This is a genomic window from Rhizobium sp. CFBP 13644 (assembly GCF_014842165.1).
Taxonomy (GTDB): domain Bacteria; phylum Pseudomonadota; class Alphaproteobacteria; order Rhizobiales; family Rhizobiaceae; genus Agrobacterium; species Agrobacterium tumefaciens_C.
The window spans coordinates 115,344-211,434 of sequence record NZ_JACYVF010000009.1 but is presented as its reverse complement, the minus strand read 5'-3'; the positions used below and the strand labels follow the sequence as shown (position 1 = coordinate 211,434).

Genomic DNA, 96,091 nt, shown 5'->3' with positions numbered 1-96,091 from the left:
TTGGATTTGACCAGTGCGTCGAGAGGCGAGACTGTCGCATCTCTAACTGGCCCAACTGTCGCATTACTATATAGCCGTTACATACAAAAATCACATAATATATATTATGGAACTTTTCGATATCTATATCTGGCAGATTGCCATTAAAAGCTGATCAACTCGGCAACAAAAGAACCGTGATATGCCATTGCCTTACGTGGAAAACCTCCACCGCAATCATATCTCTCCAGATGCTTCCCGACGTCTAATGTCGAGTTCTTCGGTGTAGCGTCGCAGCGTGTGGCTTTCGGTCAGAAGTCCAATGGGTCTGTTTTCGATTTTGTCGTTGACGACCGCCAGCGCTTCGCTCTCCGTGGTGTCGAACAAGGCTGCGGCTTGGCGGGCGTTCATCGTTGGAAGAAGCACGTCGCTTTTGTAACGTAGATAGGCTTCCAGGCTTATCTGCGTTGCGTCGCGTTCCATCGGGTCTGCATAGATTTCCGCGACCAGGACGATGCCGGCGTAGCGCCCGTCATCATGCACCATGATAACGCGTTGCGTCGACCCTAAGGAGAACTCCTCCTTGAACGCTGGCAAGCCCATGCTGACCTTGGCAGTGCGGACGTCTGCACGCATGATCTTGCCGACTGTCAGGTCTCGTATCCAACCAATATCGTGAGCACTGCGGATGCTTTCTCCGCGAAGATGGAAGCGCCACGTGGCGAAGGAATAGCCAAATGTCGTGCGCACAACCAGCGACGTTGTGATGACTGCCGCCAAGACCAGCACGGTGATCTGAAAGTCGCCTGTCAGCTCCAGAGCCAGAAATGTCATGGTCAATGGACCACCGATGATGGCCGCCGCAAAGGCACTCATGCCGATCACGGCGTAAACGATGGGCTGGGTGTCGACATATCCAATGTAGGGCGCGCAGATGGCGAAGATCTTGCCGATCAACGAGCCCATGAACAGCGAAGCGAAGAAAAGGCCACCTCTGAAGCTGGATCCGATGGAAATCGCGCTCGCCGCCGCCTTGAGCAGGAAAATACCGATCAAACCCGCCAATGTCATATTGGCGTCGAGGTTGAGATGCAGCGCGCCGTGGCCGCTGGATAGAACCTGTGGCGAAATGAGTGCCAAAGCACCTACGGCAACGCCGCCAATGGCTGGGCGCAGCCAGATGGGTATTCTGCTCTTTCGTGCAGATTCCTCGATGAATGAGACCGTTTGCATCAGCACGATGCCCACGCCGGCGCAGACCATGCCGAGGAAAATTGCCGGCACATAATCCGGCGGCGTCACTTCGCTGGTGCCGAAGATGTCGATGCTCAGACCATGCTGCGATAATAGCCCGGCAACGATGGTAGAAACCAGCGCCGAGACAATCAATGGTGCAAGCGTCACAATGGTATAGCTGCCGATAATCAGTTCGATGGCGTAGAAGGCGCCAGTCAGTGGGGCGTTGAAGGCGGCCGCAATTGCGCCTGCAGCACCGCAGCCAACGAGGATACGCATATCCCCTCGCCGCATTTTCAGGTTTACGCCGAGCTTGGACGCTATGCCACTGGCCACCTGTGTGTAGCCAGCTTCCAGGCCGACCGAGGCACCAAAGCCGTTGGAAATGATGTTTTGAATGCAAACGATGAGACTGTCGGTCAGGGAAAGCCGACCGCCATGAAGCGCGTTAGCCTCGATCGGGTCGATCATCGGCTTCTTACGGGTTCTGGAAATGACGAACATGAAGCCGCCGAGGAGAATCCCGCCCATCACGGGCCCAGCCAGCACGATCCAGCTGGACAGATCGCTGCTACTGAGCCTTTCTACGCCAAAGATGATGACGTGCAGTTGCGTGGCGATTGCGCTGATCAGGACGACGAAAACGCCTGCGCATGCACCGACTAAGATTGCGAGGAATACAAGTGCAAGCTCACCCCGGCGGAAAACGGCGCGAAGACGCGTTGTTCGCAGATTATCGAAAAAGCTTGAAAGGCTGGGTGCGCGGAAGGGTTTTGTAGACATGAAGTTCCTCCGGCATTTCCAAACGCCGTAAATTACGAATCCTGAGCGGCGACGTCGATTTCAAGTTGCATCTGGTCATAGCCAGGCTGAACGTGATCAGGCGTTTCGCGCATGACTGTGTCGTAATCAAGTGGCGTGTGCATATGCGTCAGCACGGCGCGTCTGGGATTAAGCTTTTCGATCCAGCCGAGCGCCTGTTCAAGCGAGAGATGGCTTGGGTGATATGTGTACTGCAGCGTATCGATGATCAGCAGATCTAGCCCCAGAAGCTTCGCGACAGAGTGTAGCGGAAAATCGCTGACATCCGTGCAGTAGGCGACATCGCCGATACGAAAACCGAGCGAATGCGTGTCGCCATGCTGCTGCATATGCGGCATGAAATGAATGGTTCCGCCTGCCCCGCTGATTGCAATTGGCGTGTCCAGATCGACAATCAGGTGGCCATCGATGATGGGCGGGTAATTGCTGCCTGGCGGCGTTTCCAGACAATAGGGAAATCCATCTCGAATACGCTTCATCGTGACGGTGTCTGCGTAGATGGGAACGCGTTTTCTGGTGGAGATGAAATAGCCGCGAAGGTCATCAATGCCGTGCAAATGGTCTGCATGGGCATGGGTGTAAAGCACGGCATCGATGTTCGACACTTTCGCCGCTACCATCTGGGCGCGGAGATCGGGCCCGGTGTCTATGATAACGGTGGTAACGCCGCCATCGGGCGCAATCTGTTCGACCATGAGGGCGGCACGACTGCGTTGGTTTCTCGGGTTTTTCGGGTCGCAAGCTCCCCAGTCGCCGTTGATCCGCGGCACGCCGGGAGACGAACCACAACCAAGTATCGTAAACCGACGCCGAAAGCCTGCCACAGCCTACACCTTTGTCATTTTCGAAAAGCAGCGAAAGGCGTTTTCCGTCGTGATCTTCGCCATCTCGTCAAAGCTGATGCCATGGACTTCAGCCAGAACTTCCGCCGTGTTGACCACGTAGGATGGTTCGTTGCGCTTTCCGCGCCAGCGTTTCGGTGCAAGATAAGGCGCGTCCGTTTCCACCAGCAAACGATCCAATGGCACTGTCGCGGCGATATCGCGGATATCCTGCGACTTCGGAAATGTCAGAATGCCCGAGAACGAGACGTATCCACCCAGTTCCACGCCAACCTTCGCCAATTCCGGTCCGGCCGAAAAGCAATGCAGAATGAAGGGGAATGCCCCCTTCCCGCTTTCCTCACGCAAGATCTCGATCATGTCATCATCGGCACTGCGGCTGTGAATGACAAGCGGAAGCTGCGTCACTCTGGCAGCCTCGATATGACGTCGCAGGCCGGTTTTCTGATCCTCCGGCTTTTGCGTGTCGTAGAAGTAATCGAGACCCGCCTCGCCGATTGCAACAATCTTGTCGTGGCTGTTGGCCAGCCGCACCAGATCGTCAGTCGTAATGTCGAGTTCTTCATCCGCATTGTTGGGATGCGTGCCGACAGAGCAGAACACGGACGGATATTTGTCTGCGATCTTCAAAAGCTCCGGTAGCCGCGCCACGCGGGTGGAGATCGTTACCATCTGTGCGACGCCCGATGCGTGAGCGCGCGCGATGAGATCGTCGCGCTCCTCATCGAAATCAGCGAAGTCCAGATGGCAATGGGTATCAATCAGCATGTTCAGTTCAAACCTCTGGCGCCACATAGCGCGGGAAGACCGGCTTCGGCGCTTCGAGCGGTGTACCCGGAACAAGTCGTCCCGCCTCACCCAGTGCTGCAAAGTCGCGCTTGTCAGCAGGTGCGGCAACCAGATCCAGCAGCTTTTCGCAGGACCCTGGCATGAACGGCTGAAGCAGGATGCCGATCTGGCGAACGACTTCCGCAGTTACGTAAAGCACGGTGCCCATCCGCTCGGGATCGGTCTTTTTCAACGCCCAAGGCTCCTGCCCTGCAAAATAGCGGTCCGTTTCTGAAACGACGGCAATGATCGCGGCAAGCGCCTTGTGGATCATCTGCTTGCCCATTTCATCGCGGCACGTTGCCTGCAACGCGTCGGCGGCTGCAAGCATGGCCTTGTCTTCATCGGTAAAGGCACCAGGCGTCGGAATCTGTCCGTCACAATTCTTGACGATCATGGACAGCGAACGGCTGGCGAGGTTGCCAATACCATTGGCGAGATCGGCATTGATACGGGTGGCAATGCCTTCTTCACTGTAGCTGCCGTCCTGACCGAATGAGACTTCGCGCAGGAAGAAATAGCGCACAGGATCCAGCCCGAAATGGTTCACTAGATCGACAGGATCGACGACGTTGCCGACGGATTTCGACATCTTCTCACCCTTATTGAGCAGGAAGCCGTGGGCAAAGACGCGCTTGGGCAGCGGCAGACCAGCGCTCATCAGGAAGGCTGGCCAATAGACCGCGTGGAAGCGGATGATGTCCTTACCGATAATGTGCGCGTCAGCAGGCCAATATTTAGCGCGCGGGCCATTCTTGTCTTCAATGTATCCAGTTGCGGTGATGTAATTGGTCAACGCATCGACCCAGACATACATCACATGCTTTGGATCATCGGGAACCTTGATGCCCCAATCGAATGTCGTGCGCGAAATCGAAAGGTCCTTGAGGCCGGATTTAACGAAGGAAATGACTTCGTTGCGGCGCTCTGAAGGGCCGATAAAGTCCGGCTGCTCCTCGTAGAGCTTCAGAAGCTTGTCTTCATATTCAGACAACTTGAAGAAGTAGCTCTCTTCCTCAACCCATTCAACAGGCGTGCCCTGTGGTCCGTAGCGAACGCCATCGGCACGCACTTCCGTCTCGTCTTCGGCGTAATAGGCTTCGTCGCGGACGGAATACCAGCCCGCATAGCTATCCTTATAGATATCGCCGCTTGCTTCCATCAGCTTCCAGCTGTTGCGCGACGTCTCGTGGTGGCGCTCTTCCGTCGTGCGGATGAAATCATCGTTGGACGCATTGAGCAGCTTGCCCATGGCGCGGAACTGATCAGAATTGCGCTGTGCCAACTCTTCCGGCGAAATGCCTTCTGCGCGGGCGGTCTGCTGCATCTTCTGGCCGTGCTCGTCGGTACCCGTCAGGAAGAAGACGTCCTTTCCATCCATGCGCTGAAAACGTGCCATGGCATCCGTCGCGATAAGCTCATAGGCATGGCCGATATGCGGCTTGCCATTGGGATAGGAAATCGCGGTTGTGATGTAGAAAGGTGTCTTGTCTGTCATGACGCTCGATCGGTTCTAGGGTCTGTTTTTGAGATAGTCCGCTCTTAGCCTATTGTTCGCACAAGCGAAAGCAAAAGCCTTAGAAATTGTGCGGTATCAAACCGAGCGCATATCTTCCAGAATGGACAGCACCATCTGTTTCTTGTCCAGATTATAAGCCTGCGCGACCGTGATGCGCTCTGTGAGTGTTGATGACAGGCGCGCATGTCGCTCGGCCGCCGCCAGATCACCCGCCATGGCCGCCGCCCTCGCCCGGTCCATCAGAGCTTCCGTGGCATGCTCCATAAAGAAACCGAGAACGATGTCACCGTCCTTTTGCGCAAGAACATCGGCCAGTTTGTGCATCTGCCTGCGCGCAGCCGGCCCGGTTGCCACCATGACTTCGCTGAAGACATCGACAATATCGGAGCCGCCATAATTCAAGAGCTTCAATGCCTGCGAGACGCTGCCTTTTGAGGCTTCGAGAAGCTTATCGCGCTTTTCGGCAGACATGGACAGCCCAAGATGCTGCAGCGCCCTCTCCATATCGTCGCTCTGCAACGGCAGCAGACGAAGCGGCATGCAGCGGGAGCGGATGGTGGGCAAAAGCTTGCCCGGCGCGTGGGACAGCACGAGGAAAAGAGCGCGTTTGGGCGGCTCTTCCAGTATCTTCAAAATGGCATTGGCAGCATTGCGGTTGAGATCATCCGCCGGGTCAATAATGACGATGCGCCAGTTGCCGGTGCCTGAAGTCTGCGAGAAGAAATGCCCTGCCCTACGCACCTCATCAACGGTAATGGCGGACTTCACCTTGCCCGTCTTTTCATCGACCGGGCGCGTGAGATGCAGCAGATTGTGGGATGCGCCAGAGGATATCTGACGGCTGACCATGGAGCCAGAGTCAGGATCGACAAGGCGTTCAGGCGCCAGCAATGGATCTGGATGGGACAGCACGTGGTTGGCGAACCGGAATGCCAGTGTAGCCTTGCCAATCCCTTCCGGCCCCTCGATCAGAACCGCATGGTGCCCTTTGCCAGAGCGGTAGGATTGCGCAAGAAATTGCTCCGCTTCATCGTGGCCGAATAATTTCGTATTCTCCTGGGGCGGAATTGCGCCATCCAGAACGCCCTGAGCGTCACTCATTCCGCAACGTCCGATCTAACAATTTTGCTCGCCAGAAGCGGCTCCACCAGCGCCCAAACGTCCTCAGTCACCTTTTCCTTGGGCTGTTCGGCATTGACGGTGCGGCAACGTCGGGGTTCATTGAGAGCGATATCGAGATAGGCCTCGCGGCGCTTCTCATGCGTCTCCAACTCTTCCTTCTCGAAGCGATCCGGCGTTGCGCCTTCATCTGCGCGCTTGCGGGCGCGGGCAAGACCAGCCGCGGCTGGAATGTCGAATATCAACGTCATGTCCGGCATCGTGCCATCAATGGCAATGCGCTGAAGCGTTTCGATGAACTCCGGCTCCAGATTGCCCGTCGCGCCCTGATAGACCCGCGACGAATCGAGGAAACGATCACACAACACGACAGAGCCGCGCTGCAAAGCGGGACGTATCACCTCTTCAACATGGTCGTTGCGCGCAGCCGCAAACAGCATCGCTTCCATACGCACGCCAAACGGTTCCGCCGCGCCAGAAAGAAGAACGTGGCGCACGGCCTCCGCGCCCGGTGATCCACCCGGTTCCCGCGTCACGACAACATCCAGACCCCGCGCGCGCAAGGTTTCAGCAAGAATATTGATCTGGGTGGATTTCCCAGCGCCCTCGCCGCCTTCAAAGCTGATGAACAATCCGGTGTTTTCGGGCAATTTCTCTTCCTGACTTCAGCAGTTCCGCCTGCTTGAGTTTAACCCATATAGAACTGTCGGCAAACCGGGCAAGTCACAGCCAAAAGAAAAGCAGTTCCTTCAGCGCGCCGGCGGCGTTCTGGGTCAAGGTCCCCTCTGTCACGGCAACTGTGGTGTAAAGCGGCACTTCGCGAAGCAGCTTCTCGCCGGAGAAAACCTTCAGCGTCGCCGCCTTTTGGCCAGCCTCAAGAGGTGCGTTCAAAGGCCAGTTGTAGACGATACGCCCGGAAAGCCGGTCTGGGTTGTTGAGAGGCACCAGCACGCTCACCGGCTCGTGCACGGCAAGGTCAACAGCGCTCAATGCGCCGCCATATACGCTGATATTCCCGACGGTTTCGTCCTTTTGAAACAGATTGCGCTTCTGAAAGGCCGTCAGCCCCCACTCCACCACCCGGCGGACTTCTTCCTGCCGTGTCTTATCGTCCGGCATCCCAGCCAATGTCAGATAGATACGGCGGCCATCCCGCTGAGCAGAGACCAGCGCTGAAAAACCGTGGCCCTCCGCAAAGCCCAGACCCATCCCATCTATACCATTGCCAAGTAGCGCGTTCTTGTTGCGCTGAAAGATCCGGTTCCATTCGAAATCCGGCTTGCTGAACAGGCTGTAGCGATCCGAGTAGGTGTCGTGAATATGCTTGCCCAGAACCACCAAGTCGCGCGCGGTTGTCTTGCTGACCTGATCTGGCAGCCCGGTGGAATTGGCAAAGGAACTGCCTGTCATGCCCAACGCGCCTGCGCGCTCGCTCATGCGCCTGGCAAATGCACCATCCGACCCCGCCATGCCTTCTGCGATGACAAGGCAACCGTCATTGGCGTTCTGCACGATGACGCCAGTCAGCAGATCATTGATTCCGACGGAAGATTTAAGCGCTGCGAACATTGTGGATGCGCGTGAAGGCGCGCCGCCTGTGCGCCAGGCATTTTCGGAAACCGGGTAGCTGGTCTCGGCGCTGATCTGGCCTTTGGTCAGCGCATCCATCACCAGCTCAACAGTCATCAACTTGGCAAGAGAAGCAGGCGGAAACTGTGCATTTTCATTGACGGCCAGCAGGACTGTGCCGGTCTCGGCATCAATCATATAGGCTTGCTGTGCCTTCAAGACCAAGTTGTTGCTGGCTTGAGCGTGTACGCCTGAAGTGCTTGCACCGAGAAGCGTTGCAACAACCAGAACGGTGCGAATTGATCGGTTCAGTATATCGCGCATCAAAACGTCAGCCCGTTGTTTTGCATTAACAATGCCTGCGCATTCTGAAGAATATGATAACCGCGCCTGACAGTTCTCACACACTGGTAGGCATACTGGATGCCTCAGTTCGCGGCAGAGATCAACGACCCCTGCCCTGTCTGTTTACGAAATCGAGAATGGATTGTTCGTTCAGGTTGCCCTTATTAACTAGGACCTTGTCAAAGGCGCTTGCTGCCTTGGAAACTGCTTTTGTCTCTTCGGAGTAGGCAGAGGCGAAACGAGCCGAAGGCGTCGGTGCACGCAGGTAGTTGCCCTCTGGGCGCTCTATCAGGAACGGGCCAATTTCAGGAAGCACGACGAATTGCTCGCTCGCGCCCTGTCCCATCACAGGTGCCGGACCATTGACCAGCGGCATGGCCTGCAATGCCTGACTTTTCTTTGAGCCGACCAGTGCTGTCTGAGCCGAGCCGCCATAGGCGGGGCTCTGTGGAATTGGAATATTGGTTGCCGAAGCAGACGCGACCATCACACCGCTTGCAATCTGGCCTTCAGGATTAATGCCCGGATTGCGGGAGCCTTTTGGCGAATATGACGCCATGAGGAAAGGCATATCGTGACCGTCCAGTGGCGCGCGCCCAACATATTGAACGCGGACATTGGCTGTTCCGGTGGCCTTCATATCAAGCAGGTCGGCGGTCTTGCTGGAAACGTCGATCAGACGACCCTCGTGGAAAGGGCCACGGTCATTAACGCGAACGACGACGGAAGAGCCGTTATTCAGATTGGTAACGCGTGCATAGCTGGGAAGCGGGAACGTTGGGTGAGCAGCGGAAAGGTGTTCCTTGTCATAGGCCTCACCATTGGCCGTCAGCCGACCGTGGAAAGCCGAGCCGTACCAGGACGCAAGACCGGATTTGTCGTAGTTCTGATCTTCCTTGGGGAAATAGCGACGACCTTTGACGGTATAGGCATTACCAACTAGGAAGCGCCCGCCGCCCTTGGGAACATTTGCACCATCAGCAACCCGCGGACTTGCCTTCACGCCATACTCGGATTCGGAAAAATATTCCTTGCTGCGCTTTGGCTTCGGCTTCGCATTGGTGTCCGACGTCGTGGAACAGGATGCGGTCGCCGCACATAGAACGGCAATGCCGAGCCACTTGGCGCTCACTCCGGCTTTCATAACAGCAGATTTCAAATCCATGCCCCGCGTTATTATGGGCCGCCTCCGCAGCAACCCCTCTATACCTCGATCGTCATGCCCTCTGACATCGAAGTACCTAACAGCCCCCTAATCTTGCCCCTAACATGGCGAAAATGCGAATGCCGATAACGATTTCACTAAAATTGTAATTAACGTGGTGAACCAAAGGCTAACGCAGGCATCGCCGCAGTGACGCAGAAATGCCTCCTATGACGGATTGACGAGCGGAGGCAAACCGATATAAAGCCACCCATAAGACGGATGGGTGTCCGAGTGGTTTAAGGAACCGGTCTTGAAAACCGGCGTGCGTGAGAGCGTACCGTGGGTTCGAATCCCACCCCATCTGCCACGTATGTTTCGCATACGTTCCTATATGTTCCGTTTTTGTATTGCGTAGCACGCCTTTTTAGGTTTCTGTGTTCCCATTCGTTCCTACCCCTTTTCATACAATCCCATGAAAAAGCGGGTACGGTTGCGGGTACTTTCAGAATGAAATGCGGGTACAGCGAGAACAAGCGTGCTGACAGACACAGCGATCAAAAAAGCCAAAGCCAAAGATAAACCGTACAAACTTGCCGATACAAATGGCCTCCATCTTTTTGTTGCCACATCAGGGTCAAAGAGCTGGCGCTACCGCTATTACTTCGCCGACAAGGAAAAACTGCTCGTTTTGGGCTCCTATCCAGAGGTGTCTCTCGTCGATGCACGCCGACTCAGAGATGATGCTCGAAAGCTTTTGAAGGATGGGAAAGACCCCTCAGCGCTGAAAAAGCTCGAGAAGGTCATTGGGCGAAAACAGGCCGCCGAAACCTTCCAGGCACTGGCCGAGGAATGGCACGAACATACCAAGCCAACATGGACTGATCGGCACGCGTCAGAGGTATTGGCGACACTGAAAAGAGACGTCTTCCCGCTATTGGGTGACCTGCCTGTCAGGGCCATTGACGCCCCTACGATTTTAGGGGTTCTGCGACTTGTCGAAAAGCGTGGTGCCGTTGAAACCGCCAAGCGCCTCCGGCAACGGATATCGGCGGTTTTCGTCTATGCGATCTCATCAGGCCGGGCTGATACTGATCCCGCCGCAATTGTCGAAGGCGCGCTGGCACCACTTGAGAAAGGGCGGCAGCCTTCAATCATCACGCTGCAGGGCGTTAGGCAGATCCTCGCAGACGTCAACGACACCCCTGCCCGCGGCTATACCAAACTTGCCATTCGTCTGTTGGCGTTGACCGCAGTTCGCCCAGGGGTTTTGGCGGAAACGCCGTGGAGTGAGTTCGACGAGCTCGACCCAGAAAATCCCGTGTGGGTAATTCCGGCCGCACGGATGAAATTGAAGAAGCGGTTCAAGAACGAGGAAGCCTACGATCATCACGTTCCATTGTGCACTCAGGCAATGGAGCTCATCGACGTCTTGCGGCGAGTGACGGGACGGTACCCATTCGCATTTCCGAACCTCCGAAAGCCAAAGCAGCCGATGTCATCCAACACTATGGGGTACATGCTCAACCGACAAGAAGATAGATGAAGCGATCAAGGGTGCAGTTGACGATGAGTTCCGCTACGGCGGCAATCTCAAAAAGCAGCTTACAACGGCTGTATCGGAAGCGCTTTCTATTGGCGACAAGATCGATGTTCCTGCCTATGGCGTCATGGTCATGGCGCTGATCCGCGAGCAACTCGATGCGAATATAGCCGAGATGCTGAACGCGAAGCTGGCGACCGAGATGCAGGAGCTTTTGCAGATCGCACCAAAAGAGCTGAAGTTTTCAGCAGTCATCGAAAAAATGACAGAGCACGCGAAGGAAATGGGTGACAGGCCTTGGGGCAGGATCGCCGCCTTCATTGAAGAAAGCGAATACAGCACGGGTCATTACCATGTCGGCATCGACCCAGACGGCGACACCCTCAAGCGTTATAATTGCGAAACGCAGTTCTACGTCGATTCCTCGGGCAAGATTTCAAGCCTTCACGTCGATCGACGTGACGTTGCCAAGGGTATCGGCATCGCTTCTTATTGGGGCTACCAGAAGATGATCTTCTCCGCATACGCCTGCGGCTCGAAACTCATTATGGACGAGCTCGACCCCTCCCTTGAATATGGGGACAACTGAGCCATGGCGAGAGTAACACAACCAGTTCCTGATATCCTTATCGAACGCGCCGTTGAACTTTGGTGCCGCGCGCTGCGCAATCCACGGTTCGAAAATGGCGACAACAGCGAAGGTGGTTTCTTCACTGCTGGTTTCGCAGCGATGAACAGCGACGCGGCAGCAGCCAAGGTCACTGAGTTTGACGATGCTGTGGAACGCTTCCGAGGAATACTCGTCGCCAAACTGAAATATGCCCGCGACCATGACGGCGAGCCGACCGGCGAACAGGGCCAGTACGGCCCCAAGACATATTATTTCGATGGGTGCCTGCGGACAGACTATCACCCTGAAAAGGACTTGAGCGAGGCCGCGACGGAAGCTGGCATCCCGCACAAACTGTTTTCTTGGAAGTCGAGCGTCAACCTCTACGACCCCGGCTCCGTCTGCGCTTCTTTCGGTTACGGCGCCCCCGCTGTGTACCATTACCCGCTCTCGGGCAATCGCTGGCTCATCTGCAAGCTCCGCGGCGAAGATATGGCGCTGATCATTAAGGCTGTCGAGGAAGGTCGGTTGCCGGAACTGTATGTCGAAGAACCTGCGGTGCCTGCCAATGGCTGAAACCTCCGCTATCGAGTGGTGCGACGCCACCGTGAATTTCTGGTGGGGCTGCACTAAAGTCTCTCCCGGCTGCGATCATTGCTATGCCGAGACGTGGAACAAATTTCGCGGCACCGGCGAATGGGGCCCGAACGCGCCGCGACGCAAAATCAAGAGCGCTGTGGCGCTGCTGAGAAAGCTCAACCAAAAATCGCCGATCACGTTCTTCAACGCCCACGGACGCTCGATGCGCGTGTTCATGCAGTCCATGTCCGACACCTTCGACAACGAGGTGGACGATGCTTGGCGCGCTGAACTGTTTGCGGAAGCAGCGGACGCGCGCTGGGTGAATATCATCCTTCTGACGAAGCGAGGCGTGAACGTCGCAAAGATGGTGCCCGCGTCGTGGCTCGATAACTGGCCGAAACACATCGGCCTGATGTTCTCGGTGACGTCCCAGCGCGAAGCGGATCGGGACATACCCCGGCTTATCGACCTGAAGCAGCGCCTCGGCCTGCCATGGATCGGGTTAAGCTTGGAACCGCTTCTCGAGCGCACCAGGCTGAAAGCGGAATGGCTGGATCATATCGATTGGGTCATTGTCGGCGGCGAGAGCGGTCCCGATGCCCGGCCCATGCATCCCGAGTGGCTGGACGATATCAAGAACGTCTGCACGCTGCGCAACTATCCACGCAAGCCGGTTCCGTTCCTGTTCAAGCAGTGGGGCGAATGGGTGCCGCATGACGCGGCGGTGCGCCTTCCCAAGATTAAGGCCTTGGAGATCTACCCTTCAATGGAGCTGCGCCGCGACGGAAACGCGTTCTCTGTCACCAATCTCGGCACCGTCACCATGGTCCGCGTGGGCAAGAAGGCTGCTGGCCGGGAAATGTACGGTACCGAATATCTCCAATTTCCAAAGGCGCTTTCATGACCAACCCCAACCTAAATTATCGCCTCACCGAGCGCCGCGCAGCCTACGCCAACTTCGTCGCCTACCTCGAGTATTTACCTTAGCAGCAAGTTGAAAACAGAAAGTCCCGGCGCTGCATCGGTCGGATTGTGTGTATGCACGACACCCTTGGCACGCGCCTTAACGAACTCGTCAGATTGTTAAGATGTACTACGCTATCTGAAATGTGGGACGAATTATTCTGAAGCCTCTATTCGTCAATCAACACAAGGTCTCAAACCGCAAAGGAGGCACGGGTGCCAAATTATACGAAGGCTCAGATTAGCGGGGACGCAGGCCAGTATCTCGTCGCCTACACAGTTACTCGTATCCTCGGCTGGCCGTGCCGACTCCTCGGCATTGACATCGGCTTGGATGCTGAAATCGAAATTATTGACGACGAAGGACGATCAGACGGAGACATTATCAAGTTACAAATCAAGTCTAAGGACTTTCTGAAGCATGGAGACAACCATATCTACATCGAAGAGGAGCACTTGAAATATTGGAAGAACTTCAGTGCCCCAATAATCGTTTGCTGCGTTGATCATTCTACTCGTAAAATATATTGGCAACCGATAGTCCAATCCGAGCCTTATCTGTGTGATGGCGCCAGTCGTCGGTTAACATTCAATACTGTAACTAGCAGGGAAATTGATTTCGGAAGTAAAAAAACACTCAAGGGCATGGTTACTCCTCCACACTTAAAAGATTTTTCACTTCATCTACAATTTCTCAAGGCTTTCTGTATAAAATGGGAAGTCTATAATGGCGTGAGCACGGATACATTTGACGAAATAAACACGGATATTTCGGCTGCCGAGAAGCACAGAACATTTCTCGAAGGCGCTATGAAGGTTTTCCCTTTTCGCTTTTCATCAGCAGACGAAGACACAATACGGAAGTCTTTTGAGATGCGAAACCGCCTAGAGGTGATGATGCGTTTGGAGAGAAATGGTAACCTATAAACACATCTTTCGCAGGGCCGCGCAACCCAGCTTCCTTCCTGCTCAAGCAGTGTAGCAAATGGGTTCTTGTTGATGTCGCGCACTGGCAACCTCCCAGGAGAACAAGCATCCGTATACTGGGCGCGACGGAAACGCGTTCTCTGTCACCAATCTCGGCACCGTCACCATGGTCCGCGTGGGTAAGAAGGCTGCTGGCCGGGAAATGTACGGCACTGAATATCTCCAATTTCCGAAAGCGTTGTGCTAATATTTCGACCTAGCTGCACCCGCTCAATACTGTGCTATAGAAATCCGGAGCTGAGCTAGCTGGGGATCAATGACTTGAATTTGCATGAATTAAAATCAGTTATATTCGAAGTCCTAAACCCGCCAAAGGCGAAATTCGGGCTCGAGGGCGCAAAAGCAGCAGCGCTTGAGGAAGCTGCTCAGCAAAATAAGCTTTATAGCGTTTTAATAGCAACGGTCGGCAGCCTTGTGGAAAGCGACGGCGTCAGAAGCGTCCAAGGCGTACTTTATAGTGTGATAAACTCGCAGTTTCCACAAAGCTTCGAAGTGGTTAAAGACAACGACGGATATTTTGAAATAGCCGGCCCGTATCCGCAGTTAAGCCAAGCAGGCATTGAAAACCTTCTCCAGATTCTCCATGAAAAGACACCTCAATTGACACTTGCGGAGCAAGTTGAGCTTGTTGGCTTCACACTCGGAGGCCTTACATATCTGTTGTTCAAATCGTCTCCGAGCGTCGCCAGGATAGATTTGAGCCATCATGCATGGTTACACATGGGACTTGTTGCGTTTGCCGCCTTGCGCGTGGAGACGGAAAACCTACTAGGGACAAGTTCTCCCATCGTGGACATGTACCGTCGTTATAATAGTGAAGCTCATCGTGCGATCGAGATGGCGGATTTAGAGCGCAAGGCTCACGAACAAGCGCAACAGGATTTAAGAACCAAGATAGTCGAAGTCGAAACTACTGCAGAAAAAATCGAAGATAATTTCAAACATATGTCTAAGCTGTTTAAGGACCATCTGGACACCACCGGGAGCAACTTGTCAGACCTTTTTAACTCCTCTCGAGAGAATATGGATCTTGTAAGGCTCGACGCTGAACAGAAACTATTAGATCACTCAAAAACTATCGCAGACCGATTGAGTTTAAGGCATGTAACTCAAAGATGGAACGATGTCAGAAAGCGGGCGAAGCGAACGCTCTGGGCATCGGGTTTCGCGATTCTTCTGATGTTTATGTTGGCTTCCACCATCATCGCCGCTCGTGGTCATGAGATACTAGAATTCTTAATGCCATTCGACCTAAAAACGATGTATTTAAATACAACAGCTACAGGCGTTCTGAGTATGCAAATCGCTCGAATGGCTTTGATTGCAGTACCCATTGCTACATACTTCTGGCTACTTAAGATCGTCGTTCGCATTTTCATGCGTTCTCTCGTGCTTATGGATGATGCGGACCAGCGTGCTACCATTATGGACAGTTACTACGCTCTTACGGGAGACGGAATGACCGATGAGCGTGCCCTCCCGATGATGCTTTGGGCGATTTTCAGACCCCTGCCTGGGCACGGTCCTGACGGAATTGATCCGCCTGATTTTACTGAAGCGATCAATGCTGGTCTGAAAATTGGCGCCAGATAAGTAGCGTGTTGATCTGGCGTTCCTTAAATGGTGGCGGCATGCCTCAAAGGATCGCCAGCATCAATCCCAACTGCCGTCGCTCGGAGGCGGCCAAAAGCATCCCGGCTCGACTTGGATTGTCTGCCATAATTGCTACTGCGCCATGCCAGACGATTTCGATCTTCCGGTATTACCTTTTCATTTTTACCCGTAAGTAACAAAAATACCCAAGACTTGAAACCGGCCCGGCGCTCTAAACTTGACCAAAGTCGACGTTCTTATCGGCCCCTCGAACACCCTTTTTTAGTTTAGCAATTACGTCGAACGGAAGACCCAATCTCCCGACGATCCACTCATCGTCACCGCCGACAGGGTTCTCGACACCCACAAAGGTTTTCATGAAGATCATGTCAGCATTTTCATTAGCTGACATGGCGTCTTCCGTGTAAGCAACATAGCAAATCACCTCTTTGAAATCGTGAATTCCAAGCAATCTGCAAACTGCTAAGCTTGTGAGATACATGCCTTCCAACTGACGAAGTACCTTTGCCCATTCGCCTTGTGTAAGCTTGCTCTTCATTTCGAGGATGTGTAGCCTACAACCGTCATCTTCGAAGGTTATAAACGCCCCCTCTGCACAGTTTCGGTTTGAAAAAGACCAGATCATAGGCGCTTTATCCTTGGCCTTCATGATCAAACAGGGATCCTTCGGCGAAAAGAAAGCTTTACCCTCCCCACCTTTTTTCTTTTCTTCAAAATGAAACGGCGTCGGAGTTTCGTGAAACCTGAGATACTCAGGCAAAAAATGTTTTTTAACGCTGATTTTGCAATCACTAAGCACGCGTTTTCTCACGAATAGCTAGTGTTTCGCGAGCGAGTGAAAGTAGTGTTTCATTTAGGCTAGAAACCACAAACCCCTCAGGCGTGTTTTCAAGACGCCGAACATCTGTTAGTCCGTCCGATTCGCTAAACTCATAGGCACTCACGTCTGCAGGATTTAACAGATCTACAGATTCGTATCCAAATTTCTGCATCAAGGCTTTTTTCTTCGGGTGTGCATATAGCGACATTAGATTGTTTATCTGCTGCATAAAGGTGTCACTATGTGTGGTGAGGGTAACTTGTGCCCCAGCCGAGAGCAGACGTGATATTGCTCTCGCCATATTTCTCTGAGCCTCTAGATGGAGGTGCGCTTCAGGCTCCTCCAGAATGAAATGCCTACCCTTGACCTCTGAATTCAGTGATAAAAGATAAGGAGCAAGTTCGGTGATCATTGATGATGTAGCGTGCAGCGGCAGCTCAAGTTCCCTACCGTGAGGCCGGTATTTGAAAGGACTATTGCCTGACTTTTTATCCTGCTTTATCGATCCACCGATAATATTATCCTGGAGCCAAGAGGACAACTTAGATGTTGATTTTGACCTATATCCTGCTCTCGGATCAGCAATAGATTGCAAAAAGGACACAAGAGGTACAGGTAAGTCAAGACTTTTACTCTGATCTTTGACACTAAATCGTTCTGTTACCAATGAACTTAACGCCAGCATCAATCCAGTACGAGCAGCAGGAATATAAGTCACTCGTGCGAAAGATTCCGCAAAGCCACTAATAATGTTGTATACTAGCTCCTCAAATATCATGTCGCCGAAAAAAGGGCTCTCCCTCCAATACTGCAATGGGAAGTGAACTCGAAGCAGCGGATTATCTGCTACGTCGACAAACCGTATATGTAATTCTTCTCGCTCAGTAGTCCCCCGCGCTTGCTCATTAACGGTGGAAGCACGAACCCGAAATGGGACGAAGCCAGCATTTTCTATCGCAACGCTGGTTGCCTGAAATCCTGGATGAGCGAAAATATGTGATAAAAAACTGCTACCGTCTCTTTTGAAGAGGTCGTTCACGTATTTAATGATGTCTGAGCATTTTCCAGCATCGATATCTAGCGTTTTATCAGACGCGGGACCCGAAACATCAACGAAGTCTCGATACCATTTCGGGCGTTTGGATCTTGCCTCTGGGCTCTGGAGCAAAGTTTCGAGATTGCTCAGGCTCCAGACTAGAGTTGCCACATAGCTTTTGCCTGTATTGTTTTTCCCAACCAAAATTGAAAGAGGAGTGAGCTGAACGTTTGCAGACCTCACTTTCCCCAGATTGGCAACCTTGAAATTCAGCACGTCATAACTTTCTAATCGTCGTATTGAACGAGTTTCTGCATCTTACTATCAAAGCTTTAACGATGCATAAAGTGCCGCGCTCCCGACACCCTGGGGACTCATATACCTCCTTCGTAACTTGACATAAAGACCGATATTAAAGCATACTTTCCCAAGCGGACAGTTCTCGGGCCTTTTTGCCCTCAAATCCATTTCTCATTGGAGAGCCACATGTCCGTAGGGCCGTCAAACCACGTTTCGCTCGATAGCTACCTCACCCTTAAAGAAGTGACTACGAATGTCAAAGTCGCCACCTCTACGCTTTACCGCTGGATAGCCGACGGCAAGTTTCCGAAGCCAGTTCGACTCGGCGAGAATTGCGTACGGTGGCGCGTTGCTGACCTGAAGGCTTGGCAAGACAGCCGCCAAACCGTCGAGATTGTAAAAAAAGCGGGGTAGAAATCAGACTAAATTTGCGGGTATTAATGCGGGTATCCGCGTACAATGCGAATAGCGAAATGCCGATGAGATAGGCCTGTTCAGTTTCCAGTGTGACAGACACCCCATCTGCCAGTCTTGCAAGTGACTTCTGTGTGAAACCATCAGCTAAATACAGCTCCCAAGGCCGTATTTGTAGCTTGTTTACTGCAGTCCAACTGCAAGTGCATAAATCCCGTTATATGTTGTAATGAAGCATTGGCGACATATGCCAGTGCCATTATAAGGTCCGAGAACGACGATTCTTGAAAGGCCTACCTATGTGGATGGAAGTGACAGCGGTCAGCAACAATCAGAAGTTTGCGATCAATTTTGACCATGTTACGCAGATTTCTCCCCTGTCTCAAGGCACGCTGATCATGCGCGCGGGAAATGAACGCGTTCAGGTGATGGAAAGCTATGACTACATCGTCGCTCGCCTTCACGCGGCCGCGACGAAGTAATTCAGACGCCTGCGAAAACGGCGATCAGTGCGGCGAGTGCCGGGACCGCCTGAATGAAAAGAATCTTTTTGCCTGCAGTAGCAGCGCCGAAAACGCCAGCCACGAGAATGCAGCCCAAAAAGAAAATCGCAACGCATCTTTGCCCGTCGCCCTGCGACAGTGCGAAGATCAATCCAGCCGCCAGAAATCCATTATAGAGCCCCTGATTGGCGGCGAGAACTTTGCTGGCCTCCGCAAATTCCGGTGAAAGCCTGAAGGCTCGGCGTCCTGCCGGTTTGGTCCAAAGCACCATCTGCAGAACGAGAATGTAGGCGTGTAAAGCAGCGATCAAAACAATCAGAATATTAGCAATCAATTTTGGCCTCCCCCATAGGTTTAGCCTTCTCGATAGCATTGAAGTCCCGGGTGGCGGAAGCAGCTTCAATGCTTCCGCGCCGGATATGGTTTACGGCTTCAACAGAACTTTCCCAGCTTTGCCAGGTGTCAGCGACGCTTTGACAGCGGCCGAGATGTCAGCAAGATCGTAAACGCCGTCTACCGGCAGCGTGATGGTCTTGTTGTCAACGAGCGTAATCAGTTCGCCCATCAGTCGCCGTCTGTCGTCGGGAGAAAGTGCAGCGATTGCCTTTGATCCCCAGAAGCCTTTGATGGTCAGCTGCTTGAAGATAACTGGACCGGATGAAATTTGCATGGGCTCGCCCGTCATTGAGCCGAAGGAAACCAGCAATCCATCATCGCTAAGCAGTTCGGCAATGTCATTGCTGGCAACGCCGCCGATGGAATCCACACCAGCGCGAATGGGCTGGTTTCCAGCCAGTGCGCGCACCTTTTGCTTCCAGTCGTCTGCGGCGGTCGAGACACCGTTAACGATGCCCAACGCCGCAAGCTCTTCAACACCCGCATCACGACGAACAAGGTTTATCGCATGAATGCCCCGCGCCTGCGCAACCATCGCAACGGCCTTGCCCACTGCGCCATTGGCGGTGTTTTGCACGAACCAGTCATTCGGCTTCACGCCCAGATATTCTAGCAACGTCAGTGCGCTGAACGGCATGGCGATCAGCTGCGCTGCGGATTCGTCTGAAATCGAATCAGGCACAGGCACGACGCCGGATGCTGGTGCGATAAAATACTCGGCCCACGAACCATGAACGCCTGCGGCGGCCACCCTTTTTCCAAGCAAAGAGGCGTCTGTACCTTCGCCCAGTTCCTCGACTATTCCGACAGCCTCGCTGCCACCAATTGCACCAGGCAAAGGCGGCTTATATCCATAATTGCCGCGCACTGTCCAAATGTCGTGATTATGGATGGGTGACAAAAGCATGCGAATGCGAAGCTCTCCCTTGCCCGCCTGGGGAACTGGAGCATCTCCAAGTTTTAGCACGGCCTGCGGATCGCCAAAAACGTCGTGCATTGTGCTGCGCATATAAAAATCCTTCTATTAGACAAACTACGCGCCAGCCTTGGCGAGCACTGTGGCATTGCTGTGAAGCGGAGGCGAAATACATCCAAAAAACGAAAAGCCGACCAACTGGCCGGCTCTTGCGTCACTAAAAATCTATCAACCTTACTGGCAGACGCGGAGGCTCTCCATGTGCCAGCCGCCGTCATAGGCGTTCCGGACCTGCCTATCCTCAAACCAGCAGCGTGGCGGAGGCGGTGGTGGCGGCTCGACATAACGGGGGCCGTTGCCGCCTGCCAAAGCGCCACCGATGATTCCACCCAGAACACCAGCAGCGATGCCGCCAGCAATGATGCGGCCATTATCACGGTCCCGATGCTTGCGAGGGGGATCGCGATAAGGGCGGGGCGGCGGGCCACGGCGGTCGTATCGAGGACCACCATCATAATAACGGGGCCCACCATCGTAATATTGTGCGAATGCGGTTTGCGCGCTTGTCAGAACTGCGCCACTGGCGATGATTGCAGCGAGTGCTGTGAGAACAATCTTTTTCATTGCAGGCTTCTCCATGTGAGCCGAACCGTTCCCGGGTGTCGTCTCAATATTATCTGAAAATGGCATGGCAGTGATGAACAAGTGCTGAATGGATAAATATTCTGAATCATATGGCTCCCGCATACGCAGGCGTACCGTTAGCCAGCACACTGACCTTTCGCGCTATACGGGATGCAGCTATGGGGTGATTGCTTCCTCCACGGGAGGAGCTCCCAAGTCCTGAAAGCCAATCAGGCATTACTTGGCCCCGCCTTTTGGTGGGGCTTTTTTTCTGTCCATGGTGAGCTAGTGTAGCATTGCGTTTGCCGCTCTTAGCGGGAGATCTCAACAGGCATGACTTCAACTTCAACAGCATGCCCGGAATGGCTGTCGCGTGGATACTGGTTGAAAAGATCTTCAAAAAGCTCAATCACGGCCGCAGGCATGTTGCGCGAAAACTCATCGAACAAATCATTCGCCCGGTCCCAGGCGTAGATAGCCAGAAGCGTGAGAACGAGCAGAAGAAGCCAGGGCCAGATTGGCTTGCGGCGAGAATGCCTCTCACCGTTCTTGTCAATCATATCGGACATGGGGCTTCTCCAGGTGAACGCTCAGCGTCTTCCATACCGCGGCTCACCGCCAGGGGCATAAGCAGCTTTCTGCGAAAATCGAAAAATATTGCCGCATTGGGCGCAGCGTATCATATACTCGGATGGATTGCCCGAAGGCCGCTCCGCGCGAAAGCCTGCAGGCATTTCATCAATGCGAAAATCGACATTCGGATTCTGCTTCTCATCTATTTCAGACACTTCAGCGAAGCCGGAGTGGCCACACTTTGAGCATTCGAGTTTGCGGGAATATCGGTCGCGCGAAGCCATGGAGAATCCTTTGTTTCGCGACAGGTAGCAATGCAGCGACGGCAGTTCAATACTCTCCGCACTCCCTCCCAGCCTTCCGCAGACTTAGGCCAAAATAGATGTCACCTCATCGCAACGCCCGATGCTGTGCCGCTCTCGATCACGAGCCGCATTTTATCAGGTTAAGTTACCATTCATAAACCACTTGGTAACGCCATCGCACTAGTGTTGCGAGATGAAATGTCTGGCGGGGCGTGTCGGACGGAACAGTGGCATGCGATTAAAGAGTTCAACCGTGTTCAAAAATGTATCTGAGTTATTTGGTAAGACGGTCAAGCCTGGGTCATTCGTGAAGGTTTTCATGTTTGCGATAGCTATGGCAACAGCAACAACTGCGACCACGCAGGTCGCGAAAGCTGATCCCAAATATGCAGGCATCGTCCTTGATGCCAAGACAGGCAAGGTTCTGTACGGCGAAGATCCAGATGGCCTGCGTTATCCAGCATCATTGACGAAGATGATGACCCTTTATCTAACGTTTGAAGCGTTGAGCGCCGGTCGGATTTCGCTTGATTCCAAGGTGCCGGTTTCTGCCAATGCAGCCAAGGAACCGCCGTCCAAGCTGGGCGTGCGTGCAGGTGGCAGCGTCACAGTCGAGCAGGCGATTCTCGCTCTCGTCACCCGCTCTGCAAATGATATTGCCACGGCACTCGGCGAGTATCTTGGCGGCAACGAAGAGCGTTTCGGTCGAATCATGACGGCAAAAGCTCGTGCCCTTGGCATGACGCGCACCACATATCGCAATGCCAATGGCCTGCCCAATACAGCGCAGATGACAACGGCACGCGACCAGGCTCGCCTCAGCGTCGCTCTTCGCCAGCACTTCCCACAATATTACAGCTACTTCAGCACCCGCACATTCACCTTCGGCAAGCAGGTCATCGGAAACCACAACCGCCTCGTCGGTACCGTTCGTGGCGTCGATGGCATCAAGACCGGCTACACCCGCGCTGCTGGCAGCAACCTTGCAACATCTGCGCAGCTGGACGGACGCTCTATCGTTGCGGTCGTACTGGGTGGTCGCTCAAGCGCCGCCCGTGATGCAACAATGCGCAAGCTGGTTGCCGAATACCTGCCAAAGGCTTCCCGTTCCGGCACAAGCAACCTGATTGCAGCAACGCCTTCAGCACCTATTGAAGAGCCCGTTTCTGTCGCAACCGCAAACACAGCTTCCGGCCTTCCAAACGCTGGCCCGCTTCCACAGGCACGCTACGCAGATGAAACACCCGTAACGGCATTCGCACCAGCACCTGCAAATGCAGCCGTTGCAGCAATGGACATGGCAACGCGTGCCAAGACACCTGCCCGCCCAGCTCCACCTGTGGATATGAGGCCTGATCGTTCGATGGTTACGAACTCGACCAAGGTCGACAATATCATGACAGCCTCGACCACACCTGTTCCGGCTGTTTCCGGTGATGCGGGCTGGGTCATTCAGATTGGTGCGTCTCCAGACGAAGGCTCTGCGCGCAACCTGCTTCAGGCCGCGCAGGATAAGGGCGGCAGCCTGCTTCGTAGCGCAAAGCCATTCACCGTGGCCTTCACGAAGGATGGCGCACAGATGTACCGCGCGCGCTTCGGCGGATTCGATGGCCAGAATGATGCGGTCAATGCATGCAACACATTGAAAAAGAAAGGCATCAGCTGCTGGGCGTCTCTCCAGTAAGCAGCAGATGGTATCAGCGACCGGTGATGTCATGACGAACGAGATTACCGGTTCCACTCCTCGAATTGTATTGAGTAACGAGGGTTTCCAAATGGCAATCAACGAAAACTATTCGGACATTGCGGCAGGCAAAGGCAGACAGCAAAGTCTTTCCGTGCTGCACCCAATCCACGAGGCGGCAATGAGAATTGCCGATCTCGGCCTCAACAAATCGCGTCACAAGACCCGCGATCTTGTTAACCTGCTCCTTTGCCACGGCGCCCGCGCCTGGCGGAGTAATCAGCCGGAAGCAAAGATCCATCTTCACATCATGTCTAAATCTGGCCGCGGTGCGATTCATCTGCGTCTGAGATAAGACTTCCACGACAAACAAAAGCCCTGCGAAACGATGTTTCGCAGGGCTTTTTTGTATCTGATGTCAGAGATGAGTTGCGGCGAGCCCAATCAAAGCCTCGCCGCAGCTTATTATGCGCCCTCGCCGTCACCTTCAGGTGCTGCGGCTGCTTCGGTCTCAATGCCATCAACCTCAGCCTCGCCATCATCTTCGCCTTCTGGCTCGTTGATGCGTTCAACGGAAACAACCTTCTCATCCTTGGCAGTTGAGAAGATGGTCACGCCCTTGGTAGCGCGGCTTGCAAAGCGAATACCGTTGACTGGCACGCGGATCAGCTGCCCTCCATCGGACACGAGCATGATCTGGTCGCTATCATCAACAGGGAAGGCTGCAACGAGTTCACCGATCTCGGCTGTCTTGGACGTGTCGGTGGCACGAATGCCCTTACCGCCACGGCCCGACGTGCGGAAGTCATAGGAAGAAGACCGCTTGCCAAATCCCTTTTCGGAAACCGTAAGAACGAACTGCTCTTTCGACTTCAGGAACTGATAGCGCTCTTCGGTCAGATGACCTTCTTCAGTCACCTCTTCACCAACAAGCGCAATTTCTTCAACGTCGGTCTCGCCGGTCAGTGCACGACGCTCAGCAGCGGCACGCTTGAGATAAGCTGCACGCTCCCATGGCTCGGCATTGACGTGGCTAACGATCGTCATCGAAATAATGCGGTCGCCCTCGCCCATGTTGATACCACGAACGCCGACCGAGTTACGGCCAGCAAAGACGCGAACATCATCGACCGGGAAGCGGATGCACTGCCCGAGCGCAGTTGTCAGCAGAACGTCGTCGCCAACCACCTCACCAAGCGCATCTGGGCCTGTGCATGTCTCGACGGAGAGAATTTCATCACCCTCTTCATCCAGCTTCATCGCAATCTTACCGTTGCGGTTGACCTGAACGAAGTCAGACAGCTTGTTACGGCGCACTGTTCCACGCGTCGTGGAGAACATAACGTCCAGTGTGTCCCACGTTGTCTCGTCTTCGGGCAACGGCATGATGGTCGTAATACGCTCGCCGGGTTCCAGCGGCAGCATGTTGATGAGCGCTTTGCCCTTGGACTGTGGTGTGCCGATTGGCAAGCGCCAGACTTTTTCCTTGTACACGATACCGCGTGACGAGAAGAACAGAACAGGCGTGTGCGTATTGGCAACAAACAAGCGGTTGACGAAATCTGCATCACGCGTAGCCATGCCGGACCGGCCTTTGCCACCGCGACGCTGCGCCTTGTAAGTCGTCAAAGGTACGCGCTTGATATAACCAAGGTGCGAAACAGTAACGACCATGTCTTCACGAGCGATGAGGTCTTCATCGTCCATGTCAGGGCCACCTTCCACGATGACGCTTCGGCGTGGGGTGCCAAATTCATCGCGCACCGCCGCAAGCTCGTCCTTGACGATCTGCTGGATACGAATGCGGGAAGACAGGATATCGAGATATTCGCTGATCTCAGCGCCGATCTTGTTCAACTCATCGCTGATTTCATCGCGACCCAGCGCAGTCAGGCGCGCAAGACGCAGCTCAAGAATGGCGCGTGCCTGCTCTTCCGACAGGTTGTAGGTCAGGTCTTCGTTGATGCGGTGGCGCGGATCATCGATCAGAAGGATCAGGCTTTCCACGTCCGACGCTGGCCAACGGCGCGTCATCAATTGCTCGCGGGCCGTTGCTGGATCCGGTGCCTGACGGATGACGCGAATGACTTCATCGATGTTGGCAACCGCAATAGCCAGACCGACTAGCACATGGGCGCGATCACGGGCCTTGCGCAGAAGATACTTGGTGCGGCGGCTGACAACTTCCTCACGGAAGGACACGAAAGCGCGCAGCATGTCCAGAAGCGTCATCTGCTCCGGCTTGCCGCCGTTCAGCGCAACCATGTTGCAACCGAATGAGGTCTGCAAAGGCGTGTAGCGATAAAGCTGGTTCAAAATGACTTCAGCATTGGCATCGCGCTTCAGCTCGACAACAACGCGGTAGCCCTGACGGTCGGACTCGTCGCGAAGGTCGGAAATACCTTCGATACGCTTGTCCTTGACCAGCTCAGCCATCTTCTCAATCATCGACGACTTGTTCACCTGGAAGGGAACTTCGGTGATGATGATCTGCTCACGGTCTCCACGCATCGGCTCGATGGTGGCGCGTCCGCGCATGATCACGGAGCCGCGACCGGTCTCATAGGCCGACCGGATTCCGGAGCGGCCGAGAATGAATGCACCTGTTGGGAAGTCAGGGCCCGGGATGATCTGCATCAATTCTGGAAGTTCAATTTCCGGGTTGTCGATCAGCGCGATAGAACCATCGATGACTTCGGACAGGTTGTGCGGCGGAATGTTGGTGGCCATGCCGACCGCGATGCCGCCCGCACCGTTGACCAGCAAGTTGGGAAATCTCGCGGGCATGACGACCGGCTCAGACAGTGTGCCGTCATAGTTATCGCGGAAATCGACTGTTTCCTTGTCCAGGTCGTCGAGGATCGAGTGCGCGGCCTTCTGCAAGCGGCACTCGGTGTAGCGTTCAGCCGCTGGCGGATCGCCATCGATGGAGCCGAAGTTGCCCTGGCCGTCGATCAATGGCAGTCGCAGGGACCAATCCTGCGCCATGCGCGCCAAAGCGTCGTAAATCGCCGAGTTGCCATGCGGGTGGTATTTACCCATCACGTCACCGGTGACGCGGGCACATTTAACGTATTTCTTGTTCCAGTCGATGCCGAGTTCGGACATGCCGTAAAGGATACGGCGATGAACGGGCTTCAGTCCGTCACGAACGTCTGGAAGTGCACGGCTGACGATAACGCTCATGGCGTAATCGAGATACGACCGCTGCATTTCCTCCATGATGGAAATAGGCTCAATACCTGGCGGAAGCTTTCCGCCGCCTGGGGGGCTCTGGTCAGTCAAATCGGATCACATTCTATGTTAAGAATCGGATGGATTTTTATAGCGGAAACAGCGCTAAAGCGCCAATTTCCAGCCGGGTTATGAACAGTCTTTTACGTCATTTGCAAGACGATGCACAGTTTTCTCCCTACCATCAAGGAAATCTCTGTTCTGAGGGTTTTAAACGCGCCAAGACTTACCTACCATTGCGACACATCGATCCTGAAACGGGCCACAATCCCGCAATTCAAGGGCGCCAGACGGGGATATCATGGCAAGCACCGAACTTCTCATCAATGCGTTGACGACAATGCTCGTCACGCTGGATCCTCCGGGGCTCGCTCCGGTGTTTCTTGCCCTCACAGTTGGCATGACACGGGCGCAACGCGGCCAGGTGGCTCTCAGAGGCTCGATCATCGCCTTTGCCATCCTTGCCGCATTTGCGCTGTTCGGAGCATCCATTCTAGAGCTTCTGGGCATTTCACTCGGCGCCTTCCGCATCTCTGGCGGCTTGCTGCTGTTCTGGATCTCGTTTGAAATGATCTTCGAGAAGCGTCAGGAGCGTAAGGAAAAGACGTCGGAAATGGCGATCACGCTGGACCACATCCAGAACATCGCCGTGTTCCCGCTCGCTATACCCCTCATCGCCGGTCCCGGCGCGATCTCTGCCACTGTGTTGATATCCGGCTCCATGCAGACGACCTTCGACAAGATCATCTTCATTCTGCTTCTGGCCTTCAGCATGCTGCTGGTGTTCCTGGCGCTACTGGCTGCTGACCGTCTGGATCGCTTCTTGGGCAACACGGGGCGCGCCATCCTCACCCGCCTGCTCGGCGTGCTTCTTGCTGCCCTCTCGGTTCAGTTCGTCGTGGACGGCGTGAAATCCGTGATAGCGTCCTAATAAGACCTGCAAGCAGGGCAACATCGATCTTGCGCAGATGCTTTCTGCTAACAAGGCGCTGCGCGCAATTAGTCGGAAGGGCGACGAGGAGCCATAGGCGTTAAAGGCGGTATCGCAGGCCTGACAGACACCAGAGTAATAGAGAGATCCTTGATTTCTGGCCTCTGCTGCAATCAATGAAGCTCTGAAAATAGCTATAACGCAAAACGACGACGGACCATACTTGGTGCGTCGTCGTCTTTTTTAAACTCTACCGTTCGCTCAGAAATCAGAACGGAATATCGTCGTCCATGTCGTTGCTGAAGTTGCCAGCTGGCTGGCCACCACGAGACGAACCGCCGCGAGAGGACGAGGATGACGGCATATCGTTGCCACCGCCGTAGTTTCCGCCGCCGCCGAAGTCATCTCCGCCACGGCTTCCGCCACCGCCGCCTTCACCACGACCGTCAAGCATCGTCAATGTCGAGTTGAAGCCCTGCAGCACGATTTCAGTCGAGTAGCGGTCGTTACCGGTCTGGTCCTGCCATTTGCGGGTTTGAAGCGCACCTTCGATATAGAGCTTGGCGCCCTTTTTCACATACTGCTCGATGACCTTGCAAAGACCTTCGTTGAACACAACGACAGTGTGCCATTCGGTCTTTTCTTTGCGCTCACCGGAGTTCCGATCGCGCCAGCTTTCGGACGTCGCAATTCGCAAATTTGCGATAGGGCGACCATCCTGCGTGCGGCGAATTTCAGGATCAGCACCGACGTTCCCGAGCAAAATTACCTTGTTTACGCTGCCAGCCATCTTCTCATCCTGTCTGCCAACCCTCATGGCCAGCATTTATCCTGTTCAAAATTTAAACGCACCATAGACCATCGTTTGGTGCCATGGGCATTGGATGGAACAACAATCCACAAGGAATGTTCTCTCACCTGTGAAACCCTTGCCAATCGTTCTTATTTTGTTCTATTAAGGCAGATCATCTGAGTCAAGTGGACGGAAAAGCGTATCTGAAAAGCTTAACATACCTCGACACGCCGTCTGCCATCATTACATAAGAACCGACGCCTCCCAACGAGTATTCCGAGCCTTCTCATGAGTGAATTAAAGACGATTTCGATCCGTGGTGCCCGCGAGCATAATCTCAAGGGCATAGACCTAGATTTGCCGCGCAACAAGCTGATCGTCATGACCGGCCTTTCGGGCTCCGGAAAGTCCTCGCTTGCTTTCGATACGATTTATGCCGAAGGGCAGCGTCGTTATGTCGAAAGCCTGTCTGCCTATGCGCGGCAGTTTCTGGAAATGATGCAGAAGCCGGATGTGGATCAGATCGAGGGGCTTTCCCCGGCCATTTCCATTGAGCAGAAGACGACCTCGCGCAACCCGCGTTCGACTGTCGGCACCGTCACTGAGATCTACGACTATATGCGCCTTCTGTTCGCGCGTGTTGGCGTTCCCTATTCTCCCGCGACCGGCCTGCCTATTGAAAGCCAGACAGTCAGCCAGATGGTTGACCGCGTCCTCGCTTTCGAGGAAGGAACGCGTCTCTATATCCTCGCACCCATCATTCGGGGACGTAAGGGCGAGTACAAGAAAGAGCTGGCCGACCTGATGAAAAAGGGTTTTCAGCGCGTAAAGGTCGATGGTCAGTTCTACGAGATTGCTGACGTCCCTCCCCTTGATAAGAAATACAAGCACGATATCGACGTGGTGGTGGACCGTGCCGTGGTTCGCCCCGATATGGCATCGCGTCTTGCAGACAGCATCGAGACCTGCCTGAAACTCGCCGATGGATTGGCTGTCGCTGAATTCGCCGACAAGCCCCTTCCCCCTGAGGAAACCTCGGCTGGCGGATCGGCCAACAAGTCGCTCAATGAAACCCATGAGCGTGTGCTGTTTTCGGAAAAATTCGCCTGCCCTGTATCAGGTTTCACGATACCGGAAATCGAACCGCGCCTCTTCTCGTTCAACAATCCCTTCGGTGCTTGCCCCACTTGCGATGGTTTGGGTTCACAACAGAAAGTCGACGTTGCGCTGATCGTGCCCGAACCCGAGCGCACTCTGAAGGATGGCGCTGTCGCACCTTGGGCAAAATCATCGTCGCCCTATTATAATCAGACGCTGGAAGCGCTTGGAAAAGCCTTTGGTTTCAAGCTTTCCAGCCGTTGGAACCAGCTTACCGATGCTGCCAAGAAGGCCATTTTGCAGGGCACTGACGACAAGATTGAATTCGAGTATCAGGACGGTGCCCGCTCCTACAAGACCGTGAAGAATTTCGAAGGCATCGTGCCCAATCTCGAGCGTCGCTGGAAGGAAACGGACAGCGCCTGGGCCCGTGAGGAGATCGAGCGCTATATGTCGGCGGCTCCCTGCCCTGCCTGCGCAGGTTACCGCCTCAAGCCCGAGGCATTGGCCGTGAAGATCAACAAGATGCACATCGGCCAGGTTACGCAGATGTCGATCAAGCTGGCGCGCGACTGGTTTGAGGTTTTGCCCGAATCTCTTAACGCCAAGCAGAACGAGATCGCCGTCCGCATCCTCAAGGAAATCCGCGAACGTTTGCGCTTCCTCAATGATGTGGGTCTGGATTATCTCAGCCTGTCGCGAAATTCCGGCACGCTATCCGGTGGTGAAAGCCAGCGTATTCGGCTTGCTTCGCAGATCGGTTCGGGTTTGACGGGCGTTCTCTATGTGCTCGACGAGCCATCGATTGGCTTGCACCAGCGCGACAATGCTCGCCTCCTCGAAACGCTGAAGCACCTTCGTGATATCGGCAACACCGTCATTGTCGTGGAGCATGACGAAGACGCGATCATGACCGCAGACTATGTGGTTGATATCGGCCCCGCAGCAGGCATTCATGGCGGTGAAGTGATCGCCGAGGGAACGCCGCAGCAGGTGATGGACAATCCGAAGTCACTGACCGGCAAATACCTCTCCGGCGAGTTGGGTGTGGCAGTTCCTGCGGAACGTCGCAAACCCAAAAAGGGCAAGGAGATCAAGGTCGTGGGTGCACGTGGCAACAACCTGAAGAACGTCACTGCGTCGGTTCCCCTCGGTGTCTTCACAGCGGTGACAGGTGTTTCCGGTGGCGGCAAATCGACGTTCCTGATTGAAACGCTCTATAAGGCCGCTGCCCGTCGGGTTATGGGCGCGCGCGAAATACCGGCGGACCATGACCGGATCGATGGGTTCGAGTTCATCGACAAGGTCATCGATATCGACCAGTCGCCCATCGGTCGGACGCCGCGCTCCAACCCGGCCACCTACACCGGTGCCTTTACGCCGATCCGGGACTGGTTCTCAGGCCTGCCAGAAGCGAAGGCCCGCGGTTATGCGCCCGGTCGCTTTTCCTTCAACGTCAAGGGCGGTCGCTGCGAAGCATGCCAGGGTGATGGCGTCATCAAGATCGAGATGCACTTCCTGCCGGATGTCTATGTCACCTGCGATGTATGTCACGGAAAGCGCTACAACCGCGAAACACTCGATGTGACCTTCAAGGGCAAGTCCATCGCAGACGTGCTGGATATGACGGTCGAAGAGGGCGTCGAGTTCTTCGCAGCAGTGCCTGCTGTACGGGACAAGTTGCAATCGCTCTTTGAGGTCGGCCTTGGCTATATCAAAGTCGGCCAGCAGGCGAACACGCTTTCAGGCGGCGAGGCCCAGCGTGTGAAGCTTGCAAAGGAACTGTCGAAACGATCCACCGGTCGCACACTTTATATTCTCGACGAGCCAACGACGGGTCTGCATTTCCACGACGTGAAAAAGCTTCTGGAAATGCTGCATGAACTGGTCAATCAGGGCAACTCCGTCGTCGTGATCGAGCACAATCTGGAAGTCATCAAGACGGCGGACTGGGTCATCGATATCGGCCCGGAAGGCGGCACTGGCGGTGGTGAGGTCGTTGCGGCAGGAACGCCGGAGCAGATCGTCAAGGAAAAGCGCTCCTATACGGGGCACTTCCTAAAAGAACTGCTGGAACGCCGTCCAGAGAAGAAAATACAAGCGGCCGAGTGATCAGGCTACCGAGGGCATAGAATGAGCAAGACAGGGACGATCCGTACTGGCATTGGCGGCTGGACCTTTGAGCCTTGGGAGGGCAAGTTCTATCCCGATAAGCTGGTCAAAAGGCGACACCTGGAACATGCCAGCCGTCATCTAACCGCCATCGAAGTCAACGGTACCTATTATGGCAGTCAGAAGCCTGAAACCTTCGCCAAATGGGCATCCGAAGTGCCTGAAGGTTTCATATTTTCGCTGAAGGCCAGTCGCTACGTCACCAACCGAAAGGTGCTTGCCGAAGCCGGTGACTCCATGACGAAGTTCCTGACACAGGGTTTGACCGAGCTTGGCGATCACCTCGGCCCAATCCTGTGGCAATTTGCGCCTACGAAAAAATTCGAGCCCGATGACTTCGCGGCGTACCTCGCGCTCCTCCCTGAAAAACAGGATGGATTGACGCTTCAGCACGTCGTTGAGGTCCGTCATCCGAGTTTTCAGGTGCCGGAATTTATCGAGTTGCTGAACAAGCATAAGGTGGCCGTGGTCTGCGCCGATCACCACGACTATCCGATGCTGCCAGATGTTACGGCGGATTTCGTCTATTGCCGACTGCAGAAAGGCGAAGACGATATCGAGACCTGCTATCCTGAAAAGGACGTCAAAGCCTGGGCTAAGCGTCTTCATACTTATGCAGAGGGTGGAATCCCCGATGATCTTCCAATGATCGCGGCCGATTTGAAGCCTGAGAAAAAGCCTCGCGATGTGTTTGCCTTCTTCATTTCAGGCGGCAAGGTCAACGCCCCCGAAGGCGCGCAGCTTTTACAAACTCTGGTCTAGCGCTCGGCGTTTAAACGGCGGCATCCAATGAGCCAGCATCGAAATTGATCGCGGCAAAAGCGTTCGCAATCACTTCCGATCCGGCACCCGGGCGGGTCGCATCGCTGGACAGGATCTGCCGGAAGCGGCGCGCACCTGGCATGCCTTGAAAGAGACCGACCATGTGGCGCGTAACATGGTTCACACGCCCACCCTTCGCCACGTAGTCATCGGCATAGGCCATCATCTTGTCGCGCAATTCCGACCAGTCCGTTGCACGCTCCGGCTCGCCATAGATGCGGTGGTCAACGTCTGCCAGAATGGATGTGTTGTGGTAGGCAGCGCGACCCAGCATCACGCCGTCGACATGCTTCAAATGCTCGTCGGCTTGATCGAGATCGGTAATGCCGCCATTGATACCGATGAAAATTTCAGGGTTCGCCTGCTTCATGCGGTAAACGAGCGGATAGTCCAGTGGCGGCACATCGCGGTTTTCCTTAGGCGAAAGACCTTGCAGCCAAGCCTTGCGGGCGTGGATCCAGACAGCATCCGCCCCAGCAGCGACGACGCGGGCGATGAAGTCCGGCAATACGGTTTCGGCTTCCTGATCATCCACCCCGATGCGGCATTTGACGGTGACAGGCACCGTTGCCACAGCTTTCATCGCCGATACACAACGCGCAACCACTTCAGGCTCGCGCATCAGACATGCGCCGAATGTGCCGGACTGCACACGGTCCGAGGGGCAGCCAACATTGAGATTGAGTTCGTCATAGCCATAATCGCTCGCAATCTTCACCGCTTCGGAAAGCTTGATCGGATCAGATCCCCCCAGTTGCAGTGCGACCGGGTGTTCCTCGGGGTGGTAGCCCAGCAATTTATCGCGCTGACCGTGGATGATCGCGTCAGCCACAATCATCTCGGTATAAAGCAGCGCATGGCTGGACAGTTGCCGATGGAGAAAACGACAGCGCGTGTCCGTCCAATCGATCATCGGGGCAACAGCAAACAGCTTGCCACCGGTTTCGAGAGCTTTTTGATACATGGGGCGTGGAACCTCTTTTGGGGGCTTCTACCGCAATGTTGTCGATAATGCCAGTTTTGAAAGAAACGGATTTATGGCTGGAAATCGACGCAGAATCGCGGGACAACCATCTCCAGAAATTAGGAGCCGAGCCCATGTCCGCGACCGTCATTCCCGTTCCACCTTCCGTTCTTCTGCCCGTTGAAGGCACGGATGAGACATTTCCGGTGCGCCGCGTTTATTGTGTCGGGCGCAATTACGCGGATCACGCCATTGAAATGGGGCACGATCCCTCTCGCGAGCCGCCTTTTTTCTTCCAGAAAAATGCCGACAACCTGCTGCCCGCCGGGCAGGACTTTCCCTATCCTGCTCTCTCATCCAATGTTCACTACGAGGTTGAGTGCGTTGTCGCCCTGAAAAGCGGTGGATCTGATATCCCAGCAGAAACCGCCCTCGACCATGTCTGGGGCTATGGCGTGGGTATCGATATGACCCGCCGCGATGTTCAGGATGGGCTTAAGAAAATGGGCCGTTCCTGGGAAGGCGCAAAGGCCTTCGAACATTCCGCGCCGATTTCCCCCTTGGTCCCGGCATCCAAAATCGGCCATCCGGCAAAAGGCGATGTCTGGCTGGAGGTCAACGGCGAGCGAAAACAGACCGGCGACCTTGATCAGATGATCTGGAAAACGGCTGAAATCATCGCAGAGCTCTCGAAGTATTTCACTCTTGCGGCTGGCGATGTCATCATGACAGGCACTCCGGCGGGTGTCGGCGCTATTGTCCGTGGCGATCACATCACCTGCGGTGTGGACGGCGTCGGAACATTATCCGTCAAAGTCATCTGATCAGAGGATTTGAATATGCCGATATACCGCCTTGGCGAACGCATACCGCAACTCCCTGCCCCGGACCGTTACTGGGTCGCGCCCGATGCCAATGTTATCGGGTCCGTCACGCTGGGGGAAGATGTCGGCGTGTGGTTCGGCGCAACGCTTCGCGGCGATAATGAGCCGATTACCGTTGGCCGTGGCAGCAATATTCAGGAAGGCACCATGGTCCACGCCGATGTGGGCTTTCCGGCCACGATCGGTGAAGATTGCACAATCGGCCACCACGCCATTATCCACGGCTGCACGATTGGAGACGGGTCGTTGGTCGGCATGGGCGCTACAGTGCTGAACGGCGCCAAAATTGGCAAAAATTGCCTTGTTGGCGCCAATGCACTGATTACGGAAGGAAAGGAGTTTCCCGACAACTCACTAATCATCGGCTCTCCGGCACGGGCCATCCGCACCCTTGATGACAAGGCCATTGCCGCCCTGAAAACATCAGCCGAAAACTATGTCAAAAACTGGCAGAGTTTTGCCAGGGATTTGAGACCGCTTTAAGCGGCGCAGGCTTCACAAAGGCCACGAATTTCAATCGTCGTCTTTTCCGCCTTGAACTTCTTGTTTTTGGCCCAGTCACCGAGACGGTGGTCCATTTCGTGGTCGTGAAATTCGGTCACCTGCCCACAGGCGTTGCAGATGGCGAAGGCAACGCTGCCATGATGGTGCGTGCAGCAATCTGTTTTCGTGTGGGAACATGCGACGAATGCATTCAGGCTCTCCAGCCGGTGCACCAAACCGAATTCGATCAGTTTTTCGAGTGCGCGATAGACCTGAAGAGGCGCTCGGAAGCCGGCATCCCGCAGCTTGTCGAGGATCACATAAGCGCTGAGTGGCGCTTGCGAACGCGAGAGAGCGTCATAGACCAGAGACTGGTTTCGCGTGAGGTTTTGAGTGGTCATGAACGGCCTCCTTGTTCTGCCTTGCGCAACAGTTTTGGCGTGGGCAGAAGACTCAAGATGAAAAGCATAACGGCGGCAACGACAATAGAGGGGCCAGACGGAGTATCATATTGCAGCGAGCCCATGAGCCCGCCAACGACCGCGACAGCGCCGAGAAGCGATGCGAGCACAGCCATCAACTCAGGCGTTGACGAAAACCGCCGTGCGGTGGCCGCCGGTATGATCAACAGCGACGTGATCAGCATGATGCCGACGATTTTCATGGCAATGGCGATGACGAGCGCCATCAGCAGCATGAAGAGCAGCTTGGAACGTTCCGGCCGCATGCCCTCCGCTTCCGCCAACTCTGCATTGACGGTGGAGGCCAGCAAAGGCTTCCACAGATAGGCGATTGCGAACAGCACCACCACGCCGCCACCCCAGATCAGATAGATATCGGACGGAGAGACGGCCAGAATATCCCCGAACAGGAAGGCCACGAGATCGATGCGAACCCAGGTCATAAAAGCAACGATGACGAGACCGAAGGCAAGCGCGGAATGCGAGAGAATTCCGAGCAGCGCATCGGAGGACAAAGCCTGACGCCGTTGCAGGAACAGCAGCACCAGCGAGACGAGCGAGGCAACGATAAAGACGCTGAGAATGAGATTGAGTTGAAATAGCAGCGAGAGCGCCACACCAAGAAGCGCGGAATGCGCCATCGTATCCCCGAAATAGGCCATGCGGCGCCAGACGACGAAGCATCCCAAAGGCCCCGCCATCAAGGCAACACCCACACCGGCCACCATGGCTCTTACGAAGAAATCGTCAAACATGCTTGGCGCCCTCCGCATGGTGATGCGAGTGACCGTGGTCATGATCGTGATCATGGTCATGGTCATGGTGGTGGCCATCATCCGGGTGGCAGTGGTCTGTGACTGACCCATCGGCGTGCTGTACGCGCCCATCTGGCAAATGCGTGTGGTCGTGATCGTGGCTGTAAACCGCAAGCCCGCGCCCTGCTGCACCGCCGAACAGGCGCATATATTCCGGGCTTTGGCTAACGGCCTTGGGCGTGCCACGGCAGCAGACATGTCCATTGAGGCAAATGACCGAGTCCGTTTCCGCCATGACCAGATGCAGATCGTGCGAAATCAGCAAAATGCCGCAACCAGTTGAGTTTCGAATAGTCTTGATCAGATCGTAAAGTGCGATTTCGCCTGAAAAATCCACGCCCTGCACGGGCTCGTCCAGAACCAGCAAATCAGGCTTGCGGGCAATGGCGCGGGCAAGCAAGGCACGCTGAAATTCCCCGCCGGACAAATGCTGCACCTCTGCCTTTGCAAGATGCGCGACACCTGTGGAGGCCAGAGCCGCGTCAATCTCGCCGGCTGGCAACTGACCGGTGAGCGTCATCAGCCGGCGCACGGTTAATGGCATTGTCCAATCGACGGAAAGCTTCTGTGGAACGTAGCCAACCCTCAAGCCTGCAATCCGCGAGACCTGCCCCTCATCCGGTTTCAGCACGCCTGTCGCCATTTTAGCCGTGGTGGACTTGCCTGATCCGTTCGGGCCGATGAGCGTGACGATCTCGCCTCGACGGACGGAAAAGTCCACGCCCCGAACCAGCCAGCGACCGCTGCGCTGAATGCCGGCATTGGAAAGAGAGACAAGTTTTCCGTCATCTGTGAGCGGAGAATGAAGCATGTGTTTTCCGATTGTCGGTGTTGCCTATGGCTATTGCATACGTTATAGCGTTACGCAACATATGTAATAACATTACAATTATATACAACTGGAGTATCCGCATGAAGTCCTTCGCCACCCTTCTTTTCGCTTCCGTCGCCATGATCACGTCTTCGAACGCCATGGCCGCGCCGAATGTGGTGGTTTCCATCAAGCCGATCCACTCTCTCGTTGCTGCCGTCATGGCTGGCGTTGGCGAACCGGCGCTGATTGTCGATGGCGGTGCATCTCCGCACACCTACAATCTTAAACCATCCAACGCGCGCGCCATCGAAGGTGCCGATGTGGTGTTCTGGGTCGGTGACGGGCTTGAGAAATTCCTTGAAAAGCCGCTCCAGTCGCTTGGCAGCAAGGCAACTATTGTAGAGCTGGATGATGCGAAGGGCCTGGAGAAACTTCCGTTCCGCGAAGGCGGCCCGTTCGAAGGTCATGACCATGGCGAGCACGAGGGCCATGACCATGCCGCTCACGACCATGGCAGCCATGAGGACCATGCCAGCCACGAGCATGAGCATGAGGACAAACACGAACATGAGGGTCATGATCATGACGAAGGTGAATTCGATATGCACCTTTGGCTTGATCCCGCCAACGCAAAGGCCATGGCTTTCGAGATCGAAAAGACACTGATCACGGCTGATCCCCAGAACGCGCAGGCCTATCAGCAGAACACAAAGAAGCTGATCGAGGATCTCGATGCGCTCGACAAAGAGATCGTGGCCACGGTTGCGCCGGTCAAGGATAAGCCATTCATCGTGTTTCACGATGCGTACCAGTATTTCGAAAGCCGCTATGGCGTCAAAACCGTCGGCTCCATCACTGTCAGCCCGGAAAGCATTCCAGGTGCGGAGCGCATTAAGCAGATTCACGCCAAGGTGAAAGAGTTGAACGCAACCTGCGTTTTTGCCGAGCCGCAGTTCGAGCCAAAGCTGGTGAATGTCGTCATCGAAGGCACCAACGCGAAATCCGCAACGCTGGACCCTGAAGCAGCGACGCTGGAAGCAGGTCCTGATCTCTATTTCAAATTGATGCGCGGCATCGCGACTTCGCTGAAGAACTGCCTGTCTTAACTCATCCGTCTGGGAGGTGGGTGGCTCAGACCGCCTGCCTCTTTTTTTGCCTATCAATGTAATACTATTACAATTCGGAGAACTTCATGACGCGCAAGCTTCCTGTAACGGTTTTGTCGGGATTTCTTGGAGCAGGAAAAACCACAGTCCTCAATCATATTCTCAGCAACCGCGACGGCCTTCGGGTTGCGGTTATCGTAAATGATATGAGCGAAGTGAACATTGATGCCGCATTGATCAGAGATGGCGGTGCCAATCTCTCGCGAACCCAGGAACAGCTTGTTGAAATGACCAATGGCTGCATCTGTTGCACTCTGCGGGATGACTTGCTGAGTGAGGTAAGACAATTGGCGCAGCAGGACAGGTTCGATTACCTTCTCATCGAATCCACAGGCATTGCAGAACCCCTGCCCGTGGCTGCCACCTTCGATTTTCGCGATAAGAACGGAGAGAGCCTCTCCGATGTCGCGCAACTGGATACGATGGTCACAGTCGTCGATTGCGCCAATCTGCTCAAGGATTACGGCTCTTCAGACTTTCTTGCCGATCGTGGAGAAACGGCTGGAGAGGGCGATGAAAGGACGCTGGTTGACCTGCTTGTCGAGCAGATAGAATTCGCCAATGTCGTCATTCTGAACAAGGTCTCCACGGCAACGGAGGCGCAGCTAGACGCGGCCAGAAAAATCATTATCGGGCTCAACCCGGATGCAAAGCTCATCGAGGCGGATTACGGCATGGTCGATACTAGATCCGTGCTTGGTACCGGCCTTTTCAATTTTGCCGAGGCTGAGACGCACCCGCTCTGGTTCAAGGAGTTGCACGGCTTCAAGGGACATATTCCAGAAACCGAGGAATATGGCATTCGTTCATTCGTCTATCGCGCCAAGCGCCCGTTCGACCCAGCCCGCTTTCACGCCTTCATTAACCGCGATTGGCCTGGCGTCATCAGAGCGAAGGGCTTCTTTTGGATAGCCACCCGCCCCGATCATGTCGGTGAAATCAGTCAGGCTGGCGCTTTGGTCAAGACAGGAAAGATGGGGCTTTGGTGGACATCCGTGCCCAAAAAGCAATGGCCAAATGATCCCGGTTTTGAGCGGATGCTCGCGCCCTATATGGACGCCGTCTGGGGTGATCGGAGGCAGGAGATCGTCTTTATCGGAGCAGATCCGATGAGTGAAGCTGGCCTTCGCAAGGAGTTGGATGCGTGCCTCGTGGATGAGGTATCGTTCACCCCCGCCGCCTGGCGCCGCCTCTCCGATCCGTTTCCAGACTGGAGCAGAAAGGCATCATGAAAACAGCCGAGCGCAAATCCAATTTCCGCTGCGAAGCCATTACAGGCGAGGTCGTATTTGACAGTGAATGTGGCCATGGAACGGATCCATGGCCGCAAGACATTGAAAGCGTCGGCTTATCTGCCGGAAAGGCTGATGATCAGGCCGTTGCTGGTGTTGATCAGGAGGTACTGGTTGTTAACCCGCACCCAGCGCTGACCACGACCTGGCTCTCTAAGGCTGTAACGGCGGTAGTCGCGACGATCAATCATCTGACGACGTTCCGCCGCAGATAGACGCTGACCACGATCCCAGCGGTGCTTCTTGATGATGACCTTTTTCGTGGTAACCGTCCGCTCTACCCGGTGGCCAGGGCGATCATCGTGGCGGCTCTGCGCCTGCGCGACCGGAGCGGCAAGAATAGTGGCTGCGATCAGAATGGAGAAAAGCTTTTTCATGTGTGTGCCCTTTCGTGAAGTGATGGGCAAACACTATCGTCACGACGATGAACGGAAACTGAATTAGCGAATTACAATTTGGTAATGCTTGCCGGGTCTTAGCTCAAGATTTTAAAGTTTCTGTAGAGGCCACGATGAAAATGGCCGCCCCAACTATCATCAGGGCGGCCTCGTTTTACTTCGTCAATTCGGCAGATTTTGCCCACAGATTGATGTCGGCATCCTTGGCAAAGACGTCAATCTCAGCCAGTTCTTCCGTGGTAAAGTCGGGCTTGTCGAGTGCCTTGACGCAGTCCTCGACCTGCTCGGGACGGCTGGCGCCGATCAATGCCGTCGTGATGCGACCGCCGCGCAGAACCCATGCTATGGCCATCTGTGCCAGTGTCTGGCCACGCCGTTCAGCAATGGCGTTCAGACCGCGAATATTCTCGATATTGCGCTCGTTGAGGAAGGCGGGGTTTAGAGACTTGCCCTGACTTGCGCGGCTCGCATCCGGTACGCCACCCAGATATTTGGTGGTCAGCATGCCCTGCGCCAATGGCGAGAACACGATGGAGCCGATGCCGAGGTCTTCCAGCGTATCGACAAGGCCATCCTCTTCGATCCAGCGGTTAATCATCGAATAGCTGGGCTGGTGGATGATGCAGGGGGTTCCCAGCTCTTTAAGAATAGCCGCGGCTTCCCGCGTGCGCTGAGAGTTATAGGACGAGATACCGACATAAAGCGCCCTGCCCGAACGCACGATATGGTCAAGCGCGCCGCAGGTTTCCTCAAGTGGCGTGTCAGGATCAAAACGGTGCGAATAGAAGATATCGACGTAATCCAGCCCCATGCGCTTCAAGCTCTGGTCGCAGGAAGAAATCAGATACTTACGGCTGCCCCATTCACCATATGGCCCCGGCCACATGTTGTAACCGGCCTTTGATGAAATCACCATTTCATCGCGGTAACCGGCGAAGTCAGTCCGCAATATCTCGCCAAATGCTGTTTCCGCGCTGCCGGGAGGCGGGCCGTAATTGTTGGCAAGATCGAAATGGGTAATCCCGAGATCGAAAGCCTTGCGGCAAATGTCCTGCTTGGTCTTGTGTGAGAAGTCATTGCCGAAATTGTGCCAGAGGCCGAGCGAAATCGCAGGAAGTTTAAGCCCTGATGCGCCACAATGATTGTATTTCATGGACGCGTAGCGGTTCTCAGCCGGTTGCCAAACCATGGATATTCCTCCCTAGAATGCTGTTGCCCTGCGAAGAACTCGCAGGGCGTGATTGGTGCGTCGAACGTAGTGGGATGCCGCCTTCGTTTCAACCTTGCGATTGCGACGAAAACAGATCGAAAACCTTGAAGGACGGTTGTGACGGCTGCGTCTTGTCTTGAGGAGAAAAGACGATGCGCCGCGTTTCGCCCGCGGTCAGATCGAACAGATTATCAGAGTACCGCCCGGCAACATCGGCCTCGATCGCCACGAAAAGCGCAAGCCCTGTGGCCGTTACTTCCACCTCGTACTGCCCGTCATCCCGCGACGTGACGGTGTGCGTTATGCCGGATGGTTGAAGATCGAGCGCCTTGTAGGTTTCTGCCACATGGTGGCCCTCGCCGGTCATGCCGTTGGAGGCGATGAAATCCCAGGAAAGCAGCGCGCCTTCGGCAACTTGGCTCATATCGATCTCGGCCATGACGATCGCCGCATCCGGCGCGCAAACACCACTGGCGGATTTGAGCGGCGTGCGCGTGCCATCGGTTGCCAGCGCGAAGATGTTCATGTCAATGTCCACCTCCTCCATGGTGTCATTGACGGCGGAAAACCGCACGATTTTGCCGTCATCGGCGGGAATGGCTGACACGGCCACCGGCTGGAAAAACCGCCTTGCGGCGTAGTGCAAAGCCTTCCAGCTGCCGCCATAATCAAGGCTAGACCATGAGGCCACCGGCCATGTGTCGTTCAATTGCCAATACAACGTGCCCATGCAGTGAGGCTTCAGCGAGCGCCAATATTCCACGGCGGTCTTGATGGCGAGCGCTTGCTGGACCTGGCTGATATAGACGAAATTCGCAAAATCCTTCGGGAAGCGGAAGTAACGGAACATGGTTCCGGCAATCCGCTCATTGCCGCCAGCATTCTTCTGGTGAAGCTCTATGACCGGCGAAGAGATGTTCATGTCCTTCGCATCCGCATAGGTCTGGATGACCGGCATGGATGTGTAGGACTGGAAGCCGAATTCTGAGCAAAAACGCGGTTTGACCGCACGGTAGTTGTCGAAAGACTTGTTTTCGTGCCAGACGGACCAGTAGTGCATATCGCCGGAACCATCGGCATGCCAGGCATCGCCATAATCCAGATAGCCGGAGGCCGGGCTTGATGGCCACCACAGCGCCGAAGGTGCCGCTTTTTTCAATGCCGTTTCGATGGTCCGGTTCAGGCGATCATAGGCAACCAGATAACGATCCCGGTTGTTGCGGGACTCCTCAAACCAGTTCAGAGCGCCCACGAGTTCGTTATCGCCACACCACAGCGCAATGGATGGATGCGATGACAGGCGTTTCACCTGATAGGTGACTTCACGCTCCACATTGTCGAGAAAATCATCCGTGCAGGGGTAAAGATTGCAGGCAAACATGAAGTCCTGCCAGACCAGAAGCCCAAGCCGGTCGCAGAGACCATAGAACCAGTCCGCTTCGTAAAAGCCGCCGCCCCAGACGCGGATCATGTTCATATTGGCTTCCACCGCAGACGACAGCAGATCCTCCGTCTTTTCCCGGCTGGTGAGCGAATGCAGCGCATCTGCCGGGATCCAGTTCGCGCCCCGGCAGAAAATCTCCTGCCCGTTGATGCGAAACGCAAAGCGGCTGCCCGCGTCATCCTTATCCGTCAGCAATTCAACGGTTCGAAAACCGATCTGCCGTGTCGTCGTCTCGTCAGGCAGTTCCACCGTCAGAGTATAGAGCGCCTGTTCTCCGCTGCCTGCGGGCCACCATAGCTTTGGCTTCTCCACGAAAAAGACATGACGAATGACGGTTTCGCCAGCATTCAGCCCGCAATCCAGACGGACCCGCTCCTCACCGAGAGACAGATAAACCGGCACACTGGCCGGTTGGGCCGCATGCAAAGTCACCTCAAGATGAAGCTCGACACCGCCCTCGACATGATGTTGCGCGGTGCAGACATGCTCGATCCGCGCCGTGTCCATACGCCGAAGTGCGATGGAGCCATAAAGGCCGAGCGGTGCCAGTGCAATGTTCCAATCCCATCCGAAATGGCACTGCGGTTTGCGCAGCATGTTGCCATTGGCGATTGGCGAATTGCCGGGGTGATAGGGAACATAAAATGGCTGGGCTGCCTGTCGCTCCTCGCCAGCCTTGATGCTGGAATGGAAATGGATGCGAATGACGTTTTCGCCTTTCAACAAGGCGCTCGATACGTCAGGCCTGTAGCGCCGAAAACAATTATCGGCCGACAGGACAGGGACATCGTTCAGGAAAATTACGGCGACCGTGTCGAGATAATCAACGTCCAGATACCAATCTGCATCGACATCATCGATGTTGAATCTGCGCTCGATCACCCAGTCCCGATGCGCCACCCACTGAACGTCATTTTCATTGCGGCCGAAATAGGGATCAGGAATGATTTCCGCGTCACGCAGAGCGGAGTGAACATCACCCGGTATCGTTATCGTCGTTGAATGATCATTCTCGACCGAGGACAACACCCATTCACCCGAGAGATCTACCGCTACGTCGCTTGCGTAAGATGACGTCATGCCATTCGCCTTATCTTTCATTGTGCATTAGCGGAAACGTTACCGTAAAATTTCGCAGGCGTCACGGGGTGTGGCGCTCCCGCCAGTGAGATTGCCACCGAGGCCGCTTGTTCGCCTCTAGGCGTTTTAATAATATCATTTATATACAACATGATATGGGTGTTTCATTAAGTAGAGCATTATAAAATTTTTGATCTGCTCATGACCAAAACCCCGTTAACGGGCCTCTTAGGCGCTATATCCTTCAATTTTACGGGCAATGCGCCACGCACGGCGAGCCTCTCCGCTTTGCATTCGCATAAAAGCGATCTACGATACTGCGAATATGTATAGTGAGTGTCGACATGAATGACAGCATGAAGCCTGAGACTGGCGGCCAACCGCCTTCTGGTTACGAGCGGCCTACCCTCAAGACAATCGCGAACCTGACTGGTCTCGGCATAACGACAGTGTCTCGCGCTCTCAAGGATGCCCCTGACATAGGCGCCGATACGAAGGAGCGCGTGCGTCAGGTCGCTCAACAGGTCGGCTACCAGCCAAACCGCGCCGGGGTGCGTCTTCGTACAGGCAAAACGAACGTTATCGCGCTGGTCCTCAGTGTCGATGAGGAAATGATGGGCTTCACAACGCAGCTGGTGTTCGGCATTGCAGAGGTGCTGGCCAATACCCAATACCACCTTGTCGTTACGCCCCACACTCACGCAAAAGACCCGATGGTGCCGATCCGTTACATTCTGGATACGGGTTCAGCCGATGGTGTCATTATCTCGAAAATGCAGCCAGACGACGCCCGGGTTCGATTGATGACGGAGCGGAATATGCCGTTTGCCACCCACGGGCGCACGGACATGGGCATCGAGCACCCCTATCATGACTTCGATAATGAGACATACGCCTATGAAGCGGTGAAACGGCTGTCGCTGTGTGGACGCAAGAATATCGCCGTTCTGTTGCCGCCAGCTCACTTTTCCTATCACGACCACGCAAGACGCGGTTTCGACAGGGGCTTGCACGACTTCGGACTTAAAGAATTTCCGATGACGGGGCTGAGCAACGCGACATCCCTGGACCAGATCAAGGATGTCAGCCGGACATTGATGAGCGGCAGCGATTATCCTGACGGATTGATTTCGATCAGCGGCAGTTCCACCATCGCCTTCATTGCCGGCGCGGAAGAAGCGGGCAAACAGATCGGCAAAGACATCGATGTCGTGTCGAAACAGTCAGCCGATTTCCTGAACTGGATACGGCCGGAAATTCACACCATCAATGAAGACATTAAGCTGGCTGGCCGCGAGCTGGCAAAAGCTCTTCTGGCGCGGATTGATGGAAAGCCGGTTGAGGGCTTGCAGAGCCTCATTCAGCCAGTCTGGTCCAGTCGGTCACCGAAATTTGGCGCATAAAAAAGGCCCGCACGAAGCGGGCCTTTTTGTTTCAATCTTAGAAAGTGTCGAGACCGCTGCCCCATGGGCCGTGCGGCTTATCGACACCGTCGGTGCGCTCAAAGCCATGGGCACCGAAGAAGTCGCGCTGTGCCTGAATGAGATTGGCACTGCCACGTGCGCGGCGATAGGCGTCAAAATAGCCAAGAGCCGATGCCAATGCCGGGACAGGAAGACCGGACAGAACCGCATGCGAAACGACGCGGCGAAGCGGCGCATCGGTGTCCTTCACCATCTGCGAGAATGCTGGCGTTACGATGAGGTTGGCAATGTGCGGGTCTTTTGTGAAGGCCGATGTGATTTCATCCAGGAACTGCGAGCGGATGATGCAACCAGCGCGCCAGATGCGGGCGATGGTCGGCATCGGTAGATTCCAGCCGAATTCCTTGGACGCAGCAGACATGATCGCAAAGCCCTGCGCATAAGCACCGATTTTTGCAGCCAGAAGTGCATTTTCGAGGTCGTCGATAAATGCTTTCTTGTCTGAAGGAGCAGCCAATGCCGTGGGCAGACCGAAGATCTTCTCAGCCGATTCGCGCTCGTCTTTCTGTGAAGAAAGAATACGCGCAGCAACTGCTGCTTCAATCGCCGTGGCCGCAACGCCCATGTTCTGCGCTTCGATGACCGACCACTTGCCAGTGCCCTTCTGGCCTGCCTTGTCGAGAATGAGATCAACCATCGGCTTGCCGGTGATCGGGTCCGCAGCGCGCAGCACCTTTTCCGTGATCTCAATCAGGTAGGAGTTCAGGCGACCCTTGTTCCACGCGGCGAAAACGTCGGCGATTTCAGAAGCGCTGAGGTTCAGACCGTCACGCAGAATGCCGTAGATTTCAGCGATCATCTGCATATCGGCATATTCGATGCCGTTGTGGATGGTCTTCACGAAGTGGCCCGCACCGTCATTGCCAAGCCATGCAACGCAGGGCTCGTCATTGTACTTGGCGGAAATGGAGGTCAGGACCTTCTCGACACGCTTCCAGCTGTCTTCGGTACCGCCAACCATAATGGATGGTCCGTGGCGCGCGCCTTCTTCACCGCCGGAAACGCCCATGCCGATAAAGGTCAGGTCGGTATCCTTGAGGTTGTCGAAACGGCGGATCGTATCGCGGAAATTCGCATTACCGGCATCGATCATGATATCGCCGCTTTCGAGATACGGCTTGAGGATTTCCATCTGCTGATCGACTGGATCACCAGCCTTGATCATGATGATAATGGGGCGCGGCGGGCGGATTGCCGCGATGAATTCCTCGATTGTTTCGCAAGGAATGATCTGGCTCTGCAACGCGCCGGCGTCGGCGTAGAATTTCTTTGTCACTTCCGGGGTTCGGTTGAAAACAGCAATCTTGTTGCCTTTTTCCGCGATATTTAGCGCAAGGTTCGAACCCATTACGCCAAGACCGATCAAACCGATTTCTGCCTGTTCCACGGATGTATCTCCAAATTGCCTATAACGGCGATGTTGTGGCACTGTAAAAGCGAAACGGCAAGGCTAACCCGAACTGAAACGATTAAATTTTGATGACGCAGCTCAGCTTTGCAGTCAGCGCATGAGGCTTTTATTCAGTCGTCCGGTCGGTCGTTTCCGTCATCGAGTGCACGCCAACCCGCGCCATCCATATCCTCATATTGGCCGCTTTTAAGCGACCACAGGAAGGCCACCAGCCCAAGCCCCCCCAGCAAAAGTGCGACTGGAATGAGAAAAATCAGCATGTTCATGCGAATTCTACTTCCGATATCTCGGCCTCAACATCCTGCGCTCTCGGCGTTTTCTCAAACCCGTTGAGCCGCAAGGCATTGGCCACGACGATGATGGATGACGTCGACATGGCAATCGCTGCAATCATTGGCGTTGCGTAGCCCGCAAGAGCAATCGGAACCGCAATGATGTTGTATCCGATAGCGAGTGCAAAATTCTGGCGGATCAACCTGCCTGCCCTTTTGGAGATATCGACTGCAAAGGATACGGCGCGCAAATCATCCTGCATGAAGACGAAGTCCGCTGCCTGCCGACCGATGTCGGCGGCCGTTGCAGGTGCCATCGAAACATAGGCCGCAGCCAAAGCCGGGGCATCATTAATGCCATCGCCCACCATGAGAACCTTGCGGCCCTGGCTGGCAAGTTTAGCACAACGCTGCGCCTTTTCGGCGGGAGCCAGCGCACCGTTCCATGCCGATATTCCAACCCGTCGCGCCAGCGCCGCAACAGCCTGCACCCGGTCTCCGGACACGATTTCCGCTTCAATGTCATCTTGAGCGAGCTGCAGAATGGCCGCAGACGCACCCGGTCGAACGCTGTCTTCGAACTGGAACTGCGCAATCTCCCTGTCGTCGAGCGATAGAACCACCTCCGATGTGGCGTGCCGGTCGCGCGCTCCTGCTGACGCTGCGCAGGCAAAGCGTCTATTGCCCAATCGATAGATGCCATCCGCCGTTTTCACTGCCATGCCGGAGCCTGGAATTTCGGTGATATCTCCAAACGTCACATTTGGTCCGTTTAGCTCACGCGCAAGCGCCTGTGACAAAGGATGCCGGGAATGCGCAGCGATGCCGGCAGCAAGCTGCATGATGTCTGCCGGAATATCCGTAGTCCTGACAAGCCGGGGCTCACCCAGCGTCAGTGTGCCCGTTTTGTCGAAAAGAACCATATCGGCTTCGGCAAGCCGTTCCATCGCAGAACCGTCTTTGACCATGATCCCGCTTTTGAACAGGCGCCCGGCAGCCACGACTTGCACCACAGGCACGGCAATACCCAGGGCGCATGGGCAGGTGATAATCAGCACCGCAATCGCAATCAGCAGCGCTTGCTTCCAATCTCCGCCAAGAACACCCCAGGCCATGAAAGAGATGAGCGCCAGCAGGTGTACGACAGGCGAGTAATATTGCGCTGCGCGATCGGCGACGCGACGGTAACGCGCCCTGCCCCCTTCAGCCGCTTCCATGAGGCCGATGATTTCCGACAGAAACGAATCGCGGGCAAGAGCCGTCGCCTGCATTACCAGCGGCCCGGTCAGGTTTAACGTTCCGGCCTGAATGAGATCGCCCGTCCGCACAACGCGCGGCGCGCTTTCACCATTTGCAATCGACATATCTAGATCACTGCTGCCGTTGACGATTTCACCATCCACCGGCACGCGGTCTCCCACCGCGATTGCCACGCGATCACCCGGCATGATTTCGGTAACGGCGCGATATTCGCGGCTTCCATCTTCCAGCAGTACCGTCGCACCGCGTGGCGAAAGACGGGCAAGACCCGCAATGGCAGAACGCGCCCGGTCACGCATGACGTGATCCAGCGCCCGCCCTATCAGCAGAAAAAACAGAAGCGACGTGGTGGCATCGAACCATGCATGCTCACCGCTGTGCATCGTTTCCCAAAGGGAGATGGTGTAGGACAGCGTGATGGCCAGCGCGATGGGCACGTCCATATTGGTGCGGCCATGCTTCAGGGCGTTATAGGCTGAGATGTAGAAGAAGCGGCCACCGTAAATCAGCGCCGGCGCTGCAATGAGCGCCGAAAGCCAGTGAAACATATCGCGGGTTGAAGCATCCGCACCGGACCACACCGAGATTGAAAGCAGCATGATGTTGACGGCGGCAAAGCCAGTCAGGCCCACAGCGCGGATCAGCTTGTCGCGCATATCGTCTGAGGTCTCCTGCGCGGAGCCGTAGAGATGCGCCTCATATCCGGTTGCGGCCACCGCTTTCGCCAGATCGGCAGGGTCCGTGGTGAAACCGTCCACTTCCGCTTTCCAAACGACGGAAACCCGCTTGGAGGAAAGATTGACGCGGGCACGTTCCACTTGCGGCATATGGTTCAGCGCGGTCTCAAGCGTGATGATGCAGGCACCGCAATGCACGCCCGGCACCGATAGATCGATCTGGCGCAAACCCTGCCCAAGATCGCGACTTGCCAGCATCAACTCTTCCGATGATGGCAGCGCGCGCTTGAGGCCGCTCTTTTCGAGAGCCATTTCCGTTCCGGGGGCGCAGCAACTCATCTCACACCACCCGCAATATCGATGCGCGAACCCGTGTGAACGATCACCTTTCCGTCTTTCATCGCAATCGCTTCGACGATCCAATCACCCGCCGCGAGATCATGCTTGGCGGTAAAAATATTGGTCGCCTGCTTGTCCAGATCGAGCGAAAAATCCTGCTTTTCCCCCACCGGGCGGCGGAAGTTCAGCGTGACCGAATCGGTATCGATAGCACCGCGCTGCGGGTGCGAAACATCATAGGCAATTGCGTTGCCTTCAATGTGGAGCGCACCGACGATGCCCGTTGCCGCCCGTGCCTTGGCGGCCTCCGCCTTGCCGTTGAACTGCTGGCTGGCCACATAGGTGTTCGGCACCACAAGCCCGCTCCAGCTGGTGACTGCATTCCACGCCATGGTCACATTGACGGATATGATGGTGCCGAAAAACAGAAGCATGATGGTCAGCATATGCCAGCCGGTGAAGGTAAAATCCGGCTTTTCGCGTGATTTAGCGCTCATTTGTGTGCTCCCGGCCCATTGAATGCGGCCTTGTAATGCGCAGTTTCCGAATATTCGGCATCGGTGGCGATGAAGTAGAAATCGTCGGCTGAATGTGTCGCGGCATCCCCCGGCAGGGTTACGAAGACCCTGAGATTGGTGACTTCATCCGGCTTCACATGAATGGAGAAGCTACGGGCCGGAAGATCGCTGACACCGTTGATTTTCATCACCGCCTGCGGCAGCCCGTCGATGGACAATGTGATGTCGCGCGGCTGGGCGATCATGTTCAGCAGACGAATGGTGTAGCCGTTGCGAATGGAGCCGCCCGATTCCAGCACATATTGCGGATTGCGATCATGCAGCACATTCACCGCCAGCCGCTCCCGTGTCGCAAGGCTGACCATCATGACGACGCCGACGAGACACCAGATCGTCAGATAAAATACCGTGCGTGGGCGATAAATAATATGCCAGTCGAAATGCCTCACGGCATCCATAAAGCGCCCATCGGAATTTCGAACTTTCGATGGCTGTATGCTCTGCGCACCGTTATCGGTCGCAAGCGCCATATTAGCCTCGTATTCGTTCAGCGTTGCATATGCAATCAGACCACGAGGCTTGGAAAGCTTGTCCATCACACCATCGCAGGCATCAATGCAGAGCGCACATGTTATGCACTCCAGCTGCTGGCCGTCTCTAATATCGATGCCCATGGGACAGACGGCAACGCATGCATTGCAATCCACGCAATCGCCAACGGGTTGACCTGCTGCAATCGCCTTTTTGGCATGCTGCGTGCGAGGCTCTCCGCGCCAGTCATTATAGGTCACGACCAGCGAATGTTCATCCAGCATCGCAGCCTGAATGCGCGGCCATGGGCACATGTAGGTACAGACCTGCTCGCGCATCAATCCGCCGAACACGTAGGTCGTCGCGGTCAGGATCGCGACGGTATAATAGGCAACCATCGCCGCTTGGCCGGTCAGAAACTGCATGGCAAGTGTTGGCGCATCAGCAAAATAGAAGATCCACGCACCGCCCGTCAAAACTCCGATGACGAGCCATGTCGAATGCTTGAGCACCCGTTTGCGGATCTTATCGAATGTCCATGGACCGGCATCGAGCTTCATGCGCGCATTGCGATCGCCCTCGATGTAACGCTCCACCACCAGAAACAGATCGACCCAGACCGTCTGCGGACAGGTGTAACCACACCATGCGCGCCCAACGGCAGATGTCAGCAGGAACAGGCCGAAACCGGCCATGACGAGCAGTCCCGCGACATAGAAGAATTCCTGGGGCCATATTTCGATGAAGAAGAAATAGAAGCGGCGATTGACGATATCGATCAGCACCGCCTGATCCGGCGCATAGGGGCCGCGATCCCATCTCAGCCAAGGCGTGAGATAATAAATCCCGAGCGTGACCAGCATCACGATCCATTTGAACCGCCGGAACCGGCCTTCGGCACGCTTGGGAAATATCTTCTTGCGCGACTCGTAAAGCGGTTGTCTGATTTTTGCGGAATTGACGGGCTCAGCATGCAGTCTTTCGACCGTAGCAGAGCCATCACCATCATTTTCGGCGGTGTATATGTTCATGGTCGTGAGGGTCCGGTTTCTTGTCCTTGCGTTTTGACATTTTGCCGGGCAACCATCCTTGACTTAGGTCAAGTGGACCAATGTGACGCACCCCAAGCGATCAGCGGGAGGAACCGAACCATGACGGTCATGCCATCGCGCATCATCCATCTCTCCATCGCGCGCCCGTGGAAAGAGGTCTACGCCTTCGCATCCGATCCCGAGCGCATGCCGCTTTGGGCTGCTGGACTTGCCACGGGGCTGGTGCAGGTTGGAGAGGAATGGATCGCGTCTGGCCCGCTGGGGGATGTCAGGGTAAAATTTGCAGAGCGAAACGCCTTTGGCGTGATCGATCACAGCGTGACACTGCCAAATGGACTGCAGGTCTATAATGCCTTCCGCGTCACGCCGAATGGTGACGGTGCGGATGTCGCTTTCACGCTGATGAAACTGCCCGGCATGAGTGATGCAGATTTCGAGCGCGATGCAGCGATGGTGCTTGCCGATCTTGAGAGATTGAAGGCATTGGTCGAGGGGGAATGAGGCCTGAAACCAGCCCTCATTCGTCGTTGTTTAACAGATGGCGAGGTGAGCTAAAGCCCCTTACTCGCCGCCGCCCAGCGAATGGACAAACAGCGTCAGCTGCTTGACTGTCGTATCGCCAAGGCGGGCACCCCAGGCAGGCATTGCGCCATGCTTTGGAGCGCGGACCTGGGAAATGATCCCATCCTCGCCCTTCGCCTTCAACCAAATGGCATCAGCAAGGTTTGGCGCACCGAACTCGCGGTTGCCCTTGGCGTCTTCACCGTGGCACGACGCGCAATTGTCTGCATAGACCTGACGACCTGGTTCCACCAGTGCCGCATTGTGCGGCGTGCCGGTAAGGCTCACAACATAAGCCGCGACCTGTTTGATCTCATCGCCTTTCAGAATTTCACCGAAAGCAGGCATTTCCGACATGCGGGTATCGGCATCTTCATTGAAGCGGATGCCATGGGTGATGGTCGTGTGAATGGCATCCACATTGCCACCCCAAAGCCAGTCGTCATCATTCAGGTTTGGATAGCCGTTTCCACCTTCCGCACCAGAGCCATGGCATTGGATACAGTTGACCTTGAACGCAGCCGCGCCGCCCGCCACCGCAAACTGCATCAGTTCGGGATCAGCCTTGATCTCGTCAAAAGTCGATGAGGCAATCTTCTCCAGATAGACATTCTGCGCAGCCTTGGCATCATTGGTTTCCGCTGCAAATTCGGCGCGGCTGTGCCAGCCGAGAAGACCCTGAGTGCTTCCACTGATGAGCGGCCATGCGGGAAAAGCAATGGTGTAGCCAATGGCCCAGACGATGGTGACGTAGAACGTCCAAACCCACCAGCGCGGCATGGGGTTGTTGAGTTCGCGAATGCCGTCCCACTCGTGACCGGTGGTCGAGACGCCGCTGACGTCGTCAATGTGTTTATCGGACATGTTCAGTCCTCCCTGAGCGGAATGCTGGCAGCATCGTCTGCGGCTTTCTTGGAACCGGGACGAAGCGTGAAAACGACGACCCCTGCAAAGAACAGGGCCATGGCAAGCAGGCCCCAGCTATCGGCGAAGTGGCGCATGGCAGTGTAGGTTTCCATGGTGCGCCTCCTCAGCGATAACCGGCGGCATCGTCATAGGTCGAGAAATCGACCAGCGTGCCGAGCATTTGCAGATAGGCAACCAGCGCATCCATTTCGGTCAGCTTTGCCGGATCACCGTCGAAATCACCGATTTTCGCCTTCGGATAACGAGCTTCAAGGCTCGTCGTGTCAGCGTTGGGATCAGCCTGCGCGTGGAGATCAGCCACAGCGCTGTCGATCATTTCATCACTATAGGGAACGCCCACCATCCGGTTGGCCTTCAGGTCCATCGAAATGTTGGTGACCTTGAGTGGCGTGGTCTTCAGGAACGAGTAGCTCGGCATCACCGATTCCGGCACGACGTCGCGCGGCTCGTTCAGATGCTGTACATGCCACTCGTTGGAGTAACGGCCACCGACGCGCGCAAGGTCAGGCCCTGTGCGTTTCGATCCCCATTGGAACGGATGGTCATACATGCTTTCCGCAGCCAGGCTGTAGTGACCGTAACGTTCCACTTCGTCACGGAAAGGCCGGATCATCTGGCTGTGGCAAACATAGCAGCCCTCACGCAGATAGATGTTACGGCCCGCCAGTTCGAGCGGTGAATAAGGCCGCATGCCCTCCACCTTCTCGATGGTATTTTCGAGGTAGAAAAGCGGCGCGATTTCCACGATACCGCCGATGGCGACGACAGCCAGCGAACCGACGAGAAGCAAGGTTGCGTTTCGTTCGACGACGCCATGTTTGTCGAGAATAGACATGGTGAAACTCCTTATTCCGCCGGTTGCAGCTTGGGCGCGGCGGCCTTGAAGCCCGCTTCGTCACGCTGGTAGCCGAGAATTGTCATGGTGACGTTGTAGGCCATGATCAGTGCGCCTCCGAGGAACATGGCGCCGCCCAGTGCACGCAGCAGATAGTAAGGGAAGAGTGCAGCGACGGTTTCAGCAAAGGAGTAAACCAGGAAGCCCTGCGAGTCGTATTCGCGCCACATCAATCCCTGCTGGATACCGGCTACCCACATGACGGCGGCGTAGACGACGATGCCGAGTGTTGCGAGCCAGAAGTGCCAGTTCACCATCTGCATGCTGTAGAGCCGTTCACGGTTCCACAATTTTGGCGTCAGATAGTAGATCGCACCGAAGGTGATCATGCCGTTCCAGCCAAGAGCGCCGGAGTGAACATGGCCGATGGTCCAGTCGGTATAGTGGCTGAGCGAATTGACGGCCTTGATGGACATCATCGGGCCTTCGAACGTCGCCATGCCGTAGAAGGCAACAGCCATGACCATCATACGAACGATAGGATCAGTACGGATCTTGTCCCATGCGCCAGACAGCGTCATCAGACCGTTGATCATGCCACCCCAGGACGGCATCCACAGCATGATGGAAAAGACCATGCCCAGCGTCTGTGCCCAGTCAGGCAAAGCCGTATAGTGCAGATGGTGTGGACCGGCCCAGATATACATGAAGATCAGAGCCCAGAAGTGGATGATCGACAACCGGTAGGAATAGACCGGGCGGTTCACCTGCTTGGGAATGAAGTAGTACATCATTCCGAGGAACCCAGCAGTCAGGAAAAATCCGACCGCGTTGTGCCCGTACCACCACTGCGTCAACGCATCCTGCACGCCCGAGAAAGCCGAGTAGCTCTTAACGCCGAGGAACGAGACCGGCATCGACAGGTTGTTGACGATGTGCAGCATGGCGATGGTGACGATGAAGGCAAGGTAGAACCAGTTGGCAACATAGATGTGCGGCTCTTTGCGCTTCAAGATCGTGCCCAGGAAGGTGATGAGATAACAGACCCAGACAATCGTCAGCCAGATATCGACATACCATTCAGGCTCGGCATATTCCTTACTCTGGGTGATGCCAAGAAGGTACCCGGTCGCCGCCATGATGATGAAGAGGTTGTAGCCCCAGAACACGAACCAGCCGAGATCACCGCCGAACAACCGTGCCCGCGAGGTGCGTTGCACCACGTAGAACGAGGTCGCAATCAGCGCGTTGCCGCCGAATGCGAAAATCACAGCCGATGTATGGAGCGGGCGAACACGGCCAAAGTTGAACCAGGGTTCGACGTTGAGATCGGGAAAAGCCAGTTGCAGGGCAATGACGACGCCCACGAGGAAACCGACGACACCCCAAAAGACAGTGGCAATCACGCCATAGCGAATGACTCCATCGAAATACTCCGATTGAAGCCGAGCTTTTTCAGCAGGATCGACTGGTGCAAAGGAGACGAAGCGCAGCATGATGGCCGCGCCCGTCAGAAGCACGAAAAACAGCACCCACATATGGGCGGCAAAAAGATCATCGTAGGCGAAAGCCGCCCCGAGTAGCGCGAGGAAGGCCCCGATGCCGACCGTCGCAATTCCTAATACAGAGTTCATTGTTGGTTTCCCCCAACGTCATCGCAGATAAGACGCTGGGCAGGCACCACTCATGAAGGCGGCAAGCGTGCTTTCGCGTCATCTGCTGCTTTGACACCGCTAGGGGCAAGCGGCCTTGATCCATATCAAGTCGGAGTGATGGAAGGTGGAGCGCAAAATCGCTTGAGAGCGATCATCCCTTCATTTTGAGGGGCAACCCAGCGGCAATGAAGTAAACCTCTTTGGCAACGGCTGCGATCTGCTGGTGCAGGCGTCCGGAATGATCCCGAAACTGCCGAGCCATGCGATTATCGGGCACGATGCCGAGCCCCACCTCGTTGGAAACAAAGATGATTTTGGCCTTTGCCTGGCTGGCATGCGCAACCAGAGGCGCAAACGCGTCCTCTACGTTCACGCCCTCCTCCAGCATCAAATTGGTCACCCAAAGCGTCAGGCAATCAACGAGGATTGTGTTTTCAGGCTGATCCAGGCGCGCCAAAGTGTCGGTCAGGGCCAATGGTTCTTCATGAGTCTCCCAGCCCTCGCCACGGCGGTCGCGATGATGAAGGATGCGCTCCTTCATTTCGTCATCCCATGCACGGCCGGTGGCTATGTAATGCGCCCGCCCCTCTTGCGAGAGAACCATATGCTCGGCAAACGCAGACTTGCCCGAGCGAGCGCCGCCAAGGACAAGCACACAGCGGGAGGCATCAAGCATTGGATATATCATTCAATGAGATGGAAAACGATCCGGCTGCCTCTGCGACATCAGTCGCAAGCCTGGCAGCGTTTGACAGGAAAAGAGAACGATTCGTAGATATGGAGGCGTTCTCCCGGTCAATCCCGTCACACTCACCCGGTAGTGAAACCCAGCCCGTTTACCCGTCCACACAATGCGGACATGTCAGCAAACGTGCTCGGCTCAAAAGCGCCGGATCGTCATCTAAAAATAGGGATAATCCGTGACATTGTCAAACCGAGAGGATGCACAGCCGGTACGAAAAACCAAATCCGGCGTGCAGCAACACCAATGCAGGTATTTTGTTACCATACAGTTAGCGCCGACACAGAAAGAACGGATGGATGATTTTCCAGCCAGATTGCCATGCGGTCAAATCCCCTCAATATAGCGCGGGAGATTCGGACCAAGAGCCAAAGGTAGACAGCAATCATGACGACCATTGATTACGTAGCATTGATCGTTTTTTTGGTGCTGTGGACTTCCTACACCTACATTACCACGGCAAAAACACCATTTTCACGCACAAGCCTCAATCAGGCGATGGGAGAACGTCGCCGTCAGTGGATTTACAATTCCCTGACCCGCGACCTGAAAATGATCGATACGCAAATCATGGCCGGCTTGCAGAACGGGACAGCCTTCTTTGCCTCCACCTCCATCTTTGCCATCGGCGGATGTTTCGCGCTGCTCGGCGCAACGGATCAGGTCGAGTCTGTCTTTAGAGACCTGCCCTTCGTTCACTATGCTGGCCGCACGGCTTTTGAACTCAAGGTGATGGGGCTGACCTGTCTCTTCGGTTATGCATTCTTCAAATTCGGATGGTCGTACCGCCTGTTCAACTACTGCACCATTCTCTTTGGCGGCATGCCAATGATGCATCAGACCAATGAGAACCGACAGGCAGCGGAACACGCCGCCGAAAAAGTTATTCGCATGAACATCATCGCTGCGAAAAACTTTAATGAGGGCCTCCGAACCATCTTCTTTTCCATCGGCTATCTCGGCTGGTTCATAAGCCCCTACGTTTTTATGGCAACGACGGTCATCATCATGGTGGCACTGTTGCGCCGGCAGTTCTTCTCGGAAGCGCGCCTTGCTATCATGGATGATCCGAAAGCGCCATGAAATCGCCGCACTTCACAGGCGAAGCGCTGAGATTCAATTGTTACCGTTGCGAAGGACGGATGTATGAGTGAAGTTCCGGCAACGGCTGATATTACACGATCAAAGGGCCGCATTGGCGCACTGGACACATTGCGCGGCATCGCCCTCATTGCCATGGCAAGCTACCACTTCACCTGGGATCTGGAGATGTTCGGATATCTGGATCCGGGCACCGCAACGCAGGGCTGGTGGCGGCTTTATGCGCGTGGAATAGCCAGCACATTTCTGTTTCTAGCCGGTTTCAGCCTTTACCTCGCGCATCGGCGCGGCGTGCACTGGCCATCCTACGGCAAACGTTTTGCCATGGTAGCTGGAGCTGCACTCCTGATCTCTGTCGCGACCTATTTTGCGGTGCCGGACGGCTGGATTTTCTTTGGCATTCTCCACAATATCGCGACAGCCAGCCTGATAGGCCTGCTGTTCCTGCGGCTTCCGTTTTTTGTGACCCTGGTTTTTGCAGCACTTGCTCTTATCGCACCGCGATACCTCAGCTCAGACGCTTTCAATCCCATCTGGTTGTCATGGATCGGCTTGTCGACCGCGCCTCCCCGCTCAAACGACTACGTGCCGCTGCTGCCTTTTCTGGCACCATTTCTTCTGGGGCTGGCGATCTCCCAATTCGTAACGCCCCGCGGTTGGCTTGATCGCTTCAGAAAGCCCAGTGGGCGAAAGAATATTCTGGCTCTGTTCGGGCGACACAGCCTTCTTTTCTACCTAGTCCATCAACCGGTGCTGATCGCCATCGTGTATCTGGCGTCGCTGGTAGCCCCAGTCGATCAGGTCGAAAACTACAAAACGAGCTGCGAGATGAGCTGCCTTAAGCAGCAGGATAATGCGGAACTTTGCCAGCGCTTCTGCGGCTGCACACTGGAAAAACTCCAGGCAGAAAGCCTGTTTGAGCCTATGATGGCAAACAAACTAGCCGAAGCGCAGCAGTCTCAAATAGGCGAAATCGCCGCGCAGTGTTCACGCGAGATGTAGTGGGTATCGATCAGGTACCAACGCCGATTTCGGCAAGCCGAGTCAGGCATGCTTCTTCGACATTATCCAGTTCCAGAAGCGTTTCCTCGATGTCCTTGCGCTTCTGGCGAAGGTCGGCACGCTTTTCGTCAACCTTCTTCATCAAAAGCTCAAGCTGCCCGGACTCGCCAGGTGGCTCTTTGTAGACCTGAATGATTTCCCGGATTTCGGCGATGGTGAAGCCAATACGTCTGCCACGCAGTATTTCCTGAATGAGCCTGCGATCTGCCATGCGAAACAGCCGAGTACGCCCACGACGCTCAGGATGAATAAGGCCCTCATCCTCATAAAAACGAAGGGTGCGGGTGGAGACCCCGAATTCACGCGTCAGTTCCGTAATGCTATAATACTTGTTCAAAGCTTCATCCGATTCTGGAGCACAGGACCGAAAATGAAAGACAGTTTTCAGAGTATCCGGCGCTCAAACAACAAGATAGAATGACGAAGCACATCGGGCCTCATAACTCTCCTTCATTTCAGACACTATGATTGACCTTCACGTAAAAGTCAATTTTGAGGCGTCAGCCAGAAATGCCGAACCACCATGTGGCAAGGCCGAGGAAGGAGAAGAAACCGACAATGTCGGTAACCGCAGTGACGAAGACAGCAGAGGATACTGCCGGGTCTGCCCCGAACTTGTCGAGCAATAGCGGAATGATGATGCCGGCAAGCGCTGCAGCAAACATGTTGATCAGCATTGCCGTTGCAATAATGCCGCCAAGATTGACGTCATTGAACCACAGACCGGCGATGACACCAATCGCGCAGCCAAACAGCGCGCCATTCAGAAGGCCAACGCCCGCTTCACGCCGGATAATTCTCGACGCATTGTGAATATCGAGGTTTTTGGTTGCCAGCGCACGCACTGACACGGTCATCGTCTGTGATCCGGCATTACCGCCCATGCCCGCAACGATTGGCATGAGGATAGCCAGCGCCACGATCTGTTCGATTGTCGCATCAAAAAGGCCGATAACGGACGCCGCCATGAATGCCGTGATAAGGTTCACGGCCAGCCACGGCACCCTCGAGCGCGAGGTAACCGCAATCGAGTCGGAAAGCTCTTCGTCACCCACGCCGCCAAGGCGCAGCAAGTCTTCCTCCGCCTCTTCCTGCATCACGTCGACGACGTCATCGATGGTGAGAACACCGACCAGACGGCCATTATCATCAACGACAGCCGCAGAGAGAAGGTCGTATTGCTCGAAGAGTTGGGCTGCCTCTTCCTGATCCATCTCGGCTGCAATCGGATGGTTCGTCTCGTGCATTATGGTTTCGATCTTCACCTGCCGCTTTGAGCGCAGCAGCCGGTCGAGATCAAGCGCGCCAACCAGCTTGAAGGTGGGATCAACGACAAATATTTGCGAGAAGGATTCGGGAAGCTCCTCTTCCTCGCGCATATAGTCGATGGTCTGGCCGACGGTCCAGAAAGGTGGCACAGCCACGAATTCCGTCTGCATGCGGCGACCAGCCGAGCTTTCCGGATAATCGAGCGCGCGAAGCAACCGCACCCGCTCGGTAAACGGCATCTGCGCAAGAATGTCCTCGCGATCTTCGCGGTCCATGTCTTCGAGAATGTAGACGGCGTCATCCGAATCCATCTCACCGATACCAGCGGCAATCTGGTCGTTCGGCATCTGCTCGACGATGTCGAGACGAATCGCCTCATCCACCTCGGTCAGCGCCGTCATGTCGAAATCGGAGCCCAGCAGGCGCACCATGGCGTGGCGCTGCTCTGGCAAAATGGATTCCAGGAGGTCGCCAAGTTCCGATTCGTGCAGGCGAGCGACGTTCTGCCTCAGGAAAAGCACATCCCGATCACCAATGGCGGCACCCACCATCGCCAGAAAGTCGGAGCGTATTGAGCCGTCTTCCGCGTAGATATCGGCCATGATGTCCGGCCGCTTGGCGTCTTCCGGCACGGAATGATGGTCGTCCGCTTGCGTCAAATTACGCCCCTTTATCCGGTACACTGCCTGCTTCGCCAAAGTGCAGGAGAATGGCTTTTAAAAGCGCAATGTCAACAACAGGATAGGAGAAAAGCCACGCGCTTGCCACGGCTAATCGCGCAGATAACGGATCGCGGGAGATTAATGATTGCGAAACAGTCTCACCGAATTGATCGAGCAATTTCAAGACTTGCTCAGTTACGAGTTGACATGTGTCATTTATCCGGGAATCTGGAACAAAACGCTGCAATAACAACCGTACCTGCTGGCACAGGCAACGCGCAGCGAACAAGAATTAGATCAGAAAGAGACCTTATAATGGGCAAGATGGATTTCATCGGCAAGGCTTCCAGCGCGGCTGGCGGCTGGGGCGCACTCAAGAGCGTGGGCAAGCGCCTTCTGGAATCGGGCGCTCCGATTTCCGGCGCACGAACGCTGCTCAAAGCAAACCAACCCGATGGTTTCGATTGTCCCGGTTGCGCATGGGGAGATCCAGCCCATGGTTCATCTTTCGAGTTCTGCGAAAACGGCGTGAAGGCCGTTGCCTGGGAAGCCACGGAAGCGCGTGTACCGCCAGACTTCTTTGCCAACCACACGGTATCTGCCCTTCGCAAATGGTCGGATTACGATCTGGAAAAGCAGGGTCGCCTAACAAATCCACTGCGCTACGACAGGGCGACTGACACATATATGCCGGTCAGCTGGGACGCCGCCTTTGCTGAAATCGGCAAGGTCCTCAACAGTCTGGATAACCCTGACCGCGCCGAGTTCTACACATCCGGCCGCGCCTCCAACGAGGCTGCCTTCCTCTACCAGCTGATGGTCCGTCTTTACGGTACCAACAATTTCCCCGATTGCTCCAACATGTGCCACGAAGCCAGCGGCGTTGGCCTCAAGGCTTCTGTCGGCGTGGGCAAAGGCACAGTTCTTCTGGAGGATTTCGAAAAGGCGGACGCTATTTTCGTCATCGGCCAAAACCCCGGCACCAACCACCCGCGCATGCTGGGTGATTTGCGCCGTGCGGCCATTCGTGGCGCGCGCATTGCCGTGTTCAACCCTATCCGTGAGAAGGGCCTGGAACGCTTCACAGATCCGCAAGACAAGCTGGAAATGATCACCGGCGGCAACACCAAGATCGCGACAAACTACTACCAGCCTCGCCAGGGTGGCGACATGGCCGCAGTGCGCGGCATGAGCAAGGCCGTATTCGCAGCGGATGATGCCGCCCGCGCCGCTGGAAAGCCTGCAGTCATCGACTATGATTTTCTGAATGAGCACGCTGTCGAGTTCGAAGCCTACCGCGCCGCTGTGGAAGCAACATCATGGGAAGCCATTATTGACCAGTCCGGCCTGACGCGCGAGCAAATCGAGGAAGCGGCGGGCATTTACATGGCGTCGAATGCCGTCATTGCCACATGGGCAATGGGCATCACCCAGCACAAACACTCCGTCATCATCATCAGAGAAATCACCAACTTCATGCTGCTGCGCGGCAATATTGGCCGCCCCGGTGCTGGTCTCTGCCCGGTGCGCGGCCACTCCAACGTTCAGGGTGACCGCACTGTTGGTATCGATGAGAAGGCGCCACCTGCCCTCCTTGACGCTCTCGAAAAAGAGCTCGGCGTGCCGATGCCGCGGAACCGTGGCCACAACACGGTCGAAGCCATTTCGGCCATGCTGGATGGAAAGGCGCAAGCCTTCATCGCGCTCGGCGGCAACTTCCTGCGCGCAACACCGGACAGCCCGCTGATTATCAAGGCTTTCGAAAAGCAGAAGCTGACGGTCAACATCGCCACCAAGCTCAATCACTCGCACCTCGTTCCCGGCGAAACATCCTTCATCCTGCCCTGCCTCGGCCGCACGGAAATCGACCGTAACTCTCAGGGTAAGCCTCAGATCGTGACCGTGGAAGACTCCATGAGCATGGTACACGGCTCAGGCGGCATCAACGAACCCGCATCGCCAGAGCTGCGCTCTGAAATCGCAATCGTGGCCGGTATTGCCCAGGCAACGCTTGGCAATGAGCGCGTGCAATGGAGCGCACTTGCAGACGATTACGATCTCATCCGTGACATGATCGAACGCGTCATTGTCGGCTTCCATGATTTCAACGAGCGCGTTCGCGTGCCGCGTGGTTTCCATCTGCGCAATGCTGCAGCAGAACGCGAGTGGAACACACCCGCCAAGAAGGCAACGTTCTTCACCGGCCCACTGCCGGAAAAGACCGAGCATCAGGAAGCGCTCACCAAGCAAGGCGTTTTCGTGTTGCAGACATTCCGCAGCCATGACCAGTATAACACCACCATCTACGGCATGAATGACCGTTACCGCGGCGTTTATGGCGAGCGTCAGGTCATCTTCATGAACCCGAAGGACATGGAAGCACTCGGCGCCCATGCCAAGCAGCGCGTGGACGTGATCGGTGAATATGGTGACGGCATCGAGCGCATTGCGGAGAACTTCCGTCTGGTGCCCTACAACATTCCAGAAGGCAGCATCGGCGGATATTATCCTGAACTGAACGTTTTGGTGCCGCTTCACAGCTATGGCGAAGGCAGCTTCACACCAACGTCGAAGTCGGTTCTCGTATCCGTGCGCCTGCGCGCAAACGTAGAGGCCGCCGCCTGATGAGTGAGGATCAATCCGCGACGCGCTTCATGGCCGTTGTGGAGGAAATCAGCCTTAAGGCCCCTGTCGCGCTTGACGCGACAGGGGCCGCATTGATTGCAGCCGTCCATTTCGGTGTCGGCACGGACAGCCGTAGCCTTTCCAACAAGCTCGGTATTGAGCACGCGCTTGTTTTGCGTGAAATCAATACGTTGTCGGGGCGATTTCTAACCATCGGCAAGCGCGATACAAGAACGCAGCGGACATGGGTGGAACTGACAAGCGAGGCCAGCGAACTTGCGAGTTCCGCCTCGAATGTGGCACTGCAAGAAACGCTTTAAGTCTCATGGAATGAATGGAATATCGACATGGCAATCCGTTCCATCTTGCCCTATCCACATGTGGCGCTTTCGGCCCACTGTGAACCGGTCACAGACTTTGGCCCCCGGCTTGCGGAGCTTGAAAAGGATTTGCTGGATACGATGCGCGCCGCGCCCGGCGTTGGCATTACCGCCGCTCATATCGGCGTCCTCAAACGCATCTTCGTGCTGGAACTCACACCCGGCGCGGTGCGCACCTATGTCAACGCTGAAATAAGCGAGCTATCCGGTGAGACTATGCGGCACATGGAAGGCAGCGTTTCCATGCCGGGCTTTACCGAGGAGGTCGAGCGGCCTTCATCGGTGAAGTTGCGGTATCAGGACGTGTCAGGCGCGTGGCACGATGAGCAGGCGGACGGTTTCCACGCGATCTGCATTCAGCATGAAATCGATCAGCTGAACGGCATGTTCTGGCTTAAGCGCCTGTCGAAACTCAAGCGGGATCGCCTAATCCGCAAATGGGAAAAGGCGCAGCGCTGATTATTCCACCGCAAGCGTAAAGCGTGCGTCGCCCCGCAGCGTATTGCTGACGGTGCATATCTCTTCCGCTCTGTGCGCTATGGCGATTTTGGTATCCTCATCGAAATCACCACTTATGATCAACCGCACATCAAAGCTTGTGATCCGGGAAGGCTCCTCCTCTAATTTCTCGCCCGTAACTTGCGCCTGCACACCCTCAAAACGATTGAGAACGCCCATCTCGCTGGCGGCAATGCGTGCGCTGAGAACCATGCAGGCGGCCAGCGATGCGTAGAGCAAATCAAGCGGGTTAAACCCGGGGTCAGACGCGCCCGTCACCACTGGCAATTCGCCGCCAGTCGGCGTTTCGAGATGCGGATGACCATTGCGGCCCAATGTGGCCGACGCACCGGTCTTTCGTTTTCTGATCCTCATCTCGCTCACGGAAACATCCTCACATTCGAATTGTCGAAAATTACATTTTGCACAATGGAACCAAAAGACGCTGCCGTGGTTCTACTCACGGAACGGTGATGAACCGTTACGGATTTATCGAAAATAGGAGCTGGGACACATGGTTACTGGTACACTCGTTAGCATTCTGATCACATTTCTGGTCATCGTACTTATTCTTTGGCTGATCAACCGCCTGCCCGTCGGCGGCAGCGCGAAGCAGATCGCTCAGGTCATCGTCATCATCATCGGTATTATTTCGCTGCTGAAGTATCTCGCAGTATTTTAAGCGATAGACTTTTATGTCTGAGAGCCCGACCCGGTGTCATGCCCTGGTCGGGCTTTTTTGTGCGATTTCAGCTTTCACGCGGGAAAATATCTGACATAAGCGAATTCTTCACCGACAGGTGACCAGTTGGGCGAGTTCATCGTTCCCTGCCCGCCAAACAGATCAAACAGCGTTTCTGCATTGCCGCCATCCATATCCATCAACCGCACTCGGACGTTCAGATCGCGTGGATGGTCAAAAACATCGGCGTCGTAAGAGACAAAGACGATCTTGTCACCCGCCGGTGACGGATGCGGGAACCAGTCGCCAAACACACTATCCGTGATGCGCTCAGCCTCTCCGCCGCCAACCGGCACGCGCCAGATTTGCATACGGCCCGTGCGGCTGGAGTTGAAGTAGATCCACTGACCATCAGCTGAGTAGTCAGGCCCGTCATTGCGGCCTTCGCCATGCGTCAGTCGCGTCTCGGTGCCGCTTTCGACATTCATAGAATAGATGTCAAACACCTGCTCACGAATGCCACAATAGGCAAAGCTTTTGCTATCAGGTGCCCAGCCGTGCCAGTAGGATGGCAGATTGTGCGTCATCAGCCTGGGCGTTCCGCCTGCTGACGGTAGAATGTAGATCGCGCTTTTGCCGAATTCGACCTTATCGGAAATGGCGATCAACGAGCCATCCGGCGAAATGCCGTGGTCATTGTTGCACTGCGTCGCAAAACCGGTGTCGAGAACAAGCGGCACCACATCACCAGTCAGAGACAGCCGATACATCAGCCCCTCACTGTTGAGCAGCAAATGCTGCCCATCCGGCGACCAGTTGGGCGCTTCAAACAGTTCTGGCGTCTGCCATACCACCCGGTTTTGCCGGGTGCGGATGTTGAAGATTTCAACGGAACTGCGAAGCTTTTCGATCACATCATCTGTCCCGGAAGCGGTTGGTGATGGGGTAGCGGCGATCACGACCGAAGTTCTTCTTGGTGATCTTCACGCCCGGCGCAGACTGCCTGCGTTTGTATTCGGCGAGATACAGCAGGTGTTCGATGCGGTGCACCGTCGCCAGATCATGTCCGCGCGCGACAATATCGTCCACGGACATTTCCAGTTCCACGAGGCATTCCAGAATGTCATCCAGCACCGGATAGGGCGGCAGGGAGTCCTGGTCGGTCTGGTTGGGACGCAGCTCGGCAGAGGGTGCCTTTGAAATGATATTGGCGGGAATGACCTCGCCCGAAGGTCCAAGCGCCGTTGGCGGCACGTGACTGTTTCTCCACGCCGAAATCGCATAGACCTGCATCTTGTAAAGGTCTTTGATCGGGTTGAAGCCGCCGTTCATGTCACCATAGAGCGTGGCATATCCAACCGACATCTCCGATTTATTGCCTGTCGTGACAACCATCGAGCCAAATTTGTTGGAGACCGCCATGAGAATGGTGCCTCGGGTGCGGCTTTGCAGGTTTTCTTCTGTAATGCCTTCTTCCGTTCCTTCGAAAAGCTCAGCCAAAGACGACAGGAAGCCATCCACCGGATCGGCAATCGGAACGATATCATAGCGGCAGCCAAGAGCCTTGGCGCAATCGGCGGCGTCCTTCAGGCTGTCTTCAGATGTGTAGCGATAGGGCAGCATGATGCAACGCACCCGCTCCTCGCCCAAGGCGTCCACCGCAAGGGCGGCGCAGATGGCGGAATCGATGCCGCCGGAAAGGCCGAGCACGACGCTTTTGAAACCGTTCTTGTTGACGTAATCCCGGAAGCCCAGCATGCAGGCGCGGTAATCCGCTTCCTCGCCCTCTGGTATCTGCGAGAACGGGCCTTCGCTGCACCGCCAGCCGTTTTCAGTGCGTTTCCAGTCCGTCACGGCAAGTGTCGTCTCGAACTGGCTCATCTGGAAAGCCAACGTCTTGTCCGCATTGAAGGCAAAGCTTGCACCATCAAAAACGAGTTCGTCCTGCCCACCCACCTGATTAGCGAAGACCAGCGGCAGACCGCTCTCAATGACCTGGCGCAAAGCCACCTGATGGCGCACATCCACCTTGCCGCGATAGTAAGGCGAACCGTTGGGAACAAGCAAAATTTCCGCACCGCTTTCGGCCAGCGTCTCGCAGATACCAAGATCGTTCCAGATTTCCTCGCAGATCGGAATACCGATGCGTACACCTCTGAAATTATAGGGGCCGGAAATCGAGCCTTCCGAGAACACGCGCTTCTCGTCGAACTCGCCGTAATTCGGCAAATCAACCTTGTCTCGCAGCGCAATAATCTTGCCGCCATCAATCAGCGCCACCGAATTATGGCGCCCTGTTTCACCCTGACGGGGAAAGCCGATGATGATACCCGGGCCGCCATCGGCGGTGTCTGCCGCCAGATCTTCCACGGCCTTGAGGCAAGATTTCAAAAAGGCAGGTTTCAACACCAGATCTTCCGGCGGGTAACCGGAGATGAACAACTCGCTGAGCAGCAGCAGGTCTGCAGCCTGCGACGCCGCATCAGCGCGGGCCTGGCGCGCCAAGGCAAGATTGCCCACGACATCGCCGACGTTTGGGTTGAACTGCCCGACGGCAATCCGCAAAATACTAGGATCAATCTGTGCTTGGCTCATGTCACTTATCTACCGCGCTGATGCCCGCGGTGCAACGCAGGCCATTAAGGTCTCTCACAAAAAACAGAACCACTGACGTTGGGACCGCCTTCACCCACTCCACACATGAGCAGATGGAGATGTTTACCGCGAATTCATTTGAATTCCACACGCACAGCCGCTTATTTCGATAGAACGGTGGACGCCAGGTTTCGAATTGTCCCCGGCTGACTGGAGACCAACAATGTCTGCAATTCCCGAATATATCGCCTCACATTTCACACGCTCATCCAGAAACATCGGAGAGGCAGAAAAGCGCATTTTGAAAATTGCGCATGAGAAAAAACTCATTTCCACCGATACCAATGCCGCATTCTCCAAGGGTTCGTCTTTTGGAGAACGCTTGGCGGATGAAATTGCCCGCGTTGGCGGGTCATGGGCCTTCATCATCAGCTTCATGGTTTTTCTTATGGCATGGGTTATTATCAACACCATCGTCCTGACATCGCATGCCTTCGACCCTTATCCCTTTATCTTCCTCAACCTCATTCTCTCCATGCTCGCAGCCATCCAGGCACCCATCATCATGATGTCTCAGAACAGGCAGGCGACACGTGACCGATTCGATGCGGAGAAGGATTATGAGGTCAATCTGAAGGCTGAATTGGAAGTCCTTTCACTTCATGAGAAAATCGACAACCGAGTTCTGGCAGAACTGGCGGCATTGAGAAGCGATATCGCCCGCCTTCACAGCCGCGAGACAGGTGAAGAGACAAAATAGACGTGTGCTGCTAAGCAAAAGCGACATTACGCAAATCTTTTTGCGTCATTCTGGTCGATAGTTACGAATCCGTCAGATTTTTACGCTACTGATTGACGTGGGCATTTGTTGCATTGCACTCTTGGTGCGGCGACGCGGGAATCAGTTCCGTTTCAGGATCGCATCATGCTTTCCCGAGCAGCGACGCCTCCGCGCTGGAACAGTTCAGTCCGGCCTTCAAAATTCTTTTCCGAGGTTTTCTCCATGAACCAATATGATCTTGTTGTTGTCGGTAGCGGACCCGCTGGTAGGCGCGCAGCCATCCAGGCCGCCAAACTCGATAAAACGGTCCTGGTCATCGAAAAAGGTCGACGCGTTGGTGGCGTATCGGTCCACACCGGCACAATTCCCTCAAAGACGATGCGCGAAACGGCGCTCAACCTCTCCGGCTGGCGCGAACGTGGCTTCTATGGTCGCTCATACCGCGTGAAGCAGGAAATCAGCGCCGATGACCTGCGCCGCCGCCTGCTAATTACGCTTGATCATGAAGTGGACGTGCTGGAGCACCAGTTCGCGCGAAACCGAGTTACGCATATTCGCGGCAAGGCCGCCTTTGTTACGTCAGACACGATGGAAATCACCAAGGATGACGGTGAGATCGTGATGATCAAGGGCAAAGCCATTTTGCTTGCCGTTGGTACCCGTCCTTTCCGCCCGGATTACATGCCGTTTGACGGCAAGACGGTGATCGACAGCGATGAATTGCTGGAGATCCAGAAACTGCCACGCTCCATGGTCGTCATTGGTGCCGGCGTTATCGGCATAGAATATGCAACGATTTTCAGCGCGCTGGACACGGCTGTCACCGTGATCGATCCAAAGCCGACCATGCTGGACTTCATCGACAAGGAAATTATCGAGGACTTCACCTACCAGCTTCGTGACCGCAACATGAAACTGCTTCTTGGCCAGAAGGCTGAAAAGGTCGAGCATACGCCAGAAGGCAAGGTTATGCTGACTCTGGACAACGGACGTACGCTGACCACGGAGATGGTTCTGTTTGCCGCTGGCCGCATGGGGGCAACCGAGTCACTGAACCTTGCAGCTGCGGGCCTTTCTGCAGACGATCGTGGCCGCCTGTCGGTCAACCCTGAAACCTTCGAGACATCGGTCCCGGGCATCTTTGCAGCGGGGGACGTCATCGGCTTTCCAAGCCTCGCCTCCACCTCCATGGAGCAAGGCAGAATCGCTGCGCGTGTGGCTGTCGGCGCCATCGGCATGGAGCCGCAGAAATATTTCCCTTACGGCATCTACGCTGTCCCGGAAATTTCGACTTGCGGCCTGACCGAAGAGGAAATGAAAGAACGCGGCATTCCATACGAGTGTGGTATTGCCCGCTTCCGTGAGACCTCGCGTGGTCACATCATGGGGCTCGACACCGGCCTGCTGAAGCTCATCTTCTCGCAGAAGACACGTCGCCTTCTGGGAGTTCACATCGTTGGCGAAGGTGCGACGGAGCTGGTTCACATCGGACAGGCCGTTTTGAACCTCAAGGGTACCGTCGAATATTTCGTCGAAAACACCTTCAACTACCCAACACTTGCTGAGGCCTACAAGATTGCCGGCCTCGACGCCTGGAATCGCATGGGTGACATCAAGAAAAAAGAGAACGTCTGACCTCTAGAGCAATTCCAGCAAAAGTGGGAACCGGTTTTGCGTCCGGAATTGCGTAAAAACAAAGAGCTAGAGTATTTCGGTGAACCGGTGTTCACCGGAAATACTCTAGGCTCAGCGCCCCTACCATTTGATGTTGTAGCGGGCGCTGACCGAAGGACTGAAACCGTCCTGCTGGTTCTGGGCGAAGTTGCCAGAGACGGTGAGGTTATCACCGAGCTTCTGCTCCAGCCCCACATTTGACGTGAAGTCTTCAAACGAACCGTGGCTCGCCCCGGTCAGCACAAATGCCGTACCGGTTGCTGACCGCGTCAGCCGCAGCGACTGAGAAACATCAAGCCCGCTCCACTGCTGCGCCGTTCCATCATAACGAACCGTTACATTCCTATTGGATTCGAAATCCAGATCAGGCGTCGCAATACGTTTTTGCGAAGATGTCATTGACCACGCGCTGGAGCCGGTCAGCGCGTTGACCAGCACGCCAATATCGCCAGCCACCCTGGCACCCGGCACGTTGGAGGACAAGATCGTAACCGTGCCCCACAGCTTCACTGGCGTATCCACCAGCGCTCCACTCTCTGTGCCACTCATACCCATTTCCAGACCGCCACGAATGGGCGTCTGCGTTGGCAGTTTCGCACCAATCCGGGCGGAGTAAGAGGTATCGGAGTTCTTTACCGGAGCCCAGATCAACCCGCGCTCCTGCGCAAGAGCAGATCCGCATTGGCCAAGGACAGCAAGGGCGGCAATCAGGGCGCTGTGTCCTGTTTTCAAAAACATGTCTCTTCCTCAAGCTTTTGGAAGGTGCGCCACCAAGTACAGGCGACGCCCCTTATTCGGCTATCGACGACAGAACCGTGAGGAACTGCCGTTATGAATTGTAGAATCAACACGCCGCAGGGCGCGTTATGTCACCGGGCGCAGAGCCGCATCGGGTGGCGCCAGACGGAGAGTTGGAACTGAGGGCGAAGCCGGGCCGCGCATTTTGCGCAACGGATTTGCTTAAGCGCGAGGCACTGCAAATCGATGCCCTAACCTGCCAGATGAACGCCAGATGAACAAGGGCGACCGGGGCAGAAACCGGATTGTGCAGTGCAATGTTATTGGATTGTTACAGTGGTTAACGAACAGGTTAACGCCTGAATCTGGTAGAAAAATAATCCGCCGAACGAAAAAGGCCGCAGCAATTGCCGCGGCCTTTCCATAAATCCTGATGAGGAAGAAGCTTACTCAGCGTCGCCTTCGGCAGCCTTCTTCTTAGCAGGTGCCTTCTTCTTCGGAGCGGCTTCTTCGCCTTCGGAAGCGTCGGCCTTAGCAGCTGCCTTCTTCTTGGAAGAAGACTTCTTCTCAGCCTTGTCGCCTTCTTCAGCGTCGTCAGCCAGCAGCTCTTCCTTCGTTACGGTCTTGTCAGTTACCGAGATTTCCTCAAGCAACTTGTCGATGACCTTTTCTTCGAAGATAGGAGCGCGCAGCGAAGCGGAAGCGCCTGGCGTGTTGCGGAAGAAATCAAGGATTTCCTTCTGCTGGCCTGGGAACTGCTGAAGCTGTGCAAACAGCGCACGCTGCATTTCTTCTTCAGTGACTTCTACGCCAGCCTTCTCACCGATTTCGGAGAGAACGAGACCAAGGCGAACGCGACGCTCAGCAAGCTTGCGATACTCTTCGCGGGCTTCTTCTTCGGTCGTGTCTTCATCAGCAAAGGTCTTGCCGGACTGAGCAAGATCAGTGTTGATCTGGCGCCAGATGTTGTCGAACTCTGCGTCAACCAGACCGGCAGGCGTTTCGAACTTGTACACTTCGTCCAGCTGATCAAGGATCTGACGCTTGACCTTCTGGCGAGTCACGTTCGTGTACTGGCTTTCGATCTGGCCGCGCACGATTTCCTTGAGCTTCTCAACCGACTCGAGGCCGAGCTTTGTCGCCAGTTCGTCGTTGATCTCGACGTCGGCAGCAGCAGCTACGTCCTTAACGGTGATGTCGAAAACAGCTTCCTTGCCTGCGAGGTTCGCAGCTGGATATTCTGTTGGGAAGGTAACAGTAATGGACTTTTCTTCGCCAGCTTCGACGCCAACCAACTGGTCTTCGAAGCCAGGGATAAAGCGGTTGGAACCGATAACGAGTTCTGCATCTTCAGCAGCGCCGCCATCGAATGCAACGCCATCGACCTTGCCGAGGTAGTTCATCGTCACGCGATCACCTTCGGCGGCCTTGCCAGCCTTGGTTTCGTAAGTGCGAGCGCTTTCGGCGATCTTGAGGATCTGCTCGTTGACTTCATCTTCGGTCACTTCAACAACTTCGCGCGTAACCTTGATGCCGTCGTTCGACTTCAGTTCGATAGCCGGAATGACTTCATAAACCAGGTTGAATTCGAAATCGGCTTCCGCTGCGAGAATCTTGTCAGCTTCGTCCTGATCTTCGGTCATGGAGATGGAAGGCTGCGTTGCAGACTTTTCGCCACGGCCAGAAATGATTTCAGACGGCTTGTCGCGAACAAGCTCGTTAACGAGGTCAGCCATGATGGACTTGCCATACATCTTCTTGAGATGTGCGAGTGGCACCTTGCCTGGACGGAAACCGTTGATGCGAACCTTGTCCTTGGCGTCAACCAGGCGCTCGTCAAGGCGAGACTTCATATCTGCGGCCGGAATAACGACCTTGATTTCGCGCTTCAGCCCTTCAGCCAGCGTTTCGATAACCTGCATTTTCATACCTTCACATCATGGCGGCGGTGCTCAGACAGCCGTTGGTTTACGTTCGAGCACAGCGCCGGAACCTAAATTCACCGGCCGTAACTATATAAACTGCATGCACAAGCATTTTGCCGAGCAAAAACTGCGCTTGAGCCAAAGAGGCGGCGATGCAGATACATCACGCATGCCTCTCGGCGATTCATGTGGTGCGGGTAGAGGGACTCGAACCCCCACAACTCTCGTCGCCAGAACCTAAATCTGGTGCGTCTACCAATTCCGCCATACCCGCGCTCTTGAATCCTGCATAAACAACATCCGGCACGAAATGCCTTCCGGAGCGCGCGTCTCTATATCACCCGTTTTCTGGAGCGCAAAGGAAAAATGACGGTTTTACGTGGCTATTTGCTTAACCGGATGATCCATGCAGCGGAAATTGCAGCAAACACCCCTCGCCTCATCGCTATCGTCTTCATTGCCAGTCATCCAGACCGCAGCTCGATCAACCAGCCGGGCCCCGACGTAGTAGCCGAGTGCAAAGCCGAAAAACACATCTTATCCGCGACTAAACAGCCTCGACGCCCACAAGGTGCCGTCAAATTATGCATTTACGAAGACTTAACCACTCAATTTGAGGCATGCAATGCACTCAGCGCATAGGTGGCATACTTCATTGTCTGTTTTTGTTTTTATTAAACCGATTATATTCGGCGTCAGGAAATGAGTTGAACGCCGATCCCAAGCGGCGCAGATAACCAAAGGAAACGATCATGAACATCACTCGCTCGCTGAACAACTGGCGCAAGTATCGTCAGACTGTAACTGAACTTGGCCGCATGAGCGACCGCGAACTGAACGACCTGGGCATTGGACGCAGCGACATCCGCCGCGTAGCACGCACAGCAGTCGGCATCTAAATATAAACTGCTTGTGAGTGGCGTTAGCCACGACACATTCAGCTTTGAAAAAAGGTCTCGAGCTTCGGCTCCGGGGCCTTTTTCTTTGTCTGCAGTCTTTCTGAAACCAAACCATAAACGTTGGTCAAATTGAACGCCTAAAAAACATGCGCGACCGCCACAAAGGTGCAAAAATAGCCGACACATTGCACAAACGCATGGCAGTCGCCTAAAAACTGCACTCCACTTCCTCGATCTCCTTATGTATATACACATCAACAGCAGCAAACGCCCAAATGTGCATCGCTGCAGACCCATTCGAGATAAATCGAACAAAGATCGAGGAAACGACCATGAACCCTATCCGTATCGCAAAAAACTGGATGAGCTACCGCCGTACAATGAATGAACTCGGCAGCCTCTCCAACCAGGCCCTCAGCGACATTGGCTTGACACGTTACGACATCCGCAACGTTGCTTCCCGTTCGTTCCGCTAATCAGCGTACAGAGTCATTTCCTCGACCGTCCTCCCAAGAACGCGGAAATGACTGAGCGACAGGTAATCAAAAACGGCGCCTCTGGCGCCGTTTTTGATTCTACGATCCATATGGCTCGCGACGGGCACTCCAGCCGAGTCATCTCATCCCTGCTACATCCGAGAATCAGCCCCTCGCTTGACAATTCAATTCTAATATGAGAACATAAAGTGAACATATGGAGTTGCAGCAATGACCGCAGCAGATAAGACCATTGAAAATGCCATGTCCATCGTCGCCCAGTCACGCAGCCTGCGTGAAAGAGCGCTGGAACGTAGACGTGAACTGCAACGGCGCACGGAAGTGATGACCATCAAGCCGCTTTACATTCTCAAGAAAAATGGCGGCAGACAGCTTTCGCTTCGGTTGGACAGCTGACCCAAGGCCCAAGGCTGCCGCATCTGTGCAGCTAGTCGTTTCATGGCAGAAAAAATCCCGCCTCGGAGGTTCCTCCGCGCGGGATCACTAGAATAGCACTAGTATCATGGTCGTTATCGCATGCGCTGGAGGGCTGCTTGCGGAGACGCGGTTGCGGTCTCTGTGAGACCAGGCAAACGATCTGTCTTCCTCAGTATTTTAATTGGCTTCTCAGCTGGGTCTGTCGGTGTTGCGATGCTGGCGGTTTTGAATTCACGATCAACGGGAAAAGATGAGTCGACATTTTTTGTGATCAGACTATCGGCCATTGCTGCGGAAGCTGAAAAACCGATCATGGCTACAATGATGAGAATAGGCTTCATGTCATTCTCCATTCTTTGTGGGTTACGGCTCGAATTGAATGCGTGTGCGCTTTGTGAATTTCCTCTGGGAAAGAGGAAATGCTCAGGCTTTACTGGGTTCATATTTGCTTTTCAGAGAGCGTCGGAAGATCATCGCAACATAAGTTCCTCGCAGAGGAATTATGATCGGTTTATACACGGACGCAGAGGCGCTGTTGGCAGCCTGTAATATGCGTCGAGTTCCGGAACTGTTTTGAGACATCATGCCTGCTCTCCTTCGCGAAATAGAACGGAAGGCGCGGGCTTTAGTTCCTGCTGCAGCTAAGCAAAGGTTAACAAAACATACAGCAAATGCAGAATATCCACTCACGAATCCGTGATTGGATTCTAATGAATAATAGTATTTGGGCAAAAATTCTAGATATCGAGTGTTCCAGCTGCAATACGTACGGCATGTCCGCCGATTCTGGCACGGGAAATCTCGTTTTCCTTCACATCCATCACGAGATGGATATGAGACGGGCGTCCCATTTCAACACCCTGCTCAATTAGCATCGGGTAGTGCCCATCTGCCAATCTGTCAAAATGGTGGATCGCTCCTGAGAGTGCTGCAACTGCGGAGCCGGTCGCCGGATCCTCTGGAATGCCCATATCAGGCGAGAACATGCGGGCATGAAACTTTGCCGCATGGTTCACGCCACCGCGACAATAGAGATAGGCAGAGGTCAGCCTGCCCTCGACCAGAGGCGCGTTTTTGATCCACAGCCCGGCATCAAAATCCACCTCTTCCATCGCAGCGAGATTATGCACGGGTATGGTCAGGAACGGCACTCCGGCCGTCCAAATGGAAGACACGTGATTCTCGAAGCCCAGCTGGGATTCGGCAAGACCAATTGCGTCGGCAAGCTCCGCGCTGTTCACCGGCAGTTGCACACGCGAGGACTTACGCGGCAGATCGAATTCGGCAAAACTGGCCTCTCCCTGACGAATGCGGATAGCGCAGCGGACTGGCCCGACCTTCTCGTCCAGCACTGTCACCATATCTGCATCACCACCACCGTGGTTTTTCTCCGCAATGGCGATGGCCGCACCCACAGTCGGGTGGCCGGCAAATGGTAATTCTGATGATGGTGTGAATATGCGCAGGGATGCAGCGTGGGCGGGGTTGGCGGATGTCGTGATGAAAACCGTTTCAGACAGGTTCATCTCGCGCGCGATGGCCTGCATGGTCACATCGTCCAGCGCATCCGCACCAAACATGACAGCAAGAGGGTTCCCGGCCAGCTTTTGGCGCGTGAAGACATCGTAGATACTATAACTTATCGCCACATCCCACTCCTTGGGCCGCTCTCGTTCATCCGCAAACTGCCTGACCTCACAAGCCTCTGCAACCCTGTTTGTGCACTCGTTGAGAAGAAGCTCATGAATGCACGGCCTGCTTTAAAGAGCTTGTCCTAACAGCAGGTCTTCATGTACCAAAGGCCATCAACAGGGGTGACGGAATGTCGCGTTCAACTGAGAGTCTGTGTTTCGTAGCCTCGACCACCGACAATGCGCAAGCTGCGCGCGATGAGCTTGTGGAGCATTACGGCAATACGCCGTTTGAAGAGGCCGATGTCATCGTCGCGCTTGGCGGTGATGGTTTCATGCTGCAGGTGCTGAATGAGACCATGAATTCCGGAAAGCGCGTCTATGGAATGAATCGCGGCTCTGTTGGTTTTTTGATGAATGATTACCGAATCGAAGGGCTTCGCAGACGCATCGCGGTTGCCACGGGCAACGATTTCCATCCACTTCGCATGACGACAATAGATACCAACGGCGATGAATTCTCCGCACTCGCAATGAATGAAGTCAGTCTGTTCCGCCAGTCTCATCAGGCCGCAAAACTGCGCGTTGATGTGGATGGCAAGACGCGGTTGGAAGAACTGATCTGCGATGGAATGATGGTTGCCACCCCCGCTGGTTCCACTGCCTACAACTTCTCAGCCCACGGGCCGATATTGCCGCTCGAATCACCGCTTCTCGCATTGACGCCGGTCAGTGCCTTTCGTCCCCGTCGTTGGCGTGGCGCGCTGTTGCCCAACAAGGTCACTGTGGATGTGCACGTGATCGAGAGCGATAAGCGCCCGGTCAACGCCGTTGCCGACCACACCGAAGTCAAATCGGTGCAAAGCGTGCGGATTGCGCAATCCGAAGACAGGACCGCGAAAATCCTGTCCGATCCAGACCGGTCCTGGTCAGACAGGGTGCTGGCTGAACAGTTTACGAATTGAGATTCATGATGATGAAAACCCTTCTCACCACCAGCTTGCTCCTTGCCAGCATCTGCACTGCCAATGCACAGTCTCAGAACGCCGAGATTGCCTCCCTGCCCGTCTCTACCATTTTCGTGGCGAGCAGCGGCCTTTGGGAGCAGGAGACCGCCCCCGCTGCGAACGCGGACAAGAAGGGCGAACCAACGCGGGGCTATTACAAGGTGGTCGCCATGCGCCAGCCAGACGGCACGGCGAAAATCTATCTTCAGCAGATAGCCTATACGGCGGGTGGGCCAAGTCTGGTCGAGACGGTGGAACTTGAAGAGTTCACGCAGATGAAAGCTTACGTGACTGACATCCGGCCTGAAAGCTCAACCGGCGCGCCGGCTGTTCCCGGACTTTTCGTAACCGTGCACCTCAAGACAAAGCCTGACCAGAAAGATGCGGATGCATGGACGGTTCTGATCGATGAACTGGGCGACATGAAGATCGAAAAAGCGTCCAACTGACTGCGACCTTAGAGGCCTAAGTCCTCGGGTCCGCTCAGGGCTTCTCGGAAATGGTGCTTCCAAAGGCGAGCACCCAGCGCACCGCTGCGGTCGAGGCTGGAACCGACCGTCAGCCAGGGCAGCAATGTAGGACGTAACCCGGCGTCGAAAAACGAAAATCCAGCGGCCAGCACGCAGGTGTCGGCCTGAATTCCACAAACGAGAACGCGGTCCACTTCTAGCGATAGCAGGTAATCGACAGCCTCTTTCGGCGGCGCGTAACCGTATTTTATGAAGACGCGATCTGCGGCAATCAGGCTCTCGTCCGAGGGTGCCGGTTTCCAGCCCAACTGGCTTTCAAAGGGTGTGATGCTCTCATCGTGCCTTTCGACACTGGCAACGCTCGGCATGAGTTTCACAAGCTTCTTGATCTTGTCCACCAGCTCCACTGGCGGGTTAAAGCTTGGCTGGATATCAACGATATAAAGAACCTGCTTCATCTCACACCTCTCAAAACACGAACGCCTCCCGCGATATCAATCGCAGGAGGCGCATTTTCAGTAAGGCTTTTGACGTCCGATCAATCGATGTCAGCAACCTCAACATCAGCACCGCCGCTGATGCGGTGTGCCAGCGCAGCTTCCATGAACTCGTTCAATTCGCCGTCCAGCACGTTGCCAGGTGCGGTGCTTTCAACGCCCGTGCGCAGATCCTTGACCAACTGATAAGGCTGCAGCACGTAAGAGCGGATCTGGTGGCCCCAGCCGATGTCGGACTTGGAGGCAGCCTGCGCATTGGCAGCGGCTTCCCGCTTCATCAGTTCAGCCTCATAGAGACGTGAGCGCAACATTTCCCACGCCTTGGCGCGGTTCTTGTGCTGCGAACGTTCCTGCTGGCAGGCAACAGCGATGCCGCTTGGAATATGCGTGATACGAACAGCCGAGTCGGTGGTGTTAACGTGCTGTCCACCCGCGCCGGACGAACGATATGTATCGATGCGGCAATCGCTTTCATTGATATCGATCTGGATCGAATCATCAACCACTGGGTAAACCCAGATGGACGAGAAGGATGTATGGCGTCGCGCATTGCTGTCGTAAGGCGAGATACGAACAAGGCGGTGAACGCCCGACTCGGTCTTCATCCAGCCGAAAGCATTGTGGCCTTTGACGAGGATCGTTGCGGATTTGATACCCGCTTCTTCGCCATCGTGAATTTCGAGAATTTCAACCTTGAAGCCCTGACGCTCGGCCCAACGAGTATACATGCGCAAAAGCATGTTGGCCCAGTCCTGGCTTTCCGTGCCACCAGCGCCCGAATGCACTTCGACATAGGTATCGTTGCTATCTGCTTCACCTGATAGCATGGCCTCCACCTGACGGCGGTTTGCTTCGCTTCTCAGCGCCTTCAAACCGTCTTCAGCTTCCTTGACGATATCGGCATCGCCTTCAGCCTCGCCCATTTCGATCAACTCAATATTGTCGTTGACCTGCTGTTCAAGCAGTTTCACGCCATTGATCGATTCATCGAGTTGCTGGCGCTCGCGCATCAGCTTTTGCGCCTCTGTGGCGTCGTTCCAGAGGTTCGGGTCCTCTGCCTTATTGTTCAACCAGTCCAGTCGTCTTATCGCCTGGTCCCAGTCAAAGATGCCTCCTCAGCAGGCTTATGGCCTGCTTGATTTCGTCGACGATGTTCACGATCTCATTGCGCATTTCGCAGATACTTCGCTTTCATGGAATTTGGAATTGTATTTTGCTCGCTGAATAAATGCGAGGGGCGCGGATGTAAAGCCCACGCCCCTCGGCTTTCCATTCAATGATTTTAATAGAGGCCGCCGCCGCCGCCAGTAATGGCCTGCTGGGCTTGAGGAGAAGCGCGCAGAATATCTTCCTGCGACATTGCCCCATCCATGCCAATGACGGAGAAGCTGCTGGCTGGCCCCGTGCCTGGCTTGAAGGCCTCCATGATCGTGTCAGGCTCGCCCTCATTCGCCGCCATGCCCGTCTTTCTGTTGACGGCCACGAACTGCATGCCATTGGGCACGATGAACTTGCTGGCCGGCATGTGTTTTGCAGCCTGCGCTATGAATTCGCCGAAAATAGGTGCGGCCAGCGAACCGCCGGTACCGCCGCGACCAAGGGGGGCCGGGCTGTCAAAACCGATGTATAGGCCAGCGACCATGTCCGGCGTGTAACCGACGAACCATGCATCCTTTTCGTCATTTGTTGTGCCGGTCTTGCCAGCAACCGGAAGATCGACCTTGATCTTGCCAGCGGCAGTACCGCGCTGAACAACGCCCTCGAGCATTGACGTGGTCTGATACGCCGTCATCGGGTCGAGAACCTGCTCGCGATTATCAACGATCTCGGGTTCATCCTGGTTCTGCCAGCGTGGCGCGTTGCAGCTCTCACAGCCACGCTCTTCGTGGCGGAAAATCGTCTTGCCGTAACGGTCCTGAATGCGGTCAATCACGGTCGGATTGATCTGCTTTCCACCATTCGCGATGACCGAGTAGGCAGAAACCATGCGCATGACAGTGGTTTCGCCAGAGCCGAGCGACATCGCAAGCAGCGGCGGCATCTTGTCGTAGATACCGAAGCGCTCCGCATATTCCGCAACCAGGTTCATGCCCATATCCTGCGCAAGCCGCACAGTCATGAGGTTACGCGATTTCTCGATGCCCAGACGCAGTGTCGATGGACCAGCGGATTCACCACCATAGTTCTGCGGCCGCCAGACCTGACCACCGGAAACGACTTCAAGGGGCGCATCCATGACAACAGAAGCAGGCGTATAGCCATTGTCCAGAGCGGCTGCATAGATGAACGGCTTGAAAGATGAACCCGGCTGACGCATGGCCTGCGTTGCGCGGTTGAATTCAGACTGACCGTAGGAGAAGCCGCCCACCATTGCCAGAACACGACCCGTATGGGGGTCCATGACAACCATGCCGCCCTGAACCTTTGGCGGCTGACGAAGGCGGAACGCATCGCCTTTGTCGGAAAGAGGCTCGACGTACACAACGTCACCCGTCTTCAAAACCCCTGCTGGAGATTTGGCGGTCGCACGCTGGCCTTTTGCGTCTCGATAGGCCCACTTCATGTTCTCAGGCTTGATCCGACCACGGCTGCGCAGATCAGGATTTTCGCTATCTCCATCCGGACGAAGTCCGATGTCGACACCGTCAGCCGTGGCAGCAAGCACAACGGCCATTTTCCATTCTGGCACGTCACGCAGCGGCTTCAGCTTCAAAAGTGCCGCCGCCCAATCGCCTGACGTATCGATCTGGTCGATGGGTCCGTGAAATCCGCGGCGCTCGTCATAATCAAGGAGACCATCCTGCAAAGCCTTGCGAGCTTCCATCTGAATGACGGGATCAAACGACGTGCGGACGGAAAGGCCACCTTCGAGCAAAGCCTTCTCGCCGTATTTCTCAACGATCTGGCGGCGGGCTTCTTCGGAGAAGTAGTCGGATGCAGCAAGACGTGCGCCGCCTGTGCGAATGTTTACGCCCAGCGGCTGTGTCTTGGCGTCAGCAGCGTCTGCCTGGGTGATGTAGCCGTTTTCGGCCATACGATCGATAACCCAGTTACGGCGTTCCAGCGCCGCTTTTTCACGGCGAAGTGGATGGTAGTTCGCAGGACCCTTTGGCAGCGCGGCCAAATAAGCGGTCTCGGCAATTGTCAGTTCCGTCACGGATTTGTTGAAATAGGTCAACGCCGCACTAGCGATACCGTAGGAGTTCAACCCGAAGAAAATCTCGTTGAGATACAGTTCGAGGATCTTGTCCTTGCTGTAGGCCTGCTCGATGCGGAACGAAAGAACCGCTTCTTTCGCCTTGCGCTCCATCGTCTGTTCATTGGTCAACAGGAAGTTCTTGGCCACCTGCTGGGTAATGGTCGAACCACCCTGCGTGGGGCCACCTGTTGCAAAGGCAACGGCTGCACGGGCAAAACCTGTCACGTCGATGCCGGGGTGCTGATAGAAATTCTTGTCTTCTGCCGAAAGAAATGCAGCCTTCACACGATCAGGAACAGCCTGGATGGGCAGAAACAACCGCCGTTGCTTGGCATATTCCGCCATCAGCGCACCGTTACCGGCGTGAATGCGGGTCGTGACCGGCGGCTCGTAACTGCTCAGCACAGCATAATCGGGAAGATCCTTCGTGATCGTCACCAGATAGATGGCAACACCACCAGCTGCCACAAGGAACAGCATGCTGGCCAAGCCGAAGAAATATCCAATAAGTCTGATCATATTAAAGCTACCGATACTTCGAATCGCAAAGGGTTGCGCCCGCAGTTATGCGCACATTCTTGCATATAGCGTGCCGTTTTGCACACCGCATCATCGATGACAAGCTGCCAGTTGAAGCATTGTCCGCATTGTTATAGCGGACTGCGTCTCCTGCTTAACAAAAAAGGTACAGCGTAGGCATCGAATCTCAACCGAGAGTAACGTGGGGAATGTGAGTAAAATAGGGCTTTACGCCTATTTCCTCGGGGAGATCATCCAGACTTGAATGCTTTTTTGGAGTAAATGCGCACAGAACACACGAAAGCGTGATGCAGCCGCAAGCATGTCTAACCGCCGTTCGCCATTGCCTGAGCGCGGTAGCGTGTCACTGCGGTTGCCAGCGTCTCAGCCACCTTTGCCCGCCACGCTTCATCCAACAGCAGTTTCTCGTCATCAGGATTGGACAGAAACCCGAGCTCTAGCAGCACAGACGGCACATCATGCGCCCGCAGCACCTGAAAACCAGCAAATCGATGCGGATTGTTGATGAGGCCGATCTGACCTTCAAAAGATTTCACGATGTTCTCAGCCAGGGTAACGGAAAATGCCTGAGTTTCGCGTCGGGTGAGATCAAGCAGAATATCTGCGACCTCAGGACGTTCGTGCTGCACAGTCACGCCCGCAATCTGGTCTGAAAGGTTTTCTCGCTCGGCCAGATCCTGCGCCATCCTGTCGGAGGCGCGATCGGAGATCGTGTAGACAGTCGCGCCGCGAATACCTTTCTGTTTCAGGGTGTCAGCATGAACGGAAATGAAGAGATTGGCATTCTCTTGCCGCGCAAGGACAACGCGCTCGGAAAGCGCCAAAAACGTATCATCGTCACGGGTCAGGAAAGCCTTGATTCCCGGTATCTTGTTCAGCCTATCAGCCAATTGCTTGGCGAAGGTCAGCGTGATGACCTTTTCGTCCGTTCCCGTGGTCGCACCCTTGGCGCCTGCATCAATGCCGCCATGGCCGGCATCGACAGCAATGACGAACTCGGATTGGCGCGACGTTTTCGGCGCCACTTCAGAGGTTACAGATGCTGTTGTCGCTGGCGCAAGTGCCTGCCAGTTCTGATTTTTCAGCAGGTCTGCAAATTTCTGCTTCGTCGTTACCTCAGCATCCAGAACGAAGGGAAAAACCTGCGCTCCATTTTCCGCCTTGGCTTCAGCGATAACAACCTGCGCTGGCTTCTTGGCCGTCAGAACAAGGCGCGCACGGCCCTCACCCATATTGCCAAATCGGATATCGCTGAAAAGCCCTGTCGGGGCCAGGTCGTTTGTGGGGAAGGAAAAGCCGACGGCCGGGAAATCGACAACGATGCGAGCTGGAGAATCGAGATAGTGGACTTCGAATTCCGGCTGCTGGTTAAACTCCATGACGATGCGGGTGCGCGCCTCATCCCCGATGATGCGTGCTTTGCTAACAACCAGCGCTGGCGTCTTCTCCTGAGAATGACCCGAGGTGGCGCTGCAAAAAATGCAAATCGATGCAAGCAACAGGGCCTGACCGATTCGCGCGGACAAAACCCTGAATTGAGACACGCAGCTCGTGATAATCGATGTTTTTGTGGTCGCCAAAATCATTTCCGTATCTGAATTTTTGTCACGCAAGAGAATATTTTATCAGCGAAACAGGCCGTTCCAACTGCTCACAGAGGCCGGAATTAGGCCCGCGTGCAACAATCACAGCCATTGGTGAAGCAATTCTTAACTGCGAAATTCCATCAACGATATGGCATATTTAGCCGCCCTATTGCTATTATGACAGATAGAACATACAACGTGAATGAGGGTTAAAAGTGTTGACGGGATCGATGCCCGCCGGCTGCCAATCGACAAAGACGCTGGCGCTGCAATATCGGGCAATCATCTGCCGTCGCTGCATTTTTCTCCTGAAACTGAATCAATTCTGGCGTTGCCAGAACAATACCCGGTGGCATGCCACCGCGCGCTCGGAGAGAGCATTTTCATCGGATCCCATCGGGGTCTATTTATTATAGTCGTTCTCGCTTGGCCAATGATGTCGTTGCAGCAGCTTTCAAATCAACCGGATACCACGAGCAGGCATCATGCTTTGCCAGTTGTCCGGGCGCTGCCAGTTAACCGACGCCGGGCAGAACACTTCATTTCCGGCACACCCTTGGAATTAGATGGAAGGCCTGTCCTCGTGACGGGCCTGTTCTCGTATATGACAAGGCTGCGCCGAGGAGCAAAGCTTACATGGCAGACAAAATGCTTATCGACGCGTCCCATGAAGAGGAGACGCGCGTAGTCGTAGTCCGCGGGAATCGAATTGAGGAATTCGATTTCGAGTCGGAACACAAGAAACAAATTCGCGGCAATATATATCTTGCCAAGGTGACCCGCGTGGAGCCTTCGCTTCAGGCTGCATTTGTTGACTACGGCGGCAATCGCCACGGTTTTCTGGCATTCGCAGAAATCCATCCTGACTACTATCAAATCCCCCTTGCTGACAGGCAGGCTCTCTTAAGAGCTGAAGCGGAAGATCATCGCCGCAACGACGACTTCGAGTCGGCAGACGCGCCGAACGAACGGGTCTCATCGACTGTCGATCTCTCTCAGGTAGAACAGCCCGACGTAGGCATCGTTGAAGCCGCACAGGCTGCCCCTGCCCCTGAGCCTGAGGTTGTCGAGGACGTTTCCGCTGAAGCTGTTGAAGCCGAGGTTGAAGCAACCGAGGTCGTGGCGGAAGACGTTGCTGTCGAAGACGAAAAGCCGAAGAAGCGCGTTCGTCGCCCACGCACCAAGAAAAAGACGGAAGCTGATGACGTTTCTGCCGACGCGGCCCCTTCGGATGAAAGCTCCGAAGATGATGGCAGCAAGGGCGGCGAGATGGCAGCCATGGTCGATACGGATACGATTTCGGAAGAAGTCGAAGGCCTCGGCCGTCGTGACAATGATGACGACGACGATGATGATGATCATCACGAGAAGGAAGTCATCGAGTCCGTTGGCGCAGAAGACGCGATGGAGGAAGTTCCAGACCGCGTTTCCCGCAAGCCACGCAAGCAGTACCGCATTCAGGAAGTCATCAAGCGCCGCCAGATTATTCTGGTTCAGGTTGCCAAGGAAGAACGTGGCAACAAGGGCGCTGCCCTGACGACATATCTGTCGCTGGCCGGTCGTTACTCGGTCCTCATGCCGAACACTGCGCGTGGCGGTGGTATTTCCCGCAAGATCACTCAGCCAACAGACCGCAAGCGTCTGAAGGAAATCGCACGCGATCTCGAAGTGCCGCAGGGCATGGGTGTGATCCTTCGTACTGCCGGTGCAAACCGCACCCGCGTCGAAATCAAGCGCGACTTCGAATATCTGATGCGTCTGTGGGAAAACGTCCGCACATTGACGCTGAATTCGACGGCCCCTTGCCTCGTTTACGAAGAAGGCTCGCTGATCAAGCGTTCGATCCGAGATCTCTATAACAAGGACATCAGCGAGATCATCGTTTCCGGTGAGGAAGGCTATCGTGAAGCGAAAGACTTCATGAAGATGCTGATGCCGAGCCACGCCAAGGTAGTTCAGCCCTACCGCGACATTCACCCGATCTTCTCGCGCTCCGGTATCGAAGCGCAGCTTGACCGCATGTTGCAGCCGCAGGTCACGTTGAAATCAGGTGGTTACCTCATCATCAACCAGACGGAAGCGCTGGTTGCCATCGACGTGAACTCCGGTCGTTCGACACGCGAGCATTCCATCGAGGAAACCGCCGTCCAGACGAACCTGGAGGCAGCCGAAGAAGTCGCACGCCAGCTTCGTCTTCGCGACCTTGCCGGTCTTGTCGTCGTCGACTTCATCGACATGGAAGAAAAGCGCAACAACCGCGCCGTTGAAAAGAAGCTGAAGGATTGCCTGAAGAACGACCGCGCCCGCATTCAGGTCGGTCGCATCTCGCACTTCGGTCTTCTGGAAATGTCGCGCCAGCGCATTCGCGCATCGGTTCTGGAATCCACAACGCAGGTCTGCTCGCATTGCGGTGGCACCGGCCATGTTCGCTCTGAATCCTCCATTGCCCTGCATGTGCTGCGCGGCGTTGAAGAATATCTGCTGCGTAACACCACGCACAACATCACGGTTCGTTGCACGCCGGATACGGCATTGTACCTGCTCAACCACAAGCGCGCGACGATTGTCGATTATGAAGCCCGCTTCGGCGTCGCTATCATCATCGCTGCCGATGCAAGCGTCGGTGCGCAGCACTTTGCAATCGATCGCGGCGAAGCCGTCGAGAACCCTGTCAAGATCGAGAGCCTCATCCAGTTGCTTCCTGACTTCGAAGAAGAGGAAGACGACATCATCATCGAAGCTGATGAGGATGAAGAAGAGGAAGAGATCGTAAAGGTCGAGAAGGCTGAAGCCAAACCTGCGCAGGCGGACAATGGCGAAGAAGGCAAACGCAAGCGCAAGCGTCGTCGTCGTCGTCGGGGCAAAGGCAGCCAGAACGGCGTCGATGCACAGGCAGATGCTGGCGAAGACACTGAGTCTGACGATCAGGACGACGATGCCGAGACCGATGCGGATGAAGAGACAAATGTTTCGACATCCAATGGCAGCGACAACAACGGATCTGAAGAAGCCAAGCGCAAGCGTCGTCGCCGCGGCAAGCGTGGTGGACGTCGCAATCGCGATGAAAACGGCAACATTATTGAAGACAATGATGACGTTGAGGCCACACAGGCTGGGGAAGAAGGCGACGAAGCCGCACCTTCCGAGAGCACAGAAGAACAGGTTGCCGTCGACGCTGTCGCTGCTGACGTGACGCCTGCAATCGTTGCCGACGACGCTGAAAAGCCGAAGAAGCCACGCCGGACACGTAAGGCAAAGGACAAGGCTGGCGACACCGAGGCTGAACCAGCAGCAGCTGTCGCTGTGGCTGAACCAGCACCTGCCGCGGTCGCTGTCGAGACTGTGGAGCCGCAAGCAGTTGAGGCACCCGTTGCCGAAGCCCCTGCTCCGGCGCCTGTGGAGCCTGTTGTTGAGACACCTGCCGTTTCCCGTGAAGAAACGACGGATGAAGCAGCCAAGCCTGCACGCGCCAACCGCGGCGATAACGTCTCCTCATCGGAGCCCGTCGTAACCTCGGCAGCACCAGAAGGTGGCGAAACTGATCCATCCAAGCCCCGTAAGGGCGGCTGGTGGCAAAGACGCGGCTTCTTTTAAGCCGAGTTGCTAGTTTTCCAATGAAAAGAGGCTCCGTTTACGGGGCCTTTTTTTGTGTCTACGGTTGGCAAGCAGCTGTCTTGTTGTCTGGGATTGTGGATGCTATCGATCCTCTATGAGATCCAGCACACCAATGAGCGAAGCTGAGTATAAAGCCGTGCTCGTTTCCATTCTGCGCCAGCACTCGCTACCCGCATTGGAGAAGCTGCAGCTGGTGGGCCTCAAGCTTCCCGAAAAAACTCGTATGATGATGATCGGGATACATCCGGGACAAAGCGAGGAAGGCTTCTTTGACGTCCACATTCAGCTTGATGGTCCAGATCTCTATGTCCTCAATAAAGCCATTGCAGCGTATCGATCACTCTTCGAGGTTAGCTGTATCGATGGTCGTATGATACCGGATGTGCCGATGTTCGACGTCGAGAATGCCGGGTTTTCTGTCAATGACGCAATCGTCGATGTCTGTATGGACTGGCTGGAGGAACTGTGGTCGCAGTCTGAGGGTATCGATGTGCCGGCAAAGATGTTCGGCGACGAAGGCTATGGGTCGGTATCCGAAAAACCATTGCATCGCGGGGTCAGGCAATGAGGCCATAAGGTTGAGACCACCCGCAGCCTATCGACGGTTTGACACCATCATGCATCACAAAATAAAAAGCCGGATCGTTCCCGATACGGCTCTTGGATATGCTTGATATAAGCCTCAGATGGCTCACTCGTCGCGATACACCTTTTCACGGCGCTCGTGGCGTTCTTGTGCTTCGATGGAGAGTGTGGCGATAGGACGGGCGTCCAGTCTCTTGAGACCGATAGGTTCGCCGGTTTCTTCGCAATAGCCGTAGGTGCCATCATCGATGCGCTGCAGCGCAGCATCAATTTTCGAGATCAGTTTTCTCTGGCGGTCTCGGGCGCGCAGTTCTATGGCCCGGTCTGTCTCTGATGATGCCCTGTCGGCAAGGTCAGGATGGTTTGCGCTTTCCTCTGCGAGATGCCCCAGCGTCTCTCTCGCTTCTCGCAGAATGTCGTTCCTCCAGCTCACCAGCTTGGCCCGAAAATAGGCCTTCTGGCTTGCATTCATGAACTCATCGCTCTCCGAGAGTACGTATTTACTAAGATCGATCTTCTCACTCACGCGATTCTCCTCGAAGAACATCTCTTATATTGCGCGGGTATACTCCAAGGACGTAGGCCCGTTCAAGTGCGCAGAACAGTTTTAGAGCATTTTTAAATCTGTCATAAAAATCGGCTAAATGATTATTTCTTATGCTTTATTCGCAAAACACGAAATATTTCCGCGATCACGTTTCACATCACGTCACGACAGCCTGGCTCTTGCGGCAAGACGCTCAACTCCTGTAAAGCTGCTGTCGATGTTTCCCTGGCTACAGGACTTCCGATGCAAGAGCCTTCCAACCTGCCGTCAAGACTTTATCTTCTGCGCCATGCACATGCCGCTTGGGCTGCGCCCGGCGAGCGGGATTTCGATAGATCACTGGATAACAAGGGCTACAGCGAAGCGGAAATCATCGCAGACCGCGCATCGGACATGGGCTACAAACCCGATATACTCATCAGCTCTACTGCGTTGCGGTGCCGCGAAACGGCCCAGTCCATGCGCCGCGCCTTCAACGACAGCCTCGAGATCACCTTCGTCGATGAAATGTACAATGCCGAGGCCGATACTTACTTGGCCTTGATTTCAGCGCAGGTGGCGGGCAGCTCCGTCATGCTGATCGGTCATAATCCAACGCTGGACGCTGTTGCTGAGAGGCTGATTGGTAGCCGCCAGATGGAGGCACAGATCCCTTCAGGCTTTCCAACTGCAGGCCTTGCCGCGCTGGATGCGGTGCCTGCCGTCGATGGAGATGGCGCCCAATGGCGTCTGGTGGCTTTCCTGTCTCCGTGACATCGACACCGGCTCGACGGAAAAATTTCCGCCGGGCGCTTCTTTTTTGAGCAATCCGCCACCCTATATATTTTCACATAGAATAATATTTTTTGGGAAACGTCCTTGCCGCCATCCTTTACATCCGTCGCAGATAGCGCACTGATTGCCATGGACAACCTTGCGGACCGGGCAAGCGCCATCACCAACCCGACATTGCGGTTGGGCGTGACCGGACTCTCGCGCGCTGGCAAAACTGTCTTCATTTCCTCGCTCGTGCATAATTTGCTGAATGGTGGCCGGTTGCCGATCTTCGAGGCGATGCGATCCGGTCGTGTCTCAAATGTGCGGCTGGAGCCTCAGCCCGATGACGCCATACCCCGTTTTCAATACGAGGATCACATTCAGGCACTGGTCCGCGACCGGATATGGCCGGACTCGACCCGTGCCATTTCCGAATTGCGGATAACGGTGGAATACCAGAGTGCCAGCGGCTGGGGTCGCTGGTTCTCGCCCGGACGCCTCGCAATAGACATTGTCGATTATCCCGGCGAATGGCTGCTCGATCTTCCGTTGCTGTCCAGAGATTACAAGACCTTCAGCGACAGTACAGTCGCGCTGGCACAGACCGGTGTCCGCGCTGAGCTTGCCCACGAATGGCTCGAGATCGCGGCCGCCGTCGATATTGATGGCCCGGCAGATGAAATGACCGCCCGTCGTCTGGCCGAAAGCTTTGCCACCTATCTGCGCGCCTGCAAGTCAGATGAGCGTTCGCTTTCCACGCTTCCTCCCGGGCGCTTTTTGATGCCGGGTGATCTGGAAGGATCGCCTGCCCTCACCTTTTCGCCGCTGCCCGGCCTGAGTGACGGCAAGGCCGCAAAAGGCTCCCTGCGCGCCATGATGGAGCGTCGTTACGAGGCCTATAAGACGATTGTCGTGAAGCCGTTCTTTCGTGAGCACTTTGCGCGCCTTGATCGCCAGATTGTGCTGATCGACGCGCTTCAGGCCGTTAATCGTGGCCCTGAGGCGGTACAGGATCTGGAGAGAGCGTTGGGCGACGTGCTGGCCTGTTTTAGACCTGGAAAGAACAGCCTTCTATCGTCGCTTGTCGGGCGGCGGATAGACAAGGTTCTGGTTGCCGCAACGAAGGCGGATCACCTTCACCACGAAAGCCATGACAGACTGGAAAGTTTGACGCGACGTCTCGTGGACAGAGCGATCACCACAATCGGCATGAGCGGCGCAGGTATAGAGGTGATGGCGCTTGCCTCGGTGCGGGCCACCAAGGAGGCTAGCGTGCGCCAAGACGGGCAATCGCTTCCTGTCATCGTCGGCACGCCTATCGCTGGTGAGATGATCAATGGCGAGGTCTTTGACGGAAACCGCACCACCGCTGTTTTTCCCGGCGATCTGCCCGAAAATCCGGAGCCACTGTTCCGCGCACTCGATGCTGAGGGTGACAAGGCTGATCTTCCAGATGTGAGTGTCATCCGCTTTCGCCCGCCCCGGCTTGAAGAAAACAAGGATGGCATCAAATTGTCGGTTCCGCATATCAGGCTGGACCGTGCCATGCAGTTCCTGTTTGGAGATCGGCTTGCATGAAAGACGAGAATGATAAGCCCAGCCGCCGCCCCGCAGCGTTTAGTCTGGAAGCTGAAGCGACACCGAGCCGCGTGATGGACGCCAAACGCGCTCCGCGCAGCTTTGATGGCGAGATTTCGATGACGCCGGATGAAGAGGACCCGTTTCTATCGCCGGATGCTGCAGATGCAGCGGCGGTTCCCGTTGCTGTTCCTCGCCGGCGGCGCTTCTCCTTTGGTAAACTGGCCATCAGCGCCATAGGCGTTCTTCTGTCCCTCGCCTTTGGTCTGTGGGCAGACCAGTTGATCCGTGACCTCTTTACCCGCTCTGATTGGCTGGGTTATGCGGCAAGCCTTTCGCTTGCTGTCGCAGTCTTTGCGCTGCTTGCCCTTGTGGCGCGGGAATCCATTGGCATTTGGCGGCTGAACGCGGTGCAGTCACTGAAAGCGGATGCCGAAAAAGCTTCGTTGGATAAGCAGCCAACAGCCGCCCGCGCTGTCGTCGCACGTCTCACAACCGTTCTCTCCCACCGGGCGGAGACTGCGAAGGGCCGCGCTGCGTTGAAGCTTACTGAGAACGATGTGATCGATGGCCCTCACCTGATCGACCTTGCAGAGCGGGAACTGCTGACCCCGCTTGATCGTCAGGCGCGCGCCCTCATTCTCAACTCATCCAAGCGCGTGTCGGTCGTCACGGCCGTCAGCCCCCGCGCCGTTGTAGACCTCGTCTATGTGCTGTTTGAAGTCACACGGCTTGTGCGAACAATGGCTGAGCTTTATGGCGGCCGCCCTGGAACGCTGGGAATGCTGCGCCTGTTGCGGGATGTTATCGCACATCTGGCGGTAACGGGCTCCATAGCCGTTGGTGATGGCTTGGCCCAACAGGTTCTCGGTCATGGCCTGGCCTCCAGGCTTTCCGCTCGCCTGGGTGAAGGCGTCATCAACGGGCTGATGACCGCACGAATCGGCATTGCAGCTATGGATCTGTGCCGTCCCCTGCCGTTCAGGGCACTGAAACGCCCCGGAATTGGTGATTTTGTTTCTGACCTAACGCCTAATTTTAGCGGCGCGTCTAAAGCGGAAAAGCCCTGATTTTCAGGCGGTCTGGAGCCTGAAAGGTTACTGCCCACATTAGCAAACGTCATGAAAGAAACGAAGCATTAACCATTCCCGACATAAATTGAGGCCACACAAAGCGGCCAACGCGCCAGGGAAAGTATCATGTATTCGCGCTTCTTTTCGCTACTGGGTGGCCTTGCCGCCATTATGTCCATTAGTGGTGGCCTCTCGGTTTCCGAGGTGCAGGCAGCCTCTCGCGATGACCAATTCTTTGGTTCCGTTGCCGGCGCATGGTCCGGCCCCGGCGAGATCGTTGCGGGCAAATACAAAGGCACCAAATTCACCTGCGATTTGACAGGCGAACCCTTGGCAAACGACGATACCGGCATCAAGCTGGGTGGCACCTGCCGCGTTGGCGTTTTCAAGCAGCCGATGTCCGCGGTCATCTCCCAAAAGGGCAACAGCTACGAGGGCAAGTTCCTCGATGGTTCCGAGGGCAAGGGACTTGATATCGTTTCCGGCCAGGTCAGTGGCGACAAGGTTGTTCTTGGTATCAACCGCGCGAAGCTGAATGGCGCGATGGTTGCCCGCGTTACCAACAACACGTCCATGAACATCACGATTTCGGTGAAAGTCGCGGACCAGATGGTGCCTGTTATCGGCCTGACGCTGGCGCGCAATGTCGATCAGATGGCGGTAGGATCGATCAAGCCTTAATTAACACAGCCTGAGTTCTAAGCATCTGAGAACGGGAGTGTCCACCACTCCCGTTTTTTGTTGGTGATGCGGATACCATCCTTGTCGGCATCCTGCAGCCAGTCAGAAACTGCCCTACCCTCAAAAATAAGGTCTGGCGCTATGTCAGCCAGCGGCATCAGCACGAATGCGCGTTCCGCCATACGCGGATGAGGAATTTCTACACGTGCGGTGCTGATGATGGCTTCGCCATAGGTCAGCACATCGATGTCGATTGTTCGCGGCCCCCAGCGCTCATTGCGCACACGCTTCATGCCCCGCTCAATGTCCAGGCACAGATCCAGTAACTCTTCAGGGCCAAGCGCTGTCTCAATCAGGGCGCAGCAATTGAAAAAATCCGCCTGATCAAGCTTGCCCCAAGGCGGCGTCCGGTAAAGCTGCGACACTGCAACAAGCTGGCAGCTTTCGTGACGTGATAGCAATTCCAACGCTTGCGCCATGGCAGCCGGTGGGTCGCCAATATTGCCGCCCAGCCCCAGAGACGCAACGATCATCCCATCAGCCATGCTGTTCGACACTCACCTGCGCATAATCCAGAATACCAGGAACAGGTGCCGAGGGCTTGCGAACGGTGATCTTGACCCGAACGATCTGCGGATAGCGACGACGCAAGGCCGTGGCGATATCATTGGCCAGTGCCTCGATCAGATAACGACGTTGCCCGGCAACGATCTTTTCAACGACATCGAAGGCAACGCCATAATCAACCGTGTTTTTGATGTCATCCGTTTCCAGCGCGTCGCCAGCCTCAACTTCCATTTCCGCATCAACGAAAAAGCGCTGCCCAAGCGTTTCTTCCTGCTCCAGCAGCCCATGGCGGGCGAAGAACGAACAGTTTTTCAGCACTATCGTGTAACGGCTCATCTCATCCACCTTAATTCTTGTTCTTGTGCTTTAGAACCGCATCGGCAATCGACAGCGCGTCGCGTGTCATCGCCACATTATGTACGCGAAAAATCACCGCTCCCGCCAGCCTTAGAATGGCCGTTGTGGCCGCGGTTCCAACATCGCGTTCCTCCGCACCGTCCCTGCCGGTCAGCGCACCAACGAACCGCTTGCGGGAGGTGCCAGCCAGAATAGGCAATCCAAAGCCGCCAAGCTCATCGAAACGCGACATCAACGCAATGTTTTCGTCCGTATCCTTGGCAAAGCCAAAGCCCGGATCGAGCACGATAGCATTTCGCGCGATGGTGGCCTGCTGCGCAATTTCGAGCGATCGGTTAAGAAATGCGAACTGGTCTGCGACGACGTCCGGCAGTTTCTCGCGATCACGCCCCGTATGCATGATGCAGACACCGGCTTGCGTGGCCGCCACAACATTAGCCATATCAGGGTCTTTCTGAAGCCCGTAGACATCGTTGACGATGTGCGCGCCAGCCTCTATCGCCAGTCTTGCGGTCGATGCGCGGTAGGTATCGATTGAAAGCAGCGCGTCCGTCTCTTTCGCCAACCGTTCGATGACCCGTAGCACCCGATCCTGCTCTTCCTGCTCGGTCACGGCGTCAGCGCCCGGACGGGTCGATTCACCGCCGATATCGATGATATGGGCGCCCTCTTTCACGCAGGCCAAGGCGTGCGCGAAGGCTTGGTCAGCGGCCAGAAATCGTCCGCCGTCGGAAAAAGAATCCGGCGTTGCGTTCACGATTGCCATGATAAGGCCATCCCCATCAAGTTTCAGGGATCGCCCATGCCCGACTTGCCACCCATTGTCACTGGCTGTTATCACCTAACTTCAAGCCTTTCCGGAATAACGGAGTGCATGCCATCAATACCGTTACCACTCCGTCCAGCGAACTGGACATCATCTGGCGTTCTATGCCGGAATCACTCTCCAAGTTCAACCGGAAGGCCGGGAAATGAAGAACAAGTCACACATGCTTCGTGCTGTTGTTTTCGGTGTCATGTTTTTGTCTGCGACACAGATCGCAAATTCCGCGGCCGTTGTCAGCAAGTCCTTCTCCTACTTCAAGATCGGTGGAAAAACCGCAGAGGATTTGGACCGCGAATTGTCCCGCCACGGGCCTTTGACAAAAGCGACGGGAGCCCGACATCCCGGTGCAACCGAGATCAAGTTCGGTGGCGAGTTAAGCTACGTCGAGAAGGGCACACTGTGCGCCGTCGGCTCAGTCAAGGTCACGCTGCACACCAAGATCCTTCTGCCGCGATGGACCAATCGTCGGCGCACCTCGGCGGACCTTGCTCTGATCTGGGACACACTGGCATCAGACATCAAGCGACACGAAGAACGACACGCCGAGATTGCCCGCACCTATGCGCGCTTGCTGGACCAGAAACTGCAGGCGCTTCAGCCGCAGCCAGATTGTGAGAAGATGCAGGCACTCGTCACGCAGACGACGCGGAGCGTGATGGAAGAGCACGACAAGGACCAACTTCGGTTTGATATCGTGGAATCGAAAAACTTCGACGCGCGCATGACACGATTATTGAAGCACAGAATTTCCCGGTCAGCGCCTGAGCGTTAGAATGCATGATGCAAAAAGCACTTATAGGTAAGCCTTAAAGCATATTCGCAACCGGGCAAGCCGCGTTTCAGAGAATGAAATGATCGTTGATTTCTTGCTATGGATGCAGCGATCCGACTCGGCCATTATCAGGCCAACACAGATATCAACCGACACAGTTTCAATCCCCCCCTTCATGTCTCCTCCGGCGCGTCCTGGGCACCAGGCATATATCTATATGCCTGAGAGTGATGCGCCTACCTTGCCTCGCTTCTCCTGAGAACGGAAGGCGAGGTTTTTTCTGTTGCAATGTCTGGCTATCAGCCCTGACGCTCTGGCACGTGAACGACCAGGCCATCAAGCGCATCGCTCATTTTGATCTGACAGGAAAGACGCGACGTAGGGCGAACGTCGAACGCAAAATCCAGCATGTCTTCTTCCATCGGCTCTGGCGCGCCGACGCGCTCTGCCCAGGCATCATCAACATAAACGTGACAGGTGGCACATGCACAGGCACCACCACATTCGGCATCGATACCCGGTACGGAGTTGCGCATGGCGGTTTCCATCACGGTGGAGCCATTGCTGACGTCGAATTCATGCGACGTGCCGTCAAAAGCAACGATAGTCAGTTTGGTCATGTAGGGAATCCAGAACGAGTGTTTGAGAATGTTTCTAAACAAATAGAAAGGCCGGGTCCGCTTGGCAACCCGCGAATGTGGCTACCAATGCAAAACCGGCCTCAAAAAACCCGTCTCTAACCGTGATTAACGGCACAATTTCAAAATGAAGTTCTCTGCTTCAACAACGGAAACGGCCACTTTTGCCAAGGCGGCACTGTCCTTGCTGTTATTTTCAACGGCCTCAGCCGCAGCAGAGACGCCGAAAGCGCCCACCGCATCTGCCGAACCCTTGAGACGATGCGCAATGGCTTTGATCTGATCATCATCGGCTGTCGCGAGATCGTGCAGCAAAGTCCGCGCATTGCGGGTAAACAACTGAAGAATCTCGATCTCCAGATCCTTGTCACCCATCGTCTGACGGGACAGATGTGCAAAATCAATTGGCTTGCTCTTGGCGGGCGTGGCGGGCACGCCATTATCAGGACCTTCAAATGCAATATTTGGCACTGCCATCTTGTAGAATCCCTATTTTGGATCAGTTTCTTGTTTTGAGGCACATATGTTCCGCAGTTAAGCAGGCTAAGGCTCCCAAGAGCTTAAATTGCGGCGCGCGTGCCGTGAAAATCTTTCCCTATGGTTAATTTATGTTAAACATATACGGGACAAGGCGTTCGGAGCGCTGGCGAGGTTTAAAAACTGTTAACAAACCGCCACTTGGCCAAGTGTGGGATGCCGCGTTAATTGTTTAAAAGCCGCAAATGTGTCACTACGATACTGCTGTGATCCACAACCTCAGTTCGAGTTTTGTGAATCCGGCATATGAATGTAGTTTACCCGGGAGCTTGGGGAACAGCTCTCAGAAATTAGTAAGACACGAGGCACTATATACCGGCTGGTATCGTGTCTCGAGGCGTGATGGCGGAAACCCGTAGCGGGCGGCAAACGGGTCAACGGCATGAGGCCGGGCGTATAGTAACGAGGCGTAACCGCATGGCGAATAAAAAGATTAGCGACTCGATTGACGAGACTGCATTTCAGGCATTGGAAGATGCCTTGCAGCTTGGCGCATACGAAAATCAGCCGGAGCCTCGGAAAAAGTCCGCTCCAAAGCCTGCGGAGCGCAAAGTGCAAGAACCAACAAGAGCAGCAGAACGCCCCAATTCCCGCACTGCGGAAGCTCCGCAACAGCCGCGACCTGCGCCTGAGCAGGCAGCACCGAGATCACCATCTCTGGAAGCGGCCAATGATGGCTCGAAACGCAGCCCGGCCATGATCCTGAAGTCGCTCGATGCTGGCTCTATCGCAGGGGCATTGCGCAACGCTTCTATCGTTTCCGTATTTTGGGCCGTCGCTGGAGTAGGCCTTGCAAATGTTATCTATGGCAACCTGATCTGGAATGTCGGTTCTCTGGCAGAACTGCTGGCTGTTCCCGGTGTCATGGCAATCTTCATTGGCATCATCGTGCCAATCATGCTGTTTTTCGCTTTCGCAATCATGATGGCTCGCGCCAAGGATCTTCGCAACGCAGCGCGCTCCATGGCTGAAGTGGCATTGCGCCTTTCTGAGCCTGAAACCGTTGCATCAGACCGCATCATGTCCGTCGGTCAGGCCGTCCGCCGCGAAGTATCCGCGATGAATGACGGCATTGAGCGCACTATTGCCCGTGCGACCGAGCTTGAAACGCTCGTTCATTCCGAGGTCAATGCGCTTGAGCGTAGCTATGCCGATAATGAATTGCGTGTTCGCAGCCTCGTTCATGAACTGAGCGCAGAGCGCGACGCCATTATCAATCACGCGGA

94 protein-coding genes and 2 tRNA genes (1 of these 96 running past the window's edge) are annotated in these 96,091 nt (G+C 55.2%); 41 read left to right on the top strand and 55 right to left on the bottom strand.

The genetic code is table 11. The features are described from left to right. Positions 1–216: 216 nt before the first annotated feature. The 8 genes from IFT53_RS20340 to IFT53_RS20305 all read right to left on the bottom strand — a co-directional run bounded on the left by IFT53_RS20340 (position 217) and on the right by IFT53_RS20305 (position 9,424). On the bottom strand, positions 217–1,998 hold the full coding sequence (locus IFT53_RS20340; protein WP_192066316.1) for a chloride channel protein: 1,782 nt from the start codon (positions 1,996–1,998) through the stop codon (positions 217–219). Positions 1,999–2,030: 32 nt separating this feature from the next. Further along, complete coding sequence (locus tag IFT53_RS20335; protein WP_192066318.1) at positions 2,031–2,861, bottom strand: MBL fold metallo-hydrolase; 831 nt, start codon at positions 2,859–2,861, stop codon at positions 2,031–2,033. A gap of 3 nt (positions 2,862–2,864) precedes the next feature. Beyond that, the gene (locus IFT53_RS20330; protein ID WP_192066320.1) at positions 2,865–3,647 is read right to left on the bottom strand and encodes a TatD family hydrolase; all 783 of its coding nucleotides are present in this window, start codon (positions 3,645–3,647) and stop codon (positions 2,865–2,867) included. A 7-nt stretch (positions 3,648–3,654) separates the two neighbouring features. Next, the gene (metG, locus tag IFT53_RS20325; RefSeq protein WP_192066321.1) at positions 3,655–5,205 is read right to left on the bottom strand and encodes a methionine--tRNA ligase; all 1,551 of its coding nucleotides are present in this window, start codon (positions 5,203–5,205) and stop codon (positions 3,655–3,657) included. A gap of 96 nt (positions 5,206–5,301) precedes the next feature. Beyond that, positions 5,302–6,327, bottom strand: coding sequence for a DNA polymerase III subunit delta' (locus IFT53_RS20320; RefSeq protein ID WP_192066323.1), 1,026 nt, complete (start codon positions 6,325–6,327; stop codon positions 5,302–5,304). Further along, entirely contained in the window at positions 6,324–6,995 is a 672-nt protein-coding gene (tmk, locus tag IFT53_RS20315; protein ID WP_192066325.1) for a dTMP kinase, read from the bottom strand. The genes IFT53_RS20320 and tmk overlap by 4 nt, the downstream gene beginning before the upstream one ends. A 73-nt stretch (positions 6,996–7,068) precedes the next feature. After that, complete coding sequence (locus tag IFT53_RS20310; protein WP_192066326.1) at positions 7,069–8,238, bottom strand: D-alanyl-D-alanine carboxypeptidase family protein; 1,170 nt, start codon at positions 8,236–8,238, stop codon at positions 7,069–7,071. A gap of 121 nt (positions 8,239–8,359) precedes the next feature. Next, a complete protein-coding gene (locus tag IFT53_RS20305; protein WP_192066328.1) occupies positions 8,360–9,424 on the bottom strand; it encodes a septal ring lytic transglycosylase RlpA family protein in 1,065 nt (354 codons plus the stop codon). 259 nt (positions 9,425–9,683) lie between these two features. On the opposite strand from IFT53_RS20305, the gene IFT53_RS20300 reads away from it, so the two are divergent. The 7 genes from IFT53_RS20300 (at position 9,684) to IFT53_RS20270 (ending at position 15,681) form a co-directional block, all read left to right on the top strand. Next, positions 9,684–9,773: transfer RNA gene (locus tag IFT53_RS20300), tRNA-Ser, on the top strand. 168 nt (positions 9,774–9,941) lie between these two features. Then, positions 9,942–10,949 (top strand): phage integrase central domain-containing protein, encoded by a 1,008-nt coding sequence (locus tag IFT53_RS20295; protein WP_192066330.1) that lies wholly within the window; start codon positions 9,942–9,944, stop codon positions 10,947–10,949. A 130-nt stretch (positions 10,950–11,079) separates the two neighbouring features. Then, complete coding sequence (locus tag IFT53_RS20290; RefSeq protein ID WP_192066332.1) at positions 11,080–11,535, top strand: hypothetical protein; 456 nt, start codon at positions 11,080–11,082, stop codon at positions 11,533–11,535. A gap of 3 nt (positions 11,536–11,538) precedes the next feature. Then, positions 11,539–12,132 carry a hypothetical protein gene (locus IFT53_RS20285; protein ID WP_192066333.1) on the top strand — a complete coding sequence of 198 codons (594 nt, stop codon included), beginning with the start codon at positions 11,539–11,541 and terminating at the stop codon, positions 12,130–12,132. Next, positions 12,125–13,042, top strand: coding sequence for a DUF5131 family protein (locus IFT53_RS20280; protein ID WP_192066335.1), 918 nt, complete (start codon positions 12,125–12,127; stop codon positions 13,040–13,042). Before IFT53_RS20285 ends, IFT53_RS20280 begins: the two co-directional genes overlap by 8 nt. Before the next feature lie 275 nt (positions 13,043–13,317). After that, a complete protein-coding gene (locus IFT53_RS20275) occupies positions 13,318–14,028 on the top strand; it encodes a DUF4365 domain-containing protein (protein WP_192066337.1) in 711 nt (236 codons plus the stop codon). Between the two features lie 321 nt (positions 14,029–14,349). After that, complete coding sequence (locus IFT53_RS20270; RefSeq protein ID WP_192066338.1) at positions 14,350–15,681, top strand: DUF6161 domain-containing protein; 1,332 nt, start codon at positions 14,350–14,352, stop codon at positions 15,679–15,681. A 232-nt stretch (positions 15,682–15,913) separates the two neighbouring features. On the opposite strand, the gene IFT53_RS20265 is transcribed toward IFT53_RS20270, so the two are convergent. Further along, positions 15,914–16,501 (bottom strand): hypothetical protein, encoded by a 588-nt coding sequence (locus IFT53_RS20265; RefSeq protein WP_192066340.1) that lies wholly within the window; start codon positions 16,499–16,501, stop codon positions 15,914–15,916. After that, on the bottom strand, positions 16,494–17,834 hold the full coding sequence (locus IFT53_RS20260) for an AAA family ATPase (RefSeq protein ID WP_192066342.1): 1,341 nt from the start codon (positions 17,832–17,834) through the stop codon (positions 16,494–16,496). Before IFT53_RS20260 ends, IFT53_RS20265 begins: the two co-directional genes overlap by 8 nt. Positions 17,835–18,044: 210 nt before the next feature. Between IFT53_RS20260 and IFT53_RS20255 the strand changes: the two genes are divergently transcribed. Beyond that, positions 18,045–18,272, top strand: coding sequence for a helix-turn-helix transcriptional regulator (locus IFT53_RS20255; protein WP_192066344.1), 228 nt, complete (start codon positions 18,045–18,047; stop codon positions 18,270–18,272). 305 nt (positions 18,273–18,577) lie between these two features. After that, positions 18,578–18,754, top strand: a complete 177-nt coding sequence (locus tag IFT53_RS20250; RefSeq protein ID WP_192066345.1) for a hypothetical protein — start codon at positions 18,578–18,580, stop codon at positions 18,752–18,754. A gap of 1 nt (position 18,755) precedes the next feature. Here IFT53_RS20250 and IFT53_RS20245 read toward each other — a convergent pair whose 3' ends face one another. The 5 genes from IFT53_RS20245 to IFT53_RS20225 form a co-directional block, all read right to left on the bottom strand. Then, positions 18,756–19,109, bottom strand: a complete 354-nt coding sequence (locus tag IFT53_RS20245) for a DUF1304 domain-containing protein (protein ID WP_192066347.1) — start codon at positions 19,107–19,109, stop codon at positions 18,756–18,758. Between the two features lie 90 nt (positions 19,110–19,199). Further along, a complete protein-coding gene (locus tag IFT53_RS20240; protein ID WP_192066349.1) occupies positions 19,200–20,180 on the bottom strand; it encodes a zinc-binding dehydrogenase in 981 nt (326 codons plus the stop codon). Between the two features lie 141 nt (positions 20,181–20,321). Then, positions 20,322–20,711, bottom strand: coding sequence for a hypothetical protein (locus IFT53_RS20235; RefSeq protein ID WP_192066350.1), 390 nt, complete (start codon positions 20,709–20,711; stop codon positions 20,322–20,324). A 311-nt stretch (positions 20,712–21,022) separates the two neighbouring features. After that, entirely contained in the window at positions 21,023–21,280 is a 258-nt protein-coding gene (locus IFT53_RS20230; RefSeq protein WP_192066674.1) for a hypothetical protein, read from the bottom strand. A 21-nt stretch (positions 21,281–21,301) separates the two neighbouring features. Beyond that, positions 21,302–21,568: a hypothetical protein gene (locus IFT53_RS20225; RefSeq protein ID WP_042619526.1), complete on the bottom strand. Its 267-nt coding sequence runs from the start codon at positions 21,566–21,568 to the stop codon at positions 21,302–21,304. Positions 21,569–21,908: 340 nt separating this feature from the next. On the opposite strand from IFT53_RS20225, the gene IFT53_RS20220 reads away from it, so the two are divergent. Both IFT53_RS20220 and IFT53_RS20215 read left to right on the top strand, forming a co-directional pair. Continuing rightward, positions 21,909–23,273, top strand: coding sequence for a D-alanyl-D-alanine carboxypeptidase (locus IFT53_RS20220; RefSeq protein ID WP_446737699.1), 1,365 nt, complete (start codon positions 21,909–21,911; stop codon positions 23,271–23,273). Positions 23,274–23,364: 91 nt separating this feature from the next. Beyond that, on the top strand, positions 23,365–23,628 hold the full coding sequence (locus tag IFT53_RS20215) for a hypothetical protein (protein WP_042619527.1): 264 nt from the start codon (positions 23,365–23,367) through the stop codon (positions 23,626–23,628). A gap of 110 nt (positions 23,629–23,738) precedes the next feature. Here the strand turns inward: IFT53_RS20215 and gyrA are convergent, their stop codons facing one another. Beyond that, positions 23,739–26,558 (bottom strand): DNA gyrase subunit A, encoded by a 2,820-nt coding sequence (gyrA, locus tag IFT53_RS20210; protein ID WP_192066354.1) that lies wholly within the window; start codon positions 26,556–26,558, stop codon positions 23,739–23,741. A gap of 250 nt (positions 26,559–26,808) precedes the next feature. Here gyrA and IFT53_RS20205 point away from each other — a divergent pair, with 250 nt between their 5' ends. Further along, the gene (locus IFT53_RS20205; RefSeq protein WP_042619529.1) at positions 26,809–27,438 is read left to right on the top strand and encodes a MarC family protein; all 630 of its coding nucleotides are present in this window, start codon (positions 26,809–26,811) and stop codon (positions 27,436–27,438) included. A gap of 268 nt (positions 27,439–27,706) precedes the next feature. Here the strand turns inward: IFT53_RS20205 and IFT53_RS20200 are convergent, their stop codons facing one another. After that, positions 27,707–28,228, bottom strand: a complete 522-nt coding sequence (locus tag IFT53_RS20200; RefSeq protein WP_192066356.1) for a single-stranded DNA-binding protein — start codon at positions 28,226–28,228, stop codon at positions 27,707–27,709. A 291-nt stretch (positions 28,229–28,519) separates the two neighbouring features. Here IFT53_RS20200 and uvrA point away from each other — a divergent pair, with 291 nt between their 5' ends. Together uvrA and IFT53_RS20190 are read left to right on the top strand one after the other, a co-directional pair. Next, positions 28,520–31,441 carry an excinuclease ABC subunit UvrA gene (gene uvrA / locus IFT53_RS20195; RefSeq protein ID WP_192066358.1) on the top strand — a complete coding sequence of 974 codons (2,922 nt, stop codon included), beginning with the start codon at positions 28,520–28,522 and terminating at the stop codon, positions 31,439–31,441. Between the two features lie 21 nt (positions 31,442–31,462). After that, entirely contained in the window at positions 31,463–32,263 is an 801-nt protein-coding gene (locus IFT53_RS20190; protein WP_192066360.1) for a DUF72 domain-containing protein, read from the top strand. A 10-nt stretch (positions 32,264–32,273) separates the two neighbouring features. Here the strand turns inward: IFT53_RS20190 and dusA are convergent, their stop codons facing one another. Further along, positions 32,274–33,287, bottom strand: a complete 1,014-nt coding sequence (dusA, locus tag IFT53_RS20185) for a tRNA dihydrouridine(20/20a) synthase DusA (RefSeq protein ID WP_192066362.1) — start codon at positions 33,285–33,287, stop codon at positions 32,274–32,276. A 134-nt stretch (positions 33,288–33,421) separates the two neighbouring features. On the opposite strand from dusA, the gene IFT53_RS20180 reads away from it, so the two are divergent. Continuing rightward, the gene (locus tag IFT53_RS20180; RefSeq protein ID WP_192066364.1) at positions 33,422–34,111 is read left to right on the top strand and encodes a fumarylacetoacetate hydrolase family protein; all 690 of its coding nucleotides are present in this window, start codon (positions 33,422–33,424) and stop codon (positions 34,109–34,111) included. Between the two features lie 15 nt (positions 34,112–34,126). After that, a complete protein-coding gene (locus IFT53_RS20175) occupies positions 34,127–34,654 on the top strand; it encodes a gamma carbonic anhydrase family protein (RefSeq protein WP_192066366.1) in 528 nt (175 codons plus the stop codon). Here the strand turns inward: IFT53_RS20175 and IFT53_RS20170 are convergent. Genes IFT53_RS20170 through znuC form a run of 3 tightly spaced genes read right to left on the bottom strand, consistent with a single transcriptional unit; the run spans position 34,651 to position 36,741 of the window. Continuing rightward, entirely contained in the window at positions 34,651–35,055 is a 405-nt protein-coding gene (locus IFT53_RS20170) for a Fur family transcriptional regulator (RefSeq protein ID WP_042619534.1), read from the bottom strand. The genes IFT53_RS20175 and IFT53_RS20170 overlap by 4 nt on opposite strands. Then, positions 35,052–35,870 (bottom strand): zinc ABC transporter permease subunit ZnuB, encoded by an 819-nt coding sequence (znuB, locus tag IFT53_RS20165; RefSeq protein ID WP_192066368.1) that lies wholly within the window; start codon positions 35,868–35,870, stop codon positions 35,052–35,054. Before znuB ends, IFT53_RS20170 begins: the two co-directional genes overlap by 4 nt. Further along, positions 35,863–36,741, bottom strand: a complete 879-nt coding sequence (gene znuC / locus IFT53_RS20160) for a zinc ABC transporter ATP-binding protein ZnuC (protein WP_192066370.1) — start codon at positions 36,739–36,741, stop codon at positions 35,863–35,865. Before znuC ends, znuB begins: the two co-directional genes overlap by 8 nt. Before the next feature lie 101 nt (positions 36,742–36,842). Between znuC and znuA the strand changes: the two genes are divergently transcribed. Both znuA and IFT53_RS20150 read left to right on the top strand, forming a co-directional pair. Beyond that, complete coding sequence (znuA, locus tag IFT53_RS20155) at positions 36,843–37,850, top strand: zinc ABC transporter substrate-binding protein ZnuA (RefSeq protein ID WP_192066371.1); 1,008 nt, start codon at positions 36,843–36,845, stop codon at positions 37,848–37,850. Between the two features lie 86 nt (positions 37,851–37,936). Further along, a complete protein-coding gene (locus tag IFT53_RS20150) occupies positions 37,937–39,142 on the top strand; it encodes a GTP-binding protein (RefSeq protein WP_192066373.1) in 1,206 nt (401 codons plus the stop codon). A 116-nt stretch (positions 39,143–39,258) separates the two neighbouring features. On the opposite strand, the gene IFT53_RS20145 is transcribed toward IFT53_RS20150, so the two are convergent. The 3 genes from IFT53_RS20145 to IFT53_RS20135 all read right to left on the bottom strand — a co-directional run bounded on the left by IFT53_RS20145 (position 39,259) and on the right by IFT53_RS20135 (position 43,334). Continuing rightward, positions 39,259–39,579: an RcnB family protein gene (locus IFT53_RS20145; protein ID WP_192066375.1), complete on the bottom strand. Its 321-nt coding sequence runs from the start codon at positions 39,577–39,579 to the stop codon at positions 39,259–39,261. Positions 39,580–39,754: 175 nt separating this feature from the next. After that, positions 39,755–40,789, bottom strand: a complete 1,035-nt coding sequence (mgrA, locus tag IFT53_RS20140; RefSeq protein ID WP_192066377.1) for an L-glyceraldehyde 3-phosphate reductase — start codon at positions 40,787–40,789, stop codon at positions 39,755–39,757. Between the two features lie 88 nt (positions 40,790–40,877). Continuing rightward, positions 40,878–43,334 carry a beta-mannosidase gene (locus IFT53_RS20135; RefSeq protein ID WP_192066378.1) on the bottom strand — a complete coding sequence of 819 codons (2,457 nt, stop codon included), beginning with the start codon at positions 43,332–43,334 and terminating at the stop codon, positions 40,878–40,880. Between the two features lie 344 nt (positions 43,335–43,678). Between IFT53_RS20135 and IFT53_RS20130 the strand changes: the two genes are divergently transcribed. Next, positions 43,679–44,737, top strand: a complete 1,059-nt coding sequence (locus tag IFT53_RS20130) for a LacI family transcriptional regulator (protein WP_192066380.1) — start codon at positions 43,679–43,681, stop codon at positions 44,735–44,737. Positions 44,738–44,774: 37 nt separating this feature from the next. Here the strand turns inward: IFT53_RS20130 and gndA are convergent, their stop codons facing one another. The 5 genes from gndA to ccoG form a co-directional block, all read right to left on the bottom strand. Then, the gene (gndA, locus tag IFT53_RS20125) at positions 44,775–46,205 is read right to left on the bottom strand and encodes an NADP-dependent phosphogluconate dehydrogenase (RefSeq protein WP_192066382.1); all 1,431 of its coding nucleotides are present in this window, start codon (positions 46,203–46,205) and stop codon (positions 44,775–44,777) included. 134 nt (positions 46,206–46,339) lie between these two features. Next, on the bottom strand, positions 46,340–46,495 hold the full coding sequence (ccoS, locus tag IFT53_RS20120) for a cbb3-type cytochrome oxidase assembly protein CcoS (protein ID WP_082249961.1): 156 nt from the start codon (positions 46,493–46,495) through the stop codon (positions 46,340–46,342). Beyond that, positions 46,492–48,777: a cation-translocating P-type ATPase gene (locus IFT53_RS20115; RefSeq protein WP_192066383.1), complete on the bottom strand. Its 2,286-nt coding sequence runs from the start codon at positions 48,775–48,777 to the stop codon at positions 46,492–46,494. The genes ccoS and IFT53_RS20115 overlap by 4 nt, the downstream gene beginning before the upstream one ends. Continuing rightward, entirely contained in the window at positions 48,774–49,274 is a 501-nt protein-coding gene (locus IFT53_RS20110) for a FixH family protein (RefSeq protein WP_192066385.1), read from the bottom strand. The genes IFT53_RS20115 and IFT53_RS20110 overlap by 4 nt, the downstream gene beginning before the upstream one ends. Further along, positions 49,271–50,857 (bottom strand): cytochrome c oxidase accessory protein CcoG, encoded by a 1,587-nt coding sequence (gene ccoG, locus IFT53_RS20105; protein WP_192066386.1) that lies wholly within the window; start codon positions 50,855–50,857, stop codon positions 49,271–49,273. Before ccoG ends, IFT53_RS20110 begins: the two co-directional genes overlap by 4 nt. Before the next feature lie 120 nt (positions 50,858–50,977). Here ccoG and IFT53_RS20100 point away from each other — a divergent pair, with 120 nt between their 5' ends. After that, positions 50,978–51,379 carry an SRPBCC family protein gene (locus tag IFT53_RS20100; RefSeq protein WP_192066388.1) on the top strand — a complete coding sequence of 134 codons (402 nt, stop codon included), beginning with the start codon at positions 50,978–50,980 and terminating at the stop codon, positions 51,377–51,379. 60 nt (positions 51,380–51,439) lie between these two features. Here the strand turns inward: IFT53_RS20100 and ccoP are convergent, their stop codons facing one another. The 5 genes from ccoP to cobU form a co-directional block, all read right to left on the bottom strand. Beyond that, entirely contained in the window at positions 51,440–52,303 is an 864-nt protein-coding gene (gene ccoP, locus IFT53_RS20095; protein WP_192066389.1) for a cytochrome-c oxidase, cbb3-type subunit III, read from the bottom strand. Positions 52,304–52,305: 2 nt separating this feature from the next. Then, positions 52,306–52,458, bottom strand: a complete 153-nt coding sequence (locus IFT53_RS20090) for a cbb3-type cytochrome c oxidase subunit 3 (protein WP_192066391.1) — start codon at positions 52,456–52,458, stop codon at positions 52,306–52,308. A gap of 11 nt (positions 52,459–52,469) precedes the next feature. Beyond that, entirely contained in the window at positions 52,470–53,201 is a 732-nt protein-coding gene (gene ccoO, locus IFT53_RS20085) for a cytochrome-c oxidase, cbb3-type subunit II (RefSeq protein WP_192066393.1), read from the bottom strand. An 11-nt stretch (positions 53,202–53,212) separates the two neighbouring features. After that, positions 53,213–54,835, bottom strand: a complete 1,623-nt coding sequence (gene ccoN / locus IFT53_RS20080; RefSeq protein ID WP_042619549.1) for a cytochrome-c oxidase, cbb3-type subunit I — start codon at positions 54,833–54,835, stop codon at positions 53,213–53,215. A 172-nt stretch (positions 54,836–55,007) separates the two neighbouring features. Beyond that, the gene (cobU, locus tag IFT53_RS20075; protein WP_192066395.1) at positions 55,008–55,532 is read right to left on the bottom strand and encodes a bifunctional adenosylcobinamide kinase/adenosylcobinamide-phosphate guanylyltransferase; all 525 of its coding nucleotides are present in this window, start codon (positions 55,530–55,532) and stop codon (positions 55,008–55,010) included. A 453-nt stretch (positions 55,533–55,985) separates the two neighbouring features. Between cobU and IFT53_RS20070 the strand changes: the two genes are divergently transcribed. Continuing rightward, a complete protein-coding gene (locus IFT53_RS20070) occupies positions 55,986–56,681 on the top strand; it encodes a DUF599 domain-containing protein (RefSeq protein ID WP_192066396.1) in 696 nt (231 codons plus the stop codon). Between the two features lie 63 nt (positions 56,682–56,744). Then, a complete protein-coding gene (locus tag IFT53_RS20065) occupies positions 56,745–57,701 on the top strand; it encodes a heparan-alpha-glucosaminide N-acetyltransferase (RefSeq protein ID WP_192066398.1) in 957 nt (318 codons plus the stop codon). Positions 57,702–57,711: 10 nt separating this feature from the next. Here IFT53_RS20065 and IFT53_RS20060 read toward each other — a convergent pair whose 3' ends face one another. From IFT53_RS20060 to IFT53_RS20050, 3 genes are all read right to left on the bottom strand, one after another. Beyond that, on the bottom strand, positions 57,712–58,098 hold the full coding sequence (locus IFT53_RS20060; protein WP_042619552.1) for a MerR family transcriptional regulator: 387 nt from the start codon (positions 58,096–58,098) through the stop codon (positions 57,712–57,714). Between the two features lie 163 nt (positions 58,099–58,261). Then, positions 58,262–59,632 carry a magnesium transporter gene (gene mgtE / locus IFT53_RS20055; protein WP_155398998.1) on the bottom strand — a complete coding sequence of 457 codons (1,371 nt, stop codon included), beginning with the start codon at positions 59,630–59,632 and terminating at the stop codon, positions 58,262–58,264. Between the two features lie 58 nt (positions 59,633–59,690). After that, positions 59,691–59,876, bottom strand: coding sequence for a hypothetical protein (locus IFT53_RS20050; RefSeq protein ID WP_192066400.1), 186 nt, complete (start codon positions 59,874–59,876; stop codon positions 59,691–59,693). Positions 59,877–60,007: 131 nt separating this feature from the next. Here IFT53_RS20050 and IFT53_RS20045 point away from each other — a divergent pair, with 131 nt between their 5' ends. From IFT53_RS20045 to IFT53_RS20035, 3 genes are read left to right on the top strand one after another with little or no spacing between them, the layout of a single operon-like run. Further along, a complete protein-coding gene (locus IFT53_RS20045; RefSeq protein ID WP_192066402.1) occupies positions 60,008–62,317 on the top strand; it encodes an FdhF/YdeP family oxidoreductase in 2,310 nt (769 codons plus the stop codon). Continuing rightward, positions 62,317–62,637, top strand: coding sequence for a hypothetical protein (locus IFT53_RS20040; RefSeq protein ID WP_192066403.1), 321 nt, complete (start codon positions 62,317–62,319; stop codon positions 62,635–62,637). Before IFT53_RS20045 ends, IFT53_RS20040 begins: the two co-directional genes overlap by 1 nt. Before the next feature lie 27 nt (positions 62,638–62,664). Continuing rightward, complete coding sequence (locus IFT53_RS20035; protein ID WP_192066405.1) at positions 62,665–63,156, top strand: peptide deformylase; 492 nt, start codon at positions 62,665–62,667, stop codon at positions 63,154–63,156. On the opposite strand, the gene IFT53_RS20030 is transcribed toward IFT53_RS20035, so the two are convergent. Beyond that, a complete protein-coding gene (locus tag IFT53_RS20030; RefSeq protein ID WP_197980321.1) occupies positions 63,157–63,570 on the bottom strand; it encodes an OsmC family protein in 414 nt (137 codons plus the stop codon). A gap of 139 nt (positions 63,571–63,709) precedes the next feature. On the opposite strand from IFT53_RS20030, the gene IFT53_RS20025 reads away from it, so the two are divergent. Further along, positions 63,710–63,877, top strand: coding sequence for a Thivi_2564 family membrane protein (locus IFT53_RS20025; protein ID WP_042619558.1), 168 nt, complete (start codon positions 63,710–63,712; stop codon positions 63,875–63,877). 74 nt (positions 63,878–63,951) lie between these two features. On the opposite strand, the gene IFT53_RS20020 is transcribed toward IFT53_RS20025, so the two are convergent. Both IFT53_RS20020 and IFT53_RS20015 read right to left on the bottom strand, forming a co-directional pair. Next, on the bottom strand, positions 63,952–64,788 hold the full coding sequence (locus tag IFT53_RS20020; protein WP_192066643.1) for a PD40 domain-containing protein: 837 nt from the start codon (positions 64,786–64,788) through the stop codon (positions 63,952–63,954). Between the two features lie 4 nt (positions 64,789–64,792). Continuing rightward, positions 64,793–66,472: an NAD+ synthase gene (locus IFT53_RS20015; protein ID WP_192066408.1), complete on the bottom strand. Its 1,680-nt coding sequence runs from the start codon at positions 66,470–66,472 to the stop codon at positions 64,793–64,795. 223 nt (positions 66,473–66,695) lie between these two features. Here IFT53_RS20015 and IFT53_RS20010 point away from each other — a divergent pair, with 223 nt between their 5' ends. Together IFT53_RS20010 and sthA are read left to right on the top strand one after the other, a co-directional pair. Further along, a complete protein-coding gene (locus IFT53_RS20010) occupies positions 66,696–67,232 on the top strand; it encodes a DUF1003 domain-containing protein (RefSeq protein WP_192066409.1) in 537 nt (178 codons plus the stop codon). A gap of 243 nt (positions 67,233–67,475) precedes the next feature. Beyond that, positions 67,476–68,888, top strand: coding sequence for a Si-specific NAD(P)(+) transhydrogenase (gene sthA / locus IFT53_RS20005; protein WP_192066645.1), 1,413 nt, complete (start codon positions 67,476–67,478; stop codon positions 68,886–68,888). A gap of 120 nt (positions 68,889–69,008) precedes the next feature. Here sthA and IFT53_RS20000 read toward each other — a convergent pair whose 3' ends face one another. The 3 genes from IFT53_RS20000 to IFT53_RS19990 form a co-directional block, all read right to left on the bottom strand. Beyond that, positions 69,009–69,665, bottom strand: a complete 657-nt coding sequence (locus IFT53_RS20000; protein ID WP_192066411.1) for a hypothetical protein — start codon at positions 69,663–69,665, stop codon at positions 69,009–69,011. Between the two features lie 446 nt (positions 69,666–70,111). Further along, entirely contained in the window at positions 70,112–71,587 is a 1,476-nt protein-coding gene (gene tig / locus IFT53_RS19995) for a trigger factor (protein ID WP_192066647.1), read from the bottom strand. A 192-nt stretch (positions 71,588–71,779) separates the two neighbouring features. Continuing rightward, positions 71,780–71,864: transfer RNA gene (locus IFT53_RS19990), tRNA-Leu, on the bottom strand. A gap of 478 nt (positions 71,865–72,342) precedes the next feature. Between IFT53_RS19990 and IFT53_RS19985 the strand changes: the two genes are divergently transcribed. The 3 genes from IFT53_RS19985 (at position 72,343) to IFT53_RS19975 (ending at position 73,382) form a co-directional block, all read left to right on the top strand. Continuing rightward, on the top strand, positions 72,343–72,489 hold the full coding sequence (locus IFT53_RS19985) for a DUF1127 domain-containing protein (RefSeq protein ID WP_082249962.1): 147 nt from the start codon (positions 72,343–72,345) through the stop codon (positions 72,487–72,489). A gap of 332 nt (positions 72,490–72,821) precedes the next feature. Next, the gene (locus tag IFT53_RS19980; RefSeq protein WP_042619564.1) at positions 72,822–72,965 is read left to right on the top strand and encodes a DUF1127 domain-containing protein; all 144 of its coding nucleotides are present in this window, start codon (positions 72,822–72,824) and stop codon (positions 72,963–72,965) included. 231 nt (positions 72,966–73,196) lie between these two features. After that, a complete protein-coding gene (locus tag IFT53_RS19975) occupies positions 73,197–73,382 on the top strand; it encodes a hypothetical protein (protein WP_192066413.1) in 186 nt (61 codons plus the stop codon). A gap of 113 nt (positions 73,383–73,495) precedes the next feature. On the opposite strand, the gene IFT53_RS19970 is transcribed toward IFT53_RS19975, so the two are convergent. Continuing rightward, the gene (locus tag IFT53_RS19970) at positions 73,496–73,744 is read right to left on the bottom strand and encodes a hypothetical protein (protein WP_192066415.1); all 249 of its coding nucleotides are present in this window, start codon (positions 73,742–73,744) and stop codon (positions 73,496–73,498) included. A 396-nt stretch (positions 73,745–74,140) separates the two neighbouring features. Continuing rightward, entirely contained in the window at positions 74,141–75,052 is a 912-nt protein-coding gene (locus IFT53_RS19965; protein ID WP_192066416.1) for a PhzF family phenazine biosynthesis isomerase, read from the bottom strand. Positions 75,053–75,225: 173 nt separating this feature from the next. Here IFT53_RS19965 and IFT53_RS19960 point away from each other — a divergent pair, with 173 nt between their 5' ends. Both IFT53_RS19960 and IFT53_RS19955 read left to right on the top strand, forming a co-directional pair. After that, the gene (locus IFT53_RS19960; protein ID WP_042619569.1) at positions 75,226–75,999 is read left to right on the top strand and encodes an NAD kinase; all 774 of its coding nucleotides are present in this window, start codon (positions 75,226–75,228) and stop codon (positions 75,997–75,999) included. Positions 76,000–76,007: 8 nt separating this feature from the next. Further along, positions 76,008–76,490: a hypothetical protein gene (locus tag IFT53_RS19955; protein WP_192066648.1), complete on the top strand. Its 483-nt coding sequence runs from the start codon at positions 76,008–76,010 to the stop codon at positions 76,488–76,490. An 8-nt stretch (positions 76,491–76,498) separates the two neighbouring features. Here the strand turns inward: IFT53_RS19955 and IFT53_RS19950 are convergent, their stop codons facing one another. The 4 genes from IFT53_RS19950 to IFT53_RS19935 form a co-directional block, all read right to left on the bottom strand. After that, positions 76,499–76,969: a cysteine hydrolase family protein gene (locus IFT53_RS19950; protein ID WP_192066418.1), complete on the bottom strand. Its 471-nt coding sequence runs from the start codon at positions 76,967–76,969 to the stop codon at positions 76,499–76,501. Positions 76,970–77,049: 80 nt separating this feature from the next. Continuing rightward, a protein-coding gene (prfB, locus tag IFT53_RS19945; protein WP_192066420.1) for a peptide chain release factor 2 occupies positions 77,050–78,181 on the bottom strand; the annotation gives its coding sequence in 2 pieces (ribosomal slippage) (positions 77,050–78,111 and positions 78,113–78,181; 1,131 coding nt in all). Positions 78,182–78,290: 109 nt separating this feature from the next. Continuing rightward, positions 78,291–80,726, bottom strand: coding sequence for a penicillin-binding protein 1A (locus IFT53_RS19940; protein ID WP_192066421.1), 2,436 nt, complete (start codon positions 80,724–80,726; stop codon positions 78,291–78,293). A 326-nt stretch (positions 80,727–81,052) separates the two neighbouring features. Next, positions 81,053–82,246, bottom strand: coding sequence for an N-acetylmuramoyl-L-alanine amidase (locus IFT53_RS19935; protein WP_244656368.1), 1,194 nt, complete (start codon positions 82,244–82,246; stop codon positions 81,053–81,055). Between the two features lie 723 nt (positions 82,247–82,969). Here IFT53_RS19935 and IFT53_RS19930 point away from each other — a divergent pair. After that, entirely contained in the window at positions 82,970–85,927 is a 2,958-nt protein-coding gene (locus tag IFT53_RS19930; protein ID WP_192066425.1) for an Rne/Rng family ribonuclease, read from the top strand. 133 nt (positions 85,928–86,060) lie between these two features. After that, positions 86,061–86,516, top strand: a complete 456-nt coding sequence (locus IFT53_RS19925) for a DUF6389 family protein (protein ID WP_192066427.1) — start codon at positions 86,061–86,063, stop codon at positions 86,514–86,516. A gap of 123 nt (positions 86,517–86,639) precedes the next feature. Here IFT53_RS19925 and dksA read toward each other — a convergent pair whose 3' ends face one another. Continuing rightward, a complete protein-coding gene (gene dksA / locus IFT53_RS19920) occupies positions 86,640–87,059 on the bottom strand; it encodes an RNA polymerase-binding protein DksA (protein WP_042619775.1) in 420 nt (139 codons plus the stop codon). 264 nt (positions 87,060–87,323) lie between these two features. Between dksA and IFT53_RS19915 the strand changes: the two genes are divergently transcribed. The 4 genes from IFT53_RS19915 (at position 87,324) to IFT53_RS19900 (ending at position 91,168) form a co-directional block, all read left to right on the top strand. Further along, positions 87,324–87,833, top strand: coding sequence for a SixA phosphatase family protein (locus IFT53_RS19915; protein WP_192066428.1), 510 nt, complete (start codon positions 87,324–87,326; stop codon positions 87,831–87,833). Between the two features lie 105 nt (positions 87,834–87,938). Next, positions 87,939–89,414, top strand: a complete 1,476-nt coding sequence (locus IFT53_RS19910) for a YcjX family protein (protein WP_192066430.1) — start codon at positions 87,939–87,941, stop codon at positions 89,412–89,414. Further along, the gene (locus IFT53_RS19905; RefSeq protein WP_192066432.1) at positions 89,411–90,484 is read left to right on the top strand and encodes a TIGR01620 family protein; all 1,074 of its coding nucleotides are present in this window, start codon (positions 89,411–89,413) and stop codon (positions 90,482–90,484) included. Before IFT53_RS19910 ends, IFT53_RS19905 begins: the two co-directional genes overlap by 4 nt. 129 nt (positions 90,485–90,613) lie before the next feature. Further along, complete coding sequence (locus tag IFT53_RS19900; protein WP_192066433.1) at positions 90,614–91,168, top strand: hypothetical protein; 555 nt, start codon at positions 90,614–90,616, stop codon at positions 91,166–91,168. A 17-nt stretch (positions 91,169–91,185) separates the two neighbouring features. Here the strand turns inward: IFT53_RS19900 and folK are convergent, their stop codons facing one another. From folK to folP, 3 genes are read right to left on the bottom strand one after another with little or no spacing between them, the layout of a single operon-like run. Next, entirely contained in the window at positions 91,186–91,701 is a 516-nt protein-coding gene (gene folK / locus IFT53_RS19895) for a 2-amino-4-hydroxy-6-hydroxymethyldihydropteridine diphosphokinase (protein ID WP_192066650.1), read from the bottom strand. Positions 91,702–91,705: 4 nt separating this feature from the next. Further along, complete coding sequence (folB, locus tag IFT53_RS19890; RefSeq protein WP_042619777.1) at positions 91,706–92,071, bottom strand: dihydroneopterin aldolase; 366 nt, start codon at positions 92,069–92,071, stop codon at positions 91,706–91,708. Positions 92,072–92,081: 10 nt separating this feature from the next. Beyond that, positions 92,082–92,933 (bottom strand): dihydropteroate synthase, encoded by an 852-nt coding sequence (gene folP / locus IFT53_RS19885; protein ID WP_446737698.1) that lies wholly within the window; start codon positions 92,931–92,933, stop codon positions 92,082–92,084. 130 nt (positions 92,934–93,063) lie between these two features. Here folP and IFT53_RS19880 point away from each other — a divergent pair, with 130 nt between their 5' ends. Beyond that, positions 93,064–93,690: a DUF922 domain-containing protein gene (locus IFT53_RS19880; protein WP_192066436.1), complete on the top strand. Its 627-nt coding sequence runs from the start codon at positions 93,064–93,066 to the stop codon at positions 93,688–93,690. A 299-nt stretch (positions 93,691–93,989) separates the two neighbouring features. On the opposite strand, the gene IFT53_RS19875 is transcribed toward IFT53_RS19880, so the two are convergent. Both IFT53_RS19875 and IFT53_RS19870 read right to left on the bottom strand, forming a co-directional pair. Next, positions 93,990–94,310: a 2Fe-2S iron-sulfur cluster-binding protein gene (locus IFT53_RS19875; protein ID WP_042619581.1), complete on the bottom strand. Its 321-nt coding sequence runs from the start codon at positions 94,308–94,310 to the stop codon at positions 93,990–93,992. 126 nt (positions 94,311–94,436) lie between these two features. After that, positions 94,437–94,805: an Hpt domain-containing protein gene (locus tag IFT53_RS19870; RefSeq protein WP_192066438.1), complete on the bottom strand. Its 369-nt coding sequence runs from the start codon at positions 94,803–94,805 to the stop codon at positions 94,437–94,439. A 477-nt stretch (positions 94,806–95,282) separates the two neighbouring features. Between IFT53_RS19870 and IFT53_RS19865 the strand changes: the two genes are divergently transcribed. Further along, a protein-coding gene (locus IFT53_RS19865) for an apolipoprotein A-IV repeat region-like domain-containing protein (RefSeq protein WP_192066440.1) crosses the window boundary here: on the top strand, positions 95,283–96,091 show its 5' end (the start). The gene runs 6,190 nt beyond the window's last position; only the first 809 of its 6,999 coding nucleotides appear in the window; its start codon is at positions 95,283–95,285; the stop codon falls past the right edge of the window.

Bases quoted from the DNA above. Each gene is read 5' to 3' on its own strand.
- IFT53_RS19930 (WP_192066425.1), top strand. From the start codon at position 82,970: ATGGCAGACAAAATGCTTATCGACGCGTCCCATGAAGAGGAGACGCGC.
- IFT53_RS20150 (WP_192066373.1), top strand. From the start codon at position 37,937: ATGACGCGCAAGCTTCCTGTAACGGTTTTGTCGGGATTTCTTGGAGCA.
- IFT53_RS20290 (WP_192066332.1), top strand. From the start codon at position 11,080: ATGGCGCTGATCCGCGAGCAACTCGATGCGAATATAGCCGAGATGCTG.
- IFT53_RS19870 (WP_192066438.1), bottom strand. From the start codon at position 94,805: ATGGCAGTGCCAAATATTGCATTTGAAGGTCCTGATAATGGCGTGCCC.
- IFT53_RS20035 (WP_192066405.1), top strand. From the start codon at position 62,665: ATGGCAATCCGTTCCATCTTGCCCTATCCACATGTGGCGCTTTCGGCC.
- cobU (WP_192066395.1), bottom strand. From the start codon at position 55,532: ATGCTTGATGCCTCCCGCTGTGTGCTTGTCCTTGGCGGCGCTCGCTCG.
- folK (WP_192066650.1), bottom strand. From the start codon at position 91,701: ATGATCGTTGCGTCTCTGGGGCTGGGCGGCAATATTGGCGACCCACCG.
- IFT53_RS20215 (WP_042619527.1), top strand. From the start codon at position 23,365: ATGGCAATCAACGAAAACTATTCGGACATTGCGGCAGGCAAAGGCAGA.
- IFT53_RS20015 (WP_192066408.1), bottom strand. From the start codon at position 66,472: ATGAGCCAAGCACAGATTGATCCTAGTATTTTGCGGATTGCCGTCGGG.
- IFT53_RS20250 (WP_192066345.1), top strand. From the start codon at position 18,578: ATGGAAGTGACAGCGGTCAGCAACAATCAGAAGTTTGCGATCAATTTT.
- IFT53_RS19905 (WP_192066432.1), top strand. From the start codon at position 89,411: ATGAAAGACGAGAATGATAAGCCCAGCCGCCGCCCCGCAGCGTTTAGT.
- IFT53_RS19915 (WP_192066428.1), top strand. From the start codon at position 87,324: ATGCAAGAGCCTTCCAACCTGCCGTCAAGACTTTATCTTCTGCGCCAT.
- IFT53_RS20170 (WP_042619534.1), bottom strand. From the start codon at position 35,055: ATGACCACTCAAAACCTCACGCGAAACCAGTCTCTGGTCTATGACGCT.
- metG (WP_192066321.1), bottom strand. From the start codon at position 5,205: ATGACAGACAAGACACCTTTCTACATCACAACCGCGATTTCCTATCCC.
- IFT53_RS20070 (WP_192066396.1), top strand. From the start codon at position 55,986: ATGACGACCATTGATTACGTAGCATTGATCGTTTTTTTGGTGCTGTGG.
- IFT53_RS20305 (WP_192066328.1), bottom strand. From the start codon at position 9,424: ATGGATTTGAAATCTGCTGTTATGAAAGCCGGAGTGAGCGCCAAGTGG.
- IFT53_RS20220 (WP_446737699.1), top strand. From the start codon at position 21,909: ATGTTTGCGATAGCTATGGCAACAGCAACAACTGCGACCACGCAGGTC.
- IFT53_RS20045 (WP_192066402.1), top strand. From the start codon at position 60,008: ATGGGCAAGATGGATTTCATCGGCAAGGCTTCCAGCGCGGCTGGCGGC.
- ccoO (WP_192066393.1), bottom strand. From the start codon at position 53,201: ATGTCTATTCTCGACAAACATGGCGTCGTCGAACGAAACGCAACCTTG.
- mgtE (WP_155398998.1), bottom strand. From the start codon at position 59,632: ATGGCCGATATCTACGCGGAAGACGGCTCAATACGCTCCGACTTTCTG.
- IFT53_RS20205 (WP_042619529.1), top strand. From the start codon at position 26,809: ATGGCAAGCACCGAACTTCTCATCAATGCGTTGACGACAATGCTCGTC.
- IFT53_RS20340 (WP_192066316.1), bottom strand. From the start codon at position 1,998: ATGTCTACAAAACCCTTCCGCGCACCCAGCCTTTCAAGCTTTTTCGAT.
- IFT53_RS20225 (WP_042619526.1), bottom strand. From the start codon at position 21,568: ATGGCTTCGCGCGACCGATATTCCCGCAAACTCGAATGCTCAAAGTGT.
- IFT53_RS20320 (WP_192066323.1), bottom strand. From the start codon at position 6,327: ATGAGTGACGCTCAGGGCGTTCTGGATGGCGCAATTCCGCCCCAGGAG.
- IFT53_RS19980 (WP_042619564.1), top strand. From the start codon at position 72,822: ATGAACCCTATCCGTATCGCAAAAAACTGGATGAGCTACCGCCGTACA.
- IFT53_RS20000 (WP_192066411.1), bottom strand. From the start codon at position 69,665: ATGTTTTTGAAAACAGGACACAGCGCCCTGATTGCCGCCCTTGCTGTC.
- folB (WP_042619777.1), bottom strand. From the start codon at position 92,071: ATGAGCCGTTACACGATAGTGCTGAAAAACTGTTCGTTCTTCGCCCGC.
- ccoP (WP_192066389.1), bottom strand. From the start codon at position 52,303: ATGTCCGATAAACACATTGACGACGTCAGCGGCGTCTCGACCACCGGT.
- IFT53_RS20040 (WP_192066403.1), top strand. From the start codon at position 62,317: ATGAGTGAGGATCAATCCGCGACGCGCTTCATGGCCGTTGTGGAGGAA.
- ccoG (WP_192066386.1), bottom strand. From the start codon at position 50,857: ATGAACATATACACCGCCGAAAATGATGGTGATGGCTCTGCTACGGTC.
- IFT53_RS20190 (WP_192066360.1), top strand. From the start codon at position 31,463: ATGAGCAAGACAGGGACGATCCGTACTGGCATTGGCGGCTGGACCTTT.
- IFT53_RS20115 (WP_192066383.1), bottom strand. From the start codon at position 48,777: ATGAGTTGCTGCGCCCCCGGAACGGAAATGGCTCTCGAAAAGAGCGGC.
- IFT53_RS20100 (WP_192066388.1), top strand. From the start codon at position 50,978: ATGACGGTCATGCCATCGCGCATCATCCATCTCTCCATCGCGCGCCCG.
- ccoS (WP_082249961.1), bottom strand. From the start codon at position 46,495: ATGAACATGCTGATTTTTCTCATTCCAGTCGCACTTTTGCTGGGGGGG.
- IFT53_RS20090 (WP_192066391.1), bottom strand. From the start codon at position 52,458: ATGGAAACCTACACTGCCATGCGCCACTTCGCCGATAGCTGGGGCCTG.
- IFT53_RS19875 (WP_042619581.1), bottom strand. From the start codon at position 94,310: ATGACCAAACTGACTATCGTTGCTTTTGACGGCACGTCGCATGAATTC.
- IFT53_RS19975 (WP_192066413.1), top strand. From the start codon at position 73,197: ATGACCGCAGCAGATAAGACCATTGAAAATGCCATGTCCATCGTCGCC.
- IFT53_RS20175 (WP_192066366.1), top strand. From the start codon at position 34,127: ATGCCGATATACCGCCTTGGCGAACGCATACCGCAACTCCCTGCCCCG.
- IFT53_RS20135 (WP_192066378.1), bottom strand. From the start codon at position 43,334: ATGACGTCATCTTACGCAAGCGACGTAGCGGTAGATCTCTCGGGTGAA.
- IFT53_RS19985 (WP_082249962.1), top strand. From the start codon at position 72,343: ATGAACATCACTCGCTCGCTGAACAACTGGCGCAAGTATCGTCAGACT.
- IFT53_RS20200 (WP_192066356.1), bottom strand. From the start codon at position 28,228: ATGGCTGGCAGCGTAAACAAGGTAATTTTGCTCGGGAACGTCGGTGCT.
- IFT53_RS19880 (WP_192066436.1), top strand. From the start codon at position 93,064: ATGAAGAACAAGTCACACATGCTTCGTGCTGTTGTTTTCGGTGTCATG.
- IFT53_RS20330 (WP_192066320.1), bottom strand. From the start codon at position 3,647: ATGCTGATTGATACCCATTGCCATCTGGACTTCGCTGATTTCGATGAG.
- IFT53_RS19950 (WP_192066418.1), bottom strand. From the start codon at position 76,969: ATGAAGCAGGTTCTTTATATCGTTGATATCCAGCCAAGCTTTAACCCG.
- IFT53_RS20145 (WP_192066375.1), bottom strand. From the start codon at position 39,579: ATGAAAAAGCTTTTCTCCATTCTGATCGCAGCCACTATTCTTGCCGCT.
- IFT53_RS19970 (WP_192066415.1), bottom strand. From the start codon at position 73,744: ATGAAGCCTATTCTCATCATTGTAGCCATGATCGGTTTTTCAGCTTCC.
- IFT53_RS19955 (WP_192066648.1), top strand. From the start codon at position 76,008: ATGATGAAAACCCTTCTCACCACCAGCTTGCTCCTTGCCAGCATCTGC.
- IFT53_RS19940 (WP_192066421.1), bottom strand. From the start codon at position 80,726: ATGATCAGACTTATTGGATATTTCTTCGGCTTGGCCAGCATGCTGTTC.
- IFT53_RS20065 (WP_192066398.1), top strand. From the start codon at position 56,745: ATGAGTGAAGTTCCGGCAACGGCTGATATTACACGATCAAAGGGCCGC.
- ccoN (WP_042619549.1), bottom strand. From the start codon at position 54,835: ATGAACTCTGTATTAGGAATTGCGACGGTCGGCATCGGGGCCTTCCTC.
- IFT53_RS20285 (WP_192066333.1), top strand. From the start codon at position 11,539: ATGGCGAGAGTAACACAACCAGTTCCTGATATCCTTATCGAACGCGCC.
- IFT53_RS20130 (WP_192066380.1), top strand. From the start codon at position 43,679: ATGAATGACAGCATGAAGCCTGAGACTGGCGGCCAACCGCCTTCTGGT.
- IFT53_RS20110 (WP_192066385.1), bottom strand. From the start codon at position 49,274: ATGAGCGCTAAATCACGCGAAAAGCCGGATTTTACCTTCACCGGCTGG.
- IFT53_RS20010 (WP_192066409.1), top strand. From the start codon at position 66,696: ATGTCTGCAATTCCCGAATATATCGCCTCACATTTCACACGCTCATCC.
- IFT53_RS20180 (WP_192066364.1), top strand. From the start codon at position 33,422: ATGTCCGCGACCGTCATTCCCGTTCCACCTTCCGTTCTTCTGCCCGTT.
- IFT53_RS20310 (WP_192066326.1), bottom strand. From the start codon at position 8,238: ATGCGCGATATACTGAACCGATCAATTCGCACCGTTCTGGTTGTTGCA.
- znuC (WP_192066370.1), bottom strand. From the start codon at position 36,741: ATGCTTCATTCTCCGCTCACAGATGACGGAAAACTTGTCTCTCTTTCC.
- tig (WP_192066647.1), bottom strand. From the start codon at position 71,587: ATGCAGGTTATCGAAACGCTGGCTGAAGGGCTGAAGCGCGAAATCAAG.
- uvrA (WP_192066358.1), top strand. From the start codon at position 28,520: ATGAGTGAATTAAAGACGATTTCGATCCGTGGTGCCCGCGAGCATAAT.
- sthA (WP_192066645.1), top strand. From the start codon at position 67,476: ATGAACCAATATGATCTTGTTGTTGTCGGTAGCGGACCCGCTGGTAGG.
- znuB (WP_192066368.1), bottom strand. From the start codon at position 35,870: ATGTTTGACGATTTCTTCGTAAGAGCCATGGTGGCCGGTGTGGGTGTT.
- IFT53_RS19960 (WP_042619569.1), top strand. From the start codon at position 75,226: ATGTCGCGTTCAACTGAGAGTCTGTGTTTCGTAGCCTCGACCACCGAC.
- IFT53_RS20240 (WP_192066349.1), bottom strand. From the start codon at position 20,180: ATGCGCAGCACAATGCACGACGTTTTTGGCGATCCGCAGGCCGTGCTA.
- IFT53_RS20025 (WP_042619558.1), top strand. From the start codon at position 63,710: ATGGTTACTGGTACACTCGTTAGCATTCTGATCACATTTCTGGTCATC.
- IFT53_RS19900 (WP_192066433.1), top strand. From the start codon at position 90,614: ATGTATTCGCGCTTCTTTTCGCTACTGGGTGGCCTTGCCGCCATTATG.
- IFT53_RS20235 (WP_192066350.1), bottom strand. From the start codon at position 20,711: ATGAAAAAGATTGTTCTCACAGCACTCGCTGCAATCATCGCCAGTGGC.
- IFT53_RS19925 (WP_192066427.1), top strand. From the start codon at position 86,061: ATGAGCGAAGCTGAGTATAAAGCCGTGCTCGTTTCCATTCTGCGCCAG.
- dusA (WP_192066362.1), bottom strand. From the start codon at position 33,287: ATGTATCAAAAAGCTCTCGAAACCGGTGGCAAGCTGTTTGCTGTTGCC.
- IFT53_RS20255 (WP_192066344.1), top strand. From the start codon at position 18,045: ATGTCCGTAGGGCCGTCAAACCACGTTTCGCTCGATAGCTACCTCACC.
- IFT53_RS20230 (WP_192066674.1), bottom strand. From the start codon at position 21,280: ATGTCCGATATGATTGACAAGAACGGTGAGAGGCATTCTCGCCGCAAG.
- znuA (WP_192066371.1), top strand. From the start codon at position 36,843: ATGAAGTCCTTCGCCACCCTTCTTTTCGCTTCCGTCGCCATGATCACG.
- IFT53_RS20030 (WP_197980321.1), bottom strand. From the start codon at position 63,570: ATGAGGATCAGAAAACGAAAGACCGGTGCGTCGGCCACATTGGGCCGC.
- IFT53_RS20280 (WP_192066335.1), top strand. From the start codon at position 12,125: ATGGCTGAAACCTCCGCTATCGAGTGGTGCGACGCCACCGTGAATTTC.
- mgrA (WP_192066377.1), bottom strand. From the start codon at position 40,789: ATGGTTTGGCAACCGGCTGAGAACCGCTACGCGTCCATGAAATACAAT.